The organism is Micromonospora ferruginea (assembly GCF_013694245.2).
Taxonomy (GTDB): Bacteria; Actinomycetota; Actinomycetes; order Mycobacteriales; family Micromonosporaceae; genus Micromonospora; species Micromonospora robiginosa.
The window spans coordinates 4694513-4805842 of sequence record NZ_CP059322.2 but is presented as its reverse complement, the minus strand read 5'-3'; the positions used below and the strand labels follow the sequence as shown (position 1 = coordinate 4805842).

General features: G+C 73.5%; 109 protein-coding genes, 2 tRNA genes and 4 pseudogenes (2 of these 115 only partly in view). 74 read left to right on the top strand and 41 right to left on the bottom strand.

The window, feature by feature from the left end; all coding sequences use genetic code 11:
- A protein-coding gene (locus H1D33_RS20975) for an APC family permease (protein ID WP_246411966.1) crosses the window boundary here: on the top strand, window positions 1-1799 show its 3' portion. Its footprint begins 355 nt before the window's first position; the window shows 1799 of its 2154 coding nt (coding positions 356-2154); the start codon falls outside the window, past its left edge; the stop codon is at window positions 1797-1799.
- Window positions 1800-1804: 5 nt separating this feature from the next.
- On the opposite strand, the gene H1D33_RS20970 is transcribed toward H1D33_RS20975, so the two are convergent.
- Both H1D33_RS20970 and H1D33_RS20965 read right to left on the bottom strand, forming a co-directional pair.
- Complete coding sequence (locus H1D33_RS20970) at window positions 1805-2092, bottom strand: hypothetical protein (RefSeq protein WP_181571530.1); 288 nt, start codon at window positions 2090-2092, stop codon at window positions 1805-1807.
- 41 nt (window positions 2093-2133) lie between these two features.
- Window positions 2134-2958 (bottom strand): SDR family NAD(P)-dependent oxidoreductase, encoded by an 825-nt coding sequence (locus H1D33_RS20965; protein WP_181571531.1) that lies wholly within the window; start codon window positions 2956-2958, stop codon window positions 2134-2136.
- Between the two features lie 127 nt (window positions 2959-3085).
- Here H1D33_RS20965 and H1D33_RS20960 point away from each other — a divergent pair, with 127 nt between their 5' ends.
- Window positions 3086-4042, top strand: coding sequence for an HpcH/HpaI aldolase/citrate lyase family protein (locus H1D33_RS20960; RefSeq protein ID WP_181571532.1), 957 nt, complete (start codon window positions 3086-3088; stop codon window positions 4040-4042).
- Window positions 4043-4088: 46 nt separating this feature from the next.
- On the opposite strand, the gene H1D33_RS20955 is transcribed toward H1D33_RS20960, so the two are convergent.
- Window positions 4089-4580 carry a DUF4190 domain-containing protein gene (locus H1D33_RS20955; protein ID WP_181571533.1) on the bottom strand — a complete coding sequence of 164 codons (492 nt, stop codon included), beginning with the start codon at window positions 4578-4580 and terminating at the stop codon, window positions 4089-4091.
- Window positions 4581-4696: 116 nt separating this feature from the next.
- On the opposite strand from H1D33_RS20955, the gene H1D33_RS20950 reads away from it, so the two are divergent.
- On the top strand, window positions 4697-5587 hold the full coding sequence (locus H1D33_RS20950) for an SDR family NAD(P)-dependent oxidoreductase (RefSeq protein ID WP_181571534.1): 891 nt from the start codon (window positions 4697-4699) through the stop codon (window positions 5585-5587).
- 4 nt (window positions 5588-5591) lie between these two features.
- Here H1D33_RS20950 and H1D33_RS20945 read toward each other — a convergent pair whose 3' ends face one another.
- The gene (locus H1D33_RS20945) at window positions 5592-5993 is read right to left on the bottom strand and encodes a DUF4190 domain-containing protein (protein ID WP_181571535.1); all 402 of its coding nucleotides are present in this window, start codon (window positions 5991-5993) and stop codon (window positions 5592-5594) included.
- 174 nt (window positions 5994-6167) lie between these two features.
- On the opposite strand from H1D33_RS20945, the gene H1D33_RS20940 reads away from it, so the two are divergent.
- Entirely contained in the window at window positions 6168-7364 is a 1197-nt protein-coding gene (locus H1D33_RS20940) for an acyl-CoA dehydrogenase family protein (RefSeq protein WP_181571536.1), read from the top strand.
- Window positions 7365-7409: 45 nt separating this feature from the next.
- Here the strand turns inward: H1D33_RS20940 and H1D33_RS20935 are convergent, their stop codons facing one another.
- The gene (locus tag H1D33_RS20935) at window positions 7410-8048 is read right to left on the bottom strand and encodes a hypothetical protein (RefSeq protein WP_181571537.1); all 639 of its coding nucleotides are present in this window, start codon (window positions 8046-8048) and stop codon (window positions 7410-7412) included.
- An 89-nt stretch (window positions 8049-8137) separates the two neighbouring features.
- Between H1D33_RS20935 and H1D33_RS20930 the strand changes: the two genes are divergently transcribed.
- Window positions 8138-8785 carry a TetR/AcrR family transcriptional regulator gene (locus tag H1D33_RS20930; RefSeq protein ID WP_181571538.1) on the top strand — a complete coding sequence of 216 codons (648 nt, stop codon included), beginning with the start codon at window positions 8138-8140 and terminating at the stop codon, window positions 8783-8785.
- A 15-nt stretch (window positions 8786-8800) separates the two neighbouring features.
- Here H1D33_RS20930 and H1D33_RS20925 read toward each other — a convergent pair whose 3' ends face one another.
- The gene (locus H1D33_RS20925) at window positions 8801-9208 is read right to left on the bottom strand and encodes a CoA-binding protein (RefSeq protein WP_181571539.1); all 408 of its coding nucleotides are present in this window, start codon (window positions 9206-9208) and stop codon (window positions 8801-8803) included.
- Window positions 9209-9294: 86 nt separating this feature from the next.
- Between H1D33_RS20925 and H1D33_RS20920 the strand changes: the two are divergent.
- Window positions 9295-10145: pseudogene (locus H1D33_RS20920) on the top strand (IS5 family transposase).
- 17 nt (window positions 10146-10162) lie between these two features.
- Here H1D33_RS20920 and H1D33_RS20915 read toward each other — a convergent pair.
- On the bottom strand, window positions 10163-12193 hold the full coding sequence (locus H1D33_RS20915; RefSeq protein WP_181571540.1) for an intein-containing Rv2578c family radical SAM protein: 2031 nt from the start codon (window positions 12191-12193) through the stop codon (window positions 10163-10165).
- A gap of 91 nt (window positions 12194-12284) precedes the next feature.
- Between H1D33_RS20915 and H1D33_RS20910 the strand changes: the two genes are divergently transcribed.
- Window positions 12285-12704, top strand: coding sequence for a thiol-disulfide oxidoreductase DCC family protein (locus tag H1D33_RS20910; RefSeq protein ID WP_181571541.1), 420 nt, complete (start codon window positions 12285-12287; stop codon window positions 12702-12704).
- A 21-nt stretch (window positions 12705-12725) separates the two neighbouring features.
- Here H1D33_RS20910 and H1D33_RS20905 read toward each other — a convergent pair whose 3' ends face one another.
- The 3 genes from H1D33_RS20905 to trxA all read right to left on the bottom strand — a co-directional run bounded on the left by H1D33_RS20905 (window position 12726) and on the right by trxA (window position 14612).
- A complete protein-coding gene (locus H1D33_RS20905) occupies window positions 12726-13670 on the bottom strand; it encodes an HTTM domain-containing protein (protein WP_181571542.1) in 945 nt (314 codons plus the stop codon).
- Window positions 13667-14107, bottom strand: coding sequence for a hypothetical protein (locus H1D33_RS20900; protein ID WP_181571543.1), 441 nt, complete (start codon window positions 14105-14107; stop codon window positions 13667-13669). The genes H1D33_RS20905 and H1D33_RS20900 overlap by 4 nt, the downstream gene beginning before the upstream one ends.
- Window positions 14108-14249: 142 nt before the next feature.
- Entirely contained in the window at window positions 14250-14612 is a 363-nt protein-coding gene (trxA, locus tag H1D33_RS20895; protein WP_181571544.1) for a thioredoxin, read from the bottom strand.
- 545 nt (window positions 14613-15157) lie between these two features.
- Here trxA and H1D33_RS20890 point away from each other — a divergent pair.
- The 11 genes from H1D33_RS20890 (at window position 15158) to H1D33_RS20840 (ending at window position 23510) form a co-directional block, all read left to right on the top strand.
- The gene (locus tag H1D33_RS20890) at window positions 15158-15673 is read left to right on the top strand and encodes a MaoC family dehydratase (RefSeq protein WP_181571545.1); all 516 of its coding nucleotides are present in this window, start codon (window positions 15158-15160) and stop codon (window positions 15671-15673) included.
- A 92-nt stretch (window positions 15674-15765) separates the two neighbouring features.
- Complete coding sequence (locus H1D33_RS20885) at window positions 15766-16257, top strand: hypothetical protein (protein WP_181571546.1); 492 nt, start codon at window positions 15766-15768, stop codon at window positions 16255-16257.
- Between the two features lie 35 nt (window positions 16258-16292).
- Window positions 16293-16916, top strand: a complete 624-nt coding sequence (locus tag H1D33_RS20880) for a TrmH family RNA methyltransferase (RefSeq protein ID WP_181571547.1) — start codon at window positions 16293-16295, stop codon at window positions 16914-16916.
- Between the two features lie 90 nt (window positions 16917-17006).
- On the top strand, window positions 17007-17705 hold the full coding sequence (locus H1D33_RS20875) for a TFIIB-type zinc ribbon-containing protein (RefSeq protein ID WP_307755228.1): 699 nt from the start codon (window positions 17007-17009) through the stop codon (window positions 17703-17705).
- Window positions 17706-17823: 118 nt separating this feature from the next.
- Entirely contained in the window at window positions 17824-17982 is a 159-nt protein-coding gene (locus tag H1D33_RS20870; RefSeq protein ID WP_013283898.1) for a hypothetical protein, read from the top strand.
- 6 nt (window positions 17983-17988) lie between these two features.
- Window positions 17989-18861, top strand: a complete 873-nt coding sequence (locus H1D33_RS20865) for a PH domain-containing protein (RefSeq protein ID WP_181571548.1) — start codon at window positions 17989-17991, stop codon at window positions 18859-18861.
- A gap of 103 nt (window positions 18862-18964) precedes the next feature.
- Window positions 18965-19753: a SigE family RNA polymerase sigma factor gene (locus H1D33_RS20860; RefSeq protein ID WP_246411968.1), complete on the top strand. Its 789-nt coding sequence runs from the start codon at window positions 18965-18967 to the stop codon at window positions 19751-19753.
- The gene (locus tag H1D33_RS20855) at window positions 19750-21021 is read left to right on the top strand and encodes a hypothetical protein (protein WP_181571549.1); all 1272 of its coding nucleotides are present in this window, start codon (window positions 19750-19752) and stop codon (window positions 21019-21021) included. Before H1D33_RS20860 ends, H1D33_RS20855 begins: the two co-directional genes overlap by 4 nt.
- Before the next feature lie 10 nt (window positions 21022-21031).
- A complete protein-coding gene (locus H1D33_RS20850; RefSeq protein ID WP_181571550.1) occupies window positions 21032-21898 on the top strand; it encodes a PHP domain-containing protein in 867 nt (288 codons plus the stop codon).
- A gap of 31 nt (window positions 21899-21929) precedes the next feature.
- Window positions 21930-22544, top strand: coding sequence for a MarC family protein (locus tag H1D33_RS20845; RefSeq protein ID WP_181571551.1), 615 nt, complete (start codon window positions 21930-21932; stop codon window positions 22542-22544).
- Between the two features lie 132 nt (window positions 22545-22676).
- Window positions 22677-23510, top strand: a complete 834-nt coding sequence (locus H1D33_RS20840; protein WP_246412167.1) for a RecB family exonuclease — start codon at window positions 22677-22679, stop codon at window positions 23508-23510.
- Window positions 23511-23517: 7 nt separating this feature from the next.
- On the opposite strand, the gene H1D33_RS20835 is transcribed toward H1D33_RS20840, so the two are convergent.
- Window positions 23518-24369 carry an oxygenase MpaB family protein gene (locus H1D33_RS20835; RefSeq protein ID WP_181571553.1) on the bottom strand — a complete coding sequence of 284 codons (852 nt, stop codon included), beginning with the start codon at window positions 24367-24369 and terminating at the stop codon, window positions 23518-23520.
- 119 nt (window positions 24370-24488) lie between these two features.
- Here H1D33_RS20835 and H1D33_RS20830 point away from each other — a divergent pair, with 119 nt between their 5' ends.
- The gene (locus H1D33_RS20830) at window positions 24489-24971 is read left to right on the top strand and encodes a DUF2231 domain-containing protein (RefSeq protein ID WP_181571554.1); all 483 of its coding nucleotides are present in this window, start codon (window positions 24489-24491) and stop codon (window positions 24969-24971) included.
- A gap of 7 nt (window positions 24972-24978) precedes the next feature.
- On the opposite strand, the gene H1D33_RS20825 is transcribed toward H1D33_RS20830, so the two are convergent.
- The gene (locus tag H1D33_RS20825) at window positions 24979-25857 is read right to left on the bottom strand and encodes a hypothetical protein (protein WP_307755227.1); all 879 of its coding nucleotides are present in this window, start codon (window positions 25855-25857) and stop codon (window positions 24979-24981) included.
- Between the two features lie 311 nt (window positions 25858-26168).
- Between H1D33_RS20825 and H1D33_RS20820 the strand changes: the two genes are divergently transcribed.
- Window positions 26169-26351 (top strand): hypothetical protein, encoded by a 183-nt coding sequence (locus H1D33_RS20820; RefSeq protein WP_181572649.1) that lies wholly within the window; start codon window positions 26169-26171, stop codon window positions 26349-26351.
- Window positions 26352-26365: 14 nt separating this feature from the next.
- Here H1D33_RS20820 and H1D33_RS20815 read toward each other — a convergent pair whose 3' ends face one another.
- A complete protein-coding gene (locus H1D33_RS20815; RefSeq protein ID WP_181571555.1) occupies window positions 26366-26848 on the bottom strand; it encodes a flagellar biosynthesis protein FlgA in 483 nt (160 codons plus the stop codon).
- A 401-nt stretch (window positions 26849-27249) separates the two neighbouring features.
- Here H1D33_RS20815 and H1D33_RS20810 point away from each other — a divergent pair, with 401 nt between their 5' ends.
- Window positions 27250-27414, top strand: a complete 165-nt coding sequence (locus H1D33_RS20810) for a hypothetical protein (protein ID WP_246412305.1) — start codon at window positions 27250-27252, stop codon at window positions 27412-27414.
- Between the two features lie 14 nt (window positions 27415-27428).
- Here the strand turns inward: H1D33_RS20810 and H1D33_RS20805 are convergent.
- Both H1D33_RS20805 and H1D33_RS20800 read right to left on the bottom strand, forming a co-directional pair.
- A pseudogene (locus H1D33_RS20805) lies at window positions 27429-27635 on the bottom strand (FmdB family zinc ribbon protein); the annotation flags it as partial.
- Window positions 27635-28279, bottom strand: a complete 645-nt coding sequence (locus tag H1D33_RS20800; RefSeq protein WP_181571556.1) for a 5-formyltetrahydrofolate cyclo-ligase — start codon at window positions 28277-28279, stop codon at window positions 27635-27637. The gene H1D33_RS20800 and the pseudogene H1D33_RS20805, both read right to left, overlap by 1 nt.
- An 84-nt stretch (window positions 28280-28363) precedes the next feature.
- Here H1D33_RS20800 and H1D33_RS20795 point away from each other — a divergent pair, with 84 nt between their 5' ends.
- The 6 genes from H1D33_RS20795 (at window position 28364) to H1D33_RS20770 (ending at window position 34802) form a co-directional block, all read left to right on the top strand.
- Entirely contained in the window at window positions 28364-30544 is a 2181-nt protein-coding gene (locus H1D33_RS20795) for a GGDEF domain-containing protein (protein ID WP_181571557.1), read from the top strand.
- A 9-nt stretch (window positions 30545-30553) separates the two neighbouring features.
- Window positions 30554-31549, top strand: a complete 996-nt coding sequence (locus H1D33_RS20790; RefSeq protein ID WP_181571558.1) for a UTP--glucose-1-phosphate uridylyltransferase — start codon at window positions 30554-30556, stop codon at window positions 31547-31549.
- Window positions 31546-32859 (top strand): molybdopterin molybdotransferase MoeA, encoded by a 1314-nt coding sequence (locus tag H1D33_RS20785; RefSeq protein ID WP_181571559.1) that lies wholly within the window; start codon window positions 31546-31548, stop codon window positions 32857-32859. The genes H1D33_RS20790 and H1D33_RS20785 overlap by 4 nt, the downstream gene beginning before the upstream one ends.
- A gap of 52 nt (window positions 32860-32911) precedes the next feature.
- Window positions 32912-33550: a GNAT family N-acetyltransferase gene (locus tag H1D33_RS20780; protein WP_181572651.1), complete on the top strand. Its 639-nt coding sequence runs from the start codon at window positions 32912-32914 to the stop codon at window positions 33548-33550.
- 179 nt (window positions 33551-33729) lie between these two features.
- Entirely contained in the window at window positions 33730-34512 is a 783-nt protein-coding gene (gene sepX, locus H1D33_RS20775; RefSeq protein WP_181571560.1) for a divisome protein SepX/GlpR, read from the top strand.
- Window positions 34513-34728: 216 nt separating this feature from the next.
- Window positions 34729-34802 (top strand) — tRNA-Ala (locus H1D33_RS20770).
- A 60-nt stretch (window positions 34803-34862) separates the two neighbouring features.
- Here H1D33_RS20770 and H1D33_RS20765 read toward each other — a convergent pair.
- The 6 genes from H1D33_RS20765 to H1D33_RS20740 form a co-directional block, all read right to left on the bottom strand.
- The gene (locus H1D33_RS20765; protein ID WP_181571561.1) at window positions 34863-35558 is read right to left on the bottom strand and encodes a proteasome protein; all 696 of its coding nucleotides are present in this window, start codon (window positions 35556-35558) and stop codon (window positions 34863-34865) included.
- A 120-nt stretch (window positions 35559-35678) separates the two neighbouring features.
- Window positions 35679-36134: a DUF1579 family protein gene (locus H1D33_RS20760; protein WP_181571562.1), complete on the bottom strand. Its 456-nt coding sequence runs from the start codon at window positions 36132-36134 to the stop codon at window positions 35679-35681.
- 90 nt (window positions 36135-36224) lie between these two features.
- Window positions 36225-36962: a G5 domain-containing protein gene (locus H1D33_RS20755; RefSeq protein WP_246411970.1), complete on the bottom strand. Its 738-nt coding sequence runs from the start codon at window positions 36960-36962 to the stop codon at window positions 36225-36227.
- 245 nt (window positions 36963-37207) lie between these two features.
- Complete coding sequence (locus tag H1D33_RS20750; RefSeq protein WP_181571563.1) at window positions 37208-37927, bottom strand: VOC family protein; 720 nt, start codon at window positions 37925-37927, stop codon at window positions 37208-37210.
- Between the two features lie 127 nt (window positions 37928-38054).
- Entirely contained in the window at window positions 38055-39452 is a 1398-nt protein-coding gene (locus H1D33_RS20745; protein ID WP_181571564.1) for a hypothetical protein, read from the bottom strand.
- A 75-nt stretch (window positions 39453-39527) separates the two neighbouring features.
- A complete protein-coding gene (locus tag H1D33_RS20740; RefSeq protein WP_181571565.1) occupies window positions 39528-40184 on the bottom strand; it encodes a 4'-phosphopantetheinyl transferase family protein in 657 nt (218 codons plus the stop codon).
- Window positions 40185-40301: 117 nt separating this feature from the next.
- Between H1D33_RS20740 and H1D33_RS20735 the strand changes: the two genes are divergently transcribed.
- Window positions 40302-40571 (top strand): hypothetical protein, encoded by a 270-nt coding sequence (locus tag H1D33_RS20735; RefSeq protein ID WP_181571566.1) that lies wholly within the window; start codon window positions 40302-40304, stop codon window positions 40569-40571.
- A gap of 57 nt (window positions 40572-40628) precedes the next feature.
- On the opposite strand, the gene H1D33_RS20730 is transcribed toward H1D33_RS20735, so the two are convergent.
- The 3 genes from H1D33_RS20730 to H1D33_RS20720 all read right to left on the bottom strand — a co-directional run bounded on the left by H1D33_RS20730 (window position 40629) and on the right by H1D33_RS20720 (window position 44752).
- Window positions 40629-41402 carry a peptidase gene (locus H1D33_RS20730; protein WP_181571567.1) on the bottom strand — a complete coding sequence of 258 codons (774 nt, stop codon included), beginning with the start codon at window positions 41400-41402 and terminating at the stop codon, window positions 40629-40631.
- A 2-nt stretch (window positions 41403-41404) separates the two neighbouring features.
- The gene (locus H1D33_RS20725; protein WP_181571568.1) at window positions 41405-42697 is read right to left on the bottom strand and encodes a VWA domain-containing protein; all 1293 of its coding nucleotides are present in this window, start codon (window positions 42695-42697) and stop codon (window positions 41405-41407) included.
- A 375-nt stretch (window positions 42698-43072) separates the two neighbouring features.
- Complete coding sequence (locus tag H1D33_RS20720; protein ID WP_181571569.1) at window positions 43073-44752, bottom strand: dolichyl-phosphate-mannose--protein mannosyltransferase; 1680 nt, start codon at window positions 44750-44752, stop codon at window positions 43073-43075.
- A gap of 92 nt (window positions 44753-44844) precedes the next feature.
- Here H1D33_RS20720 and rsmI point away from each other — a divergent pair, with 92 nt between their 5' ends.
- Window positions 44845-45684 (top strand): 16S rRNA (cytidine(1402)-2'-O)-methyltransferase, encoded by an 840-nt coding sequence (gene rsmI / locus H1D33_RS20715; RefSeq protein WP_414685428.1) that lies wholly within the window; start codon window positions 44845-44847, stop codon window positions 45682-45684.
- Window positions 45685-45785: 101 nt separating this feature from the next.
- Here rsmI and H1D33_RS20710 read toward each other — a convergent pair whose 3' ends face one another.
- The gene (locus H1D33_RS20710; RefSeq protein ID WP_246411972.1) at window positions 45786-46619 is read right to left on the bottom strand and encodes a hypothetical protein; all 834 of its coding nucleotides are present in this window, start codon (window positions 46617-46619) and stop codon (window positions 45786-45788) included.
- A 127-nt stretch (window positions 46620-46746) separates the two neighbouring features.
- On the opposite strand from H1D33_RS20710, the gene metG reads away from it, so the two are divergent.
- Entirely contained in the window at window positions 46747-48549 is a 1803-nt protein-coding gene (gene metG, locus H1D33_RS20705) for a methionine--tRNA ligase (RefSeq protein ID WP_181571571.1), read from the top strand.
- Window positions 48550-48602: 53 nt separating this feature from the next.
- Here metG and H1D33_RS20700 read toward each other — a convergent pair whose 3' ends face one another.
- Window positions 48603-49454 carry an alpha/beta fold hydrolase gene (locus H1D33_RS20700; RefSeq protein ID WP_181571572.1) on the bottom strand — a complete coding sequence of 284 codons (852 nt, stop codon included), beginning with the start codon at window positions 49452-49454 and terminating at the stop codon, window positions 48603-48605.
- 60 nt (window positions 49455-49514) lie between these two features.
- On the bottom strand, window positions 49515-50759 hold the full coding sequence (locus H1D33_RS20695) for a hypothetical protein (RefSeq protein ID WP_181571573.1): 1245 nt from the start codon (window positions 50757-50759) through the stop codon (window positions 49515-49517).
- Window positions 50760-50817: 58 nt separating this feature from the next.
- Here H1D33_RS20695 and H1D33_RS20690 point away from each other — a divergent pair, with 58 nt between their 5' ends.
- From H1D33_RS20690 to H1D33_RS20665, 6 genes are all read left to right on the top strand, one after another.
- On the top strand, window positions 50818-51723 hold the full coding sequence (locus H1D33_RS20690; RefSeq protein WP_181571574.1) for a TatD family hydrolase: 906 nt from the start codon (window positions 50818-50820) through the stop codon (window positions 51721-51723).
- A gap of 79 nt (window positions 51724-51802) precedes the next feature.
- Window positions 51803-52672: a 16S rRNA (adenine(1518)-N(6)/adenine(1519)-N(6))-dimethyltransferase RsmA gene (gene rsmA, locus H1D33_RS20685; RefSeq protein WP_181571575.1), complete on the top strand. Its 870-nt coding sequence runs from the start codon at window positions 51803-51805 to the stop codon at window positions 52670-52672.
- An 84-nt stretch (window positions 52673-52756) separates the two neighbouring features.
- Window positions 52757-53710, top strand: coding sequence for a 4-(cytidine 5'-diphospho)-2-C-methyl-D-erythritol kinase (locus H1D33_RS20680; protein ID WP_181571576.1), 954 nt, complete (start codon window positions 52757-52759; stop codon window positions 53708-53710).
- A 64-nt stretch (window positions 53711-53774) separates the two neighbouring features.
- Window positions 53775-55574 carry an ABC-F family ATP-binding cassette domain-containing protein gene (locus H1D33_RS20675; protein ID WP_181571577.1) on the top strand — a complete coding sequence of 600 codons (1800 nt, stop codon included), beginning with the start codon at window positions 53775-53777 and terminating at the stop codon, window positions 55572-55574.
- Window positions 55575-55659: 85 nt separating this feature from the next.
- Window positions 55660-56115: a DUF4383 domain-containing protein gene (locus tag H1D33_RS20670; protein ID WP_181571578.1), complete on the top strand. Its 456-nt coding sequence runs from the start codon at window positions 55660-55662 to the stop codon at window positions 56113-56115.
- Window positions 56116-56230: 115 nt separating this feature from the next.
- A complete protein-coding gene (locus H1D33_RS20665) occupies window positions 56231-56707 on the top strand; it encodes a DUF4383 domain-containing protein (protein WP_181571579.1) in 477 nt (158 codons plus the stop codon).
- Here the strand turns inward: H1D33_RS20665 and H1D33_RS20660 are convergent.
- A complete protein-coding gene (locus H1D33_RS20660) occupies window positions 56697-57362 on the bottom strand; it encodes a TetR/AcrR family transcriptional regulator (RefSeq protein WP_181571580.1) in 666 nt (221 codons plus the stop codon). The genes H1D33_RS20665 and H1D33_RS20660 overlap by 11 nt on opposite strands.
- A 78-nt stretch (window positions 57363-57440) precedes the next feature.
- Between H1D33_RS20660 and H1D33_RS20655 the strand changes: the two genes are divergently transcribed.
- The 10 genes and pseudogenes from H1D33_RS20655 to H1D33_RS20610 all read left to right on the top strand — a co-directional run bounded on the left by H1D33_RS20655 (window position 57441) and on the right by H1D33_RS20610 (window position 66662).
- Window positions 57441-58292, top strand: a complete 852-nt coding sequence (locus tag H1D33_RS20655; protein ID WP_181571581.1) for a helix-turn-helix domain-containing protein — start codon at window positions 57441-57443, stop codon at window positions 58290-58292.
- Window positions 58285-59037, top strand: a complete 753-nt coding sequence (locus H1D33_RS20650) for a helix-turn-helix domain-containing protein (protein ID WP_181571582.1) — start codon at window positions 58285-58287, stop codon at window positions 59035-59037. Before H1D33_RS20655 ends, H1D33_RS20650 begins: the two co-directional genes overlap by 8 nt.
- A gap of 15 nt (window positions 59038-59052) precedes the next feature.
- Window positions 59053-59127 (top strand) — tRNA-Gln (locus tag H1D33_RS20645).
- A 102-nt stretch (window positions 59128-59229) separates the two neighbouring features.
- Window positions 59230-60753: pseudogene (glmU, locus tag H1D33_RS20640) on the top strand (bifunctional UDP-N-acetylglucosamine diphosphorylase/glucosamine-1-phosphate N-acetyltransferase GlmU); the annotation flags it as partial.
- Window positions 60754-60809: 56 nt separating this feature from the next.
- A complete protein-coding gene (locus tag H1D33_RS20635) occupies window positions 60810-61790 on the top strand; it encodes a ribose-phosphate diphosphokinase (protein WP_181571583.1) in 981 nt (326 codons plus the stop codon).
- A gap of 284 nt (window positions 61791-62074) precedes the next feature.
- Complete coding sequence (locus H1D33_RS20630) at window positions 62075-62767, top strand: 50S ribosomal protein L25/general stress protein Ctc (protein WP_181571584.1); 693 nt, start codon at window positions 62075-62077, stop codon at window positions 62765-62767.
- 100 nt (window positions 62768-62867) lie between these two features.
- On the top strand, window positions 62868-63458 hold the full coding sequence (gene pth / locus H1D33_RS20625; RefSeq protein WP_181571585.1) for an aminoacyl-tRNA hydrolase: 591 nt from the start codon (window positions 62868-62870) through the stop codon (window positions 63456-63458).
- Between the two features lie 75 nt (window positions 63459-63533).
- Window positions 63534-64367 carry an inositol monophosphatase family protein gene (locus tag H1D33_RS20620; protein WP_181571586.1) on the top strand — a complete coding sequence of 278 codons (834 nt, stop codon included), beginning with the start codon at window positions 63534-63536 and terminating at the stop codon, window positions 64365-64367.
- 79 nt (window positions 64368-64446) lie between these two features.
- Window positions 64447-65358: a sulfate adenylyltransferase subunit CysD gene (cysD, locus tag H1D33_RS20615; RefSeq protein WP_181571587.1), complete on the top strand. Its 912-nt coding sequence runs from the start codon at window positions 64447-64449 to the stop codon at window positions 65356-65358.
- Window positions 65358-66662 carry a sulfate adenylyltransferase subunit 1 gene (locus H1D33_RS20610; protein WP_181571588.1) on the top strand — a complete coding sequence of 435 codons (1305 nt, stop codon included), beginning with the start codon at window positions 65358-65360 and terminating at the stop codon, window positions 66660-66662. The genes cysD and H1D33_RS20610 overlap by 1 nt, the downstream gene beginning before the upstream one ends.
- A 58-nt stretch (window positions 66663-66720) precedes the next feature.
- On the opposite strand, the gene galK is transcribed toward H1D33_RS20610, so the two are convergent.
- Complete coding sequence (gene galK, locus H1D33_RS20605; RefSeq protein WP_181571589.1) at window positions 66721-67875, bottom strand: galactokinase; 1155 nt, start codon at window positions 67873-67875, stop codon at window positions 66721-66723.
- A 56-nt stretch (window positions 67876-67931) separates the two neighbouring features.
- Window positions 67932-68918 (bottom strand): UDP-glucose 4-epimerase GalE, encoded by a 987-nt coding sequence (gene galE / locus H1D33_RS20600; RefSeq protein WP_181571590.1) that lies wholly within the window; start codon window positions 68916-68918, stop codon window positions 67932-67934.
- A gap of 173 nt (window positions 68919-69091) precedes the next feature.
- On the opposite strand from galE, the gene H1D33_RS20595 reads away from it, so the two are divergent.
- The 6 genes from H1D33_RS20595 to H1D33_RS20570 all read left to right on the top strand — a co-directional run bounded on the left by H1D33_RS20595 (window position 69092) and on the right by H1D33_RS20570 (window position 73616).
- Entirely contained in the window at window positions 69092-70105 is a 1014-nt protein-coding gene (locus tag H1D33_RS20595) for a hemolysin family protein (RefSeq protein WP_181571591.1), read from the top strand.
- Window positions 70106-70138: 33 nt separating this feature from the next.
- Window positions 70139-71164, top strand: coding sequence for a tryptophan--tRNA ligase (trpS, locus tag H1D33_RS20590; protein WP_181571592.1), 1026 nt, complete (start codon window positions 70139-70141; stop codon window positions 71162-71164).
- 14 nt (window positions 71165-71178) lie between these two features.
- Window positions 71179-71724, top strand: a complete 546-nt coding sequence (locus H1D33_RS20585; RefSeq protein ID WP_181571593.1) for a 2'-5' RNA ligase family protein — start codon at window positions 71179-71181, stop codon at window positions 71722-71724.
- 56 nt (window positions 71725-71780) lie between these two features.
- The gene (locus H1D33_RS20580) at window positions 71781-72728 is read left to right on the top strand and encodes a YihY/virulence factor BrkB family protein (RefSeq protein WP_181571594.1); all 948 of its coding nucleotides are present in this window, start codon (window positions 71781-71783) and stop codon (window positions 72726-72728) included.
- Entirely contained in the window at window positions 72725-73099 is a 375-nt protein-coding gene (locus H1D33_RS20575) for a GntR family transcriptional regulator (RefSeq protein ID WP_181571595.1), read from the top strand. Before H1D33_RS20580 ends, H1D33_RS20575 begins: the two co-directional genes overlap by 4 nt.
- Before the next feature lie 73 nt (window positions 73100-73172).
- Window positions 73173-73616, top strand: coding sequence for a hypothetical protein (locus H1D33_RS20570; protein WP_181571596.1), 444 nt, complete (start codon window positions 73173-73175; stop codon window positions 73614-73616).
- Window positions 73617-73767: 151 nt separating this feature from the next.
- On the opposite strand, the gene H1D33_RS20565 is transcribed toward H1D33_RS20570, so the two are convergent.
- Together H1D33_RS20565 and H1D33_RS20560 are read right to left on the bottom strand one after the other, a co-directional pair.
- A complete protein-coding gene (locus tag H1D33_RS20565) occupies window positions 73768-75402 on the bottom strand; it encodes a glycoside hydrolase family 13 protein (RefSeq protein WP_181571597.1) in 1635 nt (544 codons plus the stop codon).
- A gap of 120 nt (window positions 75403-75522) precedes the next feature.
- A complete protein-coding gene (locus H1D33_RS20560) occupies window positions 75523-76632 on the bottom strand; it encodes a LacI family DNA-binding transcriptional regulator (RefSeq protein ID WP_246411974.1) in 1110 nt (369 codons plus the stop codon).
- A gap of 197 nt (window positions 76633-76829) precedes the next feature.
- Here H1D33_RS20560 and H1D33_RS20555 point away from each other — a divergent pair, with 197 nt between their 5' ends.
- From H1D33_RS20555 to H1D33_RS20540, 4 genes are all read left to right on the top strand, one after another.
- Complete coding sequence (locus tag H1D33_RS20555; protein ID WP_181571598.1) at window positions 76830-78083, top strand: sugar ABC transporter substrate-binding protein; 1254 nt, start codon at window positions 76830-76832, stop codon at window positions 78081-78083.
- A complete protein-coding gene (locus H1D33_RS20550) occupies window positions 78083-79723 on the top strand; it encodes an ABC transporter permease subunit (protein WP_181571599.1) in 1641 nt (546 codons plus the stop codon). Before H1D33_RS20555 ends, H1D33_RS20550 begins: the two co-directional genes overlap by 1 nt.
- Window positions 79720-80604, top strand: a complete 885-nt coding sequence (locus tag H1D33_RS20545; RefSeq protein WP_181571600.1) for a sugar ABC transporter permease — start codon at window positions 79720-79722, stop codon at window positions 80602-80604. Before H1D33_RS20550 ends, H1D33_RS20545 begins: the two co-directional genes overlap by 4 nt.
- Window positions 80605-80740: 136 nt before the next feature.
- Window positions 80741-82540 (top strand): alpha-amylase family glycosyl hydrolase, encoded by a 1800-nt coding sequence (locus tag H1D33_RS20540; RefSeq protein WP_181571601.1) that lies wholly within the window; start codon window positions 80741-80743, stop codon window positions 82538-82540.
- Window positions 82541-82595: 55 nt separating this feature from the next.
- Here H1D33_RS20540 and H1D33_RS20535 read toward each other — a convergent pair whose 3' ends face one another.
- On the bottom strand, window positions 82596-83183 hold the full coding sequence (locus tag H1D33_RS20535) for a TetR/AcrR family transcriptional regulator (protein WP_181571602.1): 588 nt from the start codon (window positions 83181-83183) through the stop codon (window positions 82596-82598).
- A 98-nt stretch (window positions 83184-83281) separates the two neighbouring features.
- Here H1D33_RS20535 and H1D33_RS20530 point away from each other — a divergent pair, with 98 nt between their 5' ends.
- From H1D33_RS20530 to H1D33_RS20490, 9 genes are all read left to right on the top strand, one after another.
- Window positions 83282-84280: a hypothetical protein gene (locus H1D33_RS20530; RefSeq protein ID WP_181571603.1), complete on the top strand. Its 999-nt coding sequence runs from the start codon at window positions 83282-83284 to the stop codon at window positions 84278-84280.
- Window positions 84281-84337: 57 nt separating this feature from the next.
- Window positions 84338-84679 (top strand): hypothetical protein, encoded by a 342-nt coding sequence (locus H1D33_RS20525; protein WP_091061503.1) that lies wholly within the window; start codon window positions 84338-84340, stop codon window positions 84677-84679.
- Window positions 84680-84956: 277 nt separating this feature from the next.
- Window positions 84957-86030, top strand: coding sequence for a BMP family lipoprotein (locus tag H1D33_RS20520; RefSeq protein ID WP_181572655.1), 1074 nt, complete (start codon window positions 84957-84959; stop codon window positions 86028-86030).
- Between the two features lie 205 nt (window positions 86031-86235).
- Window positions 86236-87816: an ABC transporter ATP-binding protein gene (locus tag H1D33_RS20515; RefSeq protein WP_246412171.1), complete on the top strand. Its 1581-nt coding sequence runs from the start codon at window positions 86236-86238 to the stop codon at window positions 87814-87816.
- Window positions 87813-89171 (top strand): ABC transporter permease, encoded by a 1359-nt coding sequence (locus tag H1D33_RS20510; protein WP_181571604.1) that lies wholly within the window; start codon window positions 87813-87815, stop codon window positions 89169-89171. The genes H1D33_RS20515 and H1D33_RS20510 overlap by 4 nt, the downstream gene beginning before the upstream one ends.
- Window positions 89172-89173: 2 nt before the next feature.
- Entirely contained in the window at window positions 89174-90454 is a 1281-nt protein-coding gene (locus H1D33_RS20505; RefSeq protein WP_181571605.1) for an ABC transporter permease, read from the top strand.
- A 93-nt stretch (window positions 90455-90547) separates the two neighbouring features.
- Complete coding sequence (locus H1D33_RS20500) at window positions 90548-91261, top strand: cytidine deaminase (RefSeq protein WP_181571606.1); 714 nt, start codon at window positions 90548-90550, stop codon at window positions 91259-91261.
- 142 nt (window positions 91262-91403) lie between these two features.
- On the top strand, window positions 91404-92684 hold the full coding sequence (locus tag H1D33_RS20495; RefSeq protein ID WP_181571607.1) for a thymidine phosphorylase: 1281 nt from the start codon (window positions 91404-91406) through the stop codon (window positions 92682-92684).
- A gap of 99 nt (window positions 92685-92783) precedes the next feature.
- The gene (locus H1D33_RS20490; protein WP_181571608.1) at window positions 92784-93464 is read left to right on the top strand and encodes a DUF4272 domain-containing protein; all 681 of its coding nucleotides are present in this window, start codon (window positions 92784-92786) and stop codon (window positions 93462-93464) included.
- A gap of 6 nt (window positions 93465-93470) precedes the next feature.
- Here H1D33_RS20490 and H1D33_RS20485 read toward each other — a convergent pair whose 3' ends face one another.
- The gene (locus tag H1D33_RS20485) at window positions 93471-94319 is read right to left on the bottom strand and encodes a putative RNA methyltransferase (protein WP_181571609.1); all 849 of its coding nucleotides are present in this window, start codon (window positions 94317-94319) and stop codon (window positions 93471-93473) included.
- Window positions 94320-94322: 3 nt separating this feature from the next.
- Window positions 94323-94820 (bottom strand): MarR family winged helix-turn-helix transcriptional regulator, encoded by a 498-nt coding sequence (locus H1D33_RS20480; RefSeq protein ID WP_181571610.1) that lies wholly within the window; start codon window positions 94818-94820, stop codon window positions 94323-94325.
- Window positions 94821-94876: 56 nt separating this feature from the next.
- On the opposite strand from H1D33_RS20480, the gene yczE reads away from it, so the two are divergent.
- The 4 genes from yczE to H1D33_RS20460 are packed head-to-tail and all read left to right on the top strand — an operon-like array spanning window position 94877 to window position 97593.
- Window positions 94877-95503 carry a membrane protein YczE gene (gene yczE, locus H1D33_RS20475; protein WP_181571611.1) on the top strand — a complete coding sequence of 209 codons (627 nt, stop codon included), beginning with the start codon at window positions 94877-94879 and terminating at the stop codon, window positions 95501-95503.
- Window positions 95491-96060, top strand: coding sequence for an NADPH-dependent FMN reductase (locus H1D33_RS20470; RefSeq protein WP_181571612.1), 570 nt, complete (start codon window positions 95491-95493; stop codon window positions 96058-96060). Before yczE ends, H1D33_RS20470 begins: the two co-directional genes overlap by 13 nt.
- Complete coding sequence (locus tag H1D33_RS20465) at window positions 96057-96470, top strand: PPOX class F420-dependent oxidoreductase (protein WP_181571613.1); 414 nt, start codon at window positions 96057-96059, stop codon at window positions 96468-96470. The genes H1D33_RS20470 and H1D33_RS20465 overlap by 4 nt, the downstream gene beginning before the upstream one ends.
- 46 nt (window positions 96471-96516) lie before the next feature.
- Window positions 96517-97593 carry an adenosine deaminase gene (locus H1D33_RS20460; RefSeq protein WP_181571614.1) on the top strand — a complete coding sequence of 359 codons (1077 nt, stop codon included), beginning with the start codon at window positions 96517-96519 and terminating at the stop codon, window positions 97591-97593.
- Here H1D33_RS20460 and H1D33_RS20455 read toward each other — a convergent pair whose 3' ends face one another.
- Window positions 97594-97890, bottom strand: coding sequence for a hypothetical protein (locus H1D33_RS20455; protein WP_246411976.1), 297 nt, complete (start codon window positions 97888-97890; stop codon window positions 97594-97596). It abuts the gene before it with no gap.
- Window positions 97891-98391: 501 nt separating this feature from the next.
- On the opposite strand from H1D33_RS20455, the pseudogene H1D33_RS20450 reads away from it, so the two are divergent.
- The 4 genes and pseudogenes from H1D33_RS20450 to H1D33_RS20435 form a co-directional block, all read left to right on the top strand.
- A pseudogene (locus tag H1D33_RS20450) lies at window positions 98392-100902 on the top strand (sensor histidine kinase); the annotation flags it as partial.
- Window positions 100903-102155: 1253 nt separating this feature from the next.
- Complete coding sequence (locus H1D33_RS20445; protein ID WP_013283992.1) at window positions 102156-102560, top strand: roadblock/LC7 domain-containing protein; 405 nt, start codon at window positions 102156-102158, stop codon at window positions 102558-102560.
- Between the two features lie 100 nt (window positions 102561-102660).
- Complete coding sequence (locus H1D33_RS20440) at window positions 102661-103038, top strand: DUF742 domain-containing protein (RefSeq protein WP_091416218.1); 378 nt, start codon at window positions 102661-102663, stop codon at window positions 103036-103038.
- A 1-nt stretch (window position 103039) separates the two neighbouring features.
- The gene (locus H1D33_RS20435) at window positions 103040-103633 is read left to right on the top strand and encodes a GTP-binding protein (protein ID WP_091061022.1); all 594 of its coding nucleotides are present in this window, start codon (window positions 103040-103042) and stop codon (window positions 103631-103633) included.
- 116 nt (window positions 103634-103749) lie between these two features.
- Here the strand turns inward: H1D33_RS20435 and H1D33_RS20430 are convergent, their stop codons facing one another.
- The 3 genes from H1D33_RS20430 to H1D33_RS20420 all read right to left on the bottom strand — a co-directional run bounded on the left by H1D33_RS20430 (window position 103750) and on the right by H1D33_RS20420 (window position 108572).
- On the bottom strand, window positions 103750-104970 hold the full coding sequence (locus H1D33_RS20430; protein ID WP_181571617.1) for an ABC transporter substrate-binding protein: 1221 nt from the start codon (window positions 104968-104970) through the stop codon (window positions 103750-103752).
- A 125-nt stretch (window positions 104971-105095) separates the two neighbouring features.
- Window positions 105096-107519 (bottom strand): thioesterase domain-containing protein, encoded by a 2424-nt coding sequence (locus tag H1D33_RS20425; protein WP_181571618.1) that lies wholly within the window; start codon window positions 107517-107519, stop codon window positions 105096-105098.
- 42 nt (window positions 107520-107561) lie between these two features.
- Window positions 107562-108572, bottom strand: a complete 1011-nt coding sequence (locus H1D33_RS20420; protein ID WP_181571619.1) for a DNA primase — start codon at window positions 108570-108572, stop codon at window positions 107562-107564.
- Between the two features lie 116 nt (window positions 108573-108688).
- Here H1D33_RS20420 and H1D33_RS20415 point away from each other — a divergent pair, with 116 nt between their 5' ends.
- Window positions 108689-109030, top strand: a complete 342-nt coding sequence (locus H1D33_RS20415; protein WP_181571620.1) for a PadR family transcriptional regulator — start codon at window positions 108689-108691, stop codon at window positions 109028-109030.
- A gap of 8 nt (window positions 109031-109038) precedes the next feature.
- Here H1D33_RS20415 and H1D33_RS20410 read toward each other — a convergent pair whose 3' ends face one another.
- The gene (locus H1D33_RS20410; RefSeq protein WP_181571621.1) at window positions 109039-109731 is read right to left on the bottom strand and encodes a permease prefix domain 1-containing protein; all 693 of its coding nucleotides are present in this window, start codon (window positions 109729-109731) and stop codon (window positions 109039-109041) included.
- Window positions 109732-109787: 56 nt separating this feature from the next.
- Window positions 109788-111330 carry the 3' portion of a thiol reductant ABC exporter subunit CydC gene (gene cydC, locus H1D33_RS20405; protein ID WP_181571622.1) on the bottom strand. It continues 299 nt past the right edge of the window, so only the last 1543 of its 1842 coding nucleotides appear in the window; its start codon lies off the right edge, out of view — the gene reads right to left on this strand; its stop codon occupies window positions 109788-109790.

The following is a 111330-nucleotide window of genomic DNA, read 5'->3' as shown; positions in this document are numbered from 1 at the left end:
ACGAGCGGATGCGCAAGCTGGTCGCGCTGCCGGTGCTCTCGTCGGACCTGCTCAGCTCCGTGGCGTACGGGCCGGAGGCGATGCTCGCCGTGCTGGTGCTGGCCGGCGGCGCCGCGCTCGGGCTGGCCCTGCCGCTGGCCGCGCTGCTGGCGGTGCTGATGGTCGCGGTGGGTCTCTCCTACCGGCAGACCATCCCGGCCTACCCGCACGGCGCCGGGTCGTACATCGTCGCCGGGGACAACCTGGGGCGTACGCCGGGGCTGGCCGCGGCGGCCGGGCTGATGCTCGACTACGTGCTGACCGTGTCGGTGTCGGTGGCCGCCGGCGTGCACGCGGTCACCTCGGCGCTGCCCGGGCTCACCCGCTGGACCGTGCCGATCGGGGTGCTGGTGATCGCCGTGCTGCTCGCCGGCAACCTGCGCGGCGTACGCACCGCCGGCAACATCTTCGTGCTGCCCACGTACGCCTTCGTGGTGGTGCTGCTGGTGGTGCTGGCGGTCGGCTACGCGAAGGCCGCGGCCCGGGGTTTCGCGCCGGTGCCGCCACCGGCGGTGCCGGCCGCGGAAGGGCTGGGGCTGCTGCTGGTGCTGCGGGCGTTCTCCTCCGGCGCGGTGTCGATGACCGGCATCGAGGCGGTGTCGAACGCGGTGCCGGCGTTCCGCCCGACCGAGTGGCGCAACGCCCGCACCACGCTGGGCTGGATGGTCGCCATGCTGGTCACGCTCTTCGCCGGTCTGGTCGGGCTGATCCACCTCGACGGCCTGGTGCCCCGGGCGGACGAGACCGTGCTGTCCCAGCTCGGTCGGGTCACCTTCCCGACCGGCCCGTGGTACGCGATCCTCCAGGCCACCACCGCGCTGATCCTGCTGCTGGCGGCGAACACCGCGTTCAACGACTTCCCCCGGCTGCTGTTCTTCATGGCCCGCGACGGCCATGCCCCGCGTCGGTTCCTGCACATGGGCGACCGGTTGGCGTTCAGCAACGGCCTGGTGGCGCTGGCGCTCACCGCGCTGGTGGTCTTCGTCGCGTTCGGCGGGCACACCCAGTCGCTGATCCCGCTCTACGCGGTCGGTGTCTTCCTCGCCTTCACGCTGTCGCAGGCCGGCATGGTGGTGCACTGGCGGCGTCGCCGGGGGCGGGGCTGGCGTCGCCGGCTGGCGGTCAACGCGGTCGGCGCGACGCTGTCCGGGCTGGTGCTGCTGACCGCCGCGGTCGCCAAGTTCACCGAGGGCGCCTGGGTGGTGGTGGTCGCGGTGCCGCTGCTGGTGCTGCTCTTCCGGCGGATCCACGGGCACTACGCCACGGTGCACCGCGCGCTCGCGCTGCACCCGCCGCCCCCGCACGCGCCGCCCGGACCGGCCGGGTCCGCCGAGGGGGAGGAACTGCCCCAACAGGTACGTCACCTGGTGGTGGTGCCGGTGGCCCGGCTGAACCGGGCCTCGCTGCGGGCCATGGCGTACGCGGCGTCGCTGGGCCGGCCGACGCTGGCGGTGCACATCGCGCCGGAGGAGGCGGAGGCGGACCGGTTCCGGGAGCAGTGGCGGGCCTGGGGCGACCACCTGCGGCTGGAGACGATCGTGTCGCCGTACCGGGCGGTGATCGGGCCGCTGGCGCACTATCTGGAGGCGTTGCACACCGCCCGCCCGGAGCTGACGCTCACCGTGATCGTGCCGGAGGTGGTGCTGCGCCGGCGCCGGCACCGGTTGCTGCACAGCCGGGCCGAGCAGCGGCTGCGGGCGGCGTTGCGGCCGCTGCCCGGCGTGGTGGTCACCAGCGTCCCGGTGCACGTGTCGCACTGACCGCCTCAGACGTCGTGGACCTCCAGCACCCGGGTGGTCGGGGCGGCCTCGCCCAGCTCGGCGCGGAGCGCGGCGCGGTCGGGGTCGACCAGGAAGGCGTCGAGGCCGGCCCGCGAGGCGAACCGGATCACGTGCACCTCGGTCTGCCCGTCCCCGGTGCGCAGCCGCCGTTCCAGCGTGCCGTCGTGCCGGTCGAGCAGCGCCAGCACCGCGTCCTCGTAGCGCCGGCCGGCCGCCGCGTCGGCGCTCAGGTCGACCAGCGCGACCAGCAGCACCTCGTTCCCCGTCGTCATGGCGTCGAGTGTGGCAGCGCGGCGGCGGTCGCGGTGACCCGTCAGGCGTCCAGGCCGACCGCCTTGGCGCTGGTGGCCCAGAGACGGGCGGCGAGCGCCGGGTCGGCGGCCTTGGGGCGCGGCCGGTGCGGCTTGCGGTCGGCGTAGTAGCCGCCGTCGGTCAACCGGGACGGGTCCTGGCAGGCGAGCCAGACCAGCGTCTCGGCGCCCTTCTCCGGGCTGCGGAACGGCAGCAGCCGCATGGCGAGCGCCACGGCCCGGCTCTCGGTGCCGAACCGGGTGCGCACCACCCCGGGGTGGAACACGTACGCCGGCAGCTCCGGCCAGCGCCGCGCCGCCTCGGCGGTGAACAGGATGTTCGCCTGCTTGCTGGTGCCGTACGCGCGGAACGGGCGGTAGTGGCGCAGCGCGGCGTTGAGGTCGTCCGGGTCGAGCACGCCGCTGCGGTGGGCGTCGGAGCCGGTCACCACCATCCGCCGGACCCGGTCGCGCAGCAGGTTGCTGAGCAGGAACGGGGCGAGGTGGTTGGCCTGCATGCTCAGCTCGAAGCCGTCGACCGTGGTGATCGGTTCGAGCACGATCGCGCCGGCGTTGTTGGCCAGCACGTCGATCCGGTCGTAGCTGGCGCGCAGCCGCTCGGCGAGCCCGCGTACGTCGTCGAGGACGGCGAAGTCGGCGCGGAACAGCTCCGGCTGCTCGCCGCAGGACTCGCGCACGCGTTCCCCGGCGGCGCGCAGCCGGGCCGGGTCCCGGCCGACCAGCACCACCTGGTCGCCGCGCCGGGCCAGCTCCACGGCGGCGGCCAGCCCGATGCCGGAGCTGGCGCCGGTGAGCACCACGATCCGACGCTCAGTGAGATCTTCCACAGGTCCATTCACCCCGGTCACGGCACGAGGTTACCGTGGCGTAGCCCCGTCCTTTGGGATCGTTAAGTTCTCGACATCCACCGCCGCGTCGGCGCGCTTCCCGCCGGACGCTGGAAGGAGCGCATCCATGACCGCTGTCGGTCGCCCCCGCCGGTCCTGCCTCGCGGTACCCGGCTCCAGCGTCAAGATGCTCGGCAAGGCCCAGGGCCTCCCCGCCGACCAGGTCTTCCTGGACCTGGAGGACGCGGTCGCGCCGCTGGCCAAGCCGGACGCGCGCAAGAACATCGTGGCCGCGTTGAACGAGGGCGACTGGGCCGGCAAGACCCGGGTGGTGCGGGTGAACGACCTGACCACGCCGTGGACCTACCGGGACGTCATCGAGGTGGTCGAGGGCGCCGGGGCGAACCTGGACTGCATCATGCTGCCGAAGGCGCAGAACGCCGAGCAGGTGCACTGGCTGGACCTGCTGCTCACCCAGATCGAGCGGACGCTGGGGCTGGAGGTCGGGCGGATCGGCATCGAGGCGCAGATCGAGAACGCGGCCGGGCTGGTCAACGTGGACGCCATCGCGGCCGCGTCGCCCCGGGTGGAGACGATCATCTTCGGCCCGGCCGACTTCATGGCGTCGATCAACATGAAGTCGCTGGTGGTCGGCGCGCTGATCCCGGACTACCCGGGCGATCCCTACCACTACATCCTGATGCGGATCCTGATGGCCGCCCGGATGCACGACAAGCAGGCCATCGACGGCCCCTTCCTGCAGATCCGGGACACCGACGCGTTCCGCGAGGTGGCCAAGCGCTCGGCGGCGCTGGGCTTCGACGGCAAGTGGGTGCTGCACCCCGGCCAGATCGACGCGGCGAACGAGGTCTACTCGCCGGCGCAGGCCGACTACGACCACGCCGAGCTGATCCTGGACGCCTACGACTGGTACACCTCGGAGGCGGGCGGGAAGCTCGGCGCGGTGATGCTCGGCGACGAGATGATCGACGAGGCGTCCCGCAAGATGGCGCTGGTGATCGCGGCCAAGGGCCGCGCCGCCGGGATGACGCGTACCTCCTCGTTCACCCCGCCGTCGGAGTGACCGGCCCGGGCCGCCCCCGGAGCACACCTGGGGCGGCCCGCCGAGCTCAGTAGCCCGTGCTGTCGTAGCCGGACGAGTCCTGGTTGGCCGCCCAGACGATGAAGATCACAATCGCGATGGTGGCCAGCACGGCCAGCACGGTGGAGATCCAGCCGACGATGATGCCCGCGGTGGCGAAGCCCTCGCCGCCCTCGCCGCGCTCCCTGATCTGTTTGCGGGACACGTGGCCGAGGATCGCGCCGACCACGCCGATGTAGCCGCCGAGGCCGTAACCGCAGAGGCCGAGCGCGCCGACGATCGACACGACCATCGCGGCGATGGCCAGGCCGTTCTGCTTCGGTGCGGAGGGATACCCGTATCCGGGATAGCCCGCCGGGGGCGGGTACGCGGCCGGCGGATGACCGGCCGCCGCGTACAGGTCGGCGGACTTCATGCCGGCGTACGGGTCGACGGGCGCGTACGGATCGGCCGGCGGGCTCGACTGGGGCCCGGCCGCCGAGGGGTCGTGCCAACCACCGGGGGGTGGGGGATAGCTCATCTGATCATCTCCAGGTACGTGGTCCGGGTCAGGGTAGCCATCCGGGAGCAACCCGGAGGACCCCCTTTCCGGGTGCCGCATTGCCCGGAAGGTCCACAGCGGGCAGGATCCTGGGCATGGCACTTGACGCGCGTGGTGGTCGGTCGCGACGGGACATGAGCCGGCCGGGGTCGGTGCGCCGCCCGCGTGCCGGCGAGCCGGCGGGCGGCGCCGACCAGGGTCGGGGCGAGCCGCTCCCGGAGACCGCCACCATGCGGCTGGACGGCCGGGTCGCGCTGGTCACCGGCGCGGGCAGCGCGGACGGCATCGGCTACGCGACCGCCCGCCGGCTGGCCGACCTGGGCGCCCGGGTGGCGATCGTGTCGACCACCCGGCGGATCCACGAGCGCGCCGGTGAGCTGGGCGTCACCGGCTTCGTCGCCGACCTGACCGACGAGTCGGAGGTGGGCGCGCTGGCCGACGCGGTGGCCGAGCAGCTCGGCGACGTCGAGGTGCTGGTCAACAACGCGGGCCTGGCGAGCCGGGCCAGCCCGGAGGTGCTGCGGCCGGTGGCCCAGCTCACCTACGACGAGTGGCGCGGCGAGATCGACCGTAACCTGACCACCGCGTTCCTGTGCAGCCGCGCGTTCATCAACGGCATGTCCGAGCGCGGTTGGGGGCGGATCGTCAACCTGGCGGCCACCGCCGGCCCGGTCAACGCGCTGCCCACCGAGGCCGCCTACGCGGCGGCGAAGGCCGGTGTGGTCGGGCTGACCCGGGCGCTGGCGATGGAGATGATCGCCGACGGGGTGACCGTGAACGCGGTCGCGCCGGGCATCATCCACACCGCGGCGTCCACCCTGGCCGAGATCAAGCAGGGGCACGGCACGCCGGTGGGCCGGCCCGGCACGCCGGACGAGGTGGCCGCCGCCATCGCGTTCCTCTGCTCGCCGGCCGCGTCGTACATCACCGGGCAGATGCTCGTGGTCGACGGCGGCAACAGCGTGCGGGAGGCGCAGTTCCGCTGAGGCGTCAGTAGCCGTTGTTGTCGGAGTTGGCCCAGAGCGCCAGGCCGATCCAGCCGCAGCAGGCGAGCAGGCCGAGCGCGGTGAACACGTAGCCGAGGATCAGCCCCCAGGTGGCGAGCTGGTCGCCCTCCTCGCCGGTCTGCCGGATCTGCCGCTTGGCCAGGTGTCCGCAGACGATGCCGGCGGGGGCGAAGACGAACGCGAGCACCAGCGACAGGATGGCGAGCACGTTGGTGCCGCGTGGTCGCGGCGGCTCGCCGGGCGGGCCGTACTGCCCGTAGGGCGGCTGCGGGGCGTAGGGCGGCTGCTGGCCCCACTGCGGCTGGTGCTGGCCGTACTGCGGTTGCCCGTACGGCTGGCCGTGCGACGGCGGCTCGTACGGCGACGGTGGCTGCTCGTCGGTCACGCTCGCCCCCTTTGCCGCAGGTCAACCGCCTTCTCTCTTGCGGACGCTACCCGCAGCGGTGAACCTTTTCACAGCGGTTGTGTGGACTGGTCACCTTGGCGCGGCCGGTCCCGGGGCCGATACTGACCGAGCGTTCAGTTACCCATGAGTAATGCGCCGACCCCGGAGGCTGAGATGGCTCGACTCGCCCAGACGCCCGGCCTGACCGACGTGCAGCGGTCGATCCTGGAAACCGTTCGGGAGTTCGCCGACAAGGAGATCATCCCGCACGCCCAGCGGCTGGAGCACGCCGACGAGTACCCCACCGACATCCTCGACGGGATGCGCGAGATGGGGCTGTTCGGCCTCACCATCGACGAGGAGCACGGCGGCCTCGGCGAGTCGCTGCTCACCTACGCGCTGGTGGTCGAGGAGCTGTCCCGGGGCTGGATGTCGATCTCCGGCATCGTCAACACCCACTTCATCGTGGCGTACCTGATCTCCCAGCACGGCTCGGCGGACCAGAAGGCCCGGCTGCTGCCGAAGATGGCCACCGGCGAGGTGCGCGGCGCGTTCTCCATGTCGGAGCCGGAGTGCGGCTCGGACGTCTCGGCGATCAAGTCGAAGGCGGTCCGCGACGGCGACACCTACGTGCTCAACGGGCAGAAGATGTGGCTGACCAACGGCGCGTACTCGTCGGTGGTGGCGACCCTGGTCAAGACCGACACCGGGGCCGACTCGGTCTACGGCAACATGAGCACGTTCCTGCTGGAGAAGGAGCCCGGCTTCGGCGAGACCGCGCCCGGCCTGACCATCCCCGGCAAGATCGACAAGATGGGTTACAAGGGCGTCGAGACCACCGAGATGGTGCTCGACGGCGTCACCGTGCCGGCCTCCGCCGTGCTCGGCGGCGAGGACAAGGTCGGCCGCGGCTTCTACCAGATGATGGACGGCATCGAGGTGGGCCGGGTCAACGTGGCGGCCCGCGCCTGCGGCATCTCGATTCGCGCGTTCGAGCTGGCCGTCGCGTACGCCCAGCAGCGCAAGACGTTCGGCCAGCCGCTCGCCCGGCACCAGGCGATCGCGTTCAAGCTCGCCGAGATGGGCACGAAGATCGAGGCCGCGCACTCGTTGATGGTCAACGCGGCCCGGCTCAAGGACGCCGGCCAGCGCAACGACGTCGAGGCCGGGATGGCCAAGCTGCTCGCCTCGGAATACTGCGCCGAGGTGGTGCAGGAGGCGTTCCGCATCCACGGCGGCTACGGCTACTCCAAGGAGTACGAGATCGAGCGCCTGATGCGCGAGGCGCCGTTCCTGCTGATCGGCGAGGGCACCTCGGAGATCCAGAAGACGATCATCTCCCGCGGCCTCCTCAAGGAGTACAAGCTGTAAGGCGGGGCCCCCGCTTAACGTTTTCGGTAGAGGCGGGGCCCCCGCTTAACGCTTCGGCTGAGTGGTGGGGAGGTGCCGGCGGGCGCGGTCGACGAGCGCGGCCGGGTCGTCCGCGTACATCCGGATCTCCCGGACCTCGGTGCTCGGGCCGCTCGGCAGCGGCACCGTCAGCGGCGCCCGCAGCGTCACGTCGATCGCGGTCTGGCTGCCGACGCCGAGGTTCAGCACCTCCGGGTCGTCCTCGTCGTACCGCACGGCGCGGCTGGACGGCAGCGACCGGCGGCGGACCGCCACGTCGGCCACGGCGGCCCACGGGATCGTGATGTCGATCGAGACTCCGTTGCGCACCCGCAGGCCGGCGTCGTCGACGACGTGCGGGTGGATCCGCAGGCTGGCCAGCAGCCCGACCATCCACAGCACGCCCCAGACGCCGATCCCGATCGCCGCGTGCCGGATCGTCGGCGAGTCGACGGTGTGCCGGAGGATCACGTCCAGGATCGGGATCTCGATCGTGGACAGGGCGATGAAGGCCAGCAGGATCGGTTGCACGCCGCCGACGTTGGCGAACGTCGCCGCGCCGGGCGCCACCGGGTAGGGGCGGCGCAGCGTCCACCGGGTGAGGCTGCGCCACATGCCCCACTCGTACGCCACGACTCGCCTGGCCAGCCGGATCGCTCGTCTCACCGTCGCACCCCCTCTTTCGCAATACAGTCGCAATGTAAAGGCCGAACGGCGCTCGTGTCAATGCAGTCGCATTGTGAAACCATGGGGGCATGCCGAAGCGGGTCGACCACCGGGAGCGCCGGGCGCTCATCGCGGACGCGCTGATGCGGGTCGCGGCCGAGCAGGGGCTGGAGGCGGTCAGCCTGCGGCACGTGGCCGCCGCCGCCGACGTCAGCGCCGGGATGGTGCAGCACTACTTCCGTACCCGGGACGAGATGATGACGTTCGCGCTCGCGGTGGTGAGCGAGCGCAACGAGGCCCGGGTGGGCCGGGCGGTCGGGGCGCTCGGCGCGACACCGGCACCCCGTGCGCTGCTCCGCGCCATGCTGGCCGCGCTGCTGCCGCTGGACGAGGAGCGGCGGGCGGACGGGCGGGTGGCGCTGGCCTTCCTCGCGTACACCGCGGTCCGGCCCGCCGTCGCCGCCGCGCTGCACGAGGGCACGGCCGCGTTGCTCGCGTTCGTCGCCGGCCAGATCGCCGCCGGATCACCGCTCGTCGCGGATGGCCGGGTGGACCCGGAACGCGCGGCGGTCGGCCTGCTCGCCGTGATGGAGGGGCTCGGCGTGTACGTGCTCGGCGGGCACTATCCGCCGGAGACCGCGCTGGCCGCGCTCGACACCCAGCTCGACCTGATCTTCGGCCCCGACCCGGCGGCCGGCGTGGTCAGCCGCCCCGAAAGCCCGGCGCTGGCGACGTGACCGCCCCCGCTGTCGTCAGCGACGACGGGAGAGCCCGGCGGCGGCCCGCTCGACGATGAGGCAGCGGTCCTCGACGTAGTCGACACCGGCCTCCTCGGCGATCCGGCGCGCCTCGGCGGAGACGATCCCGAGCTGCAGCCAGACCGCCGGGGCGCCGATCGCCACCGCCTGCCGGACCACCTCGACCGCGTCCCGGGCCGGGCGGAACACGTCGACCAGGTCGACCGGGTGCGGGATGTCGGCCAGCGTGGGGTACGCCTTCTCGCCGAACAACTCGTCCACCGTCGGGTTCACCGGGATGATCCGCCAACCGTGTCGCTGCATCTCCAGTGGTACGCGGTGCGCGGCCTTGCCCGGGTCACGGGAGGCCCCGACCACGGCGATCACGGCGGAGTCGGCGAGAAGCTGCTGGGCGGAACGCATCAGCCGAGCCTAACGCGCATCACCCGCACCCGAGCCCGCCCCTAGGCGGTGTCTTCAAAGGATCTTGGTGTCGGATGATGTAGCGCGTGGGTCGTCGCTACGAGTTGTCTGACGTCGAGTGGGAAGCGCTGTCGAGGTATCTGCCGTCGGCGGTGACCGGTGGTCGGCCGCGGGCGGATGACCGGCGGGTGCTCAACGGGATCGTGTGGAAGATCCGGGCTGGAGCAGCGTGGCGGGACGTGCCCGCCCGTTACGGCTCGTGGCAGTCGATCTACACCCGTTTCCGCAGGTGGGCCCTTGATGGCACGTTCGAGCGGATGCTCGCCGGGGTCCAGGCCGACGCGGACGCGGCTGGTGACATCGACTGGCTGGTGTCGGTCGACTCCACGATCGTGCGCGCTCACCAGCACGCAGCCGGCGCTAAAGGGGGCGGCGGGAATCGGACGAACCACAAGATCACGCCCTCGGTCGAAGTCGAGGTGGACTGACCACCAAGATTCACCTCGCCTGCGACGGCTGGGGTCGGACCCTGGCGTTCGTGCTCTCCGGTGGCAACGTCAACGACTGCACCCGCTTCACCCACGTCATGGCCGCCATCCGTGTCCAGCGGGTAGGAACCGGCCGGCCTCGAGTCCGCCCGGACCACGTCATCGCCGACAAGGGCTACAGCTCCAAGGCCATCCGGTCCGACCTGCGCCGACGAGGCATCGGGCACACCATTCCCGAGCGCGCTGACCAGCAGGCCAACCGCCGCCGACGAGGCAGTCGGGGCGGCCGGCCACCAATGTTCGACAAGCAGCTCTACAAACGGCGCAACGTCGTCGAACGCTGCTTCAACCGGCTCAAGCAGTGCCGCAGCGTCGCCACCCGCTACGACAAGACCGCGACGTCGTACCAGGCCACCGTCACCATCGCCGCGCTACTGCAATGGTTGTAACTCTTTGAAGACACGGCCTAGAGGAGGGAGAGCTGTTCGGTCGCCGGGGTGTCCGGCGGCGACTCGGGCAGCCGGCGATTGTCCCCGGCCTCGCCCCGGTGCAGCCCGTGCCGGCGCGCCGCCATCCGCACCCGTGCGGTGACCTCCCGCTGGTAGGCCTGCGGCGCGTACGCGCCGGCCTGGTAGAGCTGCCGGTAGCGGGGCACCAGGTGGGGAAACTCGCGGGCCAGCCAACGCGCGTACCACTCCCGGGCGCCGGGTCGCAGGTGCAGCGCCAGCGGGGTCACGTCGGTGGCCCCGGAGGCGGCGATCGCGGCCACGGTGGCGTCGATCGACTCTTCGTCGTCGCTGAGGCCGGGCAGGATCGGCGCCATCAGCACCCCGACCGGGAAGCCGGCGTCGGTCAGCCGGCGGACCGCGTCCAGCCGGCGGCGCGGGCTCGGCGTGCCCGGCTCGGCCAGCCGCCAGAGCGTCTCGTCCACGAAGCCCACCGAATAGGACAGCCCGACCCGGGTGACCTCGGCGGCCTGGCGGAGCAGGGGCAGGTCGCGCAGCAGCAGGGTGCCCTTGGTCAGGATCGAGAACGGGTTGGCGAAGTCGCGCAGCGCCTCGAGGATCGGCGGCATCAGGCGGTAGCGCCCCTCGGCCCGCTGGTAGCAGTCCACGTTGGTGCCCATGGCGACGTGCGCGCCACGCCAGCGCGGCGCGGCCAGCTCGCGCCGGACCAGCTCACCCGCGTTGACCTTGACGATGACCCGGCGGTCGAAGTCCGCGCCGGCGTCGAGGTCGAGGTAGGTGTGCGTGTTGCGGGCGAAGCAGTTGTGGCTGACCACCCCGTTGGCGATGAAGTCGCCGGTGCCGGTGGTGATGTCCCACAGCGGCAGCTCCAGGCCCAGGTCCTCCACGGCGGTCACCTGGAGCCGCGCCGCGCACTTGAGCGCCGCGCCCTCGATCGAGCGCTTCCGGGTGACGGCCGGGTCGGTCAGGTGGAAGAAGCGCAGCCGCTCCGGCAGGCCGCCGGTCAGCCGGAGCTGGGCGGTCGTGTCGCGGTGGCCCGGACCGTCGAGCACCCACCGGAAGGTGAACCGGTCGAGCGCGTCCGCCACCAGCCGGCGGTGCCCGTCGTCGGCGACGCCGACGCGGAACACGCCCCGGCTGCAACTGCCGCCCGCGTCGAACGCGCCGGCCAGGAAGCCGAGCCGCCAGTCGTCGGTCGGCTCCTCCAGCGGGCGGACCAGCTCGGCGAGGCTGTCGGCATCGACGGGCCGCGCCACCCGGACGACGGTGGACCGGCGGGCCGGCCGGCCGGCGACCCGCTCGATCGCGATGCCGGCGTCGGCCAGGAACCGCTCGGCGCGCTCCAGCGCCTCCGCCTCGGTGCTGGCCAGCCGGACGCCTCGGCGGGCACGCTCGGGGTGGCGGACCAGCGCGTGCAGGTAGCCCCGGTGGTAGTCGGTGGAACGCTTCGGCGCGACGGCGAACCGACCGGTGCCGAGCAGGCGGTTGCGGGTGGTCAGGTAGGGGCGGCGGGCGGCGCCCCGCATGCTGCCGGTGACGTGCTTCCAGCCGCGCTCGGTCAGGAAGCGGTGGTCTCCGCTGGCCACCAGCGTGGTGCCGTCGGCCAGGGTGACCCGGTGGGCCGGCTTCACCGTCGACCACTTGTCGAGCACGGTGGTGACGACGTAGTGGCGGTAGGCGCCGCGCCGCTCGGTGCCGTAGATCCGGTCGCCGGGCGCCAACTCGCTGATCGGCCGGGTGCGCCCGTCCGCCATCAGGACCGGCGTGTCGCCGGCCAGGCAGTAGGTGCACGCGTGGGAGCAGCCGCGGTAGGGATTGACGGTCCACTCGAACGGCACGCGGGACTGCCCCGGCACCCGGTTGATGATCGACTTGGCGTGCACCTCGTAGAAGGTCATGCCGGCGAAGTCGGGGGTGTCGAACGTGCGGGCGATCGCGCCGGGCAGCGCCAGCGGCAGGGGTGGAGCCGCCGGCGCCGCCCGATCGGGAGTCCCCTCGTCCGGGGGAGCGGAGAGGTTGTCCCAGCGCATGGACCTCATTCGAACACGTGTACGAACGAAGCGCAAGTGACGCGCCGGACACCGCGCGCCGCCGCGCCCGGCGCGGGTGCAGGATGGACGCATGGAGACGTCGACCTTCGTCTACGACGGCGACTGCGCCTTCTGCACCCGCTGCGCGCAGTTCATCGAGCGTCGTATCCCCACCGGTGCCCGGGTGGTCCCGTGGCAGTTCGCCGACCTGGCGGCGCTGGGCCTGACCGAGGCCGAGTGCGAGGAGGCGGTGCAGTGGGTGGGCGCCGACGGCTCCCGTGCCGCCGGGCCGGACGCCATCGCCCGGCTGCTCGGCGACAGCGGGCCGCTCTGGCGCGTCGCCGGGGGCGGCCTGCGTCTCCCGCCGGTACGCGCCGCGGCCTGGCCCGCGTACCGCTGGGTGGCGCGTAACCGCCACCGGCTGCCGGGCGGCACCGCCGCGTGCGCGTTGCCGCAGGAGGCCCGGGAGCGCCTGTACGGCCCGTCGGGCCGCCCCGGCCCGACGTCCTGACCGGTCCGGCCCCGACGTCCGTCAGCCCAGCGGAGCGGGACCGGTGACCGGGTCCGGTGCGGGCGTCAGGGGCGTGGCCGGCGCGGGTGGGTCGGCGGGCGACGCGGACCGGGGGTGGTCGGTGACGGTGGGCGGGCCGGCGCGGCGGGTGAGCAGCCGGCGGGCGAGCAGCACCGGGCGGACCTTCTCCAGCGGCAGGAAGGCGGTCATCGCCACCAGGTGCGGCGCGAACGAGATGGTGATGGTCGCGACGGTCGCCAGGTGGAACGAGTAGAAGAAGCCGATCACGGCCGTCCGCCACCGCGCCGGCACCACGAACACCAGCGGGCTGAGCAACTCGAACGCCAGGATGCCGAACTGGGCCACGATCAGCAGGTGGGGCACCTGGGCGATCAGGTCGGCGAGGTCGGTGCCGCGACGGATGATCGCCCGGGCCAGCACCGAGCCGGTCGCCCAGTCGAGACCGCCGAAGCGGAACTTGGCCCAGGCGGCGAGGAAGTATGTGCAGATCACCGCGATCTGGGTGACCCGCAGCGCCCAGCCGCCGGCCTCGGTGCGGGTCGGGTCGCCGTGCCGGGCCCGGCCGGCCGTCGGCAGCGCGGCCAGCGCCACCAGGAGCCCGAACCGGTCGTGGTCGACCTTGCCGTAGCTCATCGCCACGATCATCCACTCGAAGTAGAGCGCGAAGACCGTCCAGCCGAGCAGCCGTGGCGCCCGGCCGGTCGCGGCGAGCAGCGCGGCCACCAGCAGCACCCAGAAGACCATGCCGACCAGGGCCTCATCCGGCGTGGGCAGCGGGAGCAGCCGGCCGATGAGCAACGGTCGGTAGAGGTCACCGGGCACGTCGACGCGGGTGCGGACCCACGGGGTGAAGACCACCAGGTCGGCGGCGACGAAGAGGTAGACGAGGGTGCGGAAGGCAGCCACCCGGCCGCGCGGCACCGCCTCGGTGAGCCAGCCGGTCATCCGGCGGTCTCCCAGCGGACGGCGGTGCGGTCGGTCCACTCGCCGGTCGGGCGTCCGCCCTGGATGTCGTACCAGCGGACCACGACGCGCACCTCCACCAGCGCCGGGGCGGTGGGGTGGCGTTCCGCGTACGCCTCGGCGACGGTGCGCAGCAGGCTCGGGTCGGCGGCGTACCGGTCCTGCTGGCCCTCGATCTCGGCGCGGCGGATGCCGGTGGCGTCCTGGCCGAGGGAGACCACCGCGCCGGTCCGGTCGACGCCCTCGACCCGGGTGTCGGGTGCGGGCGCGTCGGGTGGGTCGGAGGTGGAGTACATCCGGAACGGCCCGAACGGGAAGTCGTCGTCGGTGCCGTGCACGGTGCCGAGGAGGAGCAGGGCCAGCCCGAGCAGGGTGGCGGCCAGCCGGACGGCACGCCCGCGCGCGGTCAAGGTCTCCATCAGGCCGTGACGATACGCCGAGTGAAGCGTCCGGAACCGTCCCTCAATCGGCCATTTCCCACTGTCCGTCCCGCCGGTCACCGGGTACGCGAACGCCGCCGGCCGGGCCCGTGACGGGGTCCGGCCGGCGGCGGGAGCGTGCTCAGTGCTTGTGCTCGGCCAGCTTCTTGCGGACGTCGTCCATGTCCAGCTGCTGGACCTGCTCGATCAGGTTCTCCAGTGCCGACTCGGGCAGCGCGCCCGGCTGGGCGTACACGATGACGCCGTCGCGGATCGCCATCACGGTCGGGATGGAGCTGATGTTGAACTTGGCCGCCAGCTCCTGCTGCGCCTCGGTGTCGACCTTGCCGAAGGCGATCTCCGGGTGCTTCTCCGAGGAGCGCTCGTAGACGGGGGCGAAGCGCTTGCACGGACCGCACCAGTCCGCCCAGAAGTCGAGCAGGACGATGCCGTCGCGCTCGGTCACCTCGTCGAAGTTGGCCGTGGTCAGCTCAACCGTTGACATTGCTCTCTCCGATCACCGCGGATTGCCGTACGTCCGGTGGAACCAAGGTTGATCCAGGGGAATTCCCGGGGCCTGCGGGGCGAAACACCGGGCCGGCCTGGGGTGATCCTCGGCACATCGAACCTTATCTGTTCCCCGGGGCGTGCGGATCGCAAGTGCATGACGCATTTGCGTGACGGGACGTGATGGGAGCGTTTCCAAGGAGATCACGCTCCGTTCCGGCTACGAATCAGTAACTTGCTGCCTGACAAGGCGGGATCCGGCCTGCGGAGATCGCTTACCGGAGGGGTCTTGGTAACTTTGAGTAGTGTTACGAAAAGATAAATGTGACGCCTGTCTCTGTCGGCAACGCGCCCCGTACGGCAGAATCTTCAGCATCAGAGCGTGGGCGGCGGGTGCCGGGGAGGGCCCCGCCGCTCATTGCGTCTCCCCCCGGACGGCCCCCGGTGTGACATTTCCACCCGCGCGAGCGCCCCGGCCCTCTCCTTAACCAGCGGTAAGGCATGCTGTGCCGAACTCCATCGCCGCCCGTCGAAGGGACCAGGATGCAGTTCGGCCGCTACTACGAGGAGTTCGAGGTCGGCGCGGTCTACCGGCACTGGCCGGGCAAGACGGTCACCGAGTACGACGACCACCTCTTCTGCCTGCTCACCATGAACCACCACCCGCTGCACCTGGACGCCCACTACGCGGAGTCCGCCTCGCAGTTCAAGCGCAACGTGGTGGTCGGCAACTACATCTACTCGCTGCTGCTGGGCATGTCGGTGCCCGACGTCAGCGGCAAGGCGATCGCCAACCTGGAGATCGAGTCGCTGCGGCACGTCGCGCCGACCTTCCACGGCGACACGATCTACGGCGAGACCACCGTGCTCGACAAGCGCGAGTCGGCCTCCAAGCCCGACCGCGGCGTGGTCGCGGTGGAGACCCGGGGCTACAACCAGGACGGCACGATGGTCTGCGTCTTCCGGCGCAAGGTCATGGTCCCCAAGAAGGAGCACGCGGCCGCGGCCGTGCCGGACGGCGTCGACCCGGAGCGGCCGAGCTTCCCCGAGCCGCGCTGACCCGGTACGCGCGACGCGCGGGTCCCGTCGCCGTTCGGCGGGGACGGGGCCCGCGACTCCGCCCGGGGCATATGCTCGGGCTGGAGGTCCCCATGAGCCACTCCGTCGCCGGAGAGCCGCCCTCTGCCGGTCGCCGCGCCGCACCGCCCACCACCGCCGCGTACTCCGCGGCGGAGTGGGACCTGCTGACCGACCTGCCGGGCCGCGTGCTCGTCGCCGCCGCCTCGCCCGGCCCCGGGCGCCCGCACCGGGGCGTCACCGCCGGGCTGGCCGGCCTGGACGCGGTGGCCGCCGGCCGGGCCTTCGACAGCGACCTGATCCGCGCGGTGGTCACCGCGATCTACGCGCGCCACGACGGCGCGGCCGAGCGCGGCGAGCGCCTGACCGACCTGGTGGACCTGCTCGCCGCCGCCCGCGCCACGGTGCGGGTGCTGCGGCGGCGGGCCGACCCGGCCGACTCCGCCGCGTACCGGCAGTGGGTGGAGTCGGTGGCCGCCCGGGTGTGTCACGCCGGCCAGACCTCGCCCAGCCCGGCCGACCGGCGCTTCCTGGAACGGCTGGGCGGCGCGCTCGACCTGCGCTGACGACGCGCCCGGCCGGCCCGTACCCTCTGCAGACCGTGACCGACGACCAGCTCGACGTGGGGGTGGGGCCGTGGCCCGGCGACCCGCCGGCCGACCCGCGCCTCGATCCGGAGCTGCTCGCCGCCGGGGACCGGCGCAACGTGGTGGACCGCTACCGCTACTGGCGGCGGGAGGCCGTGGTCGCCGACCTGGACCGGCGTCGGCACGACTTCCACGTGGCGATCGAGAACTGGCAGCACGACTTCAACATCGGCACCGTGGTCCGCAACGCCAACGCCTTCCTCGCCGCCGAGGTGCACATCGTCGGTCGCCGGCGGTGGAACCGTCGGGGCGCCATGGTGACCGACCGCTACCAGCACGTCCGGCACCATCCGACGATCGAGGAGTTCGTCGCCTGGGCGGCCGGGGAGCGGCTGCCGGTGGTCGGGATCGACAACCTGCCCGGCTGCCGGCCGCTGGAGACGGGTGTCCTGCCCCGCCGCTGCGTCCTGCTCTTCGGGCAGGAGGGGCCGGGGCTCTCCCCGGTGGCCCGCACCGCCTGCGACGCGCTCTTCTCGATCGCCCAGTACGGCTCGACCCGCTCGATCAACGCGGGCGTGGCCAGCGGCATCGCCATGCACGCCTGGATCCGGTCGTACGCCGGGCCGCCGCCGGGCTGACGCCGGCGATGGAGGTGCGCCGGATGGAAATCCCATCTTTGTCGGCCCGGCCCGCTTGACGCCTCGCCGGTCCGGGGCGACCGTGAAGACGTGACAGTCGCGGTGAGTTGTCCGAGATGCGCGGGCCCGGTGCGCGAGCCGGACCTGATGCACGGCGAGTACCGGTGCCTGCGGTGCGGCCCGGTCGCGCCCCTGCACGTGCCGGAGCACATCGGCGCCGAGATCATGGCGAGCGTGGTCGAGCGGGTGGCCGCCGACGGCGAACCGGCCGACCGGCCCGGGATGCCGCTGTGGTGCCCGTGGCCGCTCCCGCCCGGTTGGACGCTGACCGGGGTGGCCTGGGCGGGCGACGAGCGGGCCGGCGTCCGCGCCACGGTGGTCGCCTGTGCCGGCCCGGCACCGCTCGACGGTGGACCGGCCGACCTGATCTTCGTGGCCGAGGAGCCCGGCGTCGGTCTCGGTTCCCGCTTCGCGGGACTGCCCGGCCCCGACCCCGGCCCCCAGGTCGAGGAGGCGCTGACCGATCCCGGCCCTGGTCACCCCGAGCGTCTGCCGCACGCGAAGATCCGGGTGGGCGGTCACCCCACTCCACTGTGGCTCGTCCGGTCCGAAACGGATCGAAGCGCGTACGCCGGCGAGGCTCGGGGAATGTGGCTCCATGCGATAGCCTGGCCGGCGAGCGCGGGTCACCTCCTCGCGGAAGAGGTCGTACTGCACGACCTGACCGAGTGGACGCCGCCCGAGCTCGTGTACGGCGCACCGTCCCCGTATCTGCACGGGCAGGCCTGACCGGCCGGCACCGGCGAGTCGGGGAGCGGACGCAGATATTCACGGTAAGACACCATGCTGATACTCTGGGTGCCGCTGCGGTAAACGGACCCGGCTCCGCGCGAGAGGATGGCCCGCTATGGTCAAGAAGGTCCTCACCTGGGCCGGCATCGCATTCTTGATCTTCTTCGTCGCCTACCGGCCCAACTCGGCAGCCGACGTGTTCAAGTCTCTCGGTGGCGGCATCATGGACATCGCGCAGGGCTTCGGCGACTTCTTCACCAACCTCGTCGCCTAGCCGCCGATGGGAAGCCCTTCCGGTCCCCCCTTCGACCCGGACGATCCCGACCGGGCACGCCGGGAGCGCGACACCGAGCCGATCCCCCGGATCGACCCGGACGACGGTCCCGGCTTCGGCGCCGGCTCCGGCTACGGGGCCGGGCCCTCCCTGTCGGAGAACGCCGCGTTCGGCGACGGTCCCGGCTATGCCGGCGAGGGCCGCTCCGGTCGCGCCTGGGCGCGGGACCCCGAGGGCTACCCGGAACAGCCGATCTCCGAGGAGGAGCTGGCCGGCCTCCGGGTCGACGCCTCCGGCATGGCCCCGCGCCGTGTGCTGCCCCTGGAGGACGAGCCCAGCTCGCTGGTCGCCCGCTACCTCTTCCCCACCGAGCGCTACCGGGGCGAGTGGAAGCGGCACTGGATCCACCTCAGCACGCCGATCATCGTCGGCATCGCCGCCACGTTCGTGCTCGGCTACCTCTCCGGTTTCCTCGCCGGGCGGGACGTCGGCGCGCTCACCACGGTCGCGGTGCTGCTCTGGTTCGCGGTGATGGGCTGGGTCGCCTGGCGGGTCGCCGACTGGTGGTACGACCGGTTCATCCTGACCAACAAGCGGGTGATGGTGGTCAACGGGATCATCACCCGGCGGGTCGCGATGATGCCGCTGGTCCGGGTCACCGACATGAAATACGAGCAGACCCCGACCGGCCGCGCCCTCAACTACGGCACGTTCGTGCTGGAGTCGGCGGGTCAGGAGCAGGCGCTGCGCGAGGTCAAGAACCTGCCCAACCCGAACGAGCTCTACCTGCGCGTGGTCGAGGAGATGTACGAGCCGCAGGCCGTCGAGGCGCGGTTGGGCAAGGAGGCCGACGAGGCCAAGGCCGACGACGGCGCCTGAAACTTTCCGTCCGAACATCGGAGGGACTGCACACCTTTCGCCGTCGACCCGACCCACCCGGCCGTGGGAGCCTGCCAGGCAGGACGGGGGCGCGGAGGTGAGTGTGGCGAGCAGGGATCCGCTGGAGGAGGAGTTCCGCGAGTTCGTCGCGGCCCGATCCGGCGCCCTGCTCCGCACCGCCTACCTGCTGGCCGGCGACTGGGCCACCGCCGAGGACCTGCTCCAGACCGCGCTGACCAAGACCTACCTGGCCTGGAAGCGGCTCGGCGGGATCGACGCCATCGAGCCGTACGCCCGCCGGGTCCTGGTCAACACGTCGACCAGTTGGTGGCGCCGGCGCTGGCACGGTGAACGGCCCACCGAGGTGCTGCCGGAACGGGCCGGCGTCGACGAGATCGAGCAGCAGCTCGACCGGGACGCGCTCTGGCGGCACCTGCAGGCGCTGCCCGCCCGGCAGCGGGCCGTGCTGGTGCTCCGCTTCTACGAGGACATGTCGGAGGCGCAGACGGCCGCCCTGCTGGAGATCTCCCCGGGCACGGTCAAGAGCCAGACCTCCCGGGCGCTGAACACCCTGCGCCGCCGGCTCGGCTCCGAGGCCGCCCTGGGCCTGCCGACCGAGCCGGCCGCCGAGGCGCCGCCGATCGCCCCGCCCGCGCCGGCCGGCCGTCCCGCCCCGGCCACCGCGCGCGCCCGGCAGCCCGAGCCCGGTGGCCGACCCGCGGCCCCGCGCGCCCGGCAGCCTGAGCCTGGCGGCCGGCCCGCCGCCCCGGCCACCGCGCGCGCCCGGCACCCCGAGCCCGGCGACCGGCCCGCGACCCCGGCGACCGCCCTGCCGGCGACGACGACGGCCCGGGTCCGCCCGACGGTCGGGATCACGGCGGAGTCCCGATGAGCGGCGTCCGGCCCGCCGGTGACAACCGAACGAGCAGCCCGGAGCGTCCATTCGCCGTGGGCGAGGACGAGCTGGAACGGGCGCTGCGGGAGACGCTGACCCGTCGGGTCGAGCGGCCCGGACCGCTGCGCGTCGACCCGGCCGGCGACGTGCTGCGGCGCGCCCGGCGCAGCGGACACCGCCGGATGCTCACCGGCCTGGCCCTGGCGGCGACGGCGACGGTCGTGGTCACCACCGGGATGGCGCAGCTCAGCGAGTCGGGCGGGCGCGGCGGCACGCCGACCGTGGTGCTCGGCGACCCGCCCGGGCTGTCCGCGAGCCCGCTGCCCCGCGCGTCCGCTCTAGTGTCCCGGCCGGGGCCGGTCCGCGCCGAACTCGACCTGCTCGTCGGCGACCTGCTGGACACCAGCGGAGGCGAGCGGCGGGAGCTGACCGGGGTGGGCGGCGTCGAACGGGCGCAGCGGATCCACGACCGGGAGGGCTGGCTGCTCACCTCGGCGGCCACCGCCGCCGGGCGTACCCTCTGGTGGGTGTCCGCCACGGGCGGCGCGCCGCAGGTGATGCTCGCCGCCGCGGACGCCGTCGCGGTCTCCGCGGACGGCCGGCAGGTGGCCTGGCGGGACGGCCCCGACCTGGTCGCCGCCGGGGTGGTCGCCGGCCAGCTCATCGCGCCCAGCCGGGTGGCCGCGCCGACCGGCGTCGTGCCGGTCGGCTTCACCGGCGACGACGTGCTGGTCGCCCAGCCCGACCGGGGCGGCATGAGCGTCTGGCGCCGCGCGATGGGCGGGGTGCCCGGCAGCGTGAACCCGGACGTACGCGGCGTCTACGGCACCCGCCCGGACGGCCTGGTGGTCGGCCTGGTCGTCACCGGGCCGGCGCGGCAGCCCTGCCTGGCACTGCTCGACCCGGCCCGCGACCTCACCCCGACGCGCACCGGCTGCGGTCCGAAGCTGGCCGCCGACGGGCTCGGCGCGGTCTCCCCGGACGGGCGGTGGCTGCTGGCCAACGGCACCGACGGCACCGCCGTGCTGGTCAACCCGGCCGGCGCCCCGGCCGCCCACCCGGCCGGCCCGCTGCTGGCCGGCCCGGTGGCCTGGACCCGCGCCGGCGCCGCGCTGCACGTGGACGCCACCGGCGGGTTGGTCCGGGTGAAGCCCGACCGGGTGCTGGCCGGCGAGCGGCCGACCCCGTCGACGCTCGACGGGGTGCCGCCGGGGCAGCGGCCGGTGGTGGTGGCCGACACCCCCGTCGCGCCGGACGGGGCGTAGCGTCGGGCGGGTGAGCGCTCCCGCCCGCATCGACCTGCACACCCACTCCACCGCCAGCGACGGCACGCTCGGCCCGGCCGAGCTGGTCGTGGCCGCCGCCGAGGCCGGGCTCGACGTGGTGGCGCTCACCGACCACGACACCACGGCCGGCTGGGCGCCCGCGGTCGCCGCCCTGCCGCCCGGTCTCACCCTGATCCGCGGCGCCGAACTCTCCTGCCGCTGGTCCGGCGCCGAGCCGGCGATCCCGCTGCACCTGCTCGCGTACCTCTTCGACCCGGAATCGCCGGAACTGGTGGCGGAGCTGGCCCGGGTCCGGCTGGCCCGGGAGGAGCGCGGCGAACGGATCGTCCGCCTGCTCCAGGCCGACGGCATCCCGGTGAGCTGGACGGAGATCCTGGCCGGCGCGGCCGGCGGCACGGTCGGCCGGCCGCACATCGCGCAGGCGCTGATCCGGGCCGGCCTGGTCGCCACCACCACCGAGGCGTTCGGGCCGGACTGGCTGGGGGAGCGCTACCGGCTGCCCAAGGACGACATCGACGTGTTCCGCGCGGTCGAGCTGGTGCGGTCGGCCGGCGGCGTGCCCGTCTTCGCCCACCCCCGGGCCAGCCGGCGCGGCCGGATCGTGCCGGACGAGCTGATCGTCGACCTGGCGGCGGCCGGCCTGGCCGGCCTGGAGGCCGACCACGAGGACCACAGCCCGGCCGAACGGGAGCACGTCCGCCGCCTCGCCGCCGAGCTGGATCTCCTGGTCACCGGCTCGTCGGACTTCCACGGCACGCACAAGACCGTCCGGCTCGGCGCGCACACCACGAGCCCCGAGGCGTACGAGCGGATCGTCGGGCTGGCCCGGGGGGTGACCCCGGTCGCTTCAGGCTGAAGCGTTCCGGCCGCCCGGCTACCGTGTCCGCGTGGATCTCAAGCTCTTCGGCGAGGTCTTCGTGACCCTGCTGGTGATCGTCGACCCGCCCGGAATGATGCCCATCTTCCTCGCGCTCACCGGGCCGCTGCCCGCCCGCGACCGGAACCGGGCCGCCTGGCAGGCCGTGGCGCTGGCGCTCGGAGTCATCGTGATCTTCGCGGTGGCGGGTCAGACGCTCCTGGCCTACCTGCACGTCGACCTGCCCGCCCTCCAGGCGGCCGGCGGCCTGCTGCTGGTGCTGGTCGCGCTGGAACTGCTCACCGGCAAGGCCGACGACCCGAGCCAGCAGGTCACCTCCAACATCGCGCTGGTGCCGCTGGGCACCCCGCTGCTGGCCGGGCCCGGCGCCATCGTGGCCACCATGCTGTTCGTGCAGCGGGCCGGCGGCGTCACCGACTACGTGGCCATCGCGCTCGCCATCGTCGCGGTGATGGTCGCGGTCTGGGTGGTGCTGCGCTTCTCCGGCGGGATCGTCAAGGTGCTCCGCCCCGGCGGCATCGAGGTGCTGACCCGGATCGCCGGCCTGCTGCTGGCCGCCATCGCGGTGCAGCTCATCGCGGACGCGATCGCGGCGTTCGTGACCGAATACCTCAACAACGCCTGAGCCGTCCGGCCGGTGTCACAGCCGGGTGGCAGGATCAGCGGTGTGCGACGACCTTCACCGACCGGACGACCCACCGGCGGCCGGGCGCCCCGACCCCGCGCCGAGCAGGCCGAGCAGCTCGGCTTCGAGGGCATGCCCGAACGGCTGTTCGTCTGCACCCCCAGCAAGCTCGGCGCCTACGCCGACTGCCCCCGCCGCTACCGCTACGCCTACGTGGACCGGCCGGCCCCGCCGAAAGGCCCGCCCTGGGCGCACAACTCGCTGGGCGCCAGCGTCCACACCGCCCTGAAGAACTGGTATGCGCTGGCCCCCGACCGCCGCCGTCCCGAGGCGCTCGGCACCCTCCTCAAGGGCACCTGGGTCCGCGAGGGCTACCGCGACGACGAGCAGGAACGCGACGCCTTCCGCCGGGCGCTGGGCTGGCTCGAGTCCTACGTGGCGGGCCTCGACCCGGCCGACGAGCCGATCGGCGTGGAGCGGGTGGTCGCCGTCAAGACCGCGGTGCTGGCGTTCAACGGCCGCACCGACCGGATCGACTCCCGCCCCGGCCCGGACGGCCGGCCGGAGCTGGTCATCGTCGATTACAAGACCGGCCGCACCGGGCTCGACGCCGACGACGCCCGGGGCTCGCAGGCGCTCGCGCTCTACGCGTACGCGGCGGAGCGGGTGTTCCGCCGGCCGTGCCGCCGGGTCGAGCTGCACCACCTGCCCACCGGCACCGTCGCCGCGCACGACCACACGCCGGAGTCGCTGCACCGGCAGCTCACCCGCGCCGAGGAGACCGCCCGCGACATCATGACCGCCGAGCGGGCGGTGGCCGGCGGGGCCGACCCCGACGAGGAGTTCCCCACCGAGCCGGGGCCGCGCTGCGGCTGGTGCGACTACCGGCGCACCTGCCCGGCCGGCGCGCAGGCCCCCGGCAAGGACCCGTGGTCGGCCGTCGAACGCTTCGCCGACGCCGACTGAGGACGCCTCAGGCGGCCGTGAGCCGGGCCGCCCGCTCCTTGGCGGCCTGCTGCAACGGCCCCTCCCGGTAGCGCCGCGGCACCGCCGCCAGGGCCAGCCGCAACGCCCGCACGCCCACCTCCGCCGAGAGCGCGGTGGTCGGCAGGCCCAGCCCGCCGTAGAGCCGCAACGCCCAGGGCGGCAGCAACCCCAGCGCGGTGCCGGCCACCCCGAGATACGCCCAGCGCGGCGGGCCCAGGTTCAGGCCGAGCTTCACCGGCGGGCTGAGCTTCCACGGGATCGGCGGCGCGGTCAGGAACAACGCCGTCTCGGCCGCCTCCCGGGTCATCCGCAGCTCGGGGCGTACCGCCCGGTAGTAGGCGTCGACCTCGGCGGCGGTGCCCGGCACCGACGCCGGGTCCAGCCCCACCAGGGCGGCCGTCCGGCGCTGCTCGGTGTAGTAGCCGTCCACCTCGTCGTCGGTCAGCGCCAGCCCCGCCCGGCGCGCGGTGCTCACGAACGACTCGACCTCGGTGACGTGCACCCAGCGCAGCAGGTCCGGCTCGTCGACCCGGAACTCCTCACCGGTCACCGGATCGGTGGCGCGCATCCGCGCGTGCAGCCCACGCAGGCGCCGGCCGGCCGCCTCCGCCTCGGCGGTGGTGCCGTAGATCGTGGTCGCCACGTACGTCGCCGTGCGGACCAGCCGGCCCCAGGCGTCGGCGCGGTAGTTGCTGTTCTGCGCCACCCCGGCCATCGCGCGCGGATGCAGCGCCTGCAGGTAGAGCGAGCGCAGGCCGGCGACGATCAGGACCGGTTCCTCGTGCACCTTCCACGTGACCGAGCCCGGACCGAACAGGCCGATGTCGTCGGTGTCCACCGGTCAAGAGTGCCACGCCGGATGAACCGGCACGGTTCGTGCTGCGTGGATCTCGGTGTGCGGCCACGCCGCGTCGTACGCTGACCGCGCGCGAATCCGTCCACTCGCCGGAGGTGTCGGTGTTCAGGGAAGTCAACGGTCTCCCGGGCCACGTCCTGGTCATTCACGCGGTGGTGGTGCTGGTGCCGCTGCTGGCGCTGCTCACCGTCGCCTACGGGGTGCTGCCCCGCTGGCGGCCCCGGCTCGACTGGGCGGTGTTGGCGCTCGCCGTGGTCACCCCGATCCTCGCCTGGGTGGCGACCGAGTCCGGCGAGGAACTGGAGGAGGTGCTGGAGTCGCGCGGCTACCCGGCCGAAGGGCTCCAGAAGATCCACGAGCATTCCGAGTACGGCGAGACGCTGCTCTGGTTCACGCTCGGCCTGGCGGTCGTGGCGCTCCTGCTCGTGCTGAGCACCAAGGGCTACGCCCGCATCCGCGACCTGCCCCGCTGGGTGCCGATCGCGCTCACCGCCGTGGCGGTCGTGCTCGCCGTGTTCGCGCTGGTCTACGTCTACCTGACCGGTGACAGCGGGGCCAAGACGGTGTGGGACGGGATCGTCTGACCTGCGGCTAGAACAGGATCCGCGAGCAAAGCAGGCACGTCAGCAGCAGCAGCACCACCCCGACGACCGCCCCGACGCCGTAGGTGAGCTGCTGGGCGCGCTGCTCGGACCGGTCCATGGCGGCCATGTCCTGCGGCGGGAGCTGCCGGGGCGGCGGCACCTGCACGTGCACCGGCGGTCGCCAGCCGGGCGGCGGTGGGGTGCCGGTCGGCGGTCCGGCGTAGCCACCCGGGGCGGGGGCGCCGGCGTACCCGGCCGGGCCGGGCCACTCGCCGCCGGTCGCGGTCCAGCCGCCGGTCGGAGCGGCCGGGTCCGGCCTGGCCCAGGGGCTCTCCGAGGCGCCCTCACGCGACCACGGGCTGGTGCCTCCGGGCACACCCGCTTCGGGCGCGGGGGTCGTCACTGCGGTGTCCGACGTACCGGCGCCCGCGTGTCCCGCCTCGGCGGGGTCGGTTCCCGCGTCGCCCGGTCTCTCGGCGGGCTCCGCGTCGCCCGGGTCCTCGGCGGGGGCCGTCGCGGGCGGGTCCGTTCGTTCGGCGAGCGTCGGGTGGGCTTGGTCCGTTCGTTCGGCCGGCGTCGGGTCGGCCGGGTCCGTCCGCTCGGCGAGCGTCGGGTCGGCCGGGTCCGTCCGCTCGGTCGGCGTCGGGTCGGCCGGGTCCGTTCGTTCGGCCGGCGTCGGGTCGGCCGGGTCCGTTCGTTCGGCCGGCGTCGGGTCGGTGCCGGCGGCGGGGCCCGGCTCCCTGGGCTCGCCCTCGTCGGCGTGGCCCGTGCCGGTCGGCCGGTCGTCACCGGGCCGCTGCGCGACCGGTGTCCCGTCCGCCGTGGCCGACGGCTCGGGGCGTCGCCAGGTCTCGTCGTCGGAGTTGCCACCGCTCGGCGTCGTCACGCCGACCGACGCTACCAACGCCCCGGCCGGTCGGCCGTCCGACGCGGCGAGCCTCGATCCACCAACGGCATCACGTTCGCGGCCCTCCGGCCCGACCCGGCACCGTCCGGCCCGACCCGGCACCGTCCGGCCCGACCCGGCACCGTCCGGCCCGACCCGGCACCGTCCGGCCCGACCCGGCACCGTCCGGCTCGGCTCGGCTCGGCTCGGCTCGGAGCCGAGCTGGACGTGGCGGGCGCGCTCAGGGAGGACGTACCCGATCCGGGGACGGCCGGGAGGGTCGAGATGGCCGCCCGGCGGCGGTATCCTTGCTGCTCGTGACCGAACCCGGCATCCGGGTCCCGCGCGGCGACGACGACCGCGTGGTCGACCTCAGCGAAGACTTCGTGGTGCTGCCCGAGCAGACCACCGACGACACCGACCGTGGCTGGGGCGAGCGCCCCGGCGGCAGGGACGACTGGCTGCTCGCCGAGCGCCCGCCGCACTGGGACTGACCCGCCCGGCCGGCTCAGCCACGCACCACCACGGCGAAGCGGCTGCCCTCGGGCAGGCCGACCGCACGCCGTGCCTGCTCCGGCGGCAGCGCCAGGTAGAGCGCCGAGGACCCGTCGACCGCCCCGCCGGCGCCCACCACGTCGAGCACGAGCGCGCGCGGGGCGAGCAGGCTCGGGTCCGACGACCCGCCGGCCGGCACCACCAGCAGATCGACCCGGGCACCCGGGCGCAGCACGGCGAGAGCGGCCGGCTCGGCCAGCCGGATCGGCACACCGACCGCCCCGGCGGGCAGTTCCGCCGTCCCACCGGGCCGGGCCGAGGGCGTCGTCGTCGTGCCGGTGGCCGAGGGCGATCCGGGCGGGCAGCCGGCGGGGGTGTGCAGCACCGCCGCGGCCAGCCCCAGGAGCACCGCGACCAGCGTCACCCGTACCAGCGTCCGGCGTCGGGGCAGCCCGCGCCAGCGCACCGGTCGCAACGTCGACTCCGCACCCGCCACCGCCGGCCTCCCACCCGTCTCCGCCATCCCGACCGGCCCGGCCCGACCGACCGGCCCGACCGCTTCCGGCCCGTCAGCAGGCTAGGCGCGCTCGGCCCCTCCGCGTCGCCCCCGCGACCAGCCTGTGGATAACCCGCCTGCCTGTGGACGACGAGCCCGGCCAGCCCGAGCGGGTGCCGGCGTTCGAGGCGGCGGCTTCCGAACCCCCAACGCCGGCTCCCCCGCCGAGCCGGGTGCCCACCGCCCGGGAGGTGTTAACCGGGGGCCCCGCCTCTACCGAATGCGTTAAGCGGGGGCCCCGCCTTACCACCGCAACGCACGAAGTGGCCGCCCCGGGCGGGACGGCCACTTCCGGAACGCGGCGGAATCAGGCCGAGCTGGCCGCCGAAGCCTTGCCGGCGGTGGACCCGGACCCGGACGCCGAGGACGACCCCGACGAAGAGGACGAGGACGACCCCGACGACGAGGATTCCGACGAGGAGGACCCGGACGACTCGGACTTGGCCGGCTTGCTCGTGGTCCCGGTGCTGCTCTCGGAACCGGACGGACGGGAGTCCGTGCGGTAGAAGCCGGAGCCCTTGAACACGATGCCGACCGAGTTGAAGAGCTTGCGCAGCCGCCCCTCACACGCCGGGCACTCGGTCAGCGGCTGGTCCGAGAAGGACTGCACCGCCTCGAGCTGGTGGCCGCACGCGGTGCAGGCGTACTGGTACGTGGGCACGTTCTCCTCCGGATCTGGCACGGCCGGTCTGGCACTCGTGGTCTTCGAGTGCCAATGGTGCGTCATCACACCCGGATTCGTCCAGCGGAAGCGCTCGGTCCCACACCCGGCACCGCGACCAGCCCGTCCGCCGGCGTGATCACGCAGTGCACCGGCCGGTCGTGCGGGTCGGCGGGGACCGCGCCGACCAGCTCGCCGTCGTGCAGCAGCGCCACCGTCGGCACGGTCGCGGGCACCCGGGCCAGCGCCCGGTCGTACGAGCCGCCGCCCCGGCCCAGCCGCACGCCGTGGCGGTCCACCGCCAGCGCCGGCACCACCACCAGGTCCGCCCCGGCCACGGCGGCCCGGCCGTACGGCGGCCCGGTCGGCTCGCGCAGTCCCCGGCCGGCGGCCCGCAGCGACTCCCGACCGGTGTAGGCGGCCCAGTCCAGGTCGAGGTCGTCGGCGAGCACCGGCAGCAGCAGCTCCGCGTCGGGCGGCAGCGCGGCGCGCAGCACCTCGGGCAGGTCGGGTCCGCCGGGCTCGGAGGCGACCGGCACGTACGCGGTCATCCGGGCCGGCCGCAGCCGGCGTACCAGGGATGTCAGCTCGGCCTGCACGGACGCGGCGGCCTCGGCGCGGCGGGTCGCGGGCAGCGACCGGCGGGCGGCGAGCAGCGCGACGCGCAGCTCCCGTTTCGCCTCGTGCACCTCATCCGAAAAATCCGGCACGCAACACTCCTGACGCAACGCTTGTCTACCGGTCGCTCTGTGTCAGCATCGCACCAAGGGGCGCGGAACTTCCGGGGGGAAGGCTTGACGCTACGCGGGCGGTTGACAGTGGCCTTCCTCGTGGTGGTGCTCGGCCCCGTGCTGCTCGGCGCGGTCTTCGTCGGCACCACGTTGAGCGCGGTCGACCGCGGGCGCGCCACCGAGCGGCTGGGCCTGGCCGCGGCCGGCGTGCGTACCTCCGTCGACGCGCTCTGCCAGCAGCTCCGCGCGGCGGCCGACGCGGTCGCGCTGGTCGGCGACCCGGCGGCCCGGTCGCGCGCGGCCGACCAGGTGGTCGGCCGGGGCCTGGCCGCCGCCGTGGTGATCGCCGACCCGAGCGGCCGGACCAGCTACGCCACCGCCGGCGGGCCGGCCGGCCCCTGGCAGGACTGCGCCGGCGCCCCGGCCGGTCCGGTGGGCGCGCTCGCCGTCCAGGTCCGGCTCCGCGACCCGGCCGGCGCCGACCTCGGCGCGGTCGCCGCCGCGCAGCCCGTCGACCCGGCCTTCGTGGCGCGGCTCGCGGCCGTGACCGGCGTCGGGATCACCCTCCTCGACGACCCCGGGCGGATCACCCATACGACCGAGGACCAGGGGGTACGCGCAGCGGTGCTGGCCGCCGCCCGCCGGGTGGCCGGGGACCGGGTGGCCGGGACCGGCGACGGCCGGTACGTGCGCCGGGTCGGGCCGTCCCCGGGGCAGCCGCTGCCGCTGGTGCTCTCGGTGCCGGGGCAGCGCCCGCCCGGCCTCTACGGCGCGCTGGTCGCCGCGGTCGTACTGGCCGCGCTGCTGGCCGTGCTGGCCGCCTGGCGGCTGGCCCGGGTGACCACCCGCCCGCTGGTCGAGCTGGCCGGTGCGGTGGACCGGGTGGCGCACGGGGACCTGACCGCCCGGGTGCCGGTGCGCAGCCGGGACGAGATCGGGCGGCTGGCCGGCGCGTTCAACCGGATGACCCGGGAGACCGGCAGCTACGTGGCGGCCCTGACCAGCAGCCGGGACCAGCTCCGCAACCACCTGGTGGTGCTCGGCGACACGCTGGCCAGCACGCACGACCTGCAACGCATCCTGCGGGTGATCCTGGACAGCGCGATCGCCGGGACCGGCGCGCGGGCCGGGGCGGTGTTGCTGCTCGACGGCCACGGCGTGCTTGTCGGGCAGTGCGTGGAGGGGTTGACCGGCCGCTGGCCGACCGAGGATCCGACCGACCCGGCGACGCTGCGGGTGCCGGTCGGCGCCGGGGTGGTCGGCGCGGTGGCCGCCACCGGGGAGCCGCTGCGCGGCCGGTGGACCCCGCCGAAGGCGCGGACCGGGGAGCCGACCTGCGAGACGTACGTGGCGGTGCCGTTCGCCGCCCCCGACCCGCGCGGCCCGGAGCGTCCCGGCCACCCGCCGGCCGACGGCGACCCGGCCGCCCCGCCGAGCGCCGCGCTCGGCGTGCTGGCGCTCTACGACCGGCTCGGCGGCGATGAGTTCGACGACGACGACCTGGTCATGCTGCGGACGTTCGCCGGGCACGCGGCGGTGGCGGTGGAGAACGTCCGGGTGCACGAGGAGGCGCAGCGGCTCTCCCTCACCGACCCGCTGACCGGGCTGTGGAACTACCGCTACCTGCGCGAGTCGATCCGGCGGGAGGTGGAGCGGGCGAACCGGTTCGGTCGGATGCTCAGCGTGCTCGCGCTCGACCTGGACCGGTTCAAGCACGTCAACGACACCTGGGGGCACGCCGCCGGGGACGCCGTGCTGGTCGAGTTCGCCCGCCGGGTGCGCGGCGTGATCCGCGAGGTGGACCTGGCGTTCCGGCACGGCGGCGAGGAGTTCGTGGTGCTGTTGCCGGAGACCGACGCCCGGGGCGCCGCGATCGTCGCCGAGCGGATCGGCGCGGTGGTCCGCGACCAGCCGGTGCCGGTCGACGGGCACGGCGACGAGCCGCTGCGGGTGCCGGTGACCGTGTCCATCGGCATCGCGGTCTACCCGGACCACGCCGGCGGCGGGCAGCAGGTGCTCGACGCGGCGGACGACGCGCTCTACGCGGCGAAGGCCGCCGGACGGGACGGCTACCGGCTGGCGCCGGCCGGGGATCCGGTGCCCACCCAGGAGATTCCGGTGGTGGCGGCCACGGTCACCCCGCCCGACGGGTTGCCGAGGGCCGGCGCGGCGGACCCGGCGGGCGCCGGGCCGGGCGGCGCGTCTTCCGGTCCTCACCCGCCGCGGCAGAGCCGTGGCCGATAGTCTCGCGACATGTCGGAGCACTCAGCGAACCCCTCAGCGACCGCCGCGACCGGTCGCTCCCGCGCGGTCAAGGCCGTCATCCCGGCCGCCGGCCTGGCCACCCGGTTCCTGCCGGCCACCAAGGCGGTCCCCAAGGAACTGCTGCCGGTCGTCGACCGGCCGGTCCTGCAGTACATCGTCGAGGAGGCCACCCAGGCCGGCATCACCGACGTGCTGCTGATCACCGGGCGGGGCAAGACCTCCATGGTCGACCACTTCGACCGCCGGCCCGACCTGGAGGAACGGCTCGCCAAGAAGCCCGAGCTGCTGGCCGCGGTCAAGCGCACCGAGGAACTGGCCGCCATCTACACCTGCCGCCAGCCGGAGCAGCTCGGCCTGGGTCACGCGGTCGGCTTCGCCGAGTCGCACGTCGGCGACGCGCCCTTCGCGGTGCTGCTCGGCGACGAGTTCGTCAAGCCCTCCGAGCCGCTGCTGCCGGCCATGCTGGAGCTGCAGGCCCGCACCGGCGGGGTGGTGCTCGCGTTCTTCGAGGTCGACCCGGCCGAGACCAGCCGCTACGGCATCGCCTCGGTCGAGCCGGCCGAGTCGGAATACTCGGACATCGCCGAGGTCGTCCGGGTCACCGGCATGGTCGAGAAGCCCAGCCCGGAGGAGGCGCCGAGCAACCTGGCCGTCCTCGGCCGGTACGTGCTCCCGGGGCGGATCTTCGACGCGATCCGGCGCACCGAGCCGGGCAGCGGCGGCGAGATCCAGCTCACCGACGCGATGGAGCTGCTGCGCACCGAGGGCGTGCCGGTGCACGCCATCGTCTACCGGGGCACCCGCTACGACACCGGCATGCCGCTCGGCTACCTGCAGACCGTGGTCCAGATCGCCGCCGAGCGCGAGGATCTCGGCGCCGAGTTCCGCAAGTGGCTGGCCGAGTTCGTCAACAAGGGCGACGAGACGGTCACCGACGCGGTCCTGAACGGCCTGCGCAACGCGTCCGGCGGTGCCAATACATGACCGCGACGGCCGACGCCGAGGCGGCCGCGAACGAGTTGACGCCGCTCGCCGACTACCTGGGCAGCGTGCTGCGCAGGTTACGAGCGCTGCCTCCGCTCGACCTCGACCTGACCCAGGCGTACGGCAACGTGCTCGCCGAGGACGTGGTCGCCCCGCACTCGTTCCCCGCCTTCGACCAGGCGGCGGTGGACGGGTACGCCGCGCGCTGGGAGGACATCTCCGGAGGGAGCCGGGGGCCGGGCTACGTCCCGGCCCCCTCCGGTATGCCCGGCGGGCGCAGCATCCGGCTCAACGTGGTCGGTGACCTCGGCGCGGCGAGCTGGCGACCGGTGCGGCTCACCCCGGGCGCCTGCTTCTCGGTGGCGGCCGGCGCGCCGCTGCCGATCGGCGCGGACGTGGTGGTCCCGGTGGAGTGGACCGACCAGGGCATGGCCGCGGTGGAGATCTTCCGCGCCCCCAAGCGGGGGTACGGCCTGCGCCGCGCCGGGGAGGAACTGGTCGCCGGCACGCTGCTCGCCCGCGCCGGCGCGTACGTCTCGCCGGCCCTGGTGGCGGTGTTCGCGGCCACCGGCATCGGGCACGTGGTGGTGCGACCCAGCCCGCGGGTGGTCATCGTGGCCACCGGCGACGAACTGGTCGACGTGGGCCGGGGCAGCCAGCCCGGGCAGGTGGTGGACACCAACTCGCACGCGTTGACCGCGGCGGCGGCCGAGGCGGGCGCGCTCGCGTACCGGGTGGGGATCTGCGACGACGACCCGGAGGCGCTGCGTGGCCTGCTGGAGGACCAGACGCTGCGGGCCGACCTGATCATCACGACCGGCGGCACCGGCACCGGGCCGGGCGACATGGTCCGCCGGATCCTGTCCCGGCGCGACGGCGGCCGGGCCGGCCCGGTCACCTTCACCGAGGTGGCCCTCTATCCCGGCACGGCGCTCGGCTTCGGTACGGTCGGCGCCGAGGAGGTGCCGGTGGTCTGTCTTCCCGGTGAGCCCGGCGCGGCGCTGATCGGCTTCGAGGTGCTGGCCCGCCCGGCCATCCAACTGCTGGCCGGCGCCGAGCCGGTGTTCCGGCCAAGCGTGCGCGCGCACCTGCTGGAGACGGTCTCGTCCCCGGTGGGGCTGCGCGAGTTCCGTCCCGCGCACGTGGCCGAGCGGCGCGGCGGCGGCTACACCGTGCAGCCGATGGCCGGCGGCCCGTTCACGCTCTCCGGCCTGGCCGAGGCGAACGGCCTGCTGGTGCTCGGTGAGCGGGTCACCACCGCCGCGGCCGGTTCCACCGTGGACGTCTTGCTGCTGGACCGGCGCCGGTGAGCGCGAGGAGTGAGCTTGCGAGCCCCGCAGTCGCGATCGGTGTTGTTCGGTGATGTTCCGGCGGGCGCCGGGGTGGCCGGCGGTGCTGGTGGACGGTCCGGTGGTGCTGCGGCCCTACCGGCGTTCCGACGCGGTGACCTGGTCGACGATCCGGCGGGCGAACCGGGAGTGGCTGGCCCCGTGGGAGTCCCATGTGCCGGGTGGTTGGGACCAGACGAACTCGCCGGCCGCGTTCCGCCTGGTCCACGCCGACCAGCGCCGGTCGGCGCGCACCGGCGACGGCATGCCGTTCGCGGTCTGCCTGCGCGAGGACGGGCAGGAGCGACTGGTCGGGCACCTCAACGTGGGCAGCATCGTCCGGCGGGCGTTCTGCTCCGGGTACGTGGGCTACTGGGTGGACTCCCGGGTGGCCGGGCGGGGGGTGATCCCCACCGCGGTGGCGCTCGCCGTGGACCACGCGTTCGGCCCCGGTGGCCTGCACCGGATCGAGGTGAACATCCGACCGGAGAACGTCCCGTCCCGGCGGGTGGTGGAGAAGCTGGGCTTCCGCGAGGAGGCCTACCACGTGCGGTACATGCACATCGACGGCGCCTGGCGGGACCACATCGGATACGCGATGACCGGCGAGGAAGTGGCCGCCGAGGGCGGGCTGCTGGCCCGTTGGCACCGCGTACGTGACAACCGGCGCTGACCCGTTCGGGCGGTGACCGCCCGGCGCGGCGCACGGTGATCTCGGTCGGCGGCCCGTAACCTCAAGTAACTGCAAGCTGTGGCAAGCGCTGCCGGTCCGCATGATGTGCGCCGTTAACGAGAGTCGACGGAAGAAGTTGCGGCCGTGTGGCGCTCGCCCCGAACTTGGTGACGGGAGGGGTGAGGGTGCCGACGTCGGTGCTCCTCGCCGTCCTCGCCGCCGCCGGTCTGCTCGCCCTCGCTCCGGCGCTGGTCCGCCGGTACGACGCCACCGAGCGGCTGGTGGCGGAGCGGGCGCAGTCGACGGCGCGGGTGCTCCAGCGCGAGCGTCGTCGACGCACCGTGCCCGGACGCCGGCCGCTGCACCCGCCGCGTGCACTCGTCGTCACCTTGAGTGAGAATGCCGACACGGGCGGTCTTGCTCGGCCGGTGTCCGCCCCGCCCGTGCGGCGGCGCTCCGGCCGGCTCCGGCCCGTTTCGGCGGTCCCGGCGCAGTCCCGCCGACGGCACCCGCCGCACCGGCGGCACACCCCCGCGGTCTACCGCCGGCGCCGGGTGCTCGCCGCGCTGCTCCTGCTCAACCTGGTCGAGCTGGTCGGCGTGATGCTGGTCGGCCCCGGGTTCTGGATCGGTGTCTCGGTCACCGGCGCGCTGCTCGTCGCGTACGTCGTACACCTGCGGCAGCGGGCGCTGGCCGAGCGCCGGCGGCGGCGCGCGGACGCCCGCGAGGCCGCCTGGCTGGCCGCCCGCCAGGCGGAGGTGCGCCGCGAGCAGGCCCGGCGCGCCGCGGCCCGGCGGGAGGCCCAACGCCGGCTGGCCGCCCAGCGGGAGGCGGTCCGGCGTACCGCGATGGGCCTGGACCGTCCCGCGGACCTGCCCCCCGCCGCGAGCGGCGGCTCGGTCTCCTACCGTCGCGCCGGCGGCCTGCGCGGTCGCCCCTACCAGTCCGGCCGAGGCGCCTGACCCCGTCCTGCCCTGCCCCGCCCCGCCCCGTCGATCTTGGAGTTGTGGTGCCAGGGTTTGTCTCGTTGGCGGCTTATCGGCGGTGCCACAACTCCAAGATCGGCGGACTGGGGGCGTAGGGCGGGGCGGTTCGCGTGTCGGGGGCGGGACCTGTTAGCCTTGGCGCCGGCCCGCCCGGTGAAAGCCGGGTGGGACCTACGCCGGGTTGCCGGCGGAGGGGCTGTGGCGCAGACCGGTAGCGCACCTCGTTCGCATCGAGGGGGTCAGGGGTTCAAATCCCCTCAGCTCCACCCAGTTCGAAGGCCGTCTCCGTTGATCGGAGACGGCCTTCGTCGCATCAGCGGCCGGCGTCAGTCGAACAGCTTGTCGAGCGCTTCCTGTTCGAGGTCGCGCCAGCGCTCGGCGTCCTTCTGCGCCTTGGCGATCTCCTTCTCGTCGAGGTGGTGGGCACCCTCCTCGCGGATGCACGCGACGCTGAACGGCCCACCGACCGACGGCGAGGTCCGCTCCAGCGCCTCCAGCACGCGCACCACGCCCACCACGCCGAACTCGACGGGTCGCGTCGTCATCCGGAAGTGGGACAGCAGCGCGCCGGCCTGCTGGGCCATGGGTGCGCCGGAGCCGATGGCGTGGAAGCCCACGTCCTCGTAGCGGCCGATGAGCCCGTTTGGGTTGATCTCCACGATCCACGGGCCACCCTGGCTGAAGCCGGCCGCGAGCAGATACGCCGAGACTCCGCCGCCGCTGCCCTCGCCGGGCACGTCCGGGATGTAGTTCGCGTAGTGCTTCTTGAAGACGGGCAGGACGCGCTCCTGCAACTCGTCGCCGATGTCGGGTGCCTCCAGGATGGCGGTGGCCGAGTCCTGAAGGAGGGGGCGCAGGTCGTTGAGCACTCCTCGCGCGCCGCTGCCGCCCCAGGCGGCGCAGTCGCCCAGCGGGTGCAGCTTCTGGGCGGGGAAGCTCAGACCGCGGTCGCTCTCGGTGATCTGGGAGTCCGCGCCGATCACCACCCCGTCGTTGCAGACAACGGCGAGTACCACGGTCATAGGATCCTCCTGAGCAGGGGTAAGGGGTCGGGCGCGAGGTACCCGACATCCCGCCGGCCTACACCCCGACAGGTGTCGTCCCACCTCCGGAGCGCCCGGCAGCCCCGCTGCCGGGAGCGGTCAGGCGGGGCGCAGGTCGGTGACCATGACGGGGTACGGGCCGGCGGGCTCGGTCTGGCCGTCCGGGACGACGTTGTCCATCCGCATCCGCAGGCGGCCCGGCTCGACGGTCTCGAACACGATCCGCCAGGCCCAACCGCCGCCGTACTCGCCGGTCAGCGTGACCGGAGCTGTGCCGTCCGCCGTGCCGGTCAGCGCCATGGTCGACGGCTGCTGGTGCCAGGAGTCGCCCCACCAGGCGACCAGCGAACCCGGCGACTCGCCGGCGGCGATCAGCACCAAGCCGTCCTGCGGACCGTCGTCCGGATGCGCCCACGAGTAGGCCACCGTGGTCAGGTGACCACCGGCGGCGGTCGCCACGGTCAGCGTGGCGGGTGACTCGACGAGCGGGTCGGTGGGCATCAGCCGGAAGCCGTTGGTGCCGACCCAGGAGCCGGCCACGTCCGCGAGAACCATCGGCCCAGCATAGGGGTGGGTGAGGACGGCGGTCACCGTCCTCACCCGACGTCCCGGAGAGGCGGGGACGTGAGGTGGCGTGCGATCCCGTCAGTCGTCGCAGCCCACCCCGTCGCCGTCGCGGTCCAGATCGTAGATGTCGCTACCGATGACGCGGACCGGACCGTCCACGTACGCCGGACCGTTGCCGCTGCCGCCCGAGCAGTCGACGTCACTCGCGATCGGCACGCAGGCCCCGCTGTAGTTCGGGTCGCACCTGCGTGCCTGCTTGGTGCCGACGGCGACGACCTGGGTGACCGGCTGCCGCGTGACGACCGAGCGGATCAGCTTCTTCGCGGTCTGCACGCCGTCGGTGACCGTCACCTGATAGGTGAGGGTGCGGACACCGGTGACCCCGCGTGTGCGTACCTTCTTGGTCCCGCTCGGCAGGGTGGAGTCCTTGACCGTCCTGGTGGGGTAGGGGATCTTCGTGGTCGAGGTGACGGTCCTGGTCTGGACCTCGGGCGACGGGGACGCGCTCGGGCTCGCCTCGGTCGGCGACGCGGCCGGGGTCGAGGTCGCCAGATCCGCGACCGCCGGCGCGGGCGCCGCGGCCTCGACGCCGGTCGTGGCGGACGTGGCCGGCGCGGCGTCCTTGTTGCCCGGCCCGGCGGGGGAGTCGGTGCTCATGCCGATCGCCACTCCGCCGGAGCAACAGAGCACCAGCACGCCTGCGGACACGATCGCGACCTTCGCGCCGAGGGAGAGTCGGCGCCACCTCGACGGCGGGTGCGCCGGCAGCGCGCCGAACGGAACGGTCGACGGGTTCTGCGGTGATGGATGCGTCACGCACCTCAGTCTGCTTTCGCCCACAACAATTGCCAGCGGTCAACCGGAGCGCTCCGTGCCGACGGTTCGACACTCGGTCATGACGAAGATGGCGGGATTCGGACCGACCGATGAGTCCCGGTGCTGGCCGGGCGACCGCAGGCACCGGTTCGGCCGGAACCGTGGCGACCAGCGGTCCCCGGGACACCCACCCGACGGCCCATCCAGCGTCGGCCGCCGCGTCCGACTCCCGGCGAGCGGCGGCCTCAGCCGGGCGGCAGCGCGGCGGTCAGGTCGGCGGCGTGCCGGAACGTGTCGGCCAGCCGCGTCCGTCGCTCCTCGTCCAGCGGCACCGCCCCGGCCCGGCGCAGCAGGTCCCGCGCCGTGTCCGGCTCGTCGAGCAGCAGTGCCACCTCCGCCCGGTAGACGAGCGCCTCCACCTCGACGGCGGGGTCGTCGGCGGCGTCCGGTTTGGCCAGCGCGCCGTCGAGGATCTTCGCGGCCTGTCGGGGGTTGCCCCGGGAGTCGGCCTGCACCACCGCGTTGCGCAGCGCCCGGGCCAGCCCGGCCGGGGCCTCGTCGGCGTCCGGCGTCGGGGTCCGGGCCACGAACCGGATCCAGTTTCCGCCGGGGTCGACGATGCTGAAACCGGTGTGTCCGTCCTGGTTGCTGCGCGTCCGGGGCCGGGTCATCCGGGGCACCCCGGAGACGAGCACCTTCCCGTACGCGGCGCGCAGGCCCGCCGCGAAGGCGCGGTGGATGCCGGCCAGGTCGTCCACCACGACGAGGCAACTGCCGTACGAGTTGGCCGGGTCGAACTCGGGCATGCCGAAGAAGTGCAGGTTGAGGTCCTCCCGGCGCAGGGCCAGATAGGGGTTGGGGCGGGCCTGCCGGTATGTCACCTCGAAGCCGAGGGCCTGGTAGAAGGGCGCCACGTCGTCGAGGAGGCGGCACGGCAGCAGCGGGATGGTGGTCTCGTCGGCCATGCTTCGAGCCTGCCGACCGGCGGGCGGCACGCGCACATGGAAATGTCCGGATGGCCTGGCGAGGCCACCCGAACGGACGAGGGGCCGGCCCCGGGCGGGACCGGCCCCTCGTGCGGGGTGGTGCGGGTCAGGGCTTCCAGGACCCGGCGGTACGCAGGTGGTGCTCGTACTCCACCACGCCGTTGCGGTCCTTGACGTCGAAGATGAGCTGGCCGCTGCGCTTGGAGCCGACCGGCAGGTTGTTGCCCGAGGTCATCAGCTTGCCGCAGCCGGAGAACGCGCCGCCGATGCCGCTCTCCTCGGTGCCGTCCGCGCCCTTCCAGGTGAAGAAGAACGGGTTGATCGAGCCGGTGCCCTTGGTGACCTCGGCGGTCACGTCGGCGATCAGGAACATGCCGTTCTTCGGGCCGGGCATGAACTCCCGGCAGGCGGCGTTCTTGGTCTGGAAGTTGCCGACCGTGATCTCGACGGTGCCCTCGTCGTCGTTGATGATCAGCTTGTCGCCGGCCGGCATGTTGAACGTCTGGTTGTCGGTGGTGCCCGGCTGCGGCGTGGCGGTCGGAGCGGCGGTGGTCGGGGAGTCGACCGGGTCGCTGTAGGTGACGCCCGGGGTGGGCAGGTTGTCGATCGCCTCCTGGGTCTTCTTCGCCCCGCTGTAGATGGCGAAGATGCCGCCGCCGCAGCAGAGCAGCAGCAGGACCGCCGCCACGATGCCGATGGTGAGCCAGACGTTCTTGTTGGACTTCTTCGCCGGCGGCCCGAACTGCTGGCCCGGCGGCGGCGGGTACGGGCCGGCCGGGTACGCCTCGCCCGACGGGTACTGCCCGGGCGGCGGGTACGGCGCGCCGGAGGTGGGCGGATACGGCGGCTGCGCCCCGCCGGGCGGCGGGTAGGCGCCACCCGGCGGCGGGTACGAGCCACCGGGCGGCGGGTAGCCGCCGGCCTGCGGGTACTCCCCGCCCGGCGGAGGGTAGGAACCACCCGGCGGCGGGTACGCGCCGGCCTGCGGGTACTCCCCGCCCGGCGGCGGAAGAGCGCTGCCCGGCGGCGGGTACGGCGCGCCCGAGGTCGGCGGCGACGGCGGGAAGGCCGTCGTGGACGGGGTCGGGGGGAACGCCTCGGTCGGCGGCGCGGGCGGGAACGCCGCCGTGGGCGCGGCCGGCGGGATCGCCTCGGTCGGCGGTGCCGGGTAGGGCGTGCCCGAGGTGGGCGGCGCGGGCGGGAACGCCTCGGTCGGCGGTGCCGGGTAGGGCGTGCCCGAGGTGGGCGGCGCGGGCGGGAACGCCTCGGTGGGTGGCGCCGGGTAGGGCGTGCCCGAGGTGGGAGCCTGCGGCACCCCGGAGGCGGGAGCCCCGGAGGTCGGCTGCTGCGGCGCGCCCGAGGTGGGCTGCGCGTCCGGGGCGGGCTTCGCCCAGGGGCTGCCGGACACCGGCGGCATCGGCGCGGTGGGAAACGCCTCGGTCGGCGGTTCCGGTGGCTGCTGGTTCGGGTCCTGCGACCCGGACGGAGGCTGAGGGTGGCTCACCGTACTCCTTGGGCACCTTCGGGATTTTCAGTCGGAACGACGGTACAAGCCGGGGTCAACCCGGCCGTCAGGCCCTCACCGGTGCGGCAGGACGGCGGCGGTCCGCACCAGTCCGTCGTCCACCGCGAACCGTCCGGTCAGGGTCGACGGCGGATCGGGCACCGGAGCGGCGGCGAGCCGGGCCGGCGCGATCCGCGCGTGGAACGTCCCCGCGTCGGGGTCGAGCGTGACCCGGGCGTCGGGGAAGCCCAGCCAGGTGCCGACCAGCGGGTACCAGACCTTGTAGACGGTCTCCTTGGCGCTGAACACCACGGTCGGCCAGGGCGGGCCGACCGGCAGCCGGGCCAGGTCCGCCTCCTCGTCGGGGCCGCACACCTTCCGGCGTACCCCCTCGGAGAGCGGCCGGTGCCGCTCGGCGTCGATGCCGACCGCGCGCAGGTCGGCGGCGCGGGCGACGGCGGCCGCGCAGTAGCCGTCGGTGTGGGTGATCGCCCCGACCACCCCGGCCGGCCAGACCGGGGCGCGGTCCGCGCCGGCGGGCACCGGCGCGACCGGCAGGCCGAGCGTGGCGAGCGCACGCCGGGCACACACCCGGCCGGCGGTGAAGTCGCGCCGGCGGCTGGGCACCGCGCGGTCGCCCAGCGCGACGCGCTCGGCCGGCAACAGGTCGCCGGAGAAGTCGGCCGGGCCGGCCACCGCAACCGCCACGGTGGACGGCAGGAGGTCATGCACGAGCGTCGGTGGGTGACGGGAACACGCGGTGACCGTACCGTAACGCCGGAGCGCAGTGTGGCGCTGAAGGAACGTTGCGGGGGGAGGCAGCGTCGACATCCAGGGAAGGAGTGGCCGATGACCCCCGGTGTGGAGGCGTCGGAACCACGGTCCGGCGAGCACGTCCCCGTGACGCCCGACTGGACCTGCGGCTCGTGCGGCGACGAGTGGCCCTGCGCCACCAAACGCCGGCACCTGCTGATCGAGTACCAGGTGGACCGGGCGTCGTTGAGCGTCTATCTCGGTTCCTGCCTGGCGGCCGCCACGCACGACCTGCGCTCCGCGCCGGTCACCGCGTTGCAGGACCGGTTCATCGGCTGGGTGCCCCGGGGTCCGCGTCCGGTCTGACGACCGGAGCGTCCGGTGGCCGCCGCGTCGGGTTCACGACGGCCACCGGTCGCGGTCTCAGCGGCGGCGGGGCCGGCGGGTGAGCGCGAAGCCGGCGACACCGGCCACCGCGGCGAGCACGCCGCCCACCCCGGTCCAGACCCAGCGCGAACCGGCCTCGGGCAGCCAGCCGGTCAGGTCGGTCTCCTCCTCGGCGGCCGGTTCGGGTGTCGGTTCGGCGGCCAGCACCGTGCCGGCCCGCGTGTTCGGCACCAGCGGCGCGGCCAGCTCACCGTCGTCGCCGGAGGCGCCACCGGAGTCGGTCGCGCCGACCACCAGGTCCACGTCGATCGGTGCGCCCAGGTCGGGCTCGGGCAGGTCGGTGACGGAGAGCCGGACGTAGTAGACGCCGGGCAGCGGGTCACCCGACCACGGTTCGGCCCACGGCCGCACCCGACGCAGCGTGCAGCCGAGCGTCACGCCGGTGGCGGACGCCTCCGCGGTGGGCGTCTGCGCGCCGGCCGTGCAGGCCTGCCGGCGGCGCAGCCCGTCGAAGACGTCGACGGTCCAGGTGGACGCGCCGGAGCGCGGCTTTCCGAAGGTGACCGTGACCCCGACCTCGTGCACCTGCCCGGCCTCGGCGCGGAACGACCAGTAGAGGTGGTCGCCGGTCGAGGCGCCGACCCGTACCGGCTGGCCGGCGTCGATGGTGGTGGCGGTGAGGAACGAGGTGCCGGCCTTGGCCACGGTGGTCGCGCCCGGTGACGGGCTCGGCGCGGCGAGCGCCGCGGAAGGGGCGAGGGCGAGGCCGGCGGCGACCGTCGCCGCCGCGGCGCGGATCAGGGTACGCATCCTCAGTTCTCCCTCCAGGTGGCGACCCACCAGCGGGTGAGCAGCCCGACGAGCAGTCCGGTGACGAGGCCGGCCAGGGTGAGCAGGAGCAGCAGGACCCAGCCGCGGCCGAGGTCCGGCCCGTCCGGGGCGGGGGAGGCGGCGACCACGTCCACGGTCAGCTCCACCGGCATGCCCGGCTCGGCCCGGGTGCCGTCCCGCGCCGCGAACGAGTTGCTGACCACCAGGCAGACGGTCCGGGTGGCCCGCGTACCGCTGGGGGTCGGCGTGGGGGTGGCGGCGTCCTCCGCCTCCTCGGCGGCCGACCAGCGCAGGCCGGCGGAGACCACGTCGGTCCGGCCGCTGCCGGCGTCGACGCCGCGGACCAGTTCCCGCCCGTCCGGCGCGGTGGCCCGCAGCAGCACCCCGTAGTCGGGGTTGACCGGCCGGTCCAGCGCGATGCTCACCGACGCGCGCAGCTCCTGCCCCGGACGCACCGGCACCCGGTACCAGCGGTGCTCGGAGAACGTCTCCCGGTCGGTGTAGACGCCCGGCGCGAGCAGCGGGGCGCCGTCGCAGGCCGCCGTGCCGCCGACCACCGCCGGTGCGGCCGTGTAGGTGTCGCGGGCCCGGTCGACGAGCTGCTTGATCCGGCCGGTCAGCTCGTCGGCGCTCTGCGCCGCGGTGTAGGTGCCACCGGTGGCCCCGGCGATGCAGAGCAACTGCCGGCGTACCTTCTCGTCGGGGGCGAGGCCGAGCGTGTCGACCACCAGCCGGGTGCCCTGCGCGGCGAGTTCGCGGGCCACCTCGCACGGGTCGGGCGGGGCGCAGGTGTCCTCGCCGTCGGTGATCAGCACGATCCGGCGTGCGGTGGTGCCGGTGCCCAGGTCCTGCGCGGCGGAGCGCAGCGCGAGCCCGACCGGGGTGAAGCCGGTCGGGCGCAGGCCGGCGACGGCGGCCTTGGCCTGGGCCCGGTCCACCGGCCCGACCGGCACGATCTGCTGGGTGTCCCGGCAGCCCTGCTTCTTGTCCTTGCCCCGGTAGGCGGCGCCGAGCACGCGGATGCCGAGCTGTGTCTCGTCCGGCAGGCCGTCGACCACCTCGTTGAACGCCTGCTGGGCGACGGAGATCCGGCTGCGCCCGTCGATGTCGCGGGCCCGCATCGAACCGCTCACGTCGAGGACCAGTTCGACCTTCGGTGGTTCGGCGGCGGGTTCGGTGGTCTCGTCGTCGGCCCCCGCGGGGCTCGGACCGATCAGCGCGGTCGCCGCCAGCAGTCCGAACAGGACGGCCGTCGATCGTCTCTTGTTGATCACCGGGCGAAGTGTAGTGAGATCCACTTAGGAAGATCATCCGGGTCGGGGGCGGCCGGCGGTGCCCGGCGACCGGGGTCCGGTGGGCGATGATGTCGAACTCGTTATGTTCTGCCGGGCTGACCCACCGTTAGATGCCCGATGTAAACCTTTCGGGGGGTGGCGCGTCGGTCGGAAATCTGACCCGGCCGCACCCGTTGTGCGGTTGGCGGAGTGTGGTTAAGCTCTTTCTTGCGCGCCCCAATCGCCCGCTTCCCCCGTGGCAGGCGATCGGGGCGCGCTTTTTCGTGGTCCGACCGGCCTATGCAGCCGGGCCGGATGATCGCAACCGAATTTCGGCCCGGTGGGTGTCCCCACCGGGCCGTCGTGCGCTCACGCTCAGATCCAGCGGCCGTCCAGCCACATCCGGGCGGACCAGTCCGCGTACGGCAGGATCCGGCCCACGAAGATCGGATAGAAGTAGCCGAAGCAGAGCGCCACCAGCAGCACATAGGCGCCCGCGATGATGCCGCCGACCAGGCGACGGTCGTTGGCCTGCTCGGCGCTCGGCGGCGCCGCCGTCGAAGTGACCGGCGCGGGCGTGACGATCGCGCCGAGCACGTAGACCACGGCGAGCACCAGGAACGGCACCGCCGGCGCGGCGTAGAAGGAGAACATCGTCCGGCCGTCGAGGGCGAACCAGAACCAGGGCAGCAGGCCGGCGGCGGCGCTCAGCAGGATCGCGCCGGCCCGCCAGTCACGCCGGGCCAGGCCCAGCCAGACCGTCGCGGCGAGCGCCGGCAGGAACGACCACCACAGCAGCGGGGTGCCCAGCAGCAGCACCTCGGAGGCGCAGCTCGACGCGCCGCAGCTCCCGTCGCCGGACCAGGAGAACGCGACCGGCCGGCCCAGCAGCAGCCACTGCCACGGCCAGGACTGGTACTTGTGCGGGTCGTCGAGCTGGGTGTGGAAGCCGTACGCGGCCTTGTGGTATTCCCACAGGTTGATGAGCGCGCCGACGAACGGGGTGTCGCTCAACCCCTCGACGCCCGGGTAGCGGCTGGCCAGGCGGTAGTAGCCCTCGTCGCTGAGCAGCCAGCCCGACCAGGTGGCGACGTAGGTGACCACCATCAGCACGCCGGCCACGAGCAGCCACGGCAACTCGTCGAGCACGGCGTCGCGCCACGGCCGGCGGACCCCGGCCGAGCGCCGGACGCCGACCTCCCAGAGCAGCACCAGCAGCGCGAACGCCGGTACGAAGTAGACGCCGCTCCACTTCACCGCGCAGGCGCAGCCGAGCAGCATCCCGGCGGCCAGCCGCCACCACGGCCAGTTCCGCCAGCCCGACGCCGGCCGACCGGCGCGCCCCGGCAGCGACGGGTCGAGCCCGGCCGCCAGCGCGTTCGCCCAGCGCCGCCGCCGGGCGTCCCGGTCGAGCACCAGCGCGCCGAACGCGGCCAACACGAACAGCAGCAGGAAGATGTCGAGGATCGCCGTGCGGGACAGCACCAGGTGGAAGCCGTCCAACGCGAGCAGCAGGCCGGCCGCGCAACCCAGCGTGGTCGAGCGGAACATCCGTCGGCCGATGCGCACCAGCAGCAGCACCGACAGCGTGCCGCAGACCGCCGCGCCGAAGCGCCAGCCGAACTCCGGCGCGGTGGTCATCAGGTGCCCGGGCACCGAGATGTTGGTCTCGGCGTCCTGGTAGCCGAAGGCCCACTCGCCGAGCCCGATCAGCCACTTGCCCAGCGGCGGGTGGACCACGTACGACGGGCCGTTGTCCTTGTAGTTCCACTCGACGCCGCGGTCGATCAGCCCGTAGGCGTCCTTGGCGTAGTAGGTCTCGTCGAAGATCTTGCCGGACGGATGGCTCAGCCCGACGAAGCGCAGGATCGCGGCGATCGCCACCACGACGGCGGTGGCGAACCACGCCTGACCTCGGCCGAGCTGGTCGTCGACGGTGGCGAGCCGGCGCCGGACCGCGGCCGGGATCCCACCGCCGCCCCCGCCGTCGTCGCCCGGCGAACCGGCCGCCGGGTCGGTGGTGGAGGGCTCCTGTGCTGTCGACGCACTCGTCACCCGGCGATCGTAGGCTGCGAGGGTGCCCGGTGGCGTCCGTCGTCCCCGAAATTGGTACGACCGTCGATGAGGGAGCGCACGCCGTGGGGGAAATGTCCGAGGTGGGACGCTTGGTGCTGCTCGGTGCGCCACTGGGTAATCCGGCCGACGCGTCCGCCCGGTTCCGCGAGGTGCTCGCCACCGCCGACGTGGTCGCCGCCGAGGACACCCGGCGGCTCACCCGGCTCGCCCGCGACCTCGACGTGACCGTCCCCGGCCGGATCGTCTCCTACTTCGAGGGCAACGAGGAGCGGCGCACCCCGGAACTCGCCGAGGTGCTCACCGCCGGCTACACCGTCGCCCTGGTCACCGACGGCGGCATGCCGAGCGTCTCCGACCCCGGATACCGCCTGGTCCGGGCCGCGCTGGAGGCCGGCGTCCCGGTCACCGCCGCACCCGGACCCAGCGCGGTCACCACCGCGCTGGCGCTGTCCGGGCTGCCCTGCGACCGGTTCTGCTTCGAGGGTTTTCTGCCCCGCACCCCCGGTGCGCGCCGCTCCCGCCTGCGGGCGCTGGCCGGCGAGGAACGCACCCTGGTGCTGTTCGAGGCGACGCACCGGATCGGCGGGGCGCTGGCCGACCTGGCCGAGGCGTTCGGCCCCGAGCGGCCCGCCGCGCTCTGCCGCGAGCTGACCAAGACCTACGAGGAGGTGGTCCGCCGGCCGCTGGGCGAGCTGGCCGAATGGGCCGCCGACAACGAGGTGCGCGGCGAGATCACCCTGGTCGTGGCCGGCGCGTCACCGGAGCCGGCCGCCCGGCCGGACGACGACACGCTGCGCGCCGCAGTCGACGAGCGCGAGGCGGCCGGGCTGTCCCGGCGAGACGCGATCACCGAGGTCGCGACTGCGTACGGGCTGCGCCGCCGCGAGGTCTACACGGTCGTGCACCGCTGAGGTTGGGCCTGGGTTAGGCGGGGGCCCCGCTTAACGCCTCGCTGTTAAGCGGGGCCCCCGCCTATACCGAAAGCGTTAAGCGGGGCCCCCGCCTTACGCCCTCACCAGGCGGCCGCGAGGAACCCCACCGTGATCAGCAGCGGGCCGGCCAGCGCCAGCCCCACCGCCCAGCGCCGCTGCCGCTGGTCCGTCAACCGGGTCGCGCCGGTCCACCTGGCGATCCCCGCCGCGCAGCCCACCACCAGGGTCAGCCCGAGCAGCCAGCGCAGGTGCCCGCCCACGCCCCGGTCCGCGTACGCGGTGGCCCCGCCCGGGCCGGTCATCCGGGCCGGCAACGTGCTGCCGGTGGCGGTGTGCCCCGCCGGTACGCCGCTGACCCGTACCCCCTGGGCCTGGAAGCGGTCCCGCTCGGCCTCGAAGATCCCCCGGCAGCGCTGGGTGAGCCCGCTCCCGACGCACTCGGTGATCATCACGGTGCCACCGGTGGAGTGCCCCACCGCCAGCCAGAACGGGCCGGCGCTCACCCAGGCGAAGAACGCGGCGAGCAGGCTCAACGCCAGCAGCACGGCCAGCCCGACGGGCGGGTCCGGCGGGTGGACCGGGCGGGCCGGCCGGCGCCGGGACGGCGCGTCCACGGCACGTGAGCGCGGCTCGTCGCGCAGCGGCGTGCCGTCCCAGTGCACCTCCTCGATCGGCGCCCAGCCGGTCGCCTCGTCGCCCGCCCGGGCGGAACGTCGCTGCCAGCGTGGCTGCCGCACCGGCACCCGGCGGGGCACGGCGTCGCGCGGCGCCCCGGTGGTCGGCTCCACCTCCACCGGCGGGTCCGCCGGGTCCAGCCGGGGCTGCGGGGCCACCGGGACGCCGGTCGGGGCCCGCGCGGTCCGGTCGGCCGCGGACGGCTCGGGTGCCGCTGGTCTGCTGGTCACGACGTTCATTGGACACCGGCACGCCGGGCTCGTCGGGCAGCTCAGGCCGCGTGTCGGCGACAAATCGGGCGTACGGCGGGGGCGCCCGCCCTATTGGTTCGCGGAGCGCCCACGGCAATCACTAGTCTTGACGCTCATGAGTCACGTTCTCGCCGCGGTCGCCTGGCCCTACGCCAACGGCCCGCGCCACATCGGCCACGTATCCGGATTCGGCGTTCCCTCCGACGTCTTCGCCCGGTACATGCGGATGGCCGGTCACGACGTGCTCATGGTCTCCGGCACCGACGAGCACGGCACCCCGATCCAGGTGCAGGCCGACGCCGAGGGGGTCACCCCGCGCGAGCTGGCCGACCGCTACAACCGGGTGATCGCCGAGGACCTGCGGGCGCTGGGCCTGTCGTACGACCTGTTCACCCGCACCACCACCCGCAACCACTACGCGGTGGTGCAGGAACTGTTCACCGGGCTGCACCGCAACGGCTACATCGTCCCGAAGGTCACCACCGGGGCGATCTCCCCGTCCACCGGCCGCACCCTGCCCGACCGCTACATCGAGGGCACCTGCCCGATCTGCGGCTACGACAGCGCGCGCGGCGACCAGTGCGACAACTGCGGCAACCAGCTCGACCCGATCGACCTGATCGACCCCAAGTCGAAGATCAACGGCGAGACGCCGGAGTTCGTGGAGACCGAGCACTTCTTCCTCGACCTGCCGGCCCTGGCCGACGCGCTGCGGCAGTGGCTGGACACCCGGGAGGGCTGGCGGCCCAACGTGCTCCGGTTCTCCCGCAACCTGCTCGACGACCTCCAGCCCCGGGCCATCACCCGGGACCTGGAGTGGGGCGTGCCGATCCCGCTGGAGGGCTGGCAGGACCGGTCGGACAAGCGGATCTACGTCTGGTTCGACGCGGTGATCGGCTACCTGTCCGCGTCCATCGAGTGGGCCCGGCGCACCGGTGACCCGGAGGCGTGGCGGAAGTGGTGGTCGGCGGACGGCGAGGGGAAGGACGCGCTCGGCTACTACTTCATGGGCAAGGACAACATCGTCTTCCACTCGGTGATCTGGCCGGCGCTGCTCGGCGGCTACTCCGGTGCGGGCGCCCACGACGGCGAGCCCGGCGAGCTGGGCCGGCTCAACCTGCCCACCGAGGTCGTCTCCAGCGAATACCTGACCATGGAGGGGCGGAAGTTCTCCTCTTCCCGCAAGGTGGTCATCTACGTCCGGGACTTCCTGGAGCGCTACGACGCCGACGCGCTGCGCTACTTCATCGCGGTGGCCGGCCCGGAGAGCAACGACACCGACTTCACCTGGGCCGAGTTCCTCCGCCGCAACAACGACGAGCTGGTCGCCGGTTGGGGCAACCTGGTCAACCGGTCCGTGTCGATGGCGGCGAAGAACTTCGGCGCGATCCCGCCGGTCGACCCGGCCGGGCTCACCGACGCCGACCGGGCGCTGCTGGACACCGCGAAGGCCGGCTTCGCGGTCGTCGGTGACCTGATCGCGCGGCACCGGCAGAAGCAGGCCATCGGCGAGGCCATGAAGGTGGTCGCCGAGGCCAACAAGTACCTGTCCGAGCAGGCGCCGTGGAAGCTCAAGGGCGACGACGACAAGCCGCGGATGGGCACCGTCCTGCACGTCGCGCTCCAGGTGGTCAGCGACGCCAACACGCTGCTCACCCCGTTCCTGCCGCACTCCGCGCAGCAGATCCACGAGCTGCTCGGCGGCACCGGCGTGCACGCGCCGATGCCGGTGATCGAGGAGGTCGACGACCTCGACGGCGGCCCGGCCTACCCGGTGCTCACCGGTGACTACACGGTCGGCGCGCGCTGGGAGTCCGTACCCCTGGAGGCGGGTCGGCCGCTCGCGGCGCCCAAGCCGGTGTTCCGCAAGCTCGAACCGTCCGTCGTCGACGAGGAGCTGGCCCGCCTGGCCGGCTGAGCACGCACGCGACCGCGGCCCCGGGAATCCCGGGGCCGCGGTCCGTCGAACGGTCAGGCGGTGGCCATGCTCGGCTTGCCGATGAACTCCATGAGCGCGTTGTTGACCTCGGTCGGGTGCGTCCACGGCGTGCCGTGCGGCGCACCCTTCAACGTCACCAGCTTGGCGTCGGACAGCATGTTCACCAGCCGCTGACCTGTCTTCGGGTACGGCAGCACGTTGTCCTTGTCGCCCTGGATGATCAACACCGGCACGTCGATGTTCGGCAGGTCACCGCGGAAGTCGGTCTGCCAGGCGTCCACCGAGTCGTGGGTGCCCTTAGCCGACGCCTGCGCGCCGATCTGCCAGTGCGCGTGGTACGCCTCGTCGCTGACCAGCTTGCCCCGGTTCTCACTGGCGTTGAAGAACGCGTCGCAGAACTGGGTCAGGTAGGCGAACCGGTCGGCGATGATCGCCTGCTGGAAGCCCTCGAACATGCTCTTCTCGACGCCCTCAGGGTTGTCGGCGGTCTTCAGCAGGAACGGCGCCAACGGGGCCATCAGCACCGCGCGGTCCACCCGGTCCGACCCGTACGCGCCCAGGTAGCGGGTCACCTCGCCGGTGCCCATCGAGTGCCCGACCAGGATCGCGTTGCGCAGGTCCAGCTCGGTCATCAACACGTCCAGGTCGGCGGCGAACGTGTCGTAGTCGTAGCCGGACGCCGGCTGGGCGGAACTGCCGTACCCGCGCCGGTCGTACGTGATCACCCGGTACCCGGCGGCGAGCAGCGGACCGCTCATCTTCTCCCAGGTGGCCCCGTTGAACGGGAAGCCGTGAATCAGCACGATCGGCTGACCGGCACCGTGATCCTCGTAGTACAGGTCGATGGGTGCGGAGTTCTCCGTACCGACGGTGACGAAAGGCATGTCGGAATTCCCCCTACGCGTGGGTCTCGGACCCCCGACGCGTTCCCGACCCGCCGCCGTCTATTCGTTCGCCCCCGGATAGGGCAGGTCCACCACCCGGTCGTCGGTCAACTCGGCGCCCGGCGCCCAGACCTCGTAGACGCCGCGTTCGTGACACTGCGCCCCGGTCCGGGCCACCGCGTCCGGATCCGGGCGGCGCAGCCGCAACCGCAGCCAGCCCGCCTCCTCCCGCAGTACCAGGCAGGGCACCCCGCGCCAGGCGGCCGTCCGCAGCCGGCGGGCCACCGCCGCCACCGGATAGCGGGCCGCCCGGGTCATCGCCAGCACCCGGAAACCGCCCGGCTGGTCGGCCACCGCCTCGTACTCCGCCCCGGCGTAGCCGCCGACCAGCCGGGTCGAGCGCGGCGCGTCGCCGGTCGGCACGTACTCCTGGTCGGCGGCCAGCCCCGGCACCGCCGCCAGCAGGTGCCGCCACTGCGGGCCGGCCAACCGCAGCCAGCCCCGCTGCTCCGCCTGGTAGGTGTAGAGCACCACCTCCACCCCCTCCGCCGGATAGGCGAGCAGGGTGGCGTTCGCCGGCATCGGCAGGTCGGCGAAGTCGCGGGTGACGAACTCCGGGACGAGCTGGGCGCTGCTCGGCACGAACCCGGTGCCCAGCACCGGCGGCCCGAGCCGGTCCCGGGGCGGCAGGACGGTCAGCCCACGGTGCGCCGGGCCGACCGGCACGTCGTAGTCGGCCGGGTCGGCGGCCCGCCAGCGCAACGCGTACGCCACGTCGCCGCCCTCCGGGTCGCCCCGCAGCACCGCCATCCCGGCCGGCGTGCGCAGGTGCGCCACGTCGTGCTCCCGGTAGCAGAAGCCGTGCGGCAGCCAACCGCGCACGTAACCGGCGAGCTGCCGGGCGGAGAGCACCTTCACCATCCGGGTGCCCGGCCGGATCACCGCCGACGCCCGCACCGCGGCCAGCGTCGGGTCGCCCGCCGCCGCCGGCCGCTGGCTCAGCCGGTGCACGTACGCCCAGCCGTGCTCCCGGTGCACCGGCATCAGCAGCGGCGCGTCGCCCTCCTCGGCCGGCTCCGCCGCCCCGAGCACCGCCTGCACCTCGGTGGCGTGCACGAACCTCCGCCACGTGCCGGCGGCGCCGGGCCGGGGACACCACTCGAAGCCGGGCGCCTCGTCGGCGCTGAACAACTCGTACGCCGCGCCCCGGGCGATCTCCTCGGCCGGATGCACCCGGCCGTCGTACGTCACGCGTAGCCCGGTCCGCTCGGAGGCGGCCCCGCCGGCCTGGTCAGTGACGGTCACCCCGGCACGCTAGGACGGTCAGATGTGGGGCGTGTGAACGGACGGTGGCGGGTGTGTGATGCTGGCCGCGATGACCGAGCAGACCGAGACCCGCAAGCAGCGCGCCGCCCGCCGGGCCGGCGAGTTCCCGCCCGTCCCCGAGCCGCTGCCGGTGCCCGTCCCGGACAGCCACACCCACCTCGACATCACCGTCGGGGAGTACGGCACGCCGCCCGGCGGACCCGGCGACGCCGACCCGGTGGCCGCCGCGATCGCCGTCGCCACCGGGGTCGGCGTGGACCGGCTCGTGCAGGTCGGCGTGGACGTGGAGTCGTCCCGCTGGAGCGCCGACGTCGCCGGCCGGTACCCGGCGGTGCTGGCCACCGTGGCGCTGCACCCCAACGAGGCGCCCCGCCTGGCCGACCTGGACGAGGCGCTGCGCGAGATCGAGGCGCTCGCCGGCCAGGACCGGGTACGCGGCGTCGGCGAGACCGGGATGGACTTCTTCCGCACCGGCGCCGACGGGCGGGCCGCGCAGGAGGAGAGCTTCCGCGCGCACGTCGCCATCGCCAAGCGGTACGGCAAGGCGCTGGTCATCCACGACCGCGACGCCCACGCCGACGTGCTGCGGATCGTCGACGACGAGGGCGCGCCGGACACCGTGGTGATGCACTGCTTCTCCGGTGACGCCGACTTCGCCCGTGAGTGCGTCCGCCGGGGCTTCCTGCTGAGCTTCGCCGGCACGGTCACCTTCGGCAGCGCCGCCGCGCTGCGCGAGGCCGCCGCCGTCACCCCGCCCGGGCAGATCCTGGTGGAGACCGACGCGCCCTACCTGACGCCGATGCCGCACCGGGGACGGCCGAACGCGTCGTACCTGATCCCGCTGACCGTGCGGTTCCTCGCCGAGACCACCGGCGTCGACCTGGACACCCTCTGCGCCCACATCTCCACCAACGGTGAGCGCGCCTTCGGCCCGTGGCGTTAGGAAGGGGCCCCGCCACAACGCCAGGCGTTAAGAAGGGCCCCCTCCTTTCACCGAAGGGCGGGCGCTTACGCTACGGGGCGTGACCGGACTCCTCGGCCCGGCGGAGATCCGGGAACTCGCCGCGCGGCTCGGCGTCACGCCGACCAAGAAGCTCGGCCAGAACTTCGTGCACGACCCGAACACGGTGCGGCGAATCGTCACCGCCGCCGGCCTCACCCCGGACGACGTCGCGCTGGAGGTCGGCCCCGGCCTCGGCTCGCTCACCCTGGCGCTGCTGCCGGTCGCCGCGCACGTGCACGCCGTGGAACTCGACCCGACCCTCGCCGCCGCGCTGCCGGCCACCGCCGACCGGTTCGCCGGCCCGGACGCCACCCGGCTCACCGTGCACCAGGCCGACGCGCTGCGGGTCACCGCCGCCGACCTGGCCGACCCGGCGCCGACCGCGCTGGTGGCGAACCTGCCCTACAACGTGGCCGTGCCGGTGGTGCTGCACCTGCTCGCCGAGCTGCCCACCCTGCGGCACGGCCTGGTCATGGTGCAGAAGGAGGTCGCCGACCGGCTCGTCGCCGGTCCCGGCTCCAAGGTGTACGGCATCCCCTCGGTCAAGCTCGCCTGGTACGCCCGCGCCCGGGCCGCCGGCAAGGTCCCGCCGAACGTGTTCTGGCCGGTGCCCAACGTCGACTCCGGGCTGGTCGCCTTCACCCGCCGCGAGCCGCCCCGCCCGGACGTACCCCGCCCGGCGGTCTTCGCGGTGGTCGACGCCGCGTTCGCCCAGCGCCGCAAGACGCTGCGCGCCGCCCTGGCCGGCTGGGCCGGCGGTGCGGACCGCGCCGCCGCCGCGCTCACCGCCGCCGGCGTCGACCCGGGCGCGCGCGGCGAGTCACTCACCGTCGAGCAGTTCGCCGCCATCGCCGCGTCGGCCCCGGACGGCCCCGCCGCCGCCCAGTAGGCTGGCGCCGTTGCCCGACCCCGCCGAGGAGCTGACCGTGCAGAAGCCGTTCGACATCCGCCCGTGGCCGCGGGAGCTTCGCCGGTGACCGAGGCCTGGCGACCGGAGGACGAGGACGGGCAGCGGCGCGGGGCCAGCGGTCCGGTCAAGGTGCGGGTGCCCGCCAAGGTCAACCTGCACCTCGGGGTGGGTCCGCTGCGCCGGGACGGCTACCACGAGCTGAACACCGTCTACCACGCGATCTCCATCTACGACGAGCTGACCGCCCGCCGCGGCGACACGCTCGCCCTCACCATGGAGGGCGAGGGCGCCGGCGAGCTGGCCCTCGACGACACCAACCTGGTGCTGCGCGCCGCGCACGCCCTCGCCGGCTACGCCGGTGTCGCCCCGCACGCCCGGCTGCACCTGCGCAAGCAGATCCCGCTCGCCGGCGGGCTGGCCGGCGGCAGCGCCGACGCGGCCGCCGCGCTGGTCGCCTGTGACGCGCTCTGGGGCACCGGCCTGGCCCGCGACGAACTGGCCGACATCGCCGCCGACCTCGGCTCCGACGTGCCGTTCCTGATCCACGGCGGCACCGCGCTCGGCACCGGCCGGGGCGAGGCGGTCAGCCCGGTGCTGGCCCGCCCCACCTCCTGGCACTGGGTGGTGGCGATCGCCGACGGCGGCCTCTCCACCCCGGCCGCCTACCGCGAGCTGGACCGGCTGCGTGACACCGGCGCCGCCGGCGCACCGCTGGGCAGCACCGACGCGCTGCTCGGCGCGCTGCGCCAGCGGGACCCGCGGGTGCTCGCCGCCACGCTCGGCAACGACCTCCAGGACGCCGCGCTGACCATGCGCCCGTCGCTGGCCGACACGCTCAAGGCCGGCGAGGCGGCCGGCGCCCTCGCCGGCATCGTCTCCGGCTCCGGGCCCACCTGCGTGTTCCTCGCCGCCGACGCGGCCGACGCGGAACGGATCGCCGGGGAGCTGACCGCCGCCGGCGTGTGCCGGGAGGCCCGGGTCGCGCACGGGCCGGTGCACGGCGCCCGCATCGTCTGAGGCCCCGTACCCTTGACTCAGGCGTCCCGGCCCCCGGGGCGCCTGAGTCGTGAAAGGTGGGCCTGTGGCCAACATCGTCAACCTGGACCGGGTGTCCAAGGGGTACGGCGCCGCCGGGCCGCTGCTCACCGACGTCTCCCTCGGTCTCGAGGACGCCGACCGGGTCGGTGTGGTCGGCCTCAACGGCGCCGGCAAGTCGACGCTGCTGCGGATGCTCACCCGCACCGAGGAACCCGACGACGGCCGGGTCACCCACCGCCGGGACCTGCGTGTGTCCTGGCTGCCGCAGCGCCTGGACCTGGCCGGAGACCTCACCGTGCGCGACGTGGTGCTCGGCACCGCCTGGCTCGGCGAGAGCATGGGCGCCGAGCACGAGTGGGCCGGCGACGCCGGCGTCCGGGCCATCCTCGACGGCCTCGGCATGCCCCACCTCGGCCTCGACGCCACGGTCGGCACGATGTCCGGCGGGGAACGCCGCCGGGTCGCGCTCGCCGCCCTGCTGGTCCGCGACGCCGACCTGCTGGTCCTCGACGAGCCGACCAACCACCTCGACGTCGGCGGCGTCGACTGGCTGGCCCGGCACCTGGTCACCCGCAAGGGCGCGCTCGTCGTGGTCACCCACGACCGCTGGTTCCTCGACGCGGTCTGCACCGCCACCTGGGAGGTCGCCGACCAGACCGTCCGGGCCTACGAGGGCGGCTTCGCCGCCTGGACGCTGGCCCGCGTCGAGCGGCAGCGGATCGCCGCGGCCACCGAGGCCCGCCGGCAGAACCTGCTCCGCAAGGAGATCGCCTGGCTGCGTCGCGGCCCGCCGGCCCGGACCTCCAAGCCCAAGTTCCGCATCGACGCGGCAAACGCGCTGATCGCCGACGTGCCGGAGCCGCGCGACACCATGTCGCTGCAACGGCTCGCCACCGCCCGGCTCGGCAAGCAGGTGTACGACCTGGAGCACGTCACCCTGCACGCCGGGCCGAAGGAGATCCTGCGCGACACCACCTGGCAGGTCGGCCCCGGCGACCGGGTCGCCGTGCTCGGGCGCAACGGCGCCGGCAAGACCACCCTGCTGCGGCTGCTCGCCGGCGTGACCCGCGCCGACGGCGGGCGCTTCGCCGCCGGGCAGACCGTGCGACCGGCGTTCCTCTCCCAGGAACTCGCCGAGCTTCCCGGTCACCTGCGTGTCCTGGAGGCCGTCGAGGAGGTGGCCCGCCGGGTGCAGTTCGGCGACCGGGAGATCAGCGCCGCCCAGCTCGCCGAGATCTTCGGCTTCGACGACCGGCGGCTCTGGACCCCGGTGAGCGACCTCTCCGGCGGCGAGCGCCGCCGGCTGCAGATGCTGCGGCTGCTCGCCGGCGAGCCCAACGTGCTCCTGCTCGACGAGCCCACCAACGACCTGGACACCGACACCCTCGCCGCGCTGGAGGACCTGCTCGACTCCTGGCCCGGCACCATCGTGGTGGCCAGCCACGACCGCTACCTGATCGAGCGGGTCACCGACGTCGCGTACGGGATGTTCGGCGACGGCCGCCTGGTGCACCTGCCCGGCGGCATCGACGAGTACCTGGCGCGCGCCGCCGCGGCCGGCGGCCCGGCGCCCGCCGACCTCACCCCGGGCACGGCCGCCCCGGCCCGCGACGGCATGTCCGCCGCCGAGGCACGCACCGCGAAGAAGGAACTCAACCGGCTGGAACGGCAGATCGCCAAGCTGGAGCAGAAGGAGGCGAACCTGCACGAGCAGCTCGCCGCCAACGCCACCGACTACGCCCGGGTCGCCGAGCTGGACGCCCAGCTCAAGGAGGTGCGGGCCGAGCGGGACCGCACCGAGGAGACGTGGCTGGCGCTGGCCGAGGAGCTGCCGGGCGGCTGACCGCGGGGGGTGTGCGGCGTCACTGACCGCCGTACGGGACAATCAGCGGTGGAACCCTCATCCGAACGGTCTTGGAGACGCAGAGATGGCCCACACCCCCGTCAACCACCCCGCGCGGCCGATCTTCCGGGCGATCGGCGGGCTCGTTGGTCTTTACTTCGTCGTCTTCGGTGCGCTCGGCGTCATCGCCGCCGCCGGCAACGACTTCTTCGCCCAGGACGAGACGAAGGTCCTCGGCCAGGGCACCAACATGGGCTTCTCGCTCCTGTCGGTGCTGATCGGCGCGGTGATCCTGGCCGGCACCGCGATCGGCCGCAACCTCGACGTGGCGGTCAACCAGTGGTTGGCCTACACCCTGATGGTCATCGGCCTGGCCGCGCTGGCGTTCCTCCAGACCGACGCCAACGTCCTCAACTTCTCGATCATGACGGTGGTCGTGGTCCTGACCCTGTCGCTGGTGCTCCTGGTGGTCGGCATGTACGGCAAGGTCGGCAGCGACGACGAGCACGAGGCCTGGCAGAAGGCCCGCCTGGTGCTCTGATCCCGATCCGTCCCGACGGCCCGGCGCGGTGCGCCGGGCCGTCGGCGTTTCCGGGACGGGAATGGGCGGTCCAGGCGACAATTGCCCCGAATCAGTCAGGCGACTGGAGGGCACCATGGCGCACTTCCCGGTGAACCACCCCGCGCGGCCGCTCTACCGGGTGCTGTCCGGGCTCATCGGCCTCTACATCCTGGTCTTCGGCGTCTACGGCGTGTTCCAGACCTGGGGCGACGGGCTGTTCGGCCGGGACGCCAACTGGGCCCTCGGGTTGCGCACCAACCTGGCCTTCTCGCTGGTCTCGGTGATCTTCGGAGCGGTCCTGATGCTCGGCGCGTCGCGCCGCGACAACCTCGGGCACTACATGAACCTCACCGCCGGCGCGGTCTTCCTGGTCACCGGCATCCTGATGATGTCCGTGCTGCAGACCTCGGCGAACTTCCTCAACTTCTCGATGTCCACCGTCATCGTGTCGATGCTGTTCGGGCTGATCCTGCTCGCCACCGGCCTCTACGACAAGGTCGGGCCGCCCGAGCACGCCGAGGAGGAGCGCCGCCGCCGCTACCATCCGGTCGCCGAGGGCCCTAACCGCTGATCGGGCCCGGCTTCGACTCCAGGTGCGACAGGCCGTTCCAGGCCAGGTTCACCAGGTGCGCCGCCACCGCCTCCTTGCGCGGCTTGCGGACCTCCAGCCACCAACGCCCGGTCAACGCCACCATGCCCACCAGCGCCTGCGAGTAGAGCTCCGCCAGCTTCGGGTCGTAGCCCCGGCTGGAGAACTCGGCGCCGAGGATGTGCTCCACCTGGTGCGCGACGTCGTTCAGCACGCTGCTGAAGTTGCCGGTGGCCGACATCAACGGCGACTCGCGGACCAGCACCCGGAACCCGCTGGTCTCCTCCTCGATGTAGGTCAGCAACGTCAGCGCGGCCTGCTCCAGTAGCTCCCGGGGATGACCGGCGGTCAACGCCGTGGTGATCCGGTCCAGCAGCGAGCGGACCTCGCGGTCCACCACCACCGCGTAGAGCCCCTCCTTGCCGCCGAAGTGCTCGTAGACCACCGGCTTGGAGACCTTGGCCCGCGCCGCCACCTCCTCGATCGAGGTGGCGTCGAACCCGCGCTCGGCGAAGATCTGCCGCGCGATCGAGATCAACTGCTCGCGTCGCTGCGTCGCGGACATCCGGACCCGGGAGGGCTTGGCTGCCGGGACGGCCCGCCGGCGAGCGCGGTCGCTGCCGGGTGCATCGGTCACCCGCCCCATCCTGCCAGGCGCTGCTCGCGTGGGCCGACCGGTCCACGATCTGTCGTACGCGTGTTCTATTTTCAAGCGGTGGTTGATGATCCCCTTGCCGCCGAGGCGCGCCGGCTGCGCGTCGAGGAACAGCTCTCCGTCGCACAGATCCGGGTCCGTCTGGGCATCGGCCGGGATCGGGTGTACGCGTTGCTACGCGGCGTCCCGCCACCGGAATGGACCCGCCGGCCCCGGGCCCGGGACGACGTCCGCGCCGAAGCCCTGCGGCTGCGTGCGGTCGGCCGGTCGGTGAACCAGATCGCGGAGCAGCTCGGCGTGGCGAAGTCGACCGCCTACCAGTGGGTGCGACACCTGCCGCTGGACCCCGACCCGGTGGCGGCCGAGCGGCGGCGCGCGCACTCGAAGGCGATGACGGACGCCCGGTGGGGCGCGTACCGGGAGTCGCGGGACGCGGCGCAGGCCGCCGAGCGAGCCCGGGCCGCCGGTGTGGTGGGTGGCCTCAGCGAACGGGACCTGCTGGTGCTGGGCGCGGCGATCTACTGGTGCGAGGGGGGCAAGTCGAAACCGTGGCGAACGCAGGATCGACTGGAATTCGTCAACAGCGACCCTATCCTGCTCGCCCTGTTTCTGGCGTTCCTGGCCACCTGCGATGTCAACCGGGACACGGCGAACTACCGGCTGCTCATCCACGAGTCGGCCGATGTCAAGGCGGCCGAGCGATGGTGGGCGGAGCGACTGAGGCTTCCGCCGGAGCGTTTCGGGCGAGCGACGCTCAAGCGGCACAACCCGGCGACAGTACGCCGGAACGTCGGCCAGGAATACCGGGGCTGCCTGGTCGTCATCGTTCCTCGAAGCCGCCAGCTCTACTGGCGGATCGAGGGCGTGATTGCGGGAATCAGGGATGCCGTGGAGGGGATGGGGCATGGCTGATCAGACCCCTTCGTCAAGGACGGGCGGGCGGGATGCCGGCCTCAAGGAGGCGGCGGGTCGACTGCGCGATGAGGGACGAACCGTCAACGAGATTGCCGACCGGCTCGGCATCGCCAAGTCGACGGCCTACCGATGGGTCGGACACCTCCCGCTGGACACCTCTGCCGAGGTGGCGGTGCAGCGTCGTCGCGTGGCGGCTGGCCGGCGCGCAACGCGCTGGGCGGAGCGCCGGACGCAGCGCGAGGATGCCGAGCGCGAAGCGCAGCACCGGGCCGCCGAGTGGGTCGGCACGCTCGCACGGCGAGAGCTGCTGCTCGTCGGCGCGGTGCTCTACTGGTGTGAAGGCACGAAGAGCAAGCCCGCCAACCCTCGCTATGACCTGACGTTCACCAATAGTGATGTGCGGTTGGTGGAGCTTTTCGTGCGCTTCGTCGAGGCGACGGGAAGAAGCCGACGACAGCTTCGGTACCGGGTCGCCATCCACGAGAGTGCGGATGCCGAGGCGGCTGGCCGCTGGTGGGCTGGTCAGTTGGGCGTAGAGTTCGCTTCCTTCCAGCGCCCCACCGTGAAAAGACACAACCCCACGACGAAGCGGATCAACGTCGGCGCGGACTACCGAGGTTGCCTCGTCGTGCGCGTACCGCGATCACGCGAACTCTACGTGTGGATGGCGGGCGTGGTGAAGGGTCTGCTCAGTGGCGATGCCCCCACTCCGAGGCTACTTGAGGTGGGCGAGACCGGCTAAGCTGTCACCGTTCCTTCGGCCGTGGTGTAACTGGCAACACCCAAGATTTTGGTTCTTGTGTTTCAGGTTCGAATCCTGGCGGCCGAGCCATTTCCGGGGGTATCGGCGTCCTTCTTGGGGTACGCGGCAACCTGCCAGCCGGTCTGGTTAGCATGACCGCGAGACTGTCGCCGTCCCGACGGGAGCCACGTCGTGTCCCAGCCCCACCTCCGCACCGTTGTCGTGCTCGCCGCCGGTGAGGGCAAGCGGATGAAGTCGTCCCTGCCCAAGGTGCTGCACCCCCTGCTCGGCCGGACCCTGCTCGGTCACGTCCTGGCCGCCGCCGAGCCGCTGGGCGCGGACCGCACGGTGGTCGTGGTCGGCCACGGCGCCGACCAGGTCCGGGCGCACCTGACCGAGGTCGCCCCGGCCGCCACGCCGGTGCTCCAGGAGCGCCAGCTCGGCACCGGGCACGCGGTGCGCATGGCGCTGGACGCGGTGCCGGACGCCACCGGCACGGTCGTGGTGATCAACGGCGACGTGCCGCTGCTGCGGCCGGAGACGGTGGTGGCCCTGGTCGAGGCGCACGAGGAGGCCGCTGCGGCGGCGACCGTGCTGGCCGCCGAGGTGCCGGACCCGACCGGCCTGGGCCGGATCGTGCGGGACGTGCAGGGCCGGCTGGAGCACATCGTCGAGGAGCGCGACGCCACGCCGCAGCAGCGCGCGCTGCGGGAGATCAACGCCGGCATCTACGCGTTCGACGTGGCCCGGCTGCGCGAGGCGCTGGGCAAGCTCTCCACCGACAACGACCAGGGCGAGGAATACCTGACCGACGTCTTCGCGCTGCTGCGCGACGCGGGTGAGCCGGTCGCGGTGCACGTCGCGGCCGACCACGTGGAGACGCTCGGCTGCAACGACCGGGTGGAGCTGGCCGGGCTGCGCCGGCTGCTGCGTGACCGGGTCAACGAGGGCTGGATGCGCACCGGGGTGAGCATCCTCGACCCGCACACCACCTGGATCGACGTGACGGTGACCGTGGAGCGCGACGCCGTGCTCGACCAGAACACCCAGTTGCAGGGCGCGACCACGGTCGGCGCGGGCGCGCTGGTCGGCCCGGACACCACGCTCGTCGACACCGTGGTGGGCGAGGGCGCGAGCGTGGTGCGCAGCCACGCGGTGGGCGCCGAGGTCGGCCCGCAGGCCAGCGTCGGCCCGTACGCGTACCTGCGGCCGGAGTCGCGGCTGGCCCGCAAGGCGAAGGTCGGCACGTTCGTGGAGACCAAGAAGGCGTCGATCGGTGAGGGCTCGAAGGTGCCGCACCTGTCGTACGTGGGGGACGCGACGATCGGCGACCACAGCAACATCGGTGCGGCGACGGTCTTCGTCAACTACGACGGGGTGCGCAAGCACCACACCACCATCGGCAGTCACGCGCGCACCGGGGCGGACAACATGTTCGTGGCGCCGGTGCGGGTGGGCGACGGCGCGTACACCGCGGCCGGTTCGGTGATCGTCGGGGACGTGCCGGCGGGCGCGATGGCGGTGGCGCGGGGCCAGCAGCGCAACGTGGAGGGCTGGGTGCTGCGCAAGCGGGCCGGCACGGCGGCCGCGGAGGCGGCGCGGCAGGCCGGCGAGGGTGCGTCGGAGCCGGGTGGGTCCGCAAGCGAAGGTGACTGAATCCACGGGGACGGCCGGGCCATGGGTGGACCGGTGAACCGGGGGGATACTGCAACCGAACAGTCCCCGGCCCCACCTCCGCCGGGCACCACCGACACACGGGAGCAGACGGGCCCATGGGCAGCATCGTCGCCGAGAACCGCAAGAGCCTGATGCTCTTCTCCGGGAGGGGTTTTCCGGAGCTGGCCAAGGAGATCGGTGAGGTGCTCGGCGTCGCGCCGACGCCCGCCGACGCCTACGAGTTCGCCAACGGTGAGATCTTCGTACGGTTCAAGGACTCGGTGCGTGGTTCGGACGCCTTCGTGGTGCAGTCCGTGACGCACGGGGTGAACACCTGGGTCATGGAGACCCTGATCATGGTGGACGCGCTGAAGCGCGGTTCGGCCAAGCGGATCACCGTGGTCCTGCCGTTCTACCCCTACTCGCGGCAGGACAAGAAGCACCGCGGTCGGGAGCCGATCTCGGCGCGGCTGGTGGCCGACCTGCTGAAGACCGCGGGCGCGAACCGGATCCTCACCGTCGACCTGCACACCGCGCAGATCCAGGGCTTCTTCGACGGGCCGGTGGACCACCTGTTCGCGATGGACGTGCTGGCCGAGTACGTCGAGCACAAGTACGCGGGCCGGCCGATGACGGTGGTGGCGCCGGACTCGGGTCGGGTGCGGGTGGCCGAGCGGTGGACGGACCGGCTGGGCGGCTGCCCGCTGGCGTTCATCCACAAGACGCGGGACCCGATGAAGCCGAACCAGGTGGTGGCGAACCGCGTGGTCGGTGAGGTCGAGGGCCGGGTGTGCCTGATCGTGGACGACATGATCGACACCGGTGGCACGATCTCCAAGGCGGCCGACATCCTGAAGGAGTCGGGGGCGGCGGAGATCGTGGTGGCGTCGACCCACGCGCTGCTGTCCGACCCGGCGACGGAGCGGCTGAAGAACAGCCCGATCAGCGAGGTCGTGGTGACCAACACGTTGCCGCTGCCGCCGGAGAAGCAGCTCGACAAGCTGACCGTGCTGTCGATCGCGCCGCTGCTGGCGCGGGCGATCCGGGAGGTCTTCGACGACGGCTCGGTGACCACCCTGTTCGGTGGCCTGAGCTGAGGTGACGGGCCCGGCCGCCGGCGTCGTCCGGCGGCCGGACCGTTGCCCTGCGGGCCGGTCGGGACCGTGATACGGGGACTGCCGGAGAGCGGGGAAATCGCTCGGGTAGACTGGTGCGGTTGCCACGGCGAGGGTGCCCGGCGGGCTGCTGAATAGCACCGCACGGAGGCGCCGTCATCGACGCGGTGCTCCGGGCGGTCGTTCATGACCTTGAGCCCCAGCGAGCCCCTCGCCCAGCACCGCCAGACGACAAGCCGCCGCAGCGAAGCATCAGGAGTTTCCCCGTGTCCGAGGTAAAGATCAGCGCCGAGCCCCGTACCGAGTTCGGCAAGGGTGGTGCCCGTCGTACCCGCCGGGCCGGCAAGGTGCCCGCCGTGCTGTACGGCCACGGCGAGAAGCCCAAGCACATCGCGCTTCCGGCGCGGGAGTTCGCCGCCGCGATCCGCAAGGGCGGCGCCAACCAGCTCTTCGCGATCGAGGTCAGCGACGGCACCCAGGTGCTGGCGCTGCCGAAGGCGATCCAGCGTGACCCGATCAGGGACAGCTTCGAGCACGTGGACCTGCTGCTGGTCCGCCGTGGCGAGAAGGTCACCGTCGAGGTCCCGGTCCAGCTGACCGGTGAGGCCGCGAAGGACACCCTGATCGTGCACGACCACGACACGCTGTCGGTGACCGCCGACGCGACCAAGGTGCCGGACCACCTGGAGGCGTCGATCGAGGGCGCCGAGCCGGGCACCACGATCACCGCCGCCGACGTGGAGCTGCCGTCCGGCGTCGAGCTGGCCACCGACGAGGAGACCGCTGTCGCCTCGGTGACCGCCGCTCCGACCGCCGAGCAGCTCGAGGCCACCCTCCCCGAGGTCGAGGAGGCCACCGAGGAGGCCGAGGCCGAGGCCGGCGAGGAGACCGCCGAGTCTCCGGAGGGCGCTCCGGCCGAGGGCGAGACCGCCGAGGCCGAGACGAAGACCGAGGCCTGATCGGCCCGCAGGCTGTGCGACAGGCGTCCCCGGGTCCGGGGGCGCCTGTCGGCGTATCGGAGCGGGGCGTCGGGTGAGCGAGCGGGAAGGGGTGTCTCAGGTGACGGACGAGGCGGGGCCGTGGCTGGTGGTCGGCCTGGGCAACCCCGGTCGGGAGTACGCGAACAACCGGCACAACGTCGGGTTCATGGTGGCCGACCTGCTGGCCGCTCGGGTGGGCGCGAGGTTCGGCCGGCACAGGCGGGCGGTGGCCGAGGCCGCCGAGGGGCGGCTGGGGTTCGGCGGCCCGAAGTTGGTGCTGCTGAAGCCGCTGACCTACATGAACCTCTCCGGTGGCCCGGTGGCGGGGCTGGCCCAGTTCCACAAGATCCCGCCGGCCCGGGTGATCGCGGTGCACGACGAGCTGGACATCGACTACGGCCAGGTGCGGGTGAAGTTCGGCGGCGGTGAGGGCGGGCACAACGGCCTGCGGTCGATGTCGAAGTCGCTGGGCACGAAGGACTACGCGCGGGTGCGGTTCGGCGTCGGCCGGCCGCCGGGCCGGCAGGACCCGGCTGACTTCGTACTCTCGGATTTCTCCGCCGCGGAGCGCAAGGAGCTGGAGTTCCTGGTCGACCGCGCGGCGGACGTGGTGGAGTCGGTGGTCACCAAGGGTGTGGAGCCGACGCAGAACCTGTACCACGGGGCTTGACCGGCGCGCCCGGGGCCGACCGGTAGTCTGCGCCTTTCGGCGTGGGCGAAGGCGGGCGACGGGAGCGGTGGCACGATGGGCAGTCCTCCGATGATCGACGGCGCGTTCGCCCGCTGGCTGGCGTCGCGGGCCGGGCAGGCGCTGACGGACCTGCGCGCGGAGATGGGCTTCGCGGACGCCGGGGCGTTGCGGTCGGCCGGGGACAAGGTCTCGCACGACCTGATCCGGACCGAGCTGGCCCGGTGGCGTCCGGCGGACGCGGTCCTGTCGGAGGAGGATGAGGGTTCGCGGCTGGCCTGGACGGCGGAGGTGACCAGCGAGGCGATGCCCCGGCTGACCGCCGACCGGGTGTGGATCGTCGACCCGCTGGACGGCACCCGGGAGTACGCCGAGGAGGGGCGCGCGGACTGGGCGGTGCACGTGGCGCTCTGGTCGCGCAACGCGCCGACGCCGCACGGCCTGGTGGCGGGCGCGGTGGGTCTGCCGGCGCAGCACCGGGTGCTGGGCACCGACTATCCGCCGGCGTACCCGCCGATGCGGGTGGAGGCGGCCACGGCGGCTGGGGCGCGGACCATCCGGTTGGCGGCGAGTCGTAGCCGTCCGCCGGTTTTCCTGACCGATCTGGCGGCGGATGTCGGCGCTCATCTGGTTCCGATGGGCTCGGCGGGCGCGAAGATCGCCGCCGTGGTCACCGGCGAGGTCGACGCGTACATCCACGCCGGCGGGCAGTACGAGTGGGATTCGGCCGCTCCGGTGGCTGTGGCGACGGCCACCGGCCTGCACGCTTCCCGGATCGACGGTTCTGCGCTGAAATACAACGAGGCCGACCCGCGTCTACCGGATCTGCTGGTCTGCCGCAAGGATCTCGCGAGTCGGTTGCTTGCAGCGTTGCAGCGGCACTCCGGGTAACCTGAGCGTTCTTCTTCACGAGTCCGACCGGAAAGGTCTGGAATCCGATGTGCGGATCCGAGCAAATCGAGTTCGTGTCATGACGTCCCCCGCCGCTTACCAGGTGTCGCACCTCGACGCGCTCGAGGCGGAGAGCATCTTCGTGATGCGCGAGGTCGTCGCCGAGATGGAGCGGCCGGTGCTGCTCTTCTCCGGCGGCAAGGACTCGATCGTGATGCTCCGGTTGGCGCAGAAGGCGTTCGCGCCCGCCAACATCCCGTTCCCGGTGATGCATGTGGACACCGGGCACAACTTCCCCGAGGTGCTCGACTACCGCGACCAGCGGGTGTCCGAGCTGGGCCTGCAGCTCATCGTGGCGAGCGTCCCGGAGGCCCTGACCAAGGGCATGGTCCGGGAGGCGGCGGACGGCACGCGCAACCGGATCCAGACGCCGGTGCTGCTCGACGCGGTGGAGAAGCACCGCTTCGACGCGCTGTTCGGCGGCGCCCGGCGGGACGAGGAGAAGGCCCGGGCCAAGGAGCGGGTGTTCAGCTTCCGCGACGAGTTCGGCCAGTGGGACCCGAAGAACCAGCGTCCGGAGCTGTGGTCGCTCTACAACGGCCGGCACCACCCGGGCGAGTCGATCCGGGTGTTCCCGCTGTCCAACTGGACCGAGCTGGACGTGTGGCACTACATCGCCCGGGAGCGGATCCCGCTGCCGTCGATCTACTTCGCGCACGAGCGCGAGGTGATCGAGCGCGACGGCATGTTCTACGCGGTCAACGAGTTCTTCCGGGCCCGCGCCGGCGAGCAGCCGTTCAAGGCCCAGGTCCGTTACCGGACCGTGGGTGACGCCTCCTGCACCGCGGCGGTCCGCTCGGACGCCGACACGGTGGAGAAGGTGATCGAGGAGGTGGCCGCCACCCGGATCACCGAGCGCGGCGCGACCCGCGGCGACGACCGGGTCAGCGAGGCCGCCATGGAGGACCGCAAGCGGGAGGGCTACTTCTGATGAGTGTCGACACCCTGGCCCCGGCCGACGGCGAGACCACCGTACGGCCGATGGACCTGCTGCGGTTCGCCACCGCCGGCAGCGTCGACGACGGCAAGTCGACCCTGATCGGTCGGCTGCTCTACGACACCAAGTCGCTCTTCAGCGACCAGCTCGCCGCCGTCGAGGCGGTCAGCGCGGCGCGCGGCGACGAATACACCAACCTGGCGCTGCTCACCGACGGCCTGCGGGCCGAGCGGGAGCAGGGCATCACCATCGACGTGGCGTACCGCTACTTCGCCACGCCGCGGCGCAAGTTCATCATCGCCGACACCCCGGGGCACATCCAGTACACCCGGAACATGGTCACCGGGGCCTCCACGGCCGACCTGGCGCTGATCCTGGTGGACGCGCGCAAGGGCCTGGTGGAGCAGTCCCGCCGGCACGCGTTCCTCTGCTCGCTGCTGCGGGTGCCGCACCTGGTGCTGTGCGTCAACAAGATGGACCTGGTCGACTGGTCGCAGGAGGTCTACGAGCGGATCGCCGACGAGTTCACCGCGTTCGCCGCGAAGCTCGACGTGCCGGACCTGACCGTGGTGCCGGTCTCCGCGCTGCAGGGCGACAACATCGTCTCCCGCTCGGAGAACATGCCCTGGTACGAGGGCCCGTCGCTGCTGCACCACCTGGAGCGGGTGCACATCGCCTCCGACCGCAACCTGGTCGACGTCCGCTTCCCGGTGCAGTACGTGATCCGGCCGCAGTCCACCACCGTCACCGACTACCGGGGTTACGCCGGCCAGGTGGCGTCGGGCGTGCTCAAGCCGGGCGACGAGGTGATGGTGCTGCCGTCCGGCTTCACCAGCCGGATCGCCTCGGTGGAGACGGCCGACGGCCCGGTGGACGAGGCGTTCCCGCCGATGTCGGTGACGGTCCGGCTGACCGACGAGATCGACATCTCGCGCGGCGACCTGATCTGCCGGCCGAACAACGCCCCGATGGTCGCGCAGGACATCGAGGCGATGGTCTGCTGGATGGACGAGAGCCGGCCGCTCCAGGTCGGCGGCAGGTACGCGATCAAGCACACCACCAGGTCGGCGCGGACGATCGTGCGCGAGCTGCACTACCGGTTGGACATCAACTCGTTGCACCGGGACGAGTCGGCCGGCGAGTTGAAGCTCAACGAGATCGGCCGGGTACGGCTGCGGACCACCGTGCCGCTGCTCGCCGACGAGTACCGCCGTAACCGCACCACCGGCGGCTTCGTGATCATCGACGAGGCGACCAACCGGACGGTCGGCGCCGGGATGATCGTCGAGGCCGGCTGAGCTTCTCTGTAAGGCGGGGGCCCTTCTTAACACACGTGTGTTAAGAAGGGCCCCCGCCTTACACCCGGGCGACGCCGCCGGCGGGGAGCACCGTGAGCGTGCCGGGGGCGGCGAAGCCGCGCTCGGCGTACGCGGCCGTGACGGCGGACGCCACCGGATCGGCGGCGGAGGCGTCGACCAGGGCGAGCACGCAGCCGCCGAAGCCACCGCCGGTCATCCGCGCGCCGTACGCCCCGGCGGCCAGCGCCGCCTCGACCGCGATGTCGATCTCCGGCACGGTGATCTCGAAGTCGTCGCGCATCGAGGCGTGCGAGGCGGTCAGCAGCGGGCCGGCGTCGCGGACCCGGTCGGCGCGCAGCAACGCGACGGTGTCGAGCACCCGCTGGTTCTCGGTGACCACGTGCCGGACCCGGCGGCGGGTCTCGTCGTCGGCCAGGCGGTCCAGCGCCGCGTCGAGGTCGGCGGTGGACACGTCGCGCAGGGCGGTCACGCCGAGCGTCGCGGCGGCCTGTTCGCAGCTCCTGCGCCGGGCCGCGTACTCGCCGTCGGCGTGCCGGTGCGGCGCGCGCGAGTCGACGACCAGCACGGCCAGCCCGGCGGCGTCGAGGTCGAACGGGATCTGCTCGACCTCCTCGGTGCGGCAGTCGAGAAAGAGCGCGTGCCCCGCCCGCCCCCGGACGACCGCGGACTGGTCCATGATCCCGGTGGGCGCGCCGACGTAGTCGTTCTCGGCGCGCTGGGCGAGCCGGGGCCACCGGTCGGTGGGCAGGTCGAGGTCGCCGAGGTCGACGAGCGCGGCCAGCACCGCCGCCTCGATGGCCGCCGACGAGGAGAGGCCGGAGCCGACCGGCACGTCGGAGGCGATCGCGAGCCGGGCGCCGGGGACGTCGAGGCCGGCGGCGCGCAGCGCCCACACCACGCCGGCCACGTAGGCGGCCCAGCCGTCGACCCGGCCGGGCTCGTCGGCCGCCGCGGCGTCGAACTCCACCGGCTCGTCGTCCAGCTCCGAGAGGACCGTCCAGCGCCCGTCCGGCCCCGGCGCCGCAGCGACCACGGTACGCAGGGGGAGCGCGAAGGGCAGCACGAAGCCGTCGTTGTAGTCGGTGTGCTCGCCGATCAGGTTGACCCGTCCGGGAGCCGCCCAGCGGCCGTCCGGCTCGGTGCCGTACCGCTGCCGGAAGCCGGCGGCGGCGCGGTCCGCGACGTCGCTCACCGCGCCGCCTTTCGTTCCCGACTGCGGGGCTCGCAACCCCGGCTCGCTCCTCGCGCTCACGAGGTCTGCCCGGCGATGTGCTCGCGGTAGAACGCCCAGGCGTCGCCGACCATGTCGTGCAGGGTCGGCTTCGCCGGCACCCAGCCCAGCTCGTCGCGGGCCAGGGCGGACGACGCGACCAGCTCGGCGGGGTCGCCCTCGCGGCGCGGCGCCACCTCGACCGGCACCGGGTGGCCGGTGACCTCACGGACCACCTCGACCACCTGGCGGTTGGTGAAGCCGTTGCCGTTGCCCAGGTTGTAGATCCGGTGCCGGCCCGGCGTGGCCGCGTCGAGAGCGAGCAGGTGGGCGCGGGCCAGGTCCTCGACGTGGATGTAGTCGCGGACGCAGGTGCCGTCGACGGTGGGGTAGTCGTCGCCGAAGAGCTGGAGCTTCTCGCGCCGGCCGGCGGCCACGTCGAGCGCGATCGGGATGAGGTGCGTCTCCGGGTCGTGCCGCTCGCCGATGGCCGCGCCGTCGTGCCGGTAGGCCCCCGCGACGTTGAAGTAGCGCAGCGAGACGGCGCCCAGCTCGTGCGCGATGGCCTCGGACGTGAGCGCCATGTCGACGGCCAGCTTGGTCGCCCCGTAGGTGCTGGTGGGGGCCTTGACGGCGGTTTCCGGGATGGGCAGCTCGGTGGGGTTGCCGTAGACGGCGGCGGTGGAGGAGAAGACCATTCGCGGGACCCGGGCGGCGCGGACCGCGTCGATCAGGGCGAGCGAGCCGACGGTGTTGGTGTGCCAGTAGAGCTCGGGGTGGGTCATCGACTCGCCGGCGGCGATCAGGGCGGCGAAGTGCAGCACGCCGTCGAACCCGGCGTCGGGGGTGAGCACCCGGGCCGCCTCGTGCACCGGCAGGTCGACGTGGGTGGCGTCGGGGGCGAGCGCCTCGCGGTGCCCGGTACGCAGGTCGTCCAGCACGGTCACCTGGTGGCCGTGGTCGAGCAGCATCCGGGTCACCACGCTGCCGATGTAGCCGGCGCCGCCGGTGACGAGCAGTTTCACGTCGGTCCTCCTGCCTGGCCGCGTCCGTGTCGGCCGTTCGCGATCACCCTACGGCGGTCGGCCGTGCCGTCGCTGTCGAGTGAGCCCCGCTCCATTCCATCACAATCCATCAGGACTGAACAGATCCGCACATCGCCCCGACCTCCCGGCGGGCGCTGTCTACCATGCTTGTCATGCGGGAAGCGGGTGGTCCCGGGCCCCGGCGGCGACCGTCGGGGCGGCCCCGGCGCGAACCCCGCCCGCTGGCCCGGGCCGTGGCGCGGGTCGTGGTGCGGGCCGCCGACGGCGCCACCCGCCTGGTCACCAGCCTGCTCGGGGCGAGCCCCACCGCCGGGCGGGAACGGATCAGCGAGGCCGAGCTGCGCGACCTGGTGGCGGCGAACACGCTGCTCGACGCGGACGAGCGCCGGATCATCGACGAGGTGCTGGTGGCCGGCGCGCGGCTGATCCGCGAGGTGATGGTGCCCCGCACCGAGGTGGTCTTCCTCGCCGCCGGCCTGCCGGTGGCCGAGGCGCAGCGGCTGGTCCGGGCCGACCCGCACACCCGCTACCCGGTGGTGGACGGCACGCACGACGACGTGATCGGCCTCGTGCACCTGCGGGACGTGCTGCTGCGACCGGAGCCGGCCGGCCGGGTCGCCGTCGGTGAGCTGGCCCGCGAGGTGAAACGGCTGCCGGGCAGCAAGCGGGTCCTCGCGGCGCTCACCGAGATGCGCCGGGAGGGACACCACCTGGCCGTGGTGGTCGACGAGTACGGCGGCACCGCCGGCATCGTCACCTGCGAGGACCTGGTCGAGGAACTGGTCGGGGAGATCCACGACGAGGCCGACGGGTCCGACCCGGCCCCGGCCGGGCTGCCGGCCGTGGTCGACGGCCGGCTCAACCTGGCCGACTTCGCCGAGCGCACCGGCGTCCCGCTGCCCGCCGGCCCGTACGAGACGGTCGGCGGGTACGTGATGGCCGCGCTGGGCCGCCTGCCGGTGGCCGGCGACGAGGTACCGGTCGCCGTCGACCCGGGCGACGGGCCGGACACCACCGATCCGGAGGGCTGGCTGCTGCGGGTGCTGGCGCTCGACGGTCGACGGGTGTCCCGGCTGGCGGTCTCCACGCGGCGCCTGCCCGAGCCCCGACGCGAGGTCAACGCCGCACCGCCGCCGGTACCGGCCCGACCCGCCGGCCCGTCATGACGGATGCCGGAGCTTGCTGACAGAATTGCCGCCATGTCCGACGTACCCGTCCGCCCGCGCGTCTTCTCCGGCATCCAGCCGACCGCCGACTCGTTCCACCTCGGCAACTACCTGGGCGCGCTGCGGCACTGGGTGGCCCTGCAGGACAGCCACGACGCGTTCTACTGCGTGGTGGACCTGCACGCGATCACCGCGGGGCACGACCCCGAGGTGCTCCGGCGACGCACCCGGGTGGCTGCCGCGCAGCTCTTCGCGCTGGGCATCGACCCGGAACGCAGCACGCTGTTCGTCCAGTCGCAGCTCCCCGAGCACCCGCAACTGGCCTGGGTGCTCGGCTGCATCACCGGGTTCGGCGAGGCCGGCCGGATGACCCAGTTCAAGGACAAGGCGCAGAAGCAGGGCAGCGACCGGGCCAGCGTCGGCCTGTTCACCTACCCGATCCTGCAGGCCGCCGACATCCTGCTCTACCAGGCGCACGCGGTGCCGGTCGGCGAGGACCAGCGGCAGCACCTGGAGCTGTCCCGTGACCTGGCGCAGCGGTTCAACTCGCTGTTCGGCACCACCTTCCGGGTGCCGGTGCCGCACATCGTGAAGGACACCGCCAAGATCACCGACCTGCAGGACCCCACCGCCAAGATGTCGAAGTCGTCGTCCTCCCCGGCCGGCATCATCGACCTGCTGGAGGACCCGGCCCGCTCGGCCAAGAAGATCCGCTCGGCGGTCACCGACACCGGCCGCGAGATCGTCTTCGACGCGGAGGGGAAGCCGGGCATCTCCAACCTGCTCACCATCTACTCCGCGCTCTCCGGTCGCGGCATCGACGACCTGGTCGCCGCGTACGACGGCCGGGGCTACGGCGACCTCAAGAAGGACCTCGCCGAGGTGGTGCGGGAGTTCGTCACCCCGATCCAGGAGCGCACCAACGGCTACCTGGACGACCCGGCACAGCTCGACAAGCTGCTCGCGCGGGGCGCGGAGAAGGCCCGGGCGGTGGCGGTCGACACGCTGCGCACCGCGTACGAGCGGGTCGGGTTCCTCCCCCCGGTGCGGTTCGAGTAGCGGCCGGCACAGAGATGTCGGACAACGTGACGGGCGACGGGGACATGATCCAGATCGGGATCGCGGTGGACGTCCCCGAGCCGTGGGGCGGGATGCTCACCCGCCGTCGGGTCTCCGCCGGTGACCCGCAGGCGGTGCCGGCCCACGTCACCCTGCTCGGGCCCACCGAGATCCCGGTCCGCGCGCTGCCCGCCGTCGAGGAACACCTGACCCGGGTGGCCGCCGCGCACCTGCCGTTCACCCTGCACCTGCGCGGCACCGGCACGTTCCGCCCGGTCACCCAGGTGGTCTTCGTGACCGTGGCGGCCGGGATCAGCGAGTGCGAGCTGCTCGCCTCCGCCATCAACTCGGCCCCCGAGCTGCGCCGCGAGGCGCGTTTCCCCTACCACCCGCACGTGACCGTGGCCCAGGACGTGCCGCCCGAGGTGCTCGACAAGGCGTACGAGGACCTGGCCGACTTCTCCGCGCTGTTCGAGGTGGAGGCGTTCACCCTCTTCTCGCACAGCGGGGCGGCCCGGTGGCAGCCCCGGCGCGACTTCCGGCTCGGCGGCCGGCGCTGAACACCCGGCCGGCCGGGCCGCCTCCACCGGGGGCCGCGATCGGCGAGGATGGCGGGGTGAACGTCTTCGGCCGGATCGAGGCCGCCCTCGGGCGCCGGATCGACCTGGCCCGCGGTCGCTCACCGGTCTTCGACCACCTCTGGCAGGCCGGGACGCTCTACGCCGACCTGCTCGCCGGCCGGCTCGCCGCCGCCATCGCCTACTACGGCTTCTTCGCCGTGTTCGCGCTCGCCCTGGTCGCGTACTGGATCTTCGGCGCGGTGCTGCGGGACAACGAGGACGTCAGCCGTGCGGCGGCCGAGTTCCTCCGGGAGAACCTGCCGTTCCTCGACCCGGCGCAGATCGCCGAGAGCAGCAACACCGTCGGCGTGGTCGGCCTGATCATCCTGGTCTTCACCGGCATCGGATGGGTGGAGGCGATCCGCTCCTCCCAGCGGCTGATGTACGGCTTCAACCAGCAGCCCGGCAACCTGGTGATGCGCCGCCTGGTCGACCTGGGCGTGCTGGTCGCGGTCTTCGTGCTGCTCTTCGTCTCGGTCGCCGCCGTCGACGCGCTGGAGTCGCTGCTGCGCTTCCTGCTGCGCAGCACCGGCTCGGTCGGCCTGACAACGATCAGCGCGGTGCTCAGCGTGCTGGTCAACGCGGTGCTCGCCGCCGCGCTGCTGCTGGCCGTGCCCCGACTGCGGATGAGCCGCCGCCGGCTGCGCCCGGCGGTGCTGACCGTCGCGGTCGGGATCACGCTGCTCAACACCGTCGGGCGCTACTACGTGGTTCGCACCGAGCGGAACCCGGCGTACACGGTGGTGGCGACCGCCGTGGGTCTGCTGCTCTACCTCTACCTGCTCAACCAGTTGGTGCTCTTCGGCGCCGCGCTCGCCGCCACCAGCCGGTTCGGCCGGGTGGTGGACCTGGCCGAGGGTGGGGCGGGTGCGCGGGAGGTGGACGTGGAGGCGGACGTGCTCGACGAGGAGACCGATCCGGGCACGCCCGGGGGCGGGGGATGAGCCTCCGGGTGCGGGTCGACGCCGAGTCGGCGGTGCCCCCGTACGAGCAGGTGCGGGCGCAGCTCGCGAGCGCCGTCTCCGACGGTCGGCTGGCGGTGGGCACCCGGCTGCCGGCGGTCCGGCAGCTCGCCGCCGACCTGGGGCTGGCGGTGAACACGGTGGCCCGGGCGTACCGGGAGCTGGAGTCCGCCGGCCTGGTGCAGACCCGGGGCCGGCACGGCACGGTGGTGGCGCCGGGCCGCGACGACGCCACCGACCGGCTGCACCGGTCCGCCGTCGACTACGCGGCCGAGGCGCACCGCCTGGGCGTGTCGCCGGAGCGGGCGCTCGCCCTGGTCCGAGCGGCGTTGGACGCCGGTACGCGTGGCTGAGAGCGGTCGCCTGAGCGGGGAGAGTCGGGGGATTGCGGTCCCCGCGCGGGCGCGCACCGACCATGATGGGCCGGTGGGCGCACTCGTGACACTGGACCTGCCGGACGACTCGCCGATGCTGGGCCTGCCGTGGATCATCACGTTCGGCCCGCTGGCCGCCGAGGACGAGTGGGAGCCGGTGGTCTGCGGCCCGTACGAGCGACCGCACGCGCTGGCTCTTGCCGAGGCGGTGGTGGCCGAGGAACAACTGATGGCGGTGGTGGAGCCGCTGCTGCCGGCGCTCACCCCGGAGGAGATCCGCGGTGAGATCGCCGCCGCGCAGATCGCCGCCGCGGACGAGGCGGCCGAGACCGACCAGGCGGACCTCTACGGCGACTTCGAGGACGTCATCGACGACGAGCTGGAGCTGGCCGCGGAACGCCGGCCGGAGCCGGAGCCGGCCGATCCGCCGGACGCCGACGAGGTCCGCGCCGGGTTCGCCCGGATCGCCGCGCTGCTGACCGCCAAGGGCGGTTGAGCGCCGGCGCACGCGTCGATGGACACCGGCCCCCGGGAGCGGACTCCCGGGGGCCGGTACCACCTCACCCCCCACCACAAGGGGTCGGCAGCCCAGCCGCCCGTCGGCGCGGGGCACAACGGACGACCAGGTCGTTGGCGGGTTACCCGGCTCAGCGCCGTTCGAACCACGCGGCTGAGTCCACCGGCAGGACGTGGCCGTCGCCCCGCTCGGTGAGGTCGGCGCTGGCGACGAGCGGCCGGCCGTGGCCGGTCACCGTCACGTCGGCGCCGCTGAGGTTGACCACGCAGGTCAGCTCCGTGCCACCGGCGGCGCGTCGGAACGCCAGCACGCCGGGTTCGGTCTCCAGCCAGGTGATGCCGTTCAGGCCGGCCAGCGCCGGGTGCTCGCCCCGGATCCGCAGCGCCGCCCGGTACAGCTCCAGCGTCGAGCCGGGCGTGCCGGTCTGCGCGGCCACCGAGAGGGCACGCCAGGTCGCCGGCGCGGGCAGCCAGCTCAGCTCGCTGCCGTCCGGCCCGAAGCCGTACGGGGCCAGCTCGCCGCTCCACGGGATCGGCACCCGGCAGCCGTCCCGGCTCTCGCCGGTGCGCCGGAACGCCGGGTCCTGGCGCAGCTCGTCGGGGAGGTCCAGCACCTCCGGCAGGCCCAGCTCCTCGCCCTGGTAGACGTAGGCGCAGCCGGGCAGCGCGAACATCAGCAGCGCGGCGGCCCGGGCGCGACGCAGGCCGACGTCACCGTCGCCGTAGCGGGTGACGTGGCGCTGCCGGTCGTGGTTGGAGAGCACCCAGGTGGTCGGCGCGCCGACGATCGTCGACTCGGCCAGCGCGGTGTCGACGACCTTGCGGAACGAGTCGGCCGACCAGGTGGCGTCGAGGAAGTCGAAGCTGAACGCCTGGTGCAGCTCGTCCGGGCCGATGTAGCGGGCCAGCCGCTGCGGCGTCTCGGCCCAGGCCTCGGCGACCGCCATCCGGCCGCCCGGGTAGCTGTCCAGGATCGGCCGCCAGGCGCGGTAGATGTCGTGCACCTCGTCCTGGTCGAAGTAGGGCAGCCGGCCCTTGCCGAGCAGCTCCGACTGGCGCTGCCCGGTGGTCATCGAGTTGAAGCCGACGTCGGGCAGGCCCTCCGCCTTGATCATCCCGTGCGCCACGTCGATCCGGAAGCCGTCGACCCCGCGGTCCAGCCAGAACCGCAGGACGTCCTCGAACTCGGCGCGCACCTCGGGGTGACGCCAGTTCAGGTCGGGCTGGGCCGGGTCGAACAGGTGCAGGTACCACTGGCCGTCGACCACCCGGGTCCAGGCCGGGCCGCCGAAGATGCTCTCCCAGTCGTTGGGGGGCAGCTCGCCCTGCTCGCCCTTGCCGTCGGCGAACAGGTAGCGCTCGCGCTCGGGCGAGCCCGGGCCGGCGGCGAGCGCGGCGGCGAACCAGGGGTGCGCGCTCGAGGTGTGGTTGGGCACCAGGTCGACGATGATCCGCAGGCCCAGGGCGTGGGCGTCGGTGATCATCTCGTCGAAGTCGGCCAGGTTGCCGAAGATCGGGTCCACGTCGCGGTAGTCGGCCACGTCGTAGCCGGCGTCGACCTGCGGCGAGGTGTAGAAGGGGGTCAGCCAGAGCGCGTCCACGCCCAGGTCGCGCAGGTAGGGCAGGCGTGCCCGGATGCCCTGGAGGTCACCGACGCCGTCGGAGTTCGCGTCGGCGAAGCTGCGGACGTAGACCTGGTAGACGACCGCGGAGCGCCACCAGTCGTCGTCGGTGGTCATCGGCGCGGGGGTGGCGGCGGAGGTCATCGGTGTCGATTCCCGTTCTGTGGCGGCACAGGGTGTCTGAGCAGAATGCCGCGCCGGCTCTGCAAGAGTCAAGCATTCCTTGCGCAAGAAATGACCGCGATCACCTCCCGGCCAGCCCGATCACGCGCCACCCGTTGTCCCGCATCCCGGGACGGTGAGGTCAGGCGGGGACGGCCAGGGAGGTGGGCGTGGGGCGTTGGCGCTTGACGGCGGGGTGGGGCGGGCGACGGCGGTGGAGCCGCGGACCACCAGCTCGGGGCGGAAAAGGTATTCCGAGTGCGGGGCGGCGTGGCCGTTGATCTCGTCGACCAGGGCGCGGACCGCGGCGACCGCCATCGCGGTCACCGGCTGGCGCATGGTGGTCAGCGGCGGGTCGGTGAACGCCATCAGCGGCGAGTCGTCGTACCCGACCACGGACAGCTCGCCGGGCACCGAGCGGCCGCGCTGCCGGGCGGCCCGGATGGCGCCGAGCGCCATCAGGTCCGAGCCGCAGACGATGCCGGTGACGTCCCGGTCGATGAGCCGGCCGGCGGCCGCCTCGCCACCCTCCACGCCGAACAGCGACAGCTCGGCCAGCTCGTCCAGGTCGTTCCCGGTCACGCCGGCGAGCCGCGACATCGCGGCCCGGAAACCGGCCACCCGCCGCTGCACCGGCACGAACCGGTCCGGGCCGGTGATCAGGCCGATCCGGCGGTGGCCGAGCGCGACCAGGTGGGCGACGGCCAGCTCGGTGGCCTCCCGGTCGTCGCAGGAGACGAAGGGGGCGTCGATGCTGGGGGCGAAGCCGTTGATCATGACCATCGGCAGCGGCCGGGCGATCAGCGCGCGGTACCGGTCGTGGTTGGCCGCGGTGTCGGCGTGCAGGCCGGAGACGAAGACGATCCCGGACACCTGGCGGTCCAGCAGCATCTCCACGTACTCGTCCTCGGTGACCCCGCCCGGGGTCTGGGTGCAGAGCACCGGGGTGAACCCGGACTGCGCCAGGGTCGACTCGATGACCTGGGCGAACGCCGGGAAGATCGGGTTCTCCAGCTCGGGCACCACCAGGCCGACCAGGCCGGCGCTGCGCTTGCGCAGCCGGGCCGGTCGTTCGTAGCCGAGCACGTCGAGGGCGGTGAGGACGGCCTGCCGGGTCTCCGGGGCCACTCCGGGGCGGTCGTTGAGCACCCGCGACACCGTGGCCTCGCTGACTTCGGCCTGTTGGGCGATGTCGGATAGTCGAGCGCGCATGGCGGCACTTTAGCTCAACGGCAAAGTCTTGCGTACACTTCTGCAAGCCCTTCCATTCTCTGCAACCTCTTGCTAACGTCCCCGCAACATGCGAGAGCAGCGGCGCAGCACCCCCGCGCCGGTCAGCAAGAACTTTCAGAGGTTTCCACTGGCGGTCGCCCTTCCCCCGGCGGGCCGCCATGACGACAGGAGTACCGATGCGCATCCGTACCGCGGGTGTGGTCGCCGTCCTCGGCCTGGCGCTCGCCGCCTCCGGCTGTGGTGACAGCGGCAGCGACAAGCCGGCCGCCGAGCAGTCCGCCAGCAAGGCGACCGGTGGCAAGCTGGTCATCTGGGCCGACGACAAGCGCACCGCCGCCCTCAAGCCCTTCGCCGAGGAGTTCGGCAAGGAGAACGGCGTGACCGTCGAGGTCCAGGCCGTCTCGAAGGACCTGCAGACCAACTTCGTCACCGCCTCCCAGCAGGGCTCCGGCCCGGACGCCGTGGTCGGCGCGCACGACTGGATCGGCAACCTGGTCCAGAACGGCGCCATCGACCCGGTCCAGCTCACGGCCGAGCAGAAGGCGGGCTTCAACGAGACCGCGGTCAAGGCGGTCACCTTCAACGGCCAGCTCTACGGCGTGCCCTACGCCACCGAGAACCTGGCGCTGCTCCGCAACACCGAGCTGGCCCCCGAGGCGCCGAAGACGATCGAGGACCTGGTCACCGCCGGCAAGAAGCTCAAGGCGGAGAAGAAGGCCAGCGAGATCCTCTGCCTCCAGTCCGGCCAGAACGGCGACGCGTACCACATCTACCCGCTGTACTCCTCGGCCGGCGGCTACCTGTTCGGCACCGCCGCCAACGGCGACTACGACCCGAAGGACCTGGGCGTGGGCAAGCCGGAGTCGATCGCCGCGTTCCAGAAGATCGCGAAGCTCGGTGAGAAGGGCGACGGCGCGCTGAAGCGGTCCATCACCCCGGAGAACTCGATCTCCACCTTCACCGGCAAGAAGTGCGCCTTCCTGGTCTCCGGTCCGTGGGCCGTGGCCGACGCCAAGAAGGCCGGCATCAAGTACGACATCTCCCCGGTCCCCGGCTTCGCCGGTGGCAAGGAGGCCCAGCCGTTCGTGGGCGTCCAGGCGTTCTACGTCGCCGCCAAGGGCAAGAACAAGGCCCTGGCCCAGGAGTTCGTCACCAACTACGTGACCAAGCCCGAGCTGGCCGTCGCGCTGTACAAGGCCGAGCCGCGCCCGCCGGCGCTGACCGCCGCCTTCGACCAGGTCAAGGGCGAGGACCCGGACCTGGCCAAGTTCTCCGAGGCCGGCAAGAACGGCCAGGTGCTCCCGGCGATCCCGGCCATGGCCGCGATCTGGGACCCGTTCGGCAAGGCCGAGGCCGCCGTCATCGGTGGCGCCGACCCGGCCAAGACGATCACGGCCGCTGGCAAGACCATCCAGGGTCAGATCAAGTAATGAGCGCGCCGCTGTCCGGCCCGGGGTCCACGCGGACCCCGGGCCGGGAGCCCGCCCGCCCCGGGCTCCCGCGCACGTCCCGTACCGCGCGGAACCACGCGCCGATCACCGCGACCGGCCTCGTCGTCAAGGTGGTCCTGCTCGGCCTGGTGGCCGGGATCGCGATCTGGGCGGCGTTCCCGCTCATCGAGGCCGGACACTGGATCGGGCTGGGCGTCCTGGTCGCCACCACCGCCGCCCTGTTCTACCTCTACCTGGGCCGCCGGCACATCCCGGCGAAATACCTGGTCCCCGGCACGCTCTTCCTGATCGCCTTCCAGGTGCTCCCGGTGCTCTTCACCGCCAGCACCGCGTTCACGAACTTCGGCGACGGTCACCGCGGCAGCAAGGACGACGCGGTCGTCGCCATCCAGACCTCCTCGGTGAAGCAGGTCCCCGGCTCCACCGAGTACGCGCTGACCATCGCCACCAAGGGCGACCCGGCGACCGGCGACCTGGTCTTCCTGCTCAGCGACCCGAAGACCAAGCAGGTCTTCGCCGGTGACGCGGGCGGGCTGCGCCAGCTCGACGCCTCCGACGTCACGGTCAGCAGCCTCAGCGGCAAGATCACCGCCGCCGACGGCTACACCGTGCTGAACATCGGGCAGGCCAGCGGGCGCAGCGACGCCGTCACCGCGCTGATCGTGCCGACCGACGACGGCGCGATCCGCTCCAACGGCCTCACCCGGGCCTACGAGGGCAAGGCGGCCCGGGCGTACGACGCCGGCTGCGACTGCGTCAAGGACAGCGAGACCGGCAAGACCTGGACCGCCGACGAGAAGGTCGGCTCCTTCGTCGCCGCCGACGGGGAACGGCTCACCCAGGGCTGGAAGGTGAACGTCGGGCTGAAGAACTTCGGCGCCGTGCTCACCGACCCGAACATCTCCGGTCCGTTCTTCGGCACGCTGGCCTGGAACTTCGCGTTCGCGATCGGCTCCACCGGGTTCACCTTCCTGCTCGGCATGGCCATCGCGCTCGCGCTGCACTCGCCCCGGATGCGGGGCACCAACTTCTACCGGGTGCTGCTGATCCTGCCGTACGCCATGCCGTCGTTCGCGATGCTGCTGGTCTGGCGGGACATGTTCAACACCGACTTCGGCCTGCTCAACAACCTGTTCGGGCTGGACGTCGACTGGTTCGGCGGCGCCTGGTCGGCCCGGATCGCGGTGCTGCTGGTGCAGCTCTGGCTCGGCTACCCGTACATGTTCCTGGTGGCCACCGGCGCGCTCCAGGCCATCCCGCGGGAGCTGACCGAGGCGACCTCGGTCGACGGGGCGACGCCCTGGCAGTCGTTCCGGGCGGTCACCCTGCCGCTGCTGCTGGTGGCGCTCTCGCCGCTGCTGATCGCGTCGTTCGCGTACAACTTCAACAACGTCAACGCGATCCTGTTCACCACCGAGGGTGGGCCGTTCGCGCCGGACAACCCGCGCAACGGCGCCACCGACCTGCTGATCACGTACACCTACCGGCTGGCGTTCGGCGCCCAGGGCGCCGAGTACGGCCTGGCCGCCACCGTCTCGATCTTCATCTTCGCGATCGTGGCGACGGTGTCGGCGATCAGCTTCCGGCGCACCCGCAAGCAGGAGGAGGTGTACTCGTGACCAGCCTCGCGGAGACCCCCGTGGCCCGACGGTCGCGTGGCCGGTGGTTCGCCCTGGTGGGCTGGCGGCACCTGGTCGGCGTGCTGGCCGTGCTGTTCAGCCTCTTCCCGATCATGTTCGTGATCTCCGCGGCGCTCAACCCGCTCGGCACGCTCTCCTCCACCGAGCTGCTGCCGACCGGGGCGTCGCTGGAGAACTTCACCAACCTGTTCGACCGGACCGCGTTCGGCCACTGGTTCCTCAACTCGCTGCTCCTGGCGGGCGTGGCCAGCTTCGCGTCGATCTTCCTGTCGGCGCTGGCCGCGTACGCGTTCTCCCGGATGCGGTTCGCCGGGCGCCGGATCGGCCTGCTCACGCTGCTGCTGATCCAGATGTTCCCGCAGTTCCTGGCGATCGTGGCGATCTTCCTGATCTTCACCACGATCACCGACCTCTACCCGGGGATCGGCTTCAACACCCCGTGGGGCCTGTTCCTGCTCTACATGGGTGGCGCGCTCGGCGCGAACACCTGGCTGATGAAGGGCTTCTTCGACACCCTGCCGAAGGAGCTGGACGAGTCGGCGACCATGGACGGCGCGTCGCACGTGCAGGTCTTCTTCCGGATCATGCTGCCGCTGGTGGCGCCGATCCTGGCGGTGACCGGCCTGCTCGCGTTCATCGGGTCGATCAACGAGTTCATCATCGCCAACGTGTTCCTCACCAACACCGATTCGAAGACCCTCGCGGTCGGCATGTACGGCCTGGTGGCGGGGGAGCGCAACAACAACTTCGGGATGTTCGCGGCGGGCACGCTGCTCACCGCGATCCCCACGGTGCTGGTGTTCCAACTGCTCCAGCGCTACATCGTCTCCGGCCTCACCTCCGGAGCGGTCAAGGGCTGAGCCTCCTCGGCTCACGCTGCGGCAAGGGCGTCGTGTCGGCGTACACCGGAGCGGTTTGGAGGGCGACCGTCGCGGTCGGGTGACCGATCGCGGCGGGCGCCCCACTCACTGTCGGTACGACGCGAAAGGCCGCACCATGTCCCTGCAGCCCCACCACGACGGCTCCGCCACCTACGTGCCGGAGCAGGAGCCCGCGCTCGGGCAGACCGTGCCCGTCTTCGTCCGGGTGCCGGCCGGCGCCGGCGTCGACCGGGTGCACCTGCGCACCACCGGCGACGGCGAGCCGCACTTCGCCGAGGCGGTCGTCGACCGCACCGTCGACGGCGACGTGTGGTGGCGGGCCGACGTCGAGGTCCGCAACCCGGTCAGCAACTACCGCTTCCTGCTCGACGGCGACGCCGGCGCCCGCTGGCTGAACGCGGCCGGCACGGCCGCCCACGACGTGCCGGACCACGGCGACTTCAAGCTGGTCAGCTACGCGCCGCCGCCGGCCTGGGCCCGGGACGCGGTGATCTACCAGATCTTCCCGGACCGGTTCGCCCGCTCGGCCGGCGCGGCCGGCCGCAGCGTCCCGGACTGGGCCATCGCCTGCGACTGGGACACCCCGGTCGTCGGTCGCGGCCCGGAGACGCCCCGCCAGTTCTACGGCGGCGACCTGGACGGGATCACCGAGCGCCTGGACCACCTGGACCGGCTCGGCGTCAACACGGTCTACCTCACCCCGATCTTCCCGGCCCGCTCCAACCACCGGTACGACGCGTCCAGCTTCGACGCCGTCGACCCGCTGCTCGGCGGCGACGCGGCGCTGGCCCGGCTCGCCGACGCGGTGCGGGCCCGGGGCTGGCGGCTGCTCGGCGACATCACCAGCAACCACACCGGCGACGCGCACCGGTGGTTCACCGACGCGATCTCCGACGTCGACGCGCCGGAGCGGGAGCTGTACTACTTCGACCTGCCCGGCTCGGACTACGAGTCGTGGAACGGGGTCAAGTCGCTGCCGAAGCTCAACTGGGGCAGCGCGGAGCTGCGCCGCCGCTTCGCCACCGCCGAGGACTCGCTGCTGCGCCGCTGGCTGCGCCCGCCGTACGGGCTGGACGGCTGGCGGGTGGACGTGGCGAACATGACCGGCCGGCGGGGCGCGGACGCGTACACCCACGAGGTGGCGCGGCTGCTGCGTGAGGTGGTCGCCGAGACCCGGCCGGACGGGCTGCTGCTCGCCGAGCACGGCCACGACCACACCGGCGACCTGGACCGCGACGGCTGGCACGGCACGATGAACTACGTCGGGTTCACCGACCCGGTGTGGTCCTGGCTGCGCCACGGCGACGGCCCGGTGCCGAACTTCCTCGGCACGCCCGGCGGGGTGCGGCGGCGGGACGCGGACGCGGTGCTGGCCACCATGAACACCTACCGGTCGCTGATCTCCTGGCGGTCGTACACGCACTCGTGGCAGCTCCTCGGCTCGCACGACTCGGCCCGGATCCGCACCGTGGTCGGCGACGCCGCCCGGCAGGAGGTGGCCGCCGGGCTGCTCGCCACCATGCCCGGGACGCCCGTCGTGTTCGCCGGTGACGAGCTGGGGCTGACCGGCACGAACGGGGAGGGCTCGCGTACCCCGATGCCGTGGCACCGGCCGGAGAGCTGGGACCGGCGCACGTTCGACGCGTACCGGTCGTTGCTGGCGTTGCGCCGCGACGAGCCGGCGCTGCGGCACGGCGGCCTGCGGTGGGTGCACGCCGACGCGGACACGCTGGTCTTCCTCCGCGAGACGCCGACCGGCTCGGTGCTGGCGATGGCCCGCCGCGCCCCCGGCGCCCCGGTCCACCTGACCGGCCTGCCCGCCGCCGACAACATCTACGGCGGCGCGCCCGCGCTGCGCCCCGGCGCCGCGACGCTGCCCGCCGACGGCCCGACCTTCCAGCTCTGGCGCTGGTGAAAGGCGGGGGCCCCGCTTAACGCATTCTGCATAAGCGGGGCCCCCGCCCAACACCTCAGCGCAGGAGGGCGCGGGCGCCGGCGAGGTAGGTGGCGCGGTCCGGGGAGCCGGTGAGGATCCGCTGGGTGAAGTAGCCCGGCACGAGACCGAACAGCGCCGCGCCCACCGCCTCCGGGTCGGCGTCCGGGGACAGCTCGCCGGCGTCGCGCGCCCGGGTCGCGGCGGTGACGAAGTGGCCGCGCAACCGGGTGTACGTGGCGGCGACGAACTCGGCCAGCACCGGGTCCCGCTGGGCCTCGCTCCACACCTGCAACGCCAGCGGCAGCACGCCGTCCGGGCCGAGCTGGGTGTCGACGAAGGTCAGCGCGCGGTCCAGCACCCCGATCAGCGGCAGCGGCGGGTCGGCGGTGGACAGGTCGGCGAAGGTCGCGTCGGCGGTCCCGATCACCGCCTGGGCGATGGCCGTGATCAGGTCGTTCTTGCTGGGGAAGTAGCGGTAGACCGCGCCGACCGAGAGCCCCGCCTCCTTGATCACGTCCTGCATCGAGGTGTGGTGGAACCCGTCGCGCACGAAGCAGCGCCGAGCCGCGTCGAGGATCTGCCGGCGGCGGGCGGCGAGGTGCTGTTCGGACACGCGTGGCACGACACACATCCTAAAGCGAACGTTCGTTCTTGACGAACGAGCCGGCGACGGCGCACGCTCATTCCAAGAGAACGAACATTCGTTTTAAGGAGATGGCGATGCTGCGCTCCCGCTCGCCCTGGACCCTCACCGCGCTGCTCGTCGGCGTGGCGGTGGTGGTGCAGGCGCTGCTCGTACCGCTGTTCGCGGCACCCGCCGCGCACCTCGCGCCGCGCGACCTGCCGGTGGCCGTGGCGGGTCCGCCGCCGGCCGTCGCCGAGCTGACCGCCCGGCTGGCCGCCGCCCGCCCCGGCGGCTTCGCCGTCACCGCGCTGCCGGACGCCGCAGCGGCCGACCGGGCGCTGCGCGACCGGGAGGTCTACGCCGCGTTCGTGGCCGGTCCGGACGGCGTCGCCCTGCACACCGCGCCGGCCGCCAGCCCGACCGTGGCGGCCCTGCTCACCGAGGCCGCCGGTCAGCTCGCGGCCGGTCGCCCGGTGCCGGTGACGGCGGTCGTGCCGACCGACCCGGACGACCCGCGCGGCGCCGGGTTCGCCGCCGGGTTCCTACCGCTGGCGCTCACCGGCATGCTGGCCGGCGCGCTGCTCACGCTCCTGGTCGCCGGCCGCCGCGCGCGGCTGGCCGGCCTGATCGGGTACGCGGTGCTCGCCGGCGCGGCCGGTGTCACGGTGCTGCACGGCTGGCTCGGCCTGCTCGACGGCGACCCGTGGCGGGAGGCGGGCGCGATCGGCCTCTTCTCGCTGGCCGCGGCCGGCACGGTGGCGGGTCTCGGCGCGCTGCTCGGCCGCGCCGGTCTCGGCCTCGGGGCGCTGCTCGTCTTCCTGGTCGGCAACCCGCTCTCCGCGGTCGCCGCCGCGCCCGAGCTGCTGCCGCAGCCGTGGGGGACGGTCGGACAGTTCCTGCCGGTCGGCGCGGGCGGCACGCTGCTGCGCTCGGCGGCGTTCTTCGACGGCGCGGGCACCGGCCGGCCGCTGGCCGTGCTGTCCGGGTACGCGCTGGTCGGGCTGGCGCTGGTGCTGGCCGGCCGCCGGGCCGGAGCCGACGCGGACCGGGAGACCGTGGCGGAGCAGCCGGTGGCGGCGCAGGTCACGGTATGACGGCACCTCGGCGAGCTGACTACTACGCGGCGTCGTTGATGGGGAACAATGGCCGGCGTGGAAGCTCTTCGACTGATCCTTCTCTACGTCCATCTGATCGGCTTCGCGCTGCTGCTCGGCGGCGGGATCGCCCAGTACGTCAGCGGCCGGCTGCGGATCAACGCGGCCATGCTGTGGGGAGCGGTGATCCAGATCCTCACCGGTCTCGGGCTCTCCGCGCCGCTGCGCGACGGTGACGAACCGGCCCCGGCGAAGCTTGTTACCAAGTTGGTGCTCGCGCTGCTCATCTTCGTCATGGTCTTCTTCTCCCGTAAGCGGGAGTCCGTGAACCGCGGGCACTTCCTTGCGATCATCGGGTTGACCCTGCTCAACGCGGCGGTCGCGGTGTTCTGGCGGTAGGCCGCCGGGCGCCGGGAGGGCACCGGGAAACGGACGTTCAGGACGCGCCCGCGCACGCCTACCGGTCGGAAAAGTGATCTGCCCCACCCAAGGGTTACACCGGGGTAACGGACACTCAACAGTCGTGCACGATTGTCGGCCGGTGGGTGGGCGCGGGCGTACGCTCCCGTCCGTAACGTGGGACGCCGGCGGCATACCGCAGGCCGGCGCAAGGGCATGCGTACCGCGCACGACGCGGGCGCAATGGGAAGGAGACGTCTTGCGCTCTGTGCGTGGGATGCGGATCGCCTCCGCCTTCGTGGCGGGTGGCCTCGTGCTGGGCGCCGCCGCGTGTGGTGAGGCTCCGGACGACGACAAGAACGACGCCGGCGGCACTGGCGGCAAGAAGTACAGCGCCTGCATGGTGACCGACGTCGGTGGCATCGACGACAAGTCCTTCAACACCTCGGCCTGGAAGGGCCTCCAGGAGGCGAAGAAGGAGAACGACAACATCGACATCAAGAACGTGCAGTCGAAGGCCGAGGCGGACTACGAGGTCAACCTGACCGGGTTCGTCAACCAGAAGTGCGACTTCATCCTGGCCGTCGGTGGCCTGATGTCGGACGCCACCAAGAAGGCCGCCGCCGCGAACCCGAACCAGCAGTTCGCGATCGTCGACGCCAACCCGGGTGTGGGCAACATCTACCCGATGCAGTTCGACACCGCGCAGGCCGCGTTCCAGGCCGGCTACCTCGCCGCCGGGATGAGCAAGACCGGCAAGGTGGGCACCTACGGCGGCCTGCCGATCCCGCCGGTCACCATCTTCATGGACGGCTTCGCCGACGGCGTGGCGTACTACAACAAGGCCAAGAACAAGAACGTCTCGGTCATCGGCTGGGACAAGGCCACCCAGAAGGGCTCCTTCACCAACGACTTCGTCAAGCAGGACGAGGGCAAGAAGGTCTCCGACGCGCTGGTCGCCCAGGGCGCCGACATCATCATGCCGGTCGCCGGTGGCGCCGGCCTCGGCACCACCTCCGCGGCCAAGGCCTCGGGCGGCAAGTACTCGGTCGTCTGGGTCGACGTCGACGGCTGCGAGAGCACCCCGGACTGCTCGGCGATCGTGACCACGGTCGTCAAGAACATCCCGGAGGCCGTCAAGGAGGCCGTGGTGAAGGCCGCCGGTGGCGAGAAGCTCCAGTCCACCCCGGGCTTCGTGGGCACCCTGGCCAACACCGGTGTCTCCATCGCGCCGTACCACGACTTCGACAGCAAGGTCCCGGCGGACCTGAAGGCCGAGGTCGACAAGATCAAGGCGGACATCGCCGCCGGCACCATCACGGTCACCTCGAAGGCCCAGCCGACCAAGTGACCGCTCCGCCGGCCGCCGCGGTGAGATCATCGGCAGCGGGGCCGGCGAGCACCAGCTAGCACGATCCGGCCGTCCCGGGCGTACGGGTTCTCCAACCCCACGCCCGGGGCGGCCGGTCACCGTGATCCCCCGACACCCCCACCCGGCGCGGTGGCGGCGCGGCAGTCGCTACGCTGCACCATCGCTCGCACTCCAGGAGGTTGCGCTGAGACTCGAACTGCGCGGCATCACCAAACGGTTCGGTGATCTGGTCGCCAACGACCACATCGACCTCACGGTGGAGCCTGGAGAGATCCACGCCCTGCTCGGCGAGAACGGCGCCGGCAAGTCGACCCTGATGAACGTGCTCTACGGCCTCTACCAGCCGGACGAGGGCGAGATCCTGGTCGACGGCAAGCCGCTGCGGCTGAAGGGCCCGTCGGACGCGATCGCCGCCGGGATCGGGATGGTGCACCAGCACTTCATGCTGGTGCCGGTCTTCACCGTGGCCGAGAACGTGATGCTCGGCGCCGAGCAGGTCAAGCTGCCCTTCGCCGGGCTGCTGGACCGCCGGCGGGCCCGGCGCGAGGTCGCCGAGGTCTCCGAGCGCTACAACCTCCGGGTCGACCCGGACGCGGTGATCGAGGACCTGCCGGTCGGCATCCAGCAGCGGGTGGAGATCGTCAAGGCGCTCACCCGCGACGTCGACCTGCTGATCCTGGACGAGCCGACGGCTGTGCTCACCCCGCAGGAGACCGAGGAACTGCTCACGGTCATGCGGTCGCTCAAGGCCGCCGGCAAGTCGATCGTGTTCATCACCCACAAGCTGGGCGAGGTGAAGGCGATCGCGGACCGGATCACCGTGATCCGGCGCGGGCGGACGGTCGGCACCGCCGAGCCGAGCGCCAGCCGGGACGAGCTGGCCGCGCTGATGGTCGGCCGCAACGTCCGGCTGACCGTGGACAAGCAGCCCGCCCAGCCCGGCAAGCCGATCCTGGAGATCGCCGGCCTGGTCGTGGACGACGACCGGCAGATCCGCGCGGTCGACGGCGTCGACCTGACCGTGCACGCCGGTGAGGTGCTCGGCGTCGCGGGCGTGCAGGGCAACGGCCAGACCGAGCTGATCGAGGCGATCATGGGCCTGCGCCCGGTGCTCGCCGGCGCGATCACCCTCGACGGCGAGGCGACGCAGGGCTGGTCGACCAAGAAGGTGCTGCGCGCCGGCGTCGGCTACGTGCCGGAGGACCGCAGCGTCGACGGCCTGGTCAAGGAGTTCTCCGTGGCGGAGAACCTGGTGTTGGACATCTACGACCGGCCGCCGTTCGGCAAGGGCCTGTCGTTGAAGCCGGACGCGATCGCGAAGTCGGCCAGGGAGCGGATCGAGCAGTTCGACGTCCGCACCTCGTCGGCCGACGCGGCCGTCGGCACGCTCTCCGGCGGCAACCAGCAGAAGGTGATCGTGGCGCGGGAGCTGTCCCGGCCGCTGAAGCTCTTCATCGCCGCCCAGCCCACCCGCGGTGTGGACGTCGGCTCGATCGAGTTCATCCACAGCCGGGTCATCCGCGAGCGGGACGTCGGCACCGCGGTCATGGTGGTCTCCAGCGAGCTGGACGAGGTGATTGGCCTGGCCGACCGGATCGCGGTGATGTACCGCGGCCGGGTCATCGGCATCGTCGGCCCGGACACCCCACGCGAGGAGATCGGCCTGCTGATGGCCGGCATCACCCCCGACACCGCGCCCGCGACCCCGCACGAGGGCGACGCCGCCCCGGCCCCCGAGGGCCCCGGCAACGAGGACGAGGCATGACGAACCCGAACCCGGCGTCGGGCTCCCCGGACAAGGAGCCGGCGACCGAGGCGCTCCAGGCGCGCGAGGAAGCCCGCGCGACGCCGACCGCGCCGGCCGGCGACACCGAGCGGGCGGTCACCACCACCGCGAAGCGGCCCGCGCCCGCCGACGAGCCCCGCCCGAGCCTGGGCCGGCTCTTCCTGGACAACCTGTGGGCGGCCAACACGGTCACCGTGACCGTGCTCGCGGTCGTGCTGGCGATGCTCGTCGGCGCGGTGCTGATCATCGTCTCCGACCCGGAGGTGCTGGCCACCTACAGCTACATCACCGCCCGCCCGGCGGACGCGTTGAACGCGAGCTGGACCGTGGTCAGCGAGGCGTACGCGAACCTGTTCAAGGGCGCGATCTTCGACCCGGACGCGGTCGGCTTCACCGCCGCGATGGGCCCGATCTCGGAGACGCTCACCTACACCGCGCCGCTGGTCTTCACCGGCCTGTCGGTGGCGCTGGCGTTCCGGGGCGGCCTGTTCAACATCGGCGCCCAGGGCCAGGCGACCATCGGTGTCATCCTGGCCGCGGTCGCCGGGTTCGCGCTGCCGCTGCCCCCCGGGGTGCACCTGCTGGTGGCGCTGATCGCCGGCGCGCTCGGCGGCGCGCTGTGGGGCTTCATCCCGGGCATCCTCAAGGCCCGCACCGGGGCCCACGAGGTGATCAACACGATCATGCTCAACTACGTGGCGGTCTACTTCCTCTCCTGGATCATCGTCCAGAGCGGGGTGCAGAACCCGACCCGGTCGGACGCGATCAGCAAGCCGGTCGACTCCTCCGCGCAACTGCCCCGACTGCTCGGCGACAACCTGCGGGTGCACGCCGGCATCCTGCTCGCGGTGCTGGCCACCTGGTTCATCGCCTGGCTGCTCAACCGCTCCACGCTCGGCTTCGAGCTGCGGGCGGTGGGCGCCAACCCGGACGCCGCCCGGACCGCCGGCATCAGCGTGACCAAGACGTACGTGCTGGTGATGGTGATCGCGGGCCTGCTGGCCGGCCTCGGCGGCTCGAACATGGTGCTCGGCTCCACCGCCGACGCGCTGACCCCGCTGGTGATCGCGCAGATCGGGTTCGACGGCATCCTGGTCGCCCTGCTCGGCCGGGTGAAGCCGTGGGGCGTGCTGCTGGCCGCGCTGCTGTTCGGCGCGCTCCAGGCCGGCGGCAACCGGATGCAGTCGTACTCCGGGATCTCGCTGGAACTGGTCACCGTGCTCCAGGCGCTCATCGTCATCTTCATCGCCGCCCCCGCCCTGGTGAAGGCGATCTTCCAGCTCCGGGCGGCCCGCGCCGCCCGGCTGCAGACGAGCCTCGCGAAGGGCTGGTGAGCATGTCCACCACGGCTGTCCCCGACGTCGCGGTCACCGCGGTCGACGAGGGTTTCTGGACGCGGGCCCGCAAGGCCGGTGCCGTCCTGCTGGCGCTGGGCGTGCTCGCGGCGGTGCTGTTCGGCGCGCTCGCCACCGACCAGCAGGCCCGCTTCACGCTCAGCGAGACCGAGGGCGGCGCCGCCCTGGAGATCAACGGCACGGTCGGCGCGATCCTGTTCGGGGTCATCGCCGCCGCGGCCGGTGCCGCGCTGCTGGCCGGCGTGCCCAAGCGCTGGTTCACCCTGCTGCTCGGCGCCGGCCTGGTCGCCTTCGTGCTGAGCTTCCTGTGCTGGCAGGTCTCCGCCGCCCCCGAGGGGCGCAACTTCATGCCGCTGGTCAACGTGCTGCGGGGCACGTTCATCCTGGCGCTTCCGCTGATCTTCGGCGCGCTCGCCGGGGTGCTCTGCGAACGTTCCGGCGTGGTCAACGTGGCGATCGAGGGCCAGTTGCTGATGGGCGCCTTCTCCGGCGCGCTGTTCGGCAGCATCTCCGGCAGTGTCTGGGTGGGCCTGGTGGCCGCCGCGATCGGCGGCGCGTTCATCTCGCTGCTGCTGGCCGTGTTCGCGATCCGCTACCTGGTCGACCAGGTGGTCATGGGCATCGTGCTCAACCTGCTGGCGGTCGGCATCACCGGCTTCCTGTACGAGCGGCTGATGCAGACCGACGCGGCGAAGTACAACAGCGCGCCGCGGTTCAGCAACTGGGAGATCCCGCTGCTGAAGGACATCCCGCTGCTCGGGCCGGCGCTGTTCCGGGGCAACATCTTCCTCTACCTCGGCCTGCTGCTGGTGCTGGTCATCCACCTGGCGCTGTTCCGTACCCGGTGGGGCCTGCGGACCCGGTCGGTCGGTGAGCACCCGACCGCCGCCGACACGCTCGGCGTGAAGGTGCTGCGGCTGCGCTACCGCAACGTGATCATGGCAGGGCTGGTGGCCGGCGTCGGTGGGGCGTCGTACACGCTGGCGCTCTACTCGTTCACCAAGAACATGATCGGCGGCAAAGGCTTCATCGCCCTGGCCGCGCTGATCTTCGGCCGGTGGAGCCCGACCGGTGCGCTGCTCGCGGCGCTCTTCTTCGGCTTCGCCGACCAGCTCGCCACCTACCTGGGCGCGATCGGCAGCAGCATCCCGAGCCAGTTCCTGGCGATGCTGCCCTACCTGGCGACGATCCTGGCGGTGGCCGGGCTGGTCGGCAGGGTCCGGGCGCCGGCCGCCGACGGCAAGCCGTACATCAAGGGCTGATCGCCGCGCGACGCACCGTGCCCGGCGGGGGTGACCCGCCGGGCACCGTCGTCTCCGGCCGCGTCCGCGACCGATCGGCGTGAATTGGGCAGAATGGGAGTCGTGATGGAGATCGACTGGGAGCGGCTGCGGGCCGCCGCCACCGAGGTCATGCGGCACGCCTACGTGCCCTACTCGAAGTTCCCGGTCGGGGCCGCGGCCCTGGTCGACGACGGTCGGACGGTGGTCGGCTGCAACGTGGAGAACGCCGCGTACGGCGTGGTGCTCTGCGCCGAGTGCGGCGTGGTCTCCTCGCTGCACGCCACCGGCGGCGGCCGGATCGTGGCGCTGTCCTGCGTCGACGCGACCGGCGAGCCGCTGATGCCGTGCGGCCGGTGCCGGCAGTTGCTCTGGGAGCAGGGCGGCCCGGAGTGCCTGATCGAGGCGAAGGGCGGGCCGCTGCGGATGGCCGAGCTGCTGCCGCACGCGTTCGACGTGGCCGACATCGAGGCGGTCACCGGCGAGCACCCGGTGCCCGTGGTGCCGGACCGGCTGGCCGCCTGGCGGGGGCGGGGCACGGTGTTCGTGCACCCCGACCTCTCCGACGGGCAGCAGGTGTGGACGGCGTACTGGGAGCGGTCGGCCGGCGACACCGAGGGCGCCGAGACCGGCGTGCTGGAAGAGGGCCCGACCTGGGACGATTCGGTCGGGGCGATCGAGTGGGGGTTGGCGCGGACGCCGCGCGTGGTGGTGGTGGACGCGTCCGGCACCATCTTCTGGGCCGGTGAGGGTGAGCCGCCGTCGGAGATTCCGGTTCGCTGGGGTTGAGGTGGGGAATCGGGCCGACCGTGCCCGGCTCCGGGCGGTCAGGCTTGATCCCTCTGCCGGTCACGGTCGGCCCGATTCCTCGACGGTCACCGTTCGCGGGGTCGGTGCGACCACGCGCGATTTACTGATTGGATCATCAGAAGTGAGTGCTTTTACGGCGGTTGATGTCATTCGGGCGAAGCGGGACGGGGGTGTGCTGAGCGACGGGCAGATCGACTGGGTGGTCGACGCGTACACCAAGGGGTTGGTGGCCGACGAGCAGATGTCGGCGCTGGCCATGGCGATCCTGCTGCGCGGCATGACCGGCCCGGAGATCGCCCGGTGGACCGCCGCGATGATCGCCAGCGGGGAGCGGCTGGACCTGTCGCCGGTGGCCCGGCCGACCGTCGACAAGCACTCCACCGGCGGCGTCGGTGACAAGATCACGCTGCCGCTGACCCCGCTGGTCGCGGCCTGCGGCGCGGCCGTGCCGCAGCTCTCCGGCCGGGGCCTCGGCCACACCGGCGGCACGCTCGACAAGCTGGAGTCGATCCCCGGCTGGCGGGCAGCGCTGTCCAACGACGAGTTCATCGCCCAGCTCCGCGACGTCGGCGCGGTGATCTGCGCGGCCGGCGACGGGCTCGCCCCGGCCGACCGCAAGCTGTACGCGCTGCGCGACGTCACCGGCACCGTCGAGGCGATCCCGCTGATCGCCAGCTCGATCATGAGCAAGAAGATCGCCGAGGGCACCGGCGCGCTGGTGCTCGACGTGAAGGTCGGCTCCGGCGCGTTCATGAAGAACGTCGACGACGCCCGCGAGCTGGCCCGCACCATGGTCGAGCTGGGCGGCGCGCACGGCGTACGGACGGTCGCCCTGCTCACCGACATGTCCACCCCGCTCGGCCTGGCCGTCGGCAACGCGGTCGAGGTGACCGAGTCGGTGGAGGTGCTGGCCGGCGGCGGCCCGGCCGACGTGGTGGAGCTGACGCTGGCGCTGGCCCGGGAGATGCTCGACGCGGCCGGCCTGCCGGACGCCGACCCGGCCGCCGCGCTGCGTGACGGGCGGGCCATGGACTCGTGGCGCGCGATGATCCGGGCGCAGGGCGGCGACCCGGACGCCCCGATGCCGACCGCCAACGAGGTCGAGCTGGTCACCGCGACCGAGGACGGCTGGGTGGCCGAGGTGGACGCGTACGCGATCGGGGTCGCCGCCTGGCGCCTCGGCGCCGGCCGCGCCCGCAAGGAGGACCCGGTCAGCGTGCCGGCCGGCGTGGTGCTGCACAAGCGCCCCGGTGACCCGGTGCGCGTCGGCGACCCGCTGTTCGAGCTGCGCGCCGAGCACGCCGAGCGGATCCCGGCCGCGTTGGCGCAGGCACGCGACGCGATCCGGGTGGCGCCGGCGGCCCCGGCCACGACGCCGCTGGTGATCGAACGGATCGGCTGACCGGCGGGGCATGGTGCCGGGCCGGTCGGAGCCGCTATCCTCGCAGGCCAGGGGGACCGACCGGCATCGAGCCGAGGCGAGCAGACAGGGACTGAGGCGTTGCGCGTATCCGCTCCCGACCCCCGGGCCGTCCGTGAGGCGAGCCTCGACGAGTTGTCCCGGCTGGGTCTTCCGCTGCCACCGCCGCAGTTTCCGCTGGTCTGGGAGCCGGGTGACGAGATCGAGTTGCGTCCGACGCCGGAGATCGAGGCGCGGATCGCGGTGCTGCACCTGATCCTGGCCCGCTGCTTCGGCATGCCGCCGCAGGCCGCGATGAGCTGGCTGCTGGAGTCGCATCTGGTGGAGATGCTGACGCCGCCGGAGTGGCAGTTCGTGATGGGCGGCCGGGGCGACCACCGTTCGTTCGTGCTGCACCACGACGCGCTCTTCTCGCTGGCCTGGGTGCTCGGCCTGAGCAAGCAGCTCGACCCGACCGTGCCGGTGGACGAGCGGCTGGTCGAGCGGATGCCGAACCTGGTCACCGGGGAGACGTTCCCGCAGTGGCGGGCCCGGATCCTGGCCGCCCCGCAGCATCCCGCCGACGCCGCCGCCCTGCTCGACCTGCACTACTGCCTGGACTGGGCCTACCTGGAGACGGAGAAGGCCGGGCGGGAGCTGCCCGGCCTGGTGGACGCGAACGCGATCGGGCAGCGCCGGTGGGCGCTGGAGTGGGCGGTGGTGCTGCGCGGGCCGTACCACGACGACCCGCCGGGCTGGGAAGAGGTCGACCTGTCCACCTGAGCCCGCTCAGCGCGGGCGGTGCGTGCCCAGCCGCACGGCGAGCGTGACCGGCGTCGGCTCGGGCAGCGCGGCGATCCGCGCGGCGAGCCGGTCCGGGTCCGCGTGCCAGGCGCTGGGCCCCATCCCGACCAGCGTGGTGACCTCGGCGCGGGTCAACGCCAGCCGGGCCCGGTGTTCGTCGGCGGACTCCTCGACGAAGTGGGCGCCCAGGCTGTCGGCGACCCGGTCGGCCTTGGCCGGGTCCACCCGCAGCAGGTCCAGCGCCTCGACCAGCTCGCCGAGGTGGTCGCCGGCCGGGGTGACCACCAGCAGCGCGCCGGCCGGGTCGAGCACCCGGTGGAACTCCGCGCCGTTGCGCGGCGCGAAGACGTTCAGCAGCACGCGCACGGACCGGTCGGCCAGCGGCAGCCGCTGCCAGGTGTCGGCCAGCGCGGCGGCGGCGCGCGGGTGCGCCCGGGCCGCGCGGCGCAGCGCCGGCTTGGAGACGTCGAGGGCCAGGCCGGCGGCGTCCGGCAGCGCCGCCAGCACCGCGGCGAGGTAGTGCCCGGTCCCGGCGCCGGGCTCCACCACCAGGGGGTACGGGTCCCCGGCCGCGACCCGGCCGGCGGCGGCCAGCGCGGCGGCGACGGTGTCGTAGTGCCCGGCGGCGAGGAAGTCGGCCCGGGCGGCGACCATCTCGGCGCTGTCCCCGCTGTGCGGGGCGCGGCCGGCGAGCAGGTTGACGTAGCCCTGCCGGGCGGTGTCGAAGCTGTGCCCGCGCGGGCAGCGCAGCGCGCGGGTGGTGCCGGCGGTGGCCTCGGCCAGCGGCTCGCCGCAGATCGGGCAGCGCAGCCGGGCCAGGATCCGGTGGTCCACGGCTCAGCCCGCCGCTTCCGCGCGTCGATCGTCGCCGTCGCCGGATTGGCCGGCGAGACGGTCGACCACCCGCTGGCTGAGCGTGCCGAGTGCCGCCAGTTCGGCCGGGGTGAGCAGGTCGATCAGGTGGCGACGGACGGCGGCCACGTGTCCCGGCGCGGCGGCCTCGACGGCCTGCCGGCCGGCCGGGGTGAGGGTCACGACCGAGCCGCGCCCGTCGGTCGCGCACTCCTCCCGGACAACCAGGCCGCGTTGCTGCATCCGGGAGATGTGGTGGGAGAGCCGGCTGCGGGACCAGAGCATCCGGTCGGCCAGCTCGCTGAGCCGCATCCGCTGGCCGGGGGTCTCGGAGAGGTCGCTCAGCACGTCGTAGTCCGGCTCGGAGAGGCCGGCGTCCTGCATCAGCTCACGGGCCAGCTCCAGGTCGAGCAGGCGGCGCATCCGTCGGTAGCCCCGCCACGCGCGGTCCTCCCGCTCGTCGAGCCAGCGCGGTTCCTCCATGCCCCGATCCTATCAACTGGTTGACATGTCACCAATCCGCCACCTAGGTTGATGACATGTCAACGAAAATGCCGGCCCGGGTGGTTCGGCTCCTCACCGGCCTGACCCTGTTCGGCGTCAGCGTCGCGCTGATGGTCCGCGCCGACCTCGGCCTCGCGTCCTGGGACGTGCTGCACCAGGGCCTCGCCGCCCGCACCCGGCTCCCGATGGGCCTGCTGGTCAACGGCGTGGCGCTGCTGGTGCTGCTGCTGTGGATCCCGTTGCGGCAGCGCCCCGGCGTCGGCACGGCGGCGAACGTCGCCCTGGTCGGGCTGGCCCTCGACGCGACACTGGCCCTGGTCCCCCCGGTCGACCCGCTCGCCGGCCGGACCGGACTGCTGGTCGCGGGCATCCTGCTCAACGGTCTCGCCACCGCGCTCTACCTGGGTGCCCGCCTCGGTCCCGGTCCGCGCGACGGGCTGATGACCGGCCTGGCCGCCCGCGGCCTCCCGCTCGGCCCGGTACGCACCCTGATCGAGGTGACCGTGCTGGCGGTCGGTTGGCTGCTCGGCGGGGCCGTCGGTCCCGGCACCCTGCTCTACGCGGTCGGCATCGGTCCGATCGTCGCCTGGCTCGTTCCCCGACTCACCGTGCCGGCCCCGGCCGCCGACCCGACAGGAGTGACCGCACCATGCCCCGCCTGAACGTGATCGTCGCCAGCACCCGCCCCGGTCGGGTCGGCCGCCGCATCGGTGACTGGTTCACCGCCGCCGCCGTCCGCCACGACGGCTTCGACGAGGTGCGCCTCGTCGACCTGGCCGAGGTCGAGCTGCCCTTCCACGACGAGCCGCACCATCCGTCGGAGCGGGTCTACCTGCACGAGCACACCCGCGCATGGAGCGCCACCACCGATGCCGCGGACGCCTTCGTCCTGGTGATGCCGGAGTACAACTACGGTTTCAGTGCGCCGCTCAAGAACGCGATCGACTACCTCTACCACGAGTGGCAGCACAAGCCGGTGGGCTTCGTCAGCTACGGGATGACCTCCGGGGGCCTGCGCGCGGTGCAAATGATCAAGCAGGTGGTGACGACCTTGAACATGACGCCGGTCAACGACGCGGTGGTCGTCTTCCTGCGACAGGCGCTGGACGAGTCAGGCGAGCTACGTGCCGACCCGAGCCGGGACGAGGCCGCCGGGCTGATGCTCGACCGGCTCGTCCGGCTGGCCGCCGCACTCGCGCCGCTGCGGGAGACCGCGTGAGCACGCGGCTCTGGGAACTGTTCGGCGAGCACGGACGCGGGGTGCTGGTCACCCTGCGCCGCGACGGCCGGCCCCAGTTGTCCAACGTCGACTACCTCGCCGAGCCGGGCCTGATCCGCTGCTCCACCACCGGCGACCGGGCCAAGGTGCGCAACCTGCGCCGCGACCCCCGGGCCAGCTTCCACGTGACCACCGCCGACGGCGGGGCGTACGCGGTGGCCGAGGGCACGGTCACGCTCACCCCGCCGGCCGCCGCGACCGACGACGCGACGGTCGAGGAACTGGTCGAGGTCTACCGGCGGATCCGCGGCGACCACCCGGACTGGGCGGACTACCGCGCCGCCATGGTGGCCGACGGCCGCCTGGTGGTGCGCCTGATCGTCGAGCGGGTGTACGGCTGGCGCCCCTGAGCCGGTCCGGTGCCGGGCCGGCACCGCAGGTGACTAGGGTCTGAGCATGGTCGCAATCTCGTACGAGGACATCGTCAAGGTCCCGAAGGCGCTGCTGCACGATCACCTCGACGGCGGCCTGCGGCCCGCGACGATCGTCGAGCTGGCCGCCGAGGCCGGCCACGAACTGCCCACCACCGACCCGGAGGCGCTCGGCCGCTGGTTCGCCGAGGCGGCGAACTCCGGTTCGCTGGAGCGCTACCTGGAGACGTTCGCGCACACCGTGGCGGTGATGCAGACCGCGACCGCGCTGCGGCGGGTCGCCCGGGAGTGCGCGCTGGACCTGGCCGCCGACGGCGTCGTCTACGCCGAGGTCCGGTTCGCGCCGGAGCAGCACCTGGAGCGGAACCTGACCCTGGACGAGGTGGTCGAGGCCGTGGTCACCGGGTTCCGCGAGGGCAGCGCGCTGGCCGGCGAGGCGGGCACCCCGATCCGGATCGGCACCCTGCTCACCGCGATGCGGCACGCCGCCCGGTCGCAGGAGATCGCCGAGCTGGCGGTGCGACACCGGGACACCGGCGTGGTCGGCTTCGACATCGCCGGCGCCGAGGCCGGTTTCCCGCCCACCCGGCACCTGGACGCGTTCGAATACCTCCAGCGGGAGAACTTCCACTTCACCATCCACGCCGGCGAGGCGTTCGGGCTGCCGTCGATCTGGCAGGCGATCCAGTGGTGCGGCGCGGACCGGCTCGGTCACGGCGTCCGGATCGTCGACGACATCACCCCGGGCAACCCGCCCGCGCTGGGCCGGCTGGCCGCGTACGTGCGGGACAAGCGCATCCCGCTGGAGTTGTGCCCGTCGTCGAACGTGCAGACCGGGGCGGCGGCGTCGATCGCCGACCACCCGATCGGGCTGCTGCGCGACCTGCGCTTCCGGGTGACGGTGAACACCGACAACCGGCTGATGAGCGGCACCTCGATGTCGCGCGAGATGGCGTTGCTGGTGGAGGCGTTCGGCTACGGCTGGAAGGAGCTCCAGTGGTTCACCATCAACGCGATGAAGAGCGCCTTCATCCCGTTCGACGAGCGCCTGCGGATCATCGACGAGGTGATCAAGCCGGCGTACGCCAAGCTGATCGGCTGATCAGGGTCGGCGGGGGTGGCCGGCGAGCAGGGCGGCCACCCCGCGCAGCACCTCGCCGGCCCGGGCCGCCTCGGCGCCCAGCCCGGTCTGGCGGCGCAGCACGGCCGGCTCGGCCCGCAGCAGCGTGAGGCCGCGCCGCAGCAGCACCCGGGGCGCCTTGCGCTGTTCGCCCAGGTCGCGGGCGAGCCGGCGCAGGAAGGTGGCACCGCGCGGGCGGCGCAGCGCGTACGCCCCGGCGAGCAGGCCCCGGCGCCGGCACTCGGCGACGATCTCGGCGGCGAAGATCCCTTCGGCCACGAAGAATGGCGATCCGTCGACGTCGAATGGCCGGGTGGCCACCCGCCGGTCCGCGCCGATCGCATAAACCGGCACTTCGGCCTTGCCCTCCCGGGCCAATCGGGCAATTGTTTCCACCGCCATGTCCGCATCCCAGGACAAGGGGGACTCCCAGTCGACCTGTCCGTTTCGGCGTGGACACGTGGGGTCATCGCCGTCCTTGTAGAAGTCGTCCAGGCACAGCACCGGAAGTCCGGTTCGCTGTGCTATGTACGACTTTCCCGAGCCGGATGGCCCGGCGAGCAGGACGACGCGGTGCGGGTGTTCCATTACCTTCAGTGACTCCGGCCAGACGGATTGCTATCAAATTGCATCAACATCTCATCACACCTCCGGCGAGGGACAACCTGGGCTTTCTCTTTGCGAGGCGGCGTGATGGAATCTCGGAGGTCCGACCCGCCGGGTCGGACGCTCGGCGTTGCCCTCAGGTGACGTCGGACGCGGTTTTGCGAGGGCGGTGACGTGAGCAAACGGCCAACGACGGCGGGCTCCTTCCTGTCGCGCCTGCGCCGGCCGGCGAGCCGGCTGCGCGACATGCCGATCTGGTCCAAGCTCGGTCTGATCATGATCGTGCCGACCATCGCCACGGTCGTGGTGGGCACCAGCGGTCTGGTCGACCACCTGGAGACGCTCAACAGTGCCAACCGGGCCGGCGACCTGGCCAGCCTGATCGGCTACTCGGGTGACCTGGCCGACACGATGCAGGACGAGCGGGCCGGTTCGGTGCTCTTCCTCGGCGCGAAGGAACTCCAGACCCGGGCGCAGTACCAGGAGGCCTTCAACCGGGCCAACCAGCGGGTGGACCAGGCGAAGGCGCCCTACCTCCGGCAGCGTGGCGAACTCGACGCCCTGCCGCGCAACTTCGAGGTCCGGCTGAACGAGATCGACGACCAGCTCAAGGACCTGCCGGCGACCCGCAGCCAGGTGCTGAACGGCAAGCTCAAGATCGACGACGCGAAGAAGGTCTACGACAGCCTGATCGAGGACCTGCTGTCGATCCGCGACTCGACCACCCAGCTCGCCGGCGACAACGACCTCAGCGACCGGATGCGCGCCGCCGCCGCGGTGGCCCGGCAGAAGGAATACCTGGCCCAGCGCCGGGTGGTCGTGCACCAGGCGCTCACCCAGGGGCAGTACAGTCCCGCGCTGCGCGAGCAGTTCATCGCCAGCGGCACCGCCCAGGCCCAGGCGCTCGCGACCTTCCGGTCCGTCGCCACCCCGGCCGACTCCGAGTTCTTCGACCAGACCGTCGAGGGTCCCGACCTGCGCAAGGCGGAGAACCTCACCGGCTTCATGCGGGGCAACAACAGCGGCTCGATGCGGGGCGCGCCGTTCGGGCCGGACCAGTGGGACCAGGCCATGGTCGGCAACGCCAAGCTGATCCGCACGGTCGAGTCCCGGCTCGACGGCAACGCGGTCCGGCAGGCCGACGAGCTGCGCTCGGACACCCAACGCGCGGTGTTCCTCGAGACCGGCCTGCTGCTCACCATGCTGCTGCTGGCCATCCTCTTCGCCTACCTGGTCGCCCGATCGATGGCCCGCTCGCTGCGCGACCTGCGCCAGGGCGCCCTCTCGGTGGCCCAGTACGGCCTGCCGCAGGCGGTCGCCCGGCTGCGCGACCCGCAGGTGACCGGCCAGCTCTCCCCGGTGCAGCTCGCCAACCAGATCGCCGAGCCGCTGCCGGTGCGCAGCAAGGACGAGTTCGGCCAGGTGACCGAGGCGTTCAACGCCGTCCACCTGGAGGCGGTCCGGACCGCGGCCGAGCAGGCCGCGCTGCGCGCGTCCGTCGCGACCATGTTCGTCAACCTGGCCCGCCGCTCGCAGATCCTGGTCGACCGCCTGATCGGCCACCTCGACCGGCTGGAGCGCGGCGAGGAGGACCCGGACCGGCTGGCCGAGCTGTTCCAGCTCGACCACCTGGCCACCCGGATGCGCCGTAACGACGAGAACCTGCTGGTCCTCGCCGGCGCGGACTCCACCCGCGTGCAGCGTGAGCCGGCCGCCCTGATCGACGTGCTCCGCGCCGCCCAGTCCGAGGTCGAGCACTACACCCGGATCGAGTTCGGTGTCATCGACCGGGACATCGAGGTCGCCGCGCACGCGGTCAACGACCTCGTGCACCTGGTCGCCGAGCTGTTCGACAACGCCACCGCGTTCTCCCCGCCGGACTCGCACGTCATGGTGGAGGCCCGCCGGGTCGGCGACCGCGCCTCGCTCTACGTCGAGGACCGCGGCATCGGCATCAGCGCCGACCAGCTCCACGACCTGAACGACCGACTCGCCACGCCGCCGCAGGTGGACGTGGCGGTCTCCCGGATGATGGGTCTCGTCGTGGTCGCCCGGCTGGCAGCCCGGCACGGCGTCAAGGTCGAGCTGCGGCCCGCCGCCGACCGGGGCACCGTCGCCGACGTCACGTTGCCCACCACGGTCCTGGTCCCGCGCGCCCTCGCCGGACGCGGCGGACCGGTCCCGGCCCTCCCGGCCGCCGGCCCCCAGCACGGCGGTCCCGCGCCGGCGTTCGGCGGCGGCCCGCAGCAGGGTGGCCTCGCCGCGGCGTTCGGCGGCGGTCCGCAGCAGGGCGGTCCCGCCCCGGCGTTCGGCGCCGGCCCGGCCCCGGCGTTCGGCGCCATGGCCGCGCTCGGCAACGGCCCGCACACCCCGCCGCCGGCCCCGCACCCCGGCGCCTCCGGCAACCAGGTCACGCTCGGCGGCCGGTCCTTCGACCCGGGCCACCGCAACGGCGCCGGCACCCCGGCGAACGCCGGTCGCGCCATGCCGGCCTGGTCCGACCTGACCGGGGCCAACGCGAGCGCCGGTGACGGCTACCCGCCGCGGGCCTCGAACGGCCAGCCGATCGACCCGCTGCCCCAGCGGCGCAACCCGGGCGACGGCGACCCCGCCGTCACCGGCCAGCAGCCGGCGATCCCGCGTCAGCTCCCCAGCAGCCCCGAGGCGCGGCCCTACAACCCGCCGCCGGTCTCCGCGCCGCCGATCCCGCCGGTGTCCGCGCCGCCGCTGCCGCCGGTCTCCGGCGCCCCGGCCGGGGGCCACCCGTTCGCCGGCCGCCCGGTGTCCGCCGCGCCGGTCTCCGGGCACCCGGTCTCGGGCGACCCGTACCAGGTCGACCCCTACTCGGGTCGCCCGGTGTCGGCCGTGCCGGTCTCCGGCACCCCGCTGCCGACCCGCCCGGTGTCGGCCGCGCCGGTCTCCGGCACCCCGCTCCCGACCCGTCCGGTCTCGGCCGCGCCGGTCTCCGGTCCGACGGCCGACGGCCGCCCGGCCTCCACGCCGCCGGTCGAGCGGCTGCCCTCGCGTCCGGCGCCCGCGCCGCACGTCGGCGCGCCGCCGGTCTGGCCGCCGGTCACCCAGGCCCAGGCGCCCGCGCCGGTCGCGCCGGAGCGCACCGCCGGCGGCATGGACATGACCACCGAGCTGCCCCGGGTCCCGCGGTCCGAGACCCCGTCGGCGGCGGAGCAGCAGGCCGCCGCACCGCCGGCCATGCCGCAGCAGTCGGCCCCCGCGCCGCGGCCGGTCGCGCCGCAGCAGGCCGGCAACCGCCAGCGGTACGCGGACGAGACGATGGAGCTGCCGATCTTCCGGGAGCTCGAGTCGGCGTGGTTCCGCACCCGCCGGCCGGGTTCGCCCGAGGAGTCGGCGGCGCCGGCCGCGGCGGCTCCGGCGAACGGCGCCGCGACGCAGCAGTTCGCCAAGGTGGACACCGCCGGTCGGCCCGTGCCGCAGGCGACACCAGCAACGACAGGTAACACACCGATGGCACACACTCCGACGGCCGGCGGAGCACCCCGGGACAACCGGGCGGCGAACGGGAACGGCCGTCCCGCGTACCCCGGCGGGTTGCCCACCCGGCAGCCCACGGCGCCGCAGCAGTCGTCGCCGTGGCAGACCGCGGCCGACGACGGATGGCGTGCCGCCTCGGCGGCCACCGAGGTCCCGGTCGCGGAGACCACCCAGAAGGGCCTGCCGAAGCGGACGCCGATGGCACAACTCGTGCCGGGCAGCATCGACAAGCCGGCGCCGGCGGTCCAACGGCGGACGCCGGAGGCGGTCCGAGGTCTGCTCTCGGCCTACCATCGGGGTGTCCAGCGGGGGCGTAACCACCCGACCGACAGCAACACGACCGGCCCGGAGGGCACTCCGGGCGGGCAGCAGTCCTCGCAGTCTGGCTCAGGCCCGGTGGCCGGGAGCGGGCAGAAGGAGCAACAAGGATGACTACTACCCAGGATCTCGGATGGCTGCTCGCCAACTTCGCCGACCGGGTGCCAGGAGTGGCGCACGCGGTCGCGGTCTCGGCCGACGGCCTGCTTCTCGCCTCGTCCCGTGACCTTCCGCGGGACCGCGCCGACCAGCTCGCGGCGATCGCGTCCGGCCTGGTCAGCCTCACCCAGGGCGCGGCGCGCTGCTTCGAGGGCGGGGCGGTGCTGCAGACAGTCGTCGAGATGGACAACGGCTTCCTGTTCCTGATGTCCATCTCCGACGGCTCGTCGTTCGCGGTGCTCGCGGCGCGTAGCTGCGACGTGGGCCAGGTCGGGTACGAGATGGCCCTGCTCGTCGACCGGGTGGGTGACGCCCTGACGCCACAGCCGCGCACGGCTGTGGGGATGATGGGCTGAATGACGCGCTGGCCGGTGGGTCAGGAGCGGGAACAACAACGACAGCGACGGGTGTCACCGGGGCGAGCCGGTGTCGGGTACGAGGGAGGTGAGCGGCGACATGGCGGATCGTGACGAACCGACCGGAGCGTTGGTCCGGCCGTACGCCGTGACCCGTGGTCGTACCCGTCCTCGGCTCGACATCGCCCTGGAGGCGCTCGTCGAGACGACGGTGCGCGGCCGAGCGGTGGCCACTGGAAACGGTGGCCAAGGCCGTGAACACCAGTACATAGCCGCGTTGTGTGACGGACGTGTGCAGTCGCTCGCCGAGATCGCGGCGCGGATGCAGCTTCCGCTCGGCGTGGCCCGGGTGCTCATCGCCGACATGGCGACGGATGGCCTGGTCGCGGTCCACGAGCCGACCATTCTGGACGACTCCGACGACGCGGTGGGCACTGAATTGCTGGAGAGGGTGCTGAGTGGACTTCGCAGGCTCTGACATGTCGCACCGGCCGCCGGTGCCGAGCGGACGCGTGACGTCGGCGAAGATCGTTATCGCCGGTGGTTTCGGCGTCGGCAAGACGACGCTGGTCGGCTCGGTCTCGGAGATCACGCCGCTGACCACGGAGGCGATCATGACCTCCGCCGGCGTGGGCGTCGACGACACCCGGCAGGTGCCGGGCAAGACGACGACCACGGTGGCGATGGACTTCGGTCGTATCTCGATCGACCGTGACCTGATCCTGTACCTCTTCGGTACGCCGGGTCAGACGCGGTTCTGGTTCATGTGGGACGAACTGGTCCGGGGTGCGATCGGCGCGGTGGTGATGGTGGACACCCGCCGGCTCGCCGACTGCTTCGCCGCCATCGACTTCTTCGAGCATCGGCGGCTGCCGTACCTGGTGGCCATCAACTGCTTCGACGGCATGCAGTACCACGACCCGCAGGACGTCCGGGACGCGCTGGCGATCTCCCGCGACGTGCCGGTGGTGCCCTGCGACGCCCGTAACCGGGAGTCGACGAAGCACGTGCTGATCTCGCTGGTCGAGTACGTGCTCACCATGCGGCGCTCGCGGGCCGTCGCGCCCGCCTGACCGACGCGCGGAAGCGCCCGGCGGCCATGTGCCACCGGGCGCTTCGTGCTGTCCGTCGCCGGACGGGGGACGGACAGCACGAACCGTCCGGCGGGGACGGTCCGGGCGCTCGGCGGTCAGGCGTACCGGGCCCAGCCGCCCTGGGACACCTGGTAGACGCCGAGCGAGTCGGCCTCCATGCCTCCGTGCCGGTCGGCGGTGAACGCGTATCCACCGGCGATGCCCTCGGTCATCTGGGTCTGCAGGAACGCCCGCAGCCGGCCACGGTCGAGGCTCGTCGCCTTCCGGGCCGCCGCCGCGAGGAGCTGGAGCGCGTCCGCCGCGTACGGGGCGAAGCCCACCGAGGAGCCGTGCTTCTGGGTGTAGCGGTAGTCGAAGTCCCGCCGGGCCACCAGTGCCCCGCTGGTGGCGGTCAACGCGGAGCCGCCCAGACAGGCCGGATGCACCGCGTAGGCGCCCTCGACGGCCTTCGCGTTGGCGCCGCGCAGCGTGTCGTCCACCACCGCGCCGGCGTCGAAGAAGAGCGCGCCCCGGTGGCCGGCGCGCCGCAGCTCCCGCGCCGCCGTGCCGGAGTCGGGTGCGGTGGCCCAGACGACGACGCCGTCCGGATCCGCGGCGACGGCCCGTTCGGCGGCGGCCCGGAAGCTCTGCCCGCCGCCGGGCAGCCGCACCGTGCGCGCCAGGTCCACGCCGCTGCGGTCCAACGCGTCCTTCAGCGCCCGTACGCCGGAGTCGCCGTGCGGCCCGTCCTCGGCCAGCAGGACCACCCGCCGGACCCGCTGCGACTCGAGCAGGTCCACCATCCGCCGGGCCATGTCGGTAGCGTCCGGGGTGAGCTTGAAGCTGAACGTGCGGTCGGAGAGCGGCAGCACGATGCGGTCGGAGAAGCCGAGCGCCAGGAACGGCGTCTTGAGCCGCTGGGCGGCCGCCGCGAGGGCCGTGGCGGTGTCACCGAGGACGCCGCCGACCAGGGCGTGCGCCCCGGCGCGGGTCATCTCGGCGGCGTGCCGGGCGGCGACCTCCAGGTCGCTGCCGTTGTCCCGGATCTCCAGCCGGACCGACCGCATCAGGTTTCCGACCGGGATGCCGGAGCGGTTCAGCGTCTCCGCCGCGATCTCCAGGGCGCGCCGCTGCGCCACCGCGAGTGCCGCGCCGCGTCCGCTCAGCTCCAGGCTGGCGCCGACGACCAGATTCTGGTCACCGGGTGCGCTGCTGTTCCCGCCCGCGTCCGGCCGCTGACCCTGCGGCCCGCAGCCCGCGAGCAGCAGGCTGCCGGCCGCGGCCGCGAGGACGCCCCGTCGGGTGAGCACGGTGGAGTCGAATGCCGGTGTCGCCAATGGAGTCGCCTTCCCACCCCGGCGAACACGCGCCGCCGCTGGTCCGCCGGGTATGTTCCCGGCCGGCCGGACCCGGCGTCAAATTATCCGGGTGTGGGCAGGAACACCCGCGGTGCGACAGGTGGTCAGGACCGGTAGCCCGCCGAGCGGTACTCGTATTCCCGCTCGTCGTCGCGGTCACCGGTGTCCCGGCTGAAGTCCCAGCCGCCGGCCGCCTCACGACCCGGTCGACCGCCGACGGCGAAACCGCCGATCTCCTGACCGCGCCGCCACCCCCGGAAGTAGCCGGTGGTGTTCTCGGCGAGGCTGGCCGCGTTGCGGACGATCCGCAGTGGACGCTCCTCACGCAGCGGCGAGCCCGGCACCAGGTTGGCCTGCGGGACCCGCTTGGGCAGGCCGGCCTTGGTCTCCGCGCCGATCGACGGGCGGGCCGCCTGCTCGGCGGCCTGCCAGCCGGTGTCGGCGGTGGTCGCCCACTCCAGGTCGGCCTCGTCGCCGTGGCCGACGAACCAGGCGGACTTGGCCTGCGCGAAGATCAGCAGGTCGCCGTCGCCCTCGTCGGAGACCGGCGGGGGCCGGTGCTCCTTCGGCGCGGGACGCCGCTCCAGCGGGGCGGGCATCTCGGCGCGGGCGATCGTCCGGGCCGGGTCGCCCCGGTCGACCAGCCGCAGCGGCGGCGTGTCGAGGCCCGGGTCGGTCGGCCGGTCCAGCTCGGTGCGCAGCGCCCGGTCGGCCAGCGGCGGCGGCTCGACCAGCCGCAGCATCGGGGGCTCCGGCGGCAGGTCGTCGGCGAGCCACGGCGGGGTGACCCGGCCCGGGTCGCTCGGCGCGTCCACGCTCCGCCCGTACGGGTAGGCGGGCGCCTCCCGCTCCCGGTCGGCCTGCTCGTCGGCGTTGTTGACCAGCGGCCAGTTGGCACGCGAGCCGGGCGGTGCGGGTTCCGGCGCGGCGGCCGGGCGCGGGTTCGGCACCGGGATGCTCAGGTCGGTGGCGCTGAACCCGCCGGTCGGCGGTTCGGCCGGAGTGGTCTTCGGGCGCGGCGGGATGATCGTGCGCTGTCGCTCGGCCCGCGCCTTGTTGATCGCGGCGGTGGTCAGCGTCGGGCGGAACGGCTCACCGGCCTCGGCCGGCGGCACCGCGCCGCGCTGGGCCGGGGCGAACGGGGTGATCCCGGGCGGCGGCGGGGGCGGCGCGGAGACCGGCCGGTTGGTCGGTCCGTCCACCCGGGAGGGCAGTGGGGCGCCGGTCGGCTCGGGACGGCTCGGCGGCGCGGACATCGGCCGGCCCAGTGCCGCCGCCGGGGCGACGGGGGTGGCGACCGGGGCCGGGGCGACCGGCGGCGGCGCGACGGGTGCGGGTGCCACCGGCGGCGGGCCGAGCGGTCGGGGCGCGGTCGGGGCGGCCGGACCGGACACCGGCTCCGGACGGCTGCGCCGCCCACCCGGGACCGGCTCGGGGCGGCTGCGCCGACCCGCGGACGCGGCGGCGTCGGACTCCGGTTCGGGGCGGCTGCGCCGGCCGGCCGGCTCGACGACCGGCTCCGGCTCCGCCGGGCGCACCGGACGCAGTCCGGTGGGCGCGGTCAGCTCGTCGACCGGCTCGCCTCGGCGGGCGGCGGCCCGGCGACCGGCGGCCGGCGCGGGGGTGGCCCGCTCGGCCAGCGCGCCCACCAGCGCGTCGCAGCCGGCGTCACAGGCCCGGACGGACGCGACGGCCTGCCGCACCGTCTCGGCGACGGCGGCGGTGAGCACCCGGTTGACGGTGGCCCGCCGGGGCGTCTCGGAGATGGCGACCCGTAACGCGGTCACCGCCTCGGTGACGGTGTCGGCGTCGGCCAGGCCCTCGGCGGCCAGGTGCGCGGTCACCGCGTCGGTGGCCGCGCCGATGTCCCGGCCGCGGCCGGCGCCGGTCAGCATGCCCGGCTCGGGCAGCGCGTCGAGCACCGCCAGGGCGACCGGCTCGGCCGGGTCGGGGTAGGCCCGCAGCGCGGCCGGGTAGAGCTCGCGCAGCACCTCGCGCAGCGTCACCGCGGCCGAGTGCCGCCCGCTGGCGAGGGCCGCGTGCGCGGACAGCACCTGCTTGTAGCCGGCGAGGTCGCGCGGCGTGGGGAGGCTCACCGCGGAGAGCGCGCCGGCCTGCAGGGCCCGCGCGAGCCCGACCGCGCGGCGCTCGGCCGGCGGGGACTGCATCTCCTCGAGGGAGTCGTCGTCGGCGAAGCGCTCGGCGAAGTCGTCGACCGCGTCGTCGTCCGCGATCGCCAGCGGCCGGCCGGCGGCGCTGAGCAGCGAGGTGACGGTGTGGTCGTCGCTGTCCGCGGCGATCGCCGCGCCGGCCGGTCCGCCGGACCGCTCCACCAGCAGCGCGACCAGCCGGGCGTAGCCGGCGGGCTCGTCACCGATCTCACAGACGTGCAGAAGACGGCCTGCGTCGTCGACCACAGCGGACGTCAGCGTCGTTCCGGCCGAAGCCGATCGGTCGGCCGGATCTGCCGAGGCCAGACCGCAGTACACGCGCACGAGCGCCACGGCGTCGTCCTCCTCCCGGGACACAGGTGTCTTGTTCTGCCAGAGACTGATGCTCCCCGCTCCGGGTCAGTCGCGCCAGTCCACAACGGCAGAGATCTTGCCGACAATGGTGCGCCAACCCAGACTTGCGGTTTGTGCCCCGATTTTCTTCAACCGGCGGCGACCCAGGAAACCACCGAGCCCGCCGTTGACGGAAGCCCGCAGCGCCTCGTCCAGATCGTCCAGGCTGGAGCCGGCGGAGAGCATGTCGAGCACGGCCGGTAGCCGCAGGGCGTACGCCAGGTCACGGGCGATCTCGCCGGCCTCGATCAGGAGCGCGGGATCCCACGCGTCGTGCCCGCCGCGAAGGTTCTCCACGACCAGGTCGAGTTCGTAGGTGTCCTCGTCCAGCGGGGCGATGTCGGCCGGTTCCAGCCGTTCGGACAGTTCATTCCAACTGTCCAGCTGGGACAGGTCGTTGGGCGCACCGGAACGGATGAAAGTGACCAGTGACTCCGGCGTCTTGAACAGCAGCAGCCGGCCCTTGTGGGTGAGGAAGACCGGCACCTCCTCGTCGCCGGCGGCGTCGTCCTCGTCCGCCTCGTCCTCGTCCGCCTCGGAGTCCGCGTCCGCGTCCGCGTCCGCGTCCGCGTCCGCGTCGGCCTCGGCGTCCAGGTCGGCCTTCCCGGCCGTCCCGGCGCGCTTGCCGTCCTTCTTGTCGTCCTCGTCGTCCTCCTCGGCGGAGAGGGCGGCGAACTCCTCGTCGAGGATCACCACCTCCTCGTCGTCCTCGGTCTCGACGACCTGGCGGCGGGCCAGGAAGGGGTCGTCCAGGTCGCGCTCGGCGACGTCGGTCGGGGTCAGCTCGCGCGCCGACCGGTAGGCCCGCAGCGTGTAGCCGGTGCCGGCGGGCAGTGCGATCTCCACCGGGTCGATGCGCACCTCGTCCCAGAGCGCGCGGTCCGCCGCCGGGCGGTCGACCTCGACCTCGTCTGCTGCGGCCGGCGTCTCGGTGTCGTCGAGCTCGGGCTCGTCGGCGTCGGGCCGTTGGGGCGACTGGCGGGCCACGCTGACCTCCGTGTGCGTTCGGGTGCCCACCCGGCGGCGTCGCGCCGCCGAGTGACTCTGCGCACATACCCTAGTGGGCGACCCGTTCCGGGCGGGAGCCGCACCCCGGTGGCGTCCCGAAGCGCGGACAAGTAGGCTTTCTACCTATGAGGGCGCAGGCGCTGCACGGACACCTGGACGCGCTGCTGCTGGCCGTGCTGGAGCAGGGCTCGCTGCACGGCTACGCGATCATCGAGGCGCTGCGGGCGCGCAGCGGCGGCACGCTGGACCTGCCGACCGGCACCATCTATCCGGCGTTGCGCCGGCTGGAACGGGCCGGCCTGGTGGCCAGCTCGTGGAGCACGGTCAACGGCCGGGAACGCCGCACCTACCAGCTCACCGAGGCCGGCGGCCGGGCGCTCGCCGGGGAACGGGCCGGCTGGCGCGAGTTCAGCGCCACCGTCGGTCGCTTCCTCGGCGCGGACGAGCCGCCCGCGACGCCGGCCTGACCCGCGCCTCACCGGCGGGCCAACCGTGGACCGCGTGTGCTGAGCAGCCACCAGCGGGCCGAGCGGGCCAGCGCGAACCACGCCGCCGACACCACCACCGCCCCGATGATCATCGGGGGCCAGGTCAGCGCGGCGTCCCACAGCCGGACCGACCAGCCGAACAGCGCGCCCCCGGCGACCGCGCCGACCGCCAGCCCGCCGGTCAGCCCGAAGCCGACCACCCGGGCCGCCCGGAGGACGCCGGGCGACGCCCACCGGGCGGCCAGCACGCCGAGCAGCAGCCCGGCCAGCGCCAACCCGGCCACCAGCCCCCAGATGCCGTTGAGCGCGGCGGAGAGCAGCAGGTAGCCGGCCGGCGGGCGCGGGCCGGCGCTCCAGCTCGACCCCCGCCAGGTCAGGTCGCCGGCGGCCATCAGCACCACCGCCACCGCGAGCGTGCGCAGCGCCAACCCGCGCAGCGCACCGGCCGCCAGCTCGGCCTGGAAACCGGGCAGGAGCTGGGCCACGCTGCCGAACTCGGCCACCGCCCGCCGCTCGGCCTCCGCCCGCGGCAGGCCACCCTCCCGGTACGCCTCGGCGGCGTCCTCCAGCGCGTGCCGCGCCTCGGTCAGCAGGTCGGCCTTGAGCCGGGTCGGCCCGTGCAGCCGCCCGGACAGCTCGCGCAGCCGGTCCTCGACCCGTGCCCCCTGATCCACGCGCATGGCACCAGCCTGCCACCGTCGAGCCCCGGCCGCGTCCGGGAGATCCCCGACCCGGCTCAGGGGGAGAGCGCGAGGTACCCGCGCTCGGCCGCCTCCTGGCGCAGCCACTGCTCCCGGTACCAGCCGGGCCGCGCCACCAGCTCGTCGTGCCGGCCGCGCTGTGCCACCCGGCCGTCCTCCAGCACCACGATCTCGTCCAGCCCGGCCAGGCCGCTGAGCCGGTGACTGATCAGCAGCACCGAGTGCCCGGCCGGCGTGGCGGCGAGCGCGGAGGCGAGCACCGCGTCGGCCGCCGTCGGGTCGAGACCCTCGGTCGGCTCGTCCAGCACCAGCACCGGCGGGGCGGCCAGCAGCGCCCGGGCCAGTGCGAGCCGCTGCCGCTGCCCGCCGGAGAGCTGCCCGCCCTGCTCGCCGACCACGGTGTCCCACCCGTCGGGCTGGTCGCGTACCCAGTCCAGGAGCCCGGCCGCCCGGGTGGCCCCGGTCAGCTCCGCCTCGCCCGCGTCCGGCCGGCCGAGCAGCAGGTTCTCCCGCACCGTGGCGTGGAAGACGTACGCCTCGGCGAGCAGGCCGCCGACCAGCCGCGGCAGGTGCTCGGCGGGGAGGTCGGCGACCGGGGCGCCGTCGACGGTGACCCGGCCGGCGGCGGGGCGTACCGCGCCGGTGAGCGTCGCGGCGAGCGTGCTCTTGCCGGCCCCGCTCGGCCCGACCACGGCCACCCGGCGGCCGGCCGGCAGGTCCAGGTCGAACCCGGCCAGCGCGGGCGCGGCGCCGGCCCGGTAGCGGACCGTCACGCCCTCGAACCGCACGTGGTGGCCGCCCGACGCCGGGGGCGCGGTGGCGGCCGGCGGCGTCGCGGCGGGCTCGGTGAGCAGGTCGGCCACCCGGGCCAGCCCGGCCCGGAGCTGGGTGCGCTGCCGGGCGGCGGCGACCAGGGCGAGGGCCACCTCGACGGCGGCCAGCGTGCCCACCGCGAGCACACCCACCAGCACGCCGCCCACCCCGGCGCGCAGCGCCACGACCACCACCGCGGCGGCGGTGAGGCCGCCCACCAGCACGCCGGCCGCGTCCACCGCGAAGCCGGTCGCGGCGAGCCGGCGTTCCAACCGGGCCAGCCGGCCGGCCCGCCCCCGCGCGGCGGCCAGCGCGGCGTCGGTCGCCCCGAAGGCGGCCAGGTCGGCGGCGCCGTGGGTGAGGTCGACCGCGTCCACCGCGAGCGCGCCGCGCAGCGGGGCCACCTCGTCGGCGGCCCGGCGGGTGAGCCGGGTGGCGAGCGCGGGCAGCGCCACCCCGGCCACCAGCAGGCCGAGCGCGAGGACGCCGGCGGCCGGCGGCGAGATCAGCGCCGCGCCGCCGACCGCGAGCACGCTGACCAGCGCCGCCGCGGACCCCGGCACGAGCACGCGCAGGAGCAGGTCCTGGGCCGCCTCCACGTCGGAGACCAGCCGGCTGAGCGCGTCCCCGGTGCGACGGTCGGCGGACTCTCGCCGGGCGGCGAGCGTGGCGTAGACCCGGGCCCGGACGTCGGTGACCATGCGGAGCACGGCGTCGTGCCCGGCGAGCCGCTCGGTGTAGCGGAAGACGCCCCGGCCGACCGCG

Excerpts from the sequence above, each read along its gene's own strand:
- H1D33_RS20970 (WP_181571530.1), bottom strand. The coding sequence starts at position 2,092 with ATGACGACGGGGAACGAGGTGCTGCTGGTCGCGCTGGTCGACCTGAGC.
- H1D33_RS20960 (WP_181571532.1), top strand. The coding sequence starts at position 3,086 with ATGACCGCTGTCGGTCGCCCCCGCCGGTCCTGCCTCGCGGTACCCGGC.
- H1D33_RS20955 (WP_181571533.1), bottom strand. The coding sequence starts at position 4,580 with ATGAGCTATCCCCCACCCCCCGGTGGTTGGCACGACCCCTCGGCGGCC.
- H1D33_RS20950 (WP_181571534.1), top strand. The coding sequence starts at position 4,697 with ATGGCACTTGACGCGCGTGGTGGTCGGTCGCGACGGGACATGAGCCGG.
- H1D33_RS20940 (WP_181571536.1), top strand. The coding sequence starts at position 6,168 with ATGGCTCGACTCGCCCAGACGCCCGGCCTGACCGACGTGCAGCGGTCG.
- H1D33_RS20930 (WP_181571538.1), top strand. The coding sequence starts at position 8,138 with ATGCCGAAGCGGGTCGACCACCGGGAGCGCCGGGCGCTCATCGCGGAC.
- H1D33_RS20925 (WP_181571539.1), bottom strand. The coding sequence starts at position 9,208 with ATGCGTTCCGCCCAGCAGCTTCTCGCCGACTCCGCCGTGATCGCCGTG.
- H1D33_RS20915 (WP_181571540.1), bottom strand. The coding sequence starts at position 12,193 with ATGCGCTGGGACAACCTCTCCGCTCCCCCGGACGAGGGGACTCCCGAT.
- H1D33_RS20910 (WP_181571541.1), top strand. The coding sequence starts at position 12,285 with ATGGAGACGTCGACCTTCGTCTACGACGGCGACTGCGCCTTCTGCACC.
- H1D33_RS20905 (WP_181571542.1), bottom strand. The coding sequence starts at position 13,670 with ATGACCGGCTGGCTCACCGAGGCGGTGCCGCGCGGCCGGGTGGCTGCC.
- H1D33_RS20900 (WP_181571543.1), bottom strand. The coding sequence starts at position 14,107 with ATGGAGACCTTGACCGCGCGCGGGCGTGCCGTCCGGCTGGCCGCCACC.
- trxA (WP_181571544.1), bottom strand. The coding sequence starts at position 14,612 with ATGTCAACGGTTGAGCTGACCACGGCCAACTTCGACGAGGTGACCGAG.
- H1D33_RS20890 (WP_181571545.1), top strand. The coding sequence starts at position 15,158 with ATGCAGTTCGGCCGCTACTACGAGGAGTTCGAGGTCGGCGCGGTCTAC.
- H1D33_RS20885 (WP_181571546.1), top strand. The coding sequence starts at position 15,766 with ATGAGCCACTCCGTCGCCGGAGAGCCGCCCTCTGCCGGTCGCCGCGCC.
- H1D33_RS20870 (WP_013283898.1), top strand. The coding sequence starts at position 17,824 with ATGGTCAAGAAGGTCCTCACCTGGGCCGGCATCGCATTCTTGATCTTC.
- H1D33_RS20865 (WP_181571548.1), top strand. The coding sequence starts at position 17,989 with ATGGGAAGCCCTTCCGGTCCCCCCTTCGACCCGGACGATCCCGACCGG.
- H1D33_RS20855 (WP_181571549.1), top strand. The coding sequence starts at position 19,750 with ATGAGCGGCGTCCGGCCCGCCGGTGACAACCGAACGAGCAGCCCGGAG.
- H1D33_RS20840 (WP_246412167.1), top strand. The coding sequence starts at position 22,677 with ATGCCCGAACGGCTGTTCGTCTGCACCCCCAGCAAGCTCGGCGCCTAC.
- H1D33_RS20790 (WP_181571558.1), top strand. The coding sequence starts at position 30,554 with ATGTCGGAGCACTCAGCGAACCCCTCAGCGACCGCCGCGACCGGTCGC.
- H1D33_RS20785 (WP_181571559.1), top strand. The coding sequence starts at position 31,546 with ATGACCGCGACGGCCGACGCCGAGGCGGCCGCGAACGAGTTGACGCCG.
- H1D33_RS20780 (WP_181572651.1), top strand. The coding sequence starts at position 32,912 with ATGTTCCGGCGGGCGCCGGGGTGGCCGGCGGTGCTGGTGGACGGTCCG.
- H1D33_RS20765 (WP_181571561.1), bottom strand. The coding sequence starts at position 35,558 with ATGACCGTGGTACTCGCCGTTGTCTGCAACGACGGGGTGGTGATCGGC.
- H1D33_RS20760 (WP_181571562.1), bottom strand. The coding sequence starts at position 36,134 with ATGGTTCTCGCGGACGTGGCCGGCTCCTGGGTCGGCACCAACGGCTTC.
- H1D33_RS20750 (WP_181571563.1), bottom strand. The coding sequence starts at position 37,927 with ATGGCCGACGAGACCACCATCCCGCTGCTGCCGTGCCGCCTCCTCGAC.
- H1D33_RS20735 (WP_181571566.1), top strand. The coding sequence starts at position 40,302 with ATGACCCCCGGTGTGGAGGCGTCGGAACCACGGTCCGGCGAGCACGTC.
- H1D33_RS20730 (WP_181571567.1), bottom strand. The coding sequence starts at position 41,402 with ATGCGTACCCTGATCCGCGCCGCGGCGGCGACGGTCGCCGCCGGCCTC.
- rsmI (WP_414685428.1), top strand. The coding sequence starts at position 44,845 with ATGTCCGAGGTGGGACGCTTGGTGCTGCTCGGTGCGCCACTGGGTAAT.
- H1D33_RS20710 (WP_246411972.1), bottom strand. The coding sequence starts at position 46,619 with ATGAACGTCGTGACCAGCAGACCAGCGGCACCCGAGCCGTCCGCGGCC.
- metG (WP_181571571.1), top strand. The coding sequence starts at position 46,747 with ATGAGTCACGTTCTCGCCGCGGTCGCCTGGCCCTACGCCAACGGCCCG.
- H1D33_RS20700 (WP_181571572.1), bottom strand. The coding sequence starts at position 49,454 with ATGCCTTTCGTCACCGTCGGTACGGAGAACTCCGCACCCATCGACCTG.
- H1D33_RS20690 (WP_181571574.1), top strand. The coding sequence starts at position 50,818 with ATGCTGGCCGCGATGACCGAGCAGACCGAGACCCGCAAGCAGCGCGCC.
- H1D33_RS20670 (WP_181571578.1), top strand. The coding sequence starts at position 55,660 with ATGGCCCACACCCCCGTCAACCACCCCGCGCGGCCGATCTTCCGGGCG.
- H1D33_RS20665 (WP_181571579.1), top strand. The coding sequence starts at position 56,231 with ATGGCGCACTTCCCGGTGAACCACCCCGCGCGGCCGCTCTACCGGGTG.
- H1D33_RS20650 (WP_181571582.1), top strand. The coding sequence starts at position 58,285 with ATGGCTGATCAGACCCCTTCGTCAAGGACGGGCGGGCGGGATGCCGGC.
- H1D33_RS20635 (WP_181571583.1), top strand. The coding sequence starts at position 60,810 with ATGGGCAGCATCGTCGCCGAGAACCGCAAGAGCCTGATGCTCTTCTCC.
- H1D33_RS20620 (WP_181571586.1), top strand. The coding sequence starts at position 63,534 with ATGGGCAGTCCTCCGATGATCGACGGCGCGTTCGCCCGCTGGCTGGCG.
- cysD (WP_181571587.1), top strand. The coding sequence starts at position 64,447 with ATGACGTCCCCCGCCGCTTACCAGGTGTCGCACCTCGACGCGCTCGAG.
- H1D33_RS20610 (WP_181571588.1), top strand. The coding sequence starts at position 65,358 with ATGAGTGTCGACACCCTGGCCCCGGCCGACGGCGAGACCACCGTACGG.
- H1D33_RS20595 (WP_181571591.1), top strand. The coding sequence starts at position 69,092 with ATGCGGGAAGCGGGTGGTCCCGGGCCCCGGCGGCGACCGTCGGGGCGG.
- trpS (WP_181571592.1), top strand. The coding sequence starts at position 70,139 with ATGTCCGACGTACCCGTCCGCCCGCGCGTCTTCTCCGGCATCCAGCCG.
- H1D33_RS20585 (WP_181571593.1), top strand. The coding sequence starts at position 71,179 with ATGTCGGACAACGTGACGGGCGACGGGGACATGATCCAGATCGGGATC.
- H1D33_RS20575 (WP_181571595.1), top strand. The coding sequence starts at position 72,725 with ATGAGCCTCCGGGTGCGGGTCGACGCCGAGTCGGCGGTGCCCCCGTAC.
- H1D33_RS20565 (WP_181571597.1), bottom strand. The coding sequence starts at position 75,402 with ATGACCTCCGCCGCCACCCCCGCGCCGATGACCACCGACGACGACTGG.
- H1D33_RS20560 (WP_246411974.1), bottom strand. The coding sequence starts at position 76,632 with ATGCGCGCTCGACTATCCGACATCGCCCAACAGGCCGAAGTCAGCGAG.
- H1D33_RS20555 (WP_181571598.1), top strand. The coding sequence starts at position 76,830 with ATGCGCATCCGTACCGCGGGTGTGGTCGCCGTCCTCGGCCTGGCGCTC.
- H1D33_RS20550 (WP_181571599.1), top strand. The coding sequence starts at position 78,083 with ATGAGCGCGCCGCTGTCCGGCCCGGGGTCCACGCGGACCCCGGGCCGG.
- H1D33_RS20540 (WP_181571601.1), top strand. The coding sequence starts at position 80,741 with ATGTCCCTGCAGCCCCACCACGACGGCTCCGCCACCTACGTGCCGGAG.
- H1D33_RS20530 (WP_181571603.1), top strand. The coding sequence starts at position 83,282 with ATGCTGCGCTCCCGCTCGCCCTGGACCCTCACCGCGCTGCTCGTCGGC.
- H1D33_RS20520 (WP_181572655.1), top strand. The coding sequence starts at position 84,957 with ATGCGGATCGCCTCCGCCTTCGTGGCGGGTGGCCTCGTGCTGGGCGCC.
- H1D33_RS20510 (WP_181571604.1), top strand. The coding sequence starts at position 87,813 with ATGACGAACCCGAACCCGGCGTCGGGCTCCCCGGACAAGGAGCCGGCG.
- H1D33_RS20505 (WP_181571605.1), top strand. The coding sequence starts at position 89,174 with ATGTCCACCACGGCTGTCCCCGACGTCGCGGTCACCGCGGTCGACGAG.
- H1D33_RS20500 (WP_181571606.1), top strand. The coding sequence starts at position 90,548 with ATGGGAGTCGTGATGGAGATCGACTGGGAGCGGCTGCGGGCCGCCGCC.
- H1D33_RS20480 (WP_181571610.1), bottom strand. The coding sequence starts at position 94,820 with ATGGAGGAACCGCGCTGGCTCGACGAGCGGGAGGACCGCGCGTGGCGG.
- yczE (WP_181571611.1), top strand. The coding sequence starts at position 94,877 with ATGTCAACGAAAATGCCGGCCCGGGTGGTTCGGCTCCTCACCGGCCTG.
- H1D33_RS20470 (WP_181571612.1), top strand. The coding sequence starts at position 95,491 with ATGCCCCGCCTGAACGTGATCGTCGCCAGCACCCGCCCCGGTCGGGTC.
- H1D33_RS20460 (WP_181571614.1), top strand. The coding sequence starts at position 96,517 with ATGGTCGCAATCTCGTACGAGGACATCGTCAAGGTCCCGAAGGCGCTG.
- H1D33_RS20445 (WP_013283992.1), top strand. The coding sequence starts at position 102,156 with ATGACTACTACCCAGGATCTCGGATGGCTGCTCGCCAACTTCGCCGAC.
- H1D33_RS20440 (WP_091416218.1), top strand. The coding sequence starts at position 102,661 with ATGGCGGATCGTGACGAACCGACCGGAGCGTTGGTCCGGCCGTACGCC.
- H1D33_RS20435 (WP_091061022.1), top strand. The coding sequence starts at position 103,040 with ATGTCGCACCGGCCGCCGGTGCCGAGCGGACGCGTGACGTCGGCGAAG.
- H1D33_RS20415 (WP_181571620.1), top strand. The coding sequence starts at position 108,689 with ATGAGGGCGCAGGCGCTGCACGGACACCTGGACGCGCTGCTGCTGGCC.
- H1D33_RS20410 (WP_181571621.1), bottom strand. The coding sequence starts at position 109,731 with ATGCGCGTGGATCAGGGGGCACGGGTCGAGGACCGGCTGCGCGAGCTG.